106 protein-coding genes and 2 tRNA genes (2 of these 108 running past the window's edge) are annotated in these 115,343 nt (G+C 66.7%); 46 read left to right on the top strand and 62 right to left on the bottom strand.

Annotated elements, in window-relative coordinates:
- From K7711_RS00530 to K7711_RS00545, 4 genes are all read right to left on the bottom strand, one after another.
- On the bottom strand, positions 1 to 197 hold the 5' end (the start) of the coding sequence (locus K7711_RS00530) for a Bax inhibitor-1/YccA family protein (protein WP_222963855.1). It extends 661 nt beyond the left edge of the window; only the first 197 of its 858 coding nucleotides appear in the window; the start codon lies at positions 195 to 197; its stop codon lies off the left edge, out of view.
- Between the two features lie 146 nt (positions 198 to 343).
- The gene (locus K7711_RS00535) at positions 344 to 1,495 is read right to left on the bottom strand and encodes a class I SAM-dependent methyltransferase (protein ID WP_222963857.1); all 1,152 of its coding nucleotides are present in this window, start codon (positions 1,493 to 1,495) and stop codon (positions 344 to 346) included.
- 407 nt (positions 1,496 to 1,902) lie between these two features.
- Positions 1,903 to 3,336 carry an MDR family MFS transporter gene (locus tag K7711_RS00540; protein WP_308014368.1) on the bottom strand — a complete coding sequence of 478 codons (1,434 nt, stop codon included), beginning with the start codon at positions 3,334 to 3,336 and terminating at the stop codon, positions 1,903 to 1,905.
- Between the two features lie 70 nt (positions 3,337 to 3,406).
- Positions 3,407 to 5,275: a serine/threonine-protein kinase gene (locus K7711_RS00545; protein WP_222963861.1), complete on the bottom strand. Its 1,869-nt coding sequence runs from the start codon at positions 5,273 to 5,275 to the stop codon at positions 3,407 to 3,409.
- 250 nt (positions 5,276 to 5,525) lie between these two features.
- On the opposite strand from K7711_RS00545, the gene K7711_RS00550 reads away from it, so the two are divergent.
- Complete coding sequence (locus K7711_RS00550; protein WP_222963863.1) at positions 5,526 to 6,149, top strand: DUF6153 family protein; 624 nt, start codon at positions 5,526 to 5,528, stop codon at positions 6,147 to 6,149.
- A gap of 89 nt (positions 6,150 to 6,238) precedes the next feature.
- A complete protein-coding gene (locus K7711_RS00555) occupies positions 6,239 to 6,862 on the top strand; it encodes a DUF305 domain-containing protein (RefSeq protein ID WP_222963865.1) in 624 nt (207 codons plus the stop codon).
- A 56-nt stretch (positions 6,863 to 6,918) separates the two neighbouring features.
- Here the strand turns inward: K7711_RS00555 and K7711_RS00560 are convergent, their stop codons facing one another.
- The 7 genes from K7711_RS00560 to K7711_RS00590 form a co-directional block, all read right to left on the bottom strand.
- Positions 6,919 to 7,206, bottom strand: coding sequence for a hypothetical protein (locus K7711_RS00560; protein WP_222966502.1), 288 nt, complete (start codon positions 7,204 to 7,206; stop codon positions 6,919 to 6,921).
- A 202-nt stretch (positions 7,207 to 7,408) separates the two neighbouring features.
- Complete coding sequence (locus K7711_RS00565) at positions 7,409 to 8,566, bottom strand: CaiB/BaiF CoA transferase family protein (RefSeq protein ID WP_222963867.1); 1,158 nt, start codon at positions 8,564 to 8,566, stop codon at positions 7,409 to 7,411.
- Positions 8,563 to 9,624, bottom strand: a complete 1,062-nt coding sequence (locus K7711_RS00570; protein WP_222963869.1) for a phosphotransferase family protein — start codon at positions 9,622 to 9,624, stop codon at positions 8,563 to 8,565. Before K7711_RS00570 ends, K7711_RS00565 begins: the two co-directional genes overlap by 4 nt.
- A 3-nt stretch (positions 9,625 to 9,627) precedes the next feature.
- Positions 9,628 to 10,377 carry an SDR family oxidoreductase gene (locus K7711_RS00575; protein WP_222963871.1) on the bottom strand — a complete coding sequence of 250 codons (750 nt, stop codon included), beginning with the start codon at positions 10,375 to 10,377 and terminating at the stop codon, positions 9,628 to 9,630.
- Entirely contained in the window at positions 10,377 to 11,381 is a 1,005-nt protein-coding gene (locus K7711_RS00580) for a 3-oxoacyl-ACP synthase III family protein (protein WP_222963873.1), read from the bottom strand. Before K7711_RS00580 ends, K7711_RS00575 begins: the two co-directional genes overlap by 1 nt.
- 26 nt (positions 11,382 to 11,407) lie before the next feature.
- Positions 11,408 to 17,617 carry a type I polyketide synthase gene (locus K7711_RS00585; protein ID WP_222963875.1) on the bottom strand — a complete coding sequence of 2,070 codons (6,210 nt, stop codon included), beginning with the start codon at positions 17,615 to 17,617 and terminating at the stop codon, positions 11,408 to 11,410.
- Positions 17,618 to 18,093: 476 nt separating this feature from the next.
- Complete coding sequence (locus K7711_RS00590) at positions 18,094 to 19,431, bottom strand: lipase family protein (RefSeq protein WP_222963877.1); 1,338 nt, start codon at positions 19,429 to 19,431, stop codon at positions 18,094 to 18,096.
- Between the two features lie 203 nt (positions 19,432 to 19,634).
- Between K7711_RS00590 and K7711_RS00595 the strand changes: the two genes are divergently transcribed.
- Entirely contained in the window at positions 19,635 to 20,867 is a 1,233-nt protein-coding gene (locus K7711_RS00595; RefSeq protein WP_222963879.1) for a PucR family transcriptional regulator, read from the top strand.
- A 258-nt stretch (positions 20,868 to 21,125) separates the two neighbouring features.
- A complete protein-coding gene (locus K7711_RS00600) occupies positions 21,126 to 21,701 on the top strand; it encodes a hypothetical protein (RefSeq protein WP_222963881.1) in 576 nt (191 codons plus the stop codon).
- Positions 21,702 to 21,731: 30 nt separating this feature from the next.
- On the opposite strand, the gene K7711_RS00605 is transcribed toward K7711_RS00600, so the two are convergent.
- The 3 genes from K7711_RS00605 to K7711_RS00615 form a co-directional block, all read right to left on the bottom strand.
- Positions 21,732 to 23,198, bottom strand: a complete 1,467-nt coding sequence (locus tag K7711_RS00605; RefSeq protein WP_222966504.1) for an amino acid permease — start codon at positions 23,196 to 23,198, stop codon at positions 21,732 to 21,734.
- Positions 23,199 to 23,340: 142 nt separating this feature from the next.
- Positions 23,341 to 24,411, bottom strand: coding sequence for a phosphotransferase enzyme family protein (locus K7711_RS00610; protein WP_222963883.1), 1,071 nt, complete (start codon positions 24,409 to 24,411; stop codon positions 23,341 to 23,343).
- A gap of 25 nt (positions 24,412 to 24,436) precedes the next feature.
- Positions 24,437 to 25,777: a purine-cytosine permease family protein gene (locus tag K7711_RS00615; RefSeq protein ID WP_222963885.1), complete on the bottom strand. Its 1,341-nt coding sequence runs from the start codon at positions 25,775 to 25,777 to the stop codon at positions 24,437 to 24,439.
- Between the two features lie 101 nt (positions 25,778 to 25,878).
- Between K7711_RS00615 and K7711_RS00620 the strand changes: the two genes are divergently transcribed.
- The 5 genes from K7711_RS00620 to K7711_RS00640 all read left to right on the top strand — a co-directional run bounded on the left by K7711_RS00620 (position 25,879) and on the right by K7711_RS00640 (position 29,754).
- On the top strand, positions 25,879 to 27,162 hold the full coding sequence (locus K7711_RS00620; RefSeq protein WP_222963887.1) for a glycosyltransferase 87 family protein: 1,284 nt from the start codon (positions 25,879 to 25,881) through the stop codon (positions 27,160 to 27,162).
- A 243-nt stretch (positions 27,163 to 27,405) separates the two neighbouring features.
- A complete protein-coding gene (locus K7711_RS00625) occupies positions 27,406 to 27,714 on the top strand; it encodes a WXG100 family type VII secretion target (RefSeq protein ID WP_308014370.1) in 309 nt (102 codons plus the stop codon).
- Complete coding sequence (locus tag K7711_RS00630) at positions 27,711 to 28,016, top strand: WXG100 family type VII secretion target (protein WP_222963891.1); 306 nt, start codon at positions 27,711 to 27,713, stop codon at positions 28,014 to 28,016. The genes K7711_RS00625 and K7711_RS00630 overlap by 4 nt, the downstream gene beginning before the upstream one ends.
- A complete protein-coding gene (locus K7711_RS00635; RefSeq protein WP_222963893.1) occupies positions 28,013 to 29,356 on the top strand; it encodes a hypothetical protein in 1,344 nt (447 codons plus the stop codon). The genes K7711_RS00630 and K7711_RS00635 overlap by 4 nt, the downstream gene beginning before the upstream one ends.
- Positions 29,353 to 29,754 carry a hypothetical protein gene (locus K7711_RS00640; RefSeq protein ID WP_222963896.1) on the top strand — a complete coding sequence of 134 codons (402 nt, stop codon included), beginning with the start codon at positions 29,353 to 29,355 and terminating at the stop codon, positions 29,752 to 29,754. The genes K7711_RS00635 and K7711_RS00640 overlap by 4 nt, the downstream gene beginning before the upstream one ends.
- Before the next feature lie 178 nt (positions 29,755 to 29,932).
- On the opposite strand, the gene K7711_RS00645 is transcribed toward K7711_RS00640, so the two are convergent.
- The gene (locus K7711_RS00645; protein WP_235746499.1) at positions 29,933 to 31,417 is read right to left on the bottom strand and encodes an HNH endonuclease signature motif containing protein; all 1,485 of its coding nucleotides are present in this window, start codon (positions 31,415 to 31,417) and stop codon (positions 29,933 to 29,935) included.
- Positions 31,418 to 31,465: 48 nt separating this feature from the next.
- On the opposite strand from K7711_RS00645, the gene K7711_RS47240 reads away from it, so the two are divergent.
- Together K7711_RS47240 and K7711_RS00655 are read left to right on the top strand one after the other, a co-directional pair.
- Positions 31,466 to 32,317, top strand: a complete 852-nt coding sequence (locus tag K7711_RS47240; RefSeq protein ID WP_308014371.1) for a LysR substrate-binding domain-containing protein — start codon at positions 31,466 to 31,468, stop codon at positions 32,315 to 32,317.
- Positions 32,318 to 32,428: 111 nt separating this feature from the next.
- Positions 32,429 to 33,064: a DUF6461 domain-containing protein gene (locus K7711_RS00655; RefSeq protein WP_222963902.1), complete on the top strand. Its 636-nt coding sequence runs from the start codon at positions 32,429 to 32,431 to the stop codon at positions 33,062 to 33,064.
- 16 nt (positions 33,065 to 33,080) lie between these two features.
- Here K7711_RS00655 and K7711_RS00660 read toward each other — a convergent pair whose 3' ends face one another.
- Positions 33,081 to 34,331: a TolB-like translocation protein gene (locus K7711_RS00660; protein WP_308014372.1), complete on the bottom strand. Its 1,251-nt coding sequence runs from the start codon at positions 34,329 to 34,331 to the stop codon at positions 33,081 to 33,083.
- A 141-nt stretch (positions 34,332 to 34,472) separates the two neighbouring features.
- Here K7711_RS00660 and K7711_RS00665 point away from each other — a divergent pair, with 141 nt between their 5' ends.
- Positions 34,473 to 34,943 carry a GtrA family protein gene (locus tag K7711_RS00665; protein ID WP_308014373.1) on the top strand — a complete coding sequence of 157 codons (471 nt, stop codon included), beginning with the start codon at positions 34,473 to 34,475 and terminating at the stop codon, positions 34,941 to 34,943.
- 6 nt (positions 34,944 to 34,949) lie between these two features.
- Here the strand turns inward: K7711_RS00665 and K7711_RS00670 are convergent, their stop codons facing one another.
- A complete protein-coding gene (locus K7711_RS00670) occupies positions 34,950 to 35,840 on the bottom strand; it encodes a Sco1979 family transcriptional regulator (RefSeq protein WP_222963906.1) in 891 nt (296 codons plus the stop codon).
- Between the two features lie 394 nt (positions 35,841 to 36,234).
- On the opposite strand from K7711_RS00670, the gene K7711_RS00675 reads away from it, so the two are divergent.
- From K7711_RS00675 to K7711_RS00705, 7 genes are all read left to right on the top strand, one after another.
- Complete coding sequence (locus tag K7711_RS00675) at positions 36,235 to 37,704, top strand: MDR family MFS transporter (protein WP_222963908.1); 1,470 nt, start codon at positions 36,235 to 36,237, stop codon at positions 37,702 to 37,704.
- Between the two features lie 53 nt (positions 37,705 to 37,757).
- Positions 37,758 to 39,311 (top strand): class I adenylate-forming enzyme family protein, encoded by a 1,554-nt coding sequence (locus K7711_RS00680; RefSeq protein WP_222963910.1) that lies wholly within the window; start codon positions 37,758 to 37,760, stop codon positions 39,309 to 39,311.
- 195 nt (positions 39,312 to 39,506) lie between these two features.
- Complete coding sequence (locus K7711_RS00685; RefSeq protein WP_222963912.1) at positions 39,507 to 40,175, top strand: MspA family porin; 669 nt, start codon at positions 39,507 to 39,509, stop codon at positions 40,173 to 40,175.
- 19 nt (positions 40,176 to 40,194) lie between these two features.
- Positions 40,195 to 40,902, top strand: coding sequence for an MspA family porin (locus tag K7711_RS00690; protein ID WP_222963914.1), 708 nt, complete (start codon positions 40,195 to 40,197; stop codon positions 40,900 to 40,902).
- 102 nt (positions 40,903 to 41,004) lie between these two features.
- Positions 41,005 to 42,180 carry a S1 family peptidase gene (locus K7711_RS00695; protein ID WP_222963916.1) on the top strand — a complete coding sequence of 392 codons (1,176 nt, stop codon included), beginning with the start codon at positions 41,005 to 41,007 and terminating at the stop codon, positions 42,178 to 42,180.
- A gap of 101 nt (positions 42,181 to 42,281) precedes the next feature.
- On the top strand, positions 42,282 to 42,443 hold the full coding sequence (locus K7711_RS00700; RefSeq protein ID WP_083895979.1) for a gallidermin/nisin family lantibiotic: 162 nt from the start codon (positions 42,282 to 42,284) through the stop codon (positions 42,441 to 42,443).
- Between the two features lie 84 nt (positions 42,444 to 42,527).
- Entirely contained in the window at positions 42,528 to 43,685 is a 1,158-nt protein-coding gene (locus tag K7711_RS00705) for a sensor histidine kinase (protein WP_222963918.1), read from the top strand.
- A gap of 21 nt (positions 43,686 to 43,706) precedes the next feature.
- Here K7711_RS00705 and K7711_RS00710 read toward each other — a convergent pair whose 3' ends face one another.
- The 10 genes from K7711_RS00710 to K7711_RS49215 all read right to left on the bottom strand — a co-directional run bounded on the left by K7711_RS00710 (position 43,707) and on the right by K7711_RS49215 (position 54,292).
- Positions 43,707 to 45,167 carry an ABC-2 family transporter permease gene (locus K7711_RS00710; protein ID WP_222963920.1) on the bottom strand — a complete coding sequence of 487 codons (1,461 nt, stop codon included), beginning with the start codon at positions 45,165 to 45,167 and terminating at the stop codon, positions 43,707 to 43,709.
- Positions 45,164 to 45,859, bottom strand: a complete 696-nt coding sequence (locus K7711_RS00715; protein ID WP_308014374.1) for an ABC transporter ATP-binding protein — start codon at positions 45,857 to 45,859, stop codon at positions 45,164 to 45,166. The genes K7711_RS00710 and K7711_RS00715 overlap by 4 nt, the downstream gene beginning before the upstream one ends.
- 85 nt (positions 45,860 to 45,944) lie before the next feature.
- Complete coding sequence (locus tag K7711_RS00720; protein WP_308014375.1) at positions 45,945 to 46,622, bottom strand: response regulator; 678 nt, start codon at positions 46,620 to 46,622, stop codon at positions 45,945 to 45,947.
- A 69-nt stretch (positions 46,623 to 46,691) separates the two neighbouring features.
- Positions 46,692 to 47,513, bottom strand: a complete 822-nt coding sequence (locus K7711_RS00725) for an ABC transporter permease (protein ID WP_222963922.1) — start codon at positions 47,511 to 47,513, stop codon at positions 46,692 to 46,694.
- A 14-nt stretch (positions 47,514 to 47,527) separates the two neighbouring features.
- Positions 47,528 to 48,418, bottom strand: coding sequence for an ATP-binding cassette domain-containing protein (locus tag K7711_RS00730; protein ID WP_222963924.1), 891 nt, complete (start codon positions 48,416 to 48,418; stop codon positions 47,528 to 47,530).
- Positions 48,415 to 49,731 (bottom strand): lanthionine synthetase LanC family protein, encoded by a 1,317-nt coding sequence (locus K7711_RS00735; RefSeq protein WP_222963926.1) that lies wholly within the window; start codon positions 49,729 to 49,731, stop codon positions 48,415 to 48,417. The genes K7711_RS00730 and K7711_RS00735 overlap by 4 nt, the downstream gene beginning before the upstream one ends.
- On the bottom strand, positions 49,718 to 52,660 hold the full coding sequence (locus K7711_RS00740) for a lantibiotic dehydratase (protein ID WP_222963928.1): 2,943 nt from the start codon (positions 52,658 to 52,660) through the stop codon (positions 49,718 to 49,720). The genes K7711_RS00735 and K7711_RS00740 overlap by 14 nt, the downstream gene beginning before the upstream one ends.
- On the bottom strand, positions 52,650 to 53,621 hold the full coding sequence (locus K7711_RS00745) for an LLM class flavin-dependent oxidoreductase (RefSeq protein ID WP_222963930.1): 972 nt from the start codon (positions 53,619 to 53,621) through the stop codon (positions 52,650 to 52,652). The genes K7711_RS00740 and K7711_RS00745 overlap by 11 nt, the downstream gene beginning before the upstream one ends.
- Positions 53,622 to 53,627: 6 nt before the next feature.
- Positions 53,628 to 54,155, bottom strand: a complete 528-nt coding sequence (locus K7711_RS00750) for a hypothetical protein (protein ID WP_222963932.1) — start codon at positions 54,153 to 54,155, stop codon at positions 53,628 to 53,630.
- Positions 54,152 to 54,292: an FDLD family class I lanthipeptide gene (locus K7711_RS49215; protein ID WP_222963934.1), complete on the bottom strand. Its 141-nt coding sequence runs from the start codon at positions 54,290 to 54,292 to the stop codon at positions 54,152 to 54,154. The genes K7711_RS00750 and K7711_RS49215 overlap by 4 nt, the downstream gene beginning before the upstream one ends.
- A 271-nt stretch (positions 54,293 to 54,563) precedes the next feature.
- On the opposite strand from K7711_RS49215, the gene K7711_RS00760 reads away from it, so the two are divergent.
- Complete coding sequence (locus tag K7711_RS00760) at positions 54,564 to 54,845, top strand: SIP domain-containing protein (protein ID WP_222963936.1); 282 nt, start codon at positions 54,564 to 54,566, stop codon at positions 54,843 to 54,845.
- Between the two features lie 170 nt (positions 54,846 to 55,015).
- Here the strand turns inward: K7711_RS00760 and K7711_RS00765 are convergent, their stop codons facing one another.
- The 9 genes from K7711_RS00765 to K7711_RS00805 all read right to left on the bottom strand — a co-directional run bounded on the left by K7711_RS00765 (position 55,016) and on the right by K7711_RS00805 (position 62,600).
- The gene (locus tag K7711_RS00765; protein WP_222963939.1) at positions 55,016 to 55,198 is read right to left on the bottom strand and encodes a hypothetical protein; all 183 of its coding nucleotides are present in this window, start codon (positions 55,196 to 55,198) and stop codon (positions 55,016 to 55,018) included.
- 237 nt (positions 55,199 to 55,435) lie between these two features.
- Complete coding sequence (locus tag K7711_RS00770) at positions 55,436 to 55,735, bottom strand: DUF6412 domain-containing protein (RefSeq protein ID WP_222963941.1); 300 nt, start codon at positions 55,733 to 55,735, stop codon at positions 55,436 to 55,438.
- A 137-nt stretch (positions 55,736 to 55,872) separates the two neighbouring features.
- A tRNA-Leu gene (locus K7711_RS00775) sits at positions 55,873 to 55,946 on the bottom strand.
- Positions 55,947 to 56,011: 65 nt separating this feature from the next.
- Positions 56,012 to 57,478 carry a peptide MFS transporter gene (locus tag K7711_RS00780; RefSeq protein ID WP_222963943.1) on the bottom strand — a complete coding sequence of 489 codons (1,467 nt, stop codon included), beginning with the start codon at positions 57,476 to 57,478 and terminating at the stop codon, positions 56,012 to 56,014.
- 411 nt (positions 57,479 to 57,889) lie between these two features.
- Positions 57,890 to 58,852: a Ppx/GppA phosphatase family protein gene (locus K7711_RS00785; protein WP_222963945.1), complete on the bottom strand. Its 963-nt coding sequence runs from the start codon at positions 58,850 to 58,852 to the stop codon at positions 57,890 to 57,892.
- Positions 58,839 to 59,390 (bottom strand): DUF501 domain-containing protein, encoded by a 552-nt coding sequence (locus K7711_RS00790; protein ID WP_222963947.1) that lies wholly within the window; start codon positions 59,388 to 59,390, stop codon positions 58,839 to 58,841. Before K7711_RS00790 ends, K7711_RS00785 begins: the two co-directional genes overlap by 14 nt.
- A complete protein-coding gene (locus K7711_RS00795; RefSeq protein WP_222963949.1) occupies positions 59,387 to 60,058 on the bottom strand; it encodes an FtsB family cell division protein in 672 nt (223 codons plus the stop codon). The genes K7711_RS00790 and K7711_RS00795 overlap by 4 nt, the downstream gene beginning before the upstream one ends.
- 37 nt (positions 60,059 to 60,095) lie before the next feature.
- Positions 60,096 to 61,385 carry a phosphopyruvate hydratase gene (eno, locus tag K7711_RS00800; RefSeq protein ID WP_222963951.1) on the bottom strand — a complete coding sequence of 430 codons (1,290 nt, stop codon included), beginning with the start codon at positions 61,383 to 61,385 and terminating at the stop codon, positions 60,096 to 60,098.
- A gap of 459 nt (positions 61,386 to 61,844) precedes the next feature.
- A complete protein-coding gene (locus tag K7711_RS00805) occupies positions 61,845 to 62,600 on the bottom strand; it encodes a lytic transglycosylase domain-containing protein (RefSeq protein WP_372460085.1) in 756 nt (251 codons plus the stop codon).
- A 190-nt stretch (positions 62,601 to 62,790) separates the two neighbouring features.
- Here K7711_RS00805 and K7711_RS00810 point away from each other — a divergent pair, with 190 nt between their 5' ends.
- From K7711_RS00810 to K7711_RS00835, 6 genes are all read left to right on the top strand, one after another.
- Entirely contained in the window at positions 62,791 to 63,948 is a 1,158-nt protein-coding gene (locus tag K7711_RS00810) for a TauD/TfdA family dioxygenase (RefSeq protein WP_308014379.1), read from the top strand.
- Positions 63,949 to 63,988: 40 nt separating this feature from the next.
- Positions 63,989 to 64,951: an ornithine cyclodeaminase family protein gene (locus K7711_RS00815; RefSeq protein ID WP_222966512.1), complete on the top strand. Its 963-nt coding sequence runs from the start codon at positions 63,989 to 63,991 to the stop codon at positions 64,949 to 64,951.
- Entirely contained in the window at positions 64,942 to 66,261 is a 1,320-nt protein-coding gene (locus K7711_RS00820) for a type III PLP-dependent enzyme domain-containing protein (protein ID WP_308014380.1), read from the top strand. Before K7711_RS00815 ends, K7711_RS00820 begins: the two co-directional genes overlap by 10 nt.
- A 59-nt stretch (positions 66,262 to 66,320) precedes the next feature.
- Positions 66,321 to 67,355 carry a PLP-dependent cysteine synthase family protein gene (locus K7711_RS00825; RefSeq protein ID WP_222963957.1) on the top strand — a complete coding sequence of 345 codons (1,035 nt, stop codon included), beginning with the start codon at positions 66,321 to 66,323 and terminating at the stop codon, positions 67,353 to 67,355.
- A 127-nt stretch (positions 67,356 to 67,482) separates the two neighbouring features.
- Positions 67,483 to 68,886 carry an MATE family efflux transporter gene (locus K7711_RS00830; RefSeq protein ID WP_222963959.1) on the top strand — a complete coding sequence of 468 codons (1,404 nt, stop codon included), beginning with the start codon at positions 67,483 to 67,485 and terminating at the stop codon, positions 68,884 to 68,886.
- A 138-nt stretch (positions 68,887 to 69,024) separates the two neighbouring features.
- Positions 69,025 to 69,975 (top strand): phosphodiesterase, encoded by a 951-nt coding sequence (locus K7711_RS00835; protein ID WP_222963961.1) that lies wholly within the window; start codon positions 69,025 to 69,027, stop codon positions 69,973 to 69,975.
- A gap of 78 nt (positions 69,976 to 70,053) precedes the next feature.
- Here the strand turns inward: K7711_RS00835 and K7711_RS00840 are convergent, their stop codons facing one another.
- Complete coding sequence (locus K7711_RS00840) at positions 70,054 to 71,508, bottom strand: stealth family protein (RefSeq protein ID WP_222963963.1); 1,455 nt, start codon at positions 71,506 to 71,508, stop codon at positions 70,054 to 70,056.
- A 652-nt stretch (positions 71,509 to 72,160) separates the two neighbouring features.
- Here K7711_RS00840 and K7711_RS00845 point away from each other — a divergent pair.
- Positions 72,161 to 72,637, top strand: a complete 477-nt coding sequence (locus tag K7711_RS00845) for a pyridoxamine 5'-phosphate oxidase family protein (protein WP_222963965.1) — start codon at positions 72,161 to 72,163, stop codon at positions 72,635 to 72,637.
- Positions 72,634 to 72,930 carry an MTH1187 family thiamine-binding protein gene (locus K7711_RS00850; RefSeq protein WP_222963967.1) on the top strand — a complete coding sequence of 99 codons (297 nt, stop codon included), beginning with the start codon at positions 72,634 to 72,636 and terminating at the stop codon, positions 72,928 to 72,930. The genes K7711_RS00845 and K7711_RS00850 overlap by 4 nt, the downstream gene beginning before the upstream one ends.
- Positions 72,931 to 72,956: 26 nt before the next feature.
- Here K7711_RS00850 and K7711_RS00855 read toward each other — a convergent pair whose 3' ends face one another.
- Positions 72,957 to 73,541, bottom strand: coding sequence for a TetR/AcrR family transcriptional regulator (locus tag K7711_RS00855; RefSeq protein ID WP_222963969.1), 585 nt, complete (start codon positions 73,539 to 73,541; stop codon positions 72,957 to 72,959).
- A gap of 164 nt (positions 73,542 to 73,705) precedes the next feature.
- On the opposite strand from K7711_RS00855, the gene K7711_RS00860 reads away from it, so the two are divergent.
- Together K7711_RS00860 and K7711_RS00865 are read left to right on the top strand one after the other, a co-directional pair.
- On the top strand, positions 73,706 to 74,071 hold the full coding sequence (locus K7711_RS00860) for a DUF2218 domain-containing protein (RefSeq protein ID WP_222963971.1): 366 nt from the start codon (positions 73,706 to 73,708) through the stop codon (positions 74,069 to 74,071).
- A 46-nt stretch (positions 74,072 to 74,117) separates the two neighbouring features.
- A complete protein-coding gene (locus K7711_RS00865; RefSeq protein ID WP_308014382.1) occupies positions 74,118 to 74,633 on the top strand; it encodes an SLOG cluster 4 domain-containing protein in 516 nt (171 codons plus the stop codon).
- 146 nt (positions 74,634 to 74,779) lie between these two features.
- Here K7711_RS00865 and K7711_RS00870 read toward each other — a convergent pair whose 3' ends face one another.
- On the bottom strand, positions 74,780 to 75,691 hold the full coding sequence (locus K7711_RS00870) for an MBL fold metallo-hydrolase (protein ID WP_222963973.1): 912 nt from the start codon (positions 75,689 to 75,691) through the stop codon (positions 74,780 to 74,782).
- A gap of 102 nt (positions 75,692 to 75,793) precedes the next feature.
- On the opposite strand from K7711_RS00870, the gene K7711_RS00875 reads away from it, so the two are divergent.
- Positions 75,794 to 76,744, top strand: a complete 951-nt coding sequence (locus tag K7711_RS00875; RefSeq protein ID WP_222963975.1) for an AraC family transcriptional regulator — start codon at positions 75,794 to 75,796, stop codon at positions 76,742 to 76,744.
- A 2-nt stretch (positions 76,745 to 76,746) separates the two neighbouring features.
- Here the strand turns inward: K7711_RS00875 and K7711_RS00880 are convergent, their stop codons facing one another.
- The 7 genes from K7711_RS00880 to K7711_RS00910 all read right to left on the bottom strand — a co-directional run bounded on the left by K7711_RS00880 (position 76,747) and on the right by K7711_RS00910 (position 84,015).
- Positions 76,747 to 77,346 (bottom strand): Uma2 family endonuclease, encoded by a 600-nt coding sequence (locus tag K7711_RS00880; RefSeq protein WP_222963977.1) that lies wholly within the window; start codon positions 77,344 to 77,346, stop codon positions 76,747 to 76,749.
- A gap of 48 nt (positions 77,347 to 77,394) precedes the next feature.
- Positions 77,395 to 78,060 (bottom strand): nucleoside triphosphate pyrophosphohydrolase, encoded by a 666-nt coding sequence (locus K7711_RS00885; RefSeq protein ID WP_235746672.1) that lies wholly within the window; start codon positions 78,058 to 78,060, stop codon positions 77,395 to 77,397.
- Between the two features lie 53 nt (positions 78,061 to 78,113).
- On the bottom strand, positions 78,114 to 81,800 hold the full coding sequence (gene mfd / locus K7711_RS00890; protein ID WP_222963981.1) for a transcription-repair coupling factor: 3,687 nt from the start codon (positions 81,798 to 81,800) through the stop codon (positions 78,114 to 78,116).
- Positions 81,801 to 81,890: 90 nt separating this feature from the next.
- Positions 81,891 to 82,154, bottom strand: a complete 264-nt coding sequence (locus K7711_RS00895) for a Txe/YoeB family addiction module toxin (RefSeq protein WP_222963983.1) — start codon at positions 82,152 to 82,154, stop codon at positions 81,891 to 81,893.
- Positions 82,151 to 82,423 (bottom strand): type II toxin-antitoxin system Phd/YefM family antitoxin, encoded by a 273-nt coding sequence (locus tag K7711_RS00900; RefSeq protein ID WP_222963985.1) that lies wholly within the window; start codon positions 82,421 to 82,423, stop codon positions 82,151 to 82,153. Before K7711_RS00900 ends, K7711_RS00895 begins: the two co-directional genes overlap by 4 nt.
- Positions 82,424 to 82,512: 89 nt before the next feature.
- Positions 82,513 to 83,160: a TetR family transcriptional regulator gene (locus tag K7711_RS00905; protein ID WP_040827914.1), complete on the bottom strand. Its 648-nt coding sequence runs from the start codon at positions 83,158 to 83,160 to the stop codon at positions 82,513 to 82,515.
- Between the two features lie 219 nt (positions 83,161 to 83,379).
- A complete protein-coding gene (locus K7711_RS00910) occupies positions 83,380 to 84,015 on the bottom strand; it encodes a TetR/AcrR family transcriptional regulator (RefSeq protein WP_040827915.1) in 636 nt (211 codons plus the stop codon).
- A 620-nt stretch (positions 84,016 to 84,635) separates the two neighbouring features.
- Between K7711_RS00910 and K7711_RS00915 the strand changes: the two genes are divergently transcribed.
- The 6 genes from K7711_RS00915 (at position 84,636) to K7711_RS00940 (ending at position 89,452) form a co-directional block, all read left to right on the top strand.
- A tRNA-Gln gene (locus K7711_RS00915) sits at positions 84,636 to 84,706 on the top strand.
- 96 nt (positions 84,707 to 84,802) lie between these two features.
- Positions 84,803 to 86,293 carry a bifunctional UDP-N-acetylglucosamine diphosphorylase/glucosamine-1-phosphate N-acetyltransferase GlmU gene (gene glmU, locus K7711_RS00920; RefSeq protein ID WP_222963987.1) on the top strand — a complete coding sequence of 497 codons (1,491 nt, stop codon included), beginning with the start codon at positions 84,803 to 84,805 and terminating at the stop codon, positions 86,291 to 86,293.
- Positions 86,290 to 87,270 (top strand): ribose-phosphate diphosphokinase, encoded by a 981-nt coding sequence (locus K7711_RS00925; protein ID WP_222963989.1) that lies wholly within the window; start codon positions 86,290 to 86,292, stop codon positions 87,268 to 87,270. The genes glmU and K7711_RS00925 overlap by 4 nt, the downstream gene beginning before the upstream one ends.
- 753 nt (positions 87,271 to 88,023) lie before the next feature.
- The gene (locus K7711_RS00930; protein ID WP_235746501.1) at positions 88,024 to 88,344 is read left to right on the top strand and encodes a hypothetical protein; all 321 of its coding nucleotides are present in this window, start codon (positions 88,024 to 88,026) and stop codon (positions 88,342 to 88,344) included.
- 76 nt (positions 88,345 to 88,420) lie between these two features.
- Positions 88,421 to 88,810, top strand: a complete 390-nt coding sequence (locus tag K7711_RS00935) for a hypothetical protein (RefSeq protein WP_222963990.1) — start codon at positions 88,421 to 88,423, stop codon at positions 88,808 to 88,810.
- Positions 88,811 to 88,819: 9 nt separating this feature from the next.
- Positions 88,820 to 89,452, top strand: coding sequence for a DUF2461 domain-containing protein (locus K7711_RS00940; RefSeq protein ID WP_222963992.1), 633 nt, complete (start codon positions 88,820 to 88,822; stop codon positions 89,450 to 89,452).
- 16 nt (positions 89,453 to 89,468) lie between these two features.
- Here the strand turns inward: K7711_RS00940 and K7711_RS00945 are convergent, their stop codons facing one another.
- The 5 genes from K7711_RS00945 to K7711_RS00965 are packed head-to-tail and all read right to left on the bottom strand — an operon-like array spanning position 89,469 to position 94,377.
- A complete protein-coding gene (locus K7711_RS00945; protein WP_222963994.1) occupies positions 89,469 to 90,332 on the bottom strand; it encodes an ABC transporter permease in 864 nt (287 codons plus the stop codon).
- A gap of 28 nt (positions 90,333 to 90,360) precedes the next feature.
- Positions 90,361 to 91,380, bottom strand: coding sequence for an ABC transporter substrate-binding protein (locus K7711_RS00950; RefSeq protein ID WP_222963996.1), 1,020 nt, complete (start codon positions 91,378 to 91,380; stop codon positions 90,361 to 90,363).
- A 4-nt stretch (positions 91,381 to 91,384) separates the two neighbouring features.
- Positions 91,385 to 92,263, bottom strand: coding sequence for a substrate-binding domain-containing protein (locus K7711_RS00955; RefSeq protein WP_222963998.1), 879 nt, complete (start codon positions 92,261 to 92,263; stop codon positions 91,385 to 91,387).
- 48 nt (positions 92,264 to 92,311) lie between these two features.
- A complete protein-coding gene (locus K7711_RS00960; RefSeq protein ID WP_222963999.1) occupies positions 92,312 to 93,523 on the bottom strand; it encodes a DUF3500 domain-containing protein in 1,212 nt (403 codons plus the stop codon).
- Positions 93,524 to 93,573: 50 nt separating this feature from the next.
- Entirely contained in the window at positions 93,574 to 94,377 is an 804-nt protein-coding gene (locus K7711_RS00965) for an ABC transporter ATP-binding protein (protein WP_222964001.1), read from the bottom strand.
- A gap of 464 nt (positions 94,378 to 94,841) precedes the next feature.
- Here K7711_RS00965 and K7711_RS00970 point away from each other — a divergent pair, with 464 nt between their 5' ends.
- Positions 94,842 to 95,555, top strand: coding sequence for a DUF8020 domain-containing protein (locus K7711_RS00970; RefSeq protein ID WP_222964003.1), 714 nt, complete (start codon positions 94,842 to 94,844; stop codon positions 95,553 to 95,555).
- A 156-nt stretch (positions 95,556 to 95,711) separates the two neighbouring features.
- Complete coding sequence (gene nicT / locus K7711_RS00975) at positions 95,712 to 96,839, top strand: Nickel transporter NicT (protein ID WP_235746502.1); 1,128 nt, start codon at positions 95,712 to 95,714, stop codon at positions 96,837 to 96,839.
- A 7-nt stretch (positions 96,840 to 96,846) separates the two neighbouring features.
- On the opposite strand, the gene K7711_RS00980 is transcribed toward nicT, so the two are convergent.
- The 6 genes from K7711_RS00980 to K7711_RS01005 form a co-directional block, all read right to left on the bottom strand.
- Entirely contained in the window at positions 96,847 to 97,557 is a 711-nt protein-coding gene (locus K7711_RS00980) for a GntR family transcriptional regulator (RefSeq protein WP_222964005.1), read from the bottom strand.
- A 218-nt stretch (positions 97,558 to 97,775) separates the two neighbouring features.
- Positions 97,776 to 98,801 carry an ABC transporter substrate-binding protein gene (locus K7711_RS00985; protein ID WP_222964007.1) on the bottom strand — a complete coding sequence of 342 codons (1,026 nt, stop codon included), beginning with the start codon at positions 98,799 to 98,801 and terminating at the stop codon, positions 97,776 to 97,778.
- A 36-nt stretch (positions 98,802 to 98,837) separates the two neighbouring features.
- Positions 98,838 to 99,695: an amidohydrolase family protein gene (locus K7711_RS00990; RefSeq protein WP_222964009.1), complete on the bottom strand. Its 858-nt coding sequence runs from the start codon at positions 99,693 to 99,695 to the stop codon at positions 98,838 to 98,840.
- A 17-nt stretch (positions 99,696 to 99,712) separates the two neighbouring features.
- Positions 99,713 to 100,573: an ABC transporter permease gene (locus K7711_RS00995; protein WP_222964011.1), complete on the bottom strand. Its 861-nt coding sequence runs from the start codon at positions 100,571 to 100,573 to the stop codon at positions 99,713 to 99,715.
- Complete coding sequence (locus K7711_RS01000) at positions 100,570 to 101,307, bottom strand: ABC transporter ATP-binding protein (protein WP_222964013.1); 738 nt, start codon at positions 101,305 to 101,307, stop codon at positions 100,570 to 100,572. Before K7711_RS01000 ends, K7711_RS00995 begins: the two co-directional genes overlap by 4 nt.
- A gap of 77 nt (positions 101,308 to 101,384) precedes the next feature.
- Positions 101,385 to 102,272: an ABC transporter substrate-binding protein gene (locus K7711_RS01005; protein WP_222964015.1), complete on the bottom strand. Its 888-nt coding sequence runs from the start codon at positions 102,270 to 102,272 to the stop codon at positions 101,385 to 101,387.
- A 357-nt stretch (positions 102,273 to 102,629) separates the two neighbouring features.
- On the opposite strand from K7711_RS01005, the gene K7711_RS01010 reads away from it, so the two are divergent.
- Genes K7711_RS01010 through K7711_RS01035 form a run of 6 tightly spaced genes read left to right on the top strand, consistent with a single transcriptional unit; the run spans position 102,630 to position 108,692 of the window.
- Positions 102,630 to 103,193 carry an SRPBCC family protein gene (locus K7711_RS01010; RefSeq protein WP_222964017.1) on the top strand — a complete coding sequence of 188 codons (564 nt, stop codon included), beginning with the start codon at positions 102,630 to 102,632 and terminating at the stop codon, positions 103,191 to 103,193.
- The gene (locus tag K7711_RS01015) at positions 103,190 to 104,044 is read left to right on the top strand and encodes an HpcH/HpaI aldolase family protein (RefSeq protein ID WP_222964019.1); all 855 of its coding nucleotides are present in this window, start codon (positions 103,190 to 103,192) and stop codon (positions 104,042 to 104,044) included. Before K7711_RS01010 ends, K7711_RS01015 begins: the two co-directional genes overlap by 4 nt.
- A 20-nt stretch (positions 104,045 to 104,064) precedes the next feature.
- Entirely contained in the window at positions 104,065 to 105,120 is a 1,056-nt protein-coding gene (locus K7711_RS01020; RefSeq protein WP_222964021.1) for an amidohydrolase family protein, read from the top strand.
- On the top strand, positions 105,117 to 106,766 hold the full coding sequence (locus tag K7711_RS48820; RefSeq protein WP_222964023.1) for a thiamine pyrophosphate-binding protein: 1,650 nt from the start codon (positions 105,117 to 105,119) through the stop codon (positions 106,764 to 106,766). The genes K7711_RS01020 and K7711_RS48820 overlap by 4 nt, the downstream gene beginning before the upstream one ends.
- A gap of 48 nt (positions 106,767 to 106,814) precedes the next feature.
- Positions 106,815 to 107,798 carry a substrate-binding domain-containing protein gene (locus tag K7711_RS01030; RefSeq protein ID WP_222964025.1) on the top strand — a complete coding sequence of 328 codons (984 nt, stop codon included), beginning with the start codon at positions 106,815 to 106,817 and terminating at the stop codon, positions 107,796 to 107,798.
- 45 nt (positions 107,799 to 107,843) lie between these two features.
- Positions 107,844 to 108,692, top strand: coding sequence for an amidohydrolase family protein (locus K7711_RS01035; RefSeq protein ID WP_222964027.1), 849 nt, complete (start codon positions 107,844 to 107,846; stop codon positions 108,690 to 108,692).
- Positions 108,693 to 108,897: 205 nt separating this feature from the next.
- Here K7711_RS01035 and K7711_RS01040 read toward each other — a convergent pair whose 3' ends face one another.
- From K7711_RS01040 to K7711_RS01055, 4 genes are read right to left on the bottom strand one after another with little or no spacing between them, the layout of a single operon-like run.
- The gene (locus tag K7711_RS01040) at positions 108,898 to 110,130 is read right to left on the bottom strand and encodes an NAD(P)/FAD-dependent oxidoreductase (protein ID WP_222964029.1); all 1,233 of its coding nucleotides are present in this window, start codon (positions 110,128 to 110,130) and stop codon (positions 108,898 to 108,900) included.
- Positions 110,127 to 110,312, bottom strand: a complete 186-nt coding sequence (locus K7711_RS01045; protein WP_040827934.1) for a rubredoxin — start codon at positions 110,310 to 110,312, stop codon at positions 110,127 to 110,129. Before K7711_RS01045 ends, K7711_RS01040 begins: the two co-directional genes overlap by 4 nt.
- A complete protein-coding gene (locus K7711_RS01050; RefSeq protein WP_040827935.1) occupies positions 110,309 to 110,497 on the bottom strand; it encodes a rubredoxin in 189 nt (62 codons plus the stop codon). Before K7711_RS01050 ends, K7711_RS01045 begins: the two co-directional genes overlap by 4 nt.
- Positions 110,497 to 111,726: an alkane 1-monooxygenase gene (locus K7711_RS01055; RefSeq protein ID WP_222964030.1), complete on the bottom strand. Its 1,230-nt coding sequence runs from the start codon at positions 111,724 to 111,726 to the stop codon at positions 110,497 to 110,499. The genes K7711_RS01050 and K7711_RS01055 overlap by 1 nt, the downstream gene beginning before the upstream one ends.
- A gap of 96 nt (positions 111,727 to 111,822) precedes the next feature.
- On the opposite strand from K7711_RS01055, the gene K7711_RS01060 reads away from it, so the two are divergent.
- Positions 111,823 to 112,440: a TetR/AcrR family transcriptional regulator gene (locus K7711_RS01060; RefSeq protein ID WP_235746503.1), complete on the top strand. Its 618-nt coding sequence runs from the start codon at positions 111,823 to 111,825 to the stop codon at positions 112,438 to 112,440.
- A gap of 33 nt (positions 112,441 to 112,473) precedes the next feature.
- Here the strand turns inward: K7711_RS01060 and K7711_RS01065 are convergent, their stop codons facing one another.
- Positions 112,474 to 115,343, bottom strand: partial view of a Pls/PosA family non-ribosomal peptide synthetase gene (locus tag K7711_RS01065; RefSeq protein ID WP_308014384.1) — the 3' portion only. It continues 937 nt past the right edge of the window; only the last 2,870 of its 3,807 coding nucleotides appear in the window; the start codon falls outside the window, past its right edge; it ends in the stop codon at positions 112,474 to 112,476.

Genomic DNA, 115,343 nt, shown 5'->3' on the forward strand with positions numbered 1-115,343 from the left:
GTCACGACGTCGTCGATGGTCATCGGCCGGGCGGCCGGGGCCTGCTGATAAGGCTGCTGCTGGTACGCCTGCTGATAGGGCTGGCCGTACTGGTCGAATTGCGGGGCGCCGGCAGTCGGCGAACCGAATCCCGCGTAGCCGCCGCCGCGCTGGGGTTGCGGCAAGTTTCTGAAGATCGGGTTGCTTGTAGTGCGCACCGTTCTCGTGCCTTTCCGGAAGTCGCGGTCCACGGCGATCGTGGCCGTTCTGAGTATCCAACGTGTCACAGGGAAGACAAGTTCCCAACCGGACAGAAATCGGACAAATCAGACTGTACCGGCTGAAAAATCCGCGTGCACGGGGCCTAGTCCGGGCGCCCGTCCCGCATCCCTCGTACCGATCGAGTCACCGTGAAGTTCCGGTTGCGTCCCACCACGTCGGTCATCCCGACGAAACGCTCCACCACACCCCGGTAGTTCAGGTGCGAATTGTAAACGGTCCACAGCTCTCCGCCCGGTCGCAGCACCCGTCCGGTCTCGGTGAACATCTTGATCGCCGATCCGGTGTGCACCGCGGCCCCGACATGGAACGGCGGATTGCACAGCACCAGATCCGCGCTGTTGTCCGGCACCGCCGACATCGCGTCGTCGCGCACCACCCGCACCCGGTCCGAGACGCCGTTCACCGTCGCGGTCGCCCGCGCCGAGGCCACCGCGGCCGCGGATTGATCGGTGCCGATCACGGTCACGTGCGGGCGCGCCTTGGCCAACGCCACCGCGAGAATCCCGGTCCCGCAACCCAGATCGATCGCGTCGCGGGCATCGGGTTTCATCCGCCGCAGATGTTCGATCAGAAATCGTGTGCCGATGTCCAGGCGCGGCCCGGAGAATGCCGCACCGTGTGCGACCACCTCGAGATCCAGTTCACCGAGCTGTTTGCGAATCGGATACGGCGGTTCGCCGACTTTTCTGGGCCCGCGCGCCAACAGAATCCGCGACTTCTGCCGTCCCCGGCTGGCCTGGACCGACGAAAACGATTCGGCCAGTATCTCGTTCATCGCGGGGGTCAGATATTTGTCCCGCGCACCGGCGAACACCTGCACCTCGGGATCGGCGTAACGGGCTATGGCATCGGCGATCTCGGCCAATCCGGACAATGCTCGCGGCAACCGCAGCAGAACCACCCGCACACCGTCCAGCAGTTCGCGATCGAGTGCGTGCGTGCTGTAGCGGTCGGCGAGCGCGACCGCGCGAGCATTGTGCGACAACGCGAGTTCACCGGTGAGCAGATCCTGGTGCACCCGCACACCGCGCAGATCGTGCGCGGCGACGGCGCCCAGGGTGAGCGCGCCGTACCCGTCGTCCACCACCGCGACCCGGCCGTCCCCCGCCGCGGCCAGCCCATCGGCCGCGGCATCGAGAATCAGCCGGTCAGCGGCATCGACCGCGTAGAGGTTCACCGCTTCCACATCGGGGTATCGCCGCAGCCGGCCCAGTACGTCGTCGACCTCGTGCACCCCTACAGTGTGCTAGATCGTTGCCATGCCGTCACGCCGACCCCGGTAGTTGTCCCTTCCACCACCCGCCCCACCCGTATCAGCCGAGCGTCGATCGCGGTCCGGCAGTCCGCGTCGGAACAGGGTTGCTGACACGAAGCTGTAATACATCGAACTACTCACCGCGCATCGCCCGGCAGATCGTTCCGCCCTGGTCGCGTCGGGTATCCGAAAAGCCGGGAGTCCCCGCACATATCTCTCGGAAGATATTGCCGCACAACACCATGGGCCATCGAACTCACCACTGCCGAACGCTCGCAGCTCGGCGCGCCGACCGCCGGAACGCAGGATCACCCTCGGGGGGATTCTCGTCGGCCGAAAGATCCACGGTGCCAGATCATTCGCCCGGGCCGCAGGGTTCGGCCCGCTCAGTCCGCGACCGGAGCGGGCTCGGGGGTGGCCGCCGCCCTCCCCTTCGGCATACCGCAGGCCGCGATCAGCATGACCACCGCCATCGCGGCCACGCCGAGGAACACCCCGTGGACCGCCGCGGTCAGCGCCGTGGGGGTCGGATGGTTGCCGTGTCCGACGCGCGCGTTCACCAGCGCGCCGAAGATCGCCACGCCGACCGCGCTGCCGATCGACCGGGCGAACATGTTGGTGGAGGTGACCACGCCGCGTTCGGTCCAGTCGACGCTGGTCTGCGCCGCGATCAGGGTCGGACTCGCGGTCAGGCCCATGCCGACGCCGATCGCGAAGCAGCTCACGGCCACCTCGATCAACGAGGAATGCGCGGTGAGCAGGAGCAGCGAGGCACTGCCGAGCACGGCCAGGGTGCAGCCGATCAGCGCGGTGCTGCGGAATCCGAGCCGCAGGTAGATCCTGCCCGACTGGGAGGCCGACAGCGGCCAGCCGAGCGTGAGCGCGCCCACGGTCAACCCGGCGATCAACGCATCCGCGCCCAGCACACCCTGGGCATAGGTCGGTACGTACGAGGTGAGGCCGAGCATGATCGCGCCGACCAGCATGGACACCAGACTGCTCGCCACAACCACCCGACGGCTCAGCGCCCACAGCGGCAGGATCGGACTCTCCGCACGCCGTTCCACCAGCGCGAACAGCACCAGCGCGAGTGCGCCGCCGACGAAGAGCACGATGCCGATCGGCGAATCCCAGGCCCACGCCTGACCGCCCTCGAGCAGTGCGAGGATGATCGCGCCGACCCCCAGGGCGAGCAGCGTCGCGCCCGGATAGTCGATACGACTGCGTTGCCGCGGCGCGGTTTCGCGGAAACTGCGCAACAGCATCCACGCGGCCAGCGCCGCCAGCGGCAGATTGACGAAGAAGATCCAGCGCCAGCTCAGATATTGCGAGAAGATCCCGCCGAGCAGCGGTCCCAGCACCGACGACAGCGCCCAGACACTGGCCAGATAGCCCTGCGCCTTGGCCCGCTCGGCCAGCGTGTAGATGTCACCGGCGATGGTCATCGACATCGGTTGCACCGCACCGGCACCGATACCCTGCACGGCCCGGAAGATGATGAGCGCCACCATATTCGTCGCCACCCCGCACAGCAGCGATCCGAGTGCGAAGACGCCGATGCCGAAGAGCATCACCGGCTTTCGGCCGAAGGTGTCCGCGAGCTTGCCGTAGATCGGCACGGTGACGGCCTGAGCCAGCAGATAGATCGAGAACAGCCACGGAAACTGCGCGAACCCGCCGAGACTGTTGGTGATGGTGAGTACCGCGGTCGCGATGATCGTGGAGTCCAGCGCGACCAGTGAGGTGGCCAGCATCAGCGCTCCGAGAACCGGACCTCGTTCGGATCGCAGGCCGATCGACGCTCGCGTCACGGTGGTCACACATCCCCCTGGCTTGCTCGGTCCGACAGCTAGGTGCAACGCGCCGTCAGCGCCGGTATTCCGAGCGTCCTCAGAGCCTGCCCGGAATATCGGAAACGAGCCATCGACCGCTGACATACTGCATGCGGGCGATGACCGCGCCCTGCGTGCTGGATCCGGGAATGCCGTCCTTGGTCTCGGAAATGACCATCCCACACAGCAACTCGGCTTGATCGGTGGTCAGCCGCGTCACGCCGACAGGATCGAGCTTGACACCGACATCGCTGTGCATCCGGCGGGCCGCATCTATCGCGGTGCTGAAAGCAGGGGAGATTTCCCGGTACAGCGCATCGGTGGTGACCGCCTTCACCGCAGTCAGGTACGCATCACCATCGGTGGCCTTGTACTGGAACAGTGCTGTCATCGCCTGAACGCCTGCATTTTTGATCGCATCGGTGGCAGCGACATCCACGAAGGCAGCATTACCGGTTCCGGTCGGCGGGTCGGCAGCCGCGGTCTCGGGAGTCTGCGTGGTCGCGGTCCCGAAAGCTGCGGCCGTGTCGGCTCGCCAACCTGCCTGAGTGCGGGTCAATCCCAGCTGCCAGCTCAGCTGCTGGACGGTGGCGGCGCCGGTGCGGGGCGTCTGGGTCTGCTGCAGCACGACCAACGCCCTCGCGTGTTCGAGCCCATCGTCGAGGGCCGTGAGCGCGGCGTGCAGGACGATCGCGGTGACCCGGTTGCCGGAGGAGACCATGACCGATTTCACCTTGTCGGCGACGCCGTTCAGTTGCTCGAGCAGCGCACCGGTCGCCGACGACCGCATATCCCGGAGGGAGCCGTCGGCATCGTCCGGGTTGGCGCTGACCAGATTCACAGCCGCCTGCCGAGCACCGGTCAGCGCCGCATCGCGGGCATCGGCCCGGGCCTGCGATGGCGACGAATGCGCCTTGCCCGCAAAAGGTTTCAGGACCGCGATTCCGGCAGCCGCAGCCGCGATCATGGGCACGGCGATACCTCCGGCGACGAGCATCCGCCGACGGCTGACCGTTCGCGGCGCTTCGGATACGTCCGCCACCGGTCCGGCGAAGCCGCCCGGCGCCGACGCGGACACCACCGTGGGCGCGACTCGCGCGTGCGCCGTGGCGAACGCGTGCTGTGCGGCGGCAGCGAGGTCACCGCACGTGCGGTAGCGACCGTCGGGATCCTTGGCCAGCGCGATCGCGATCACTTCGTTCAACCCGGGCGGCAGGTCACGCCGAATCCCGCTGAGCGCGGGCGGTGCCGCGGTCATATGTGCGGCGATGACCGCGGCCTGGTCTGCATACGGGAAAGGTGTTCGGCCGGTGAGCAATTCGAACAGGGTGCAACCCAGGGAATAGACGTCGGCACGCTGGTCGCCGGGCAGATTCGCGAAACGTTCCGGCGCGGCGTAGGCGAAGGTGGCCGCGACCGAGGTCATGGTGCGAGTGCCGTCGAGGCTTCGTGCGATGCCGAAGTCGGTGAGCAGTGTACGTCCCGCGCGATCCACGAGCAGATTCGCCGGTTTCACGTCGCGATGCAGAACGCCCTGGGAGTGCGCATGATCCAGGGCTCGAGCGGCATCACCGATCAGGCGCAGGACCTGATCGATAGGCAGCCCGCCGGGCGCCGCCGCCAGCAGTGCGTTGGCATCCCCGCCATCGATGTACTGCATGGACAACCACAGCGCCGGGTCGTCCGGACCGCTGCGATCGTAGACGGCAACGATATTCGGATGATCCAGTCCGGCCGCGAGTGCGGTCTCGCGGTCGAATGCCTTACGTGCCTGCGGATCCGCTGCGGCGCCGTCGTCGACGACCTTCACCGCGACCCGACGGTCCATCCGCGGATGCCGCGCGAGATACACCGCACCCATGCCGCCGACACCGATGAGCCGTTCGATGGTGAACCCCGCGAACACCACCCCCGCCTGTAGGACCACCCCGACTCCCGTCACTGCTTCCGAGCAATCCGACGCCGCTACGTCGGCTACGGATCGCCGCTGTTCCAGCAGAATCTAGCCCACCGCCGGGCCCTGACGCCGATCATTTTCCAGCGCTGTGCGCCCCCTGTGCGCCCCCAGGTCATGGATTGCGCACCTCAGCACACCACGAATGTCGCCGACATCCCGTCGGCACACAGATCCAGGGGTATACCGGCAGGGGGTATCGACAGCCCGCTACACTGTCCCCGTGAGCCGCCGGCCCGAACATCTCGCCACCGGATACGTCCGGGTGGCGGGCCTGCTCACGCTGCTGCTCGGAATCCTGGTGATGCACGTGTTCATCGCCTCCCACGCATCGAGCCGTTCAGCCGAACACTCTGCGACACAAGCGGTTCCGGATCACACGATGTCGCTCGCCGCCGGACACAACGCGGTCCCGGCAGCCGCCCACGACGACGCGACAGCGATGACCGCCCGCACTGCGCGGCACTATCCAGCTTCCGATCACCCCATATCCCTGGCCGCCGACCAGCACGCCATGCCGATGGCCGGCGACACGTCGATGACCGCGCCATCCGCACCGACTGCGCAACACCATCCAGCCGCGATGACGGCCCTCACCTCGATGATGATGCCGGGCGACGGCATGGATCCCGGGTGCGCCGACTGCTGCGTGCTACCCGGCGGGGTGCACGCCTGCGTGTTCATTCTCACCGCACTCGTACTGCTGCTCGGGCTGGCATTGCTGGGCCGGGTCGGTGACGATGCGGACGCATCCGCGCGAACGGTGCGCGGATGGGCGGCCCGGCGTGCCCGGCCGCCACCCTGGACGACGCTCTCACTGGCCGAATTGTCGATTCTGCGGATCTGAGGGACCGCCGTGTCGGCATGGAATCACCACGCGGACACGGATTTTCCGAATCCCAGTTCAGACCGTCGTAATTCCCCAGGAGTACAACCATGTTCATCTCACGTGCACGAATCACCGTTGCGGGTACCGGAATCGCCGTCGCCCTGCTCGTCGCGGGCTGTAGCAACGATTCCGGGAGTTCCACCTCCGGCACGACCACCGCGATGGCCGACATGCCGGGTATGAGTCACAGCACCGCGAGTTCGGCCGCGCCCACTCGCACCGATTTCGACGCCGCCGACGTGACGTTCCTGCAGATGATGTATCCGCATCACGCACAGGCGGTCGAGATGGCCAAGATGGTGCCGAGCCGGTCGCAGAATCAGCAGCTCATCGCCCTGGCCTCGAAGATCGAGGCGGCGCAGGCGCCGGAGATGACGAAGTTCGCCGATCTGCTGCACGGCTTCGGCAAACCGGCCCCGTCGGCCACGATGGATCACCCGATGGATGGCGTGATGTCGCAGGATCAGATGGCCGCGCTGCAGAAGGCCTCGGGGGCGGACTTCGACAAGATGTGGTTGCAGATGATGATCGAGCATCACAAGGGTGCGGTGACCATGTCGAACGCCGAATTGGCCGATGGCAGCAATGCCGAGGTCAAGGCACTGGCCCAGGGCATCATCACCGCCCAGCAAGCGGAGATCACGCAGATGCAGGGCATGGTGCAGAGCTGATCGGATGCTCGGATGAAGGTCCCCCGCAACCGGGACCTTCATCCGAGCGCGCCTGATCAGCTGCCGATGACCGCGTTCATGATGGTTCCGGCGCTGGTGGCGACACCGCCGCCGATCATCGCGCCGGCGACCATCTTGGGCGATTCGAGGCTGCCACCGTTCCACTTCTCCCAGGCGAATTTACCGCCGCCGTAGGTGACGGCCGTGACGCCGGACAGCAGTACGAACCAGGTGAAATACCGGACCAACTTGAGCAGCTTGTCCGCCGCCGGCGGGGTCTCCGGAGTGGGGTTGCCGACCTGGGCAAGCACAGTCGTGTACATCTCGTGTGCGGCGAGAACCATGCTCACGTTCGTTGTCCTCTCGGGATGCTGAGGTGATGCTGGTGTGACCACCCGCCCGAATGTCGCTCAGAAGCGGCGGGAGCATGCAGGTAGAACTCGTCGATCACGACTATTGAACCGCATTTGCCAGCTGTTGCGCAGGCGGACACACCAAATCACCGGCCGACGCGCCCGCTGGGCGCGTCGGGCGGCGGCGAGAGTCCTACGGCCGCGAGCTGGAGAGGTTCCGTTCGCCGGATTCCAGCTCCGCGAGTACCTCGGCGGTGTGTTCGCCGAGTGCGGGCGCGTGTCTGCGGATCGAGAATTCCTGTCCGTCGACGAGAGCGGGTGTGCCGACGCAGGTGAAGGGGCCTGCGATCGGGTGCTCGGTCCGGCGAACGATCGCCCTGGCCGCGATGTGCCGATCCGCGGCGACGTCGCCCATCGCGTGGTAGGCCGGTCCCAGTGGCAGCCGATGTTCCAGCGCCAGATCCATCCACTCGTCGAGATTCCGGCTCGCGAACAGGCGGCCCAGATCCCCGACGAGCGTGTCGTCGTCGGTGCCGCGCAGCAGGTCGGGCCGGGCCACCGCCGCGCAGAACGCGTGCCAGAATTTCTCCTCGAGCGCGGTGAAGGCGATGCCGTAACCGTCGGCGGTGTCGTACAGCCGGTAGCGCGGCCCGAGAAAACCGTTCTCGGGCAACGGTAGTGAGCCGGCGTCGCCGATCCGGTCGCGGTTGAGTTCGTAGGCCGAGACGAGCATGGTCTGCAACAGCAACGCATCGGCCCCGGAGACGTCGATATGGCTGCCCAGCCCGGTTGCCGAGCGTCGATACAGCGCCGAAACGATGTGCAGCGCAGCAGAATTCGCCGCTGCGAGCGGTCCCTCGCCGCGACCGCTGGACGGCTGCTCGCCGGGCGCGGCCGACACCGCCCCGACCAGAGCGCTCATCATCAAACCGTGCGTCGGCAGCGAGCCGTACGGACCGCCGCTGCCGTATCCGCTGACCGAGCAGTACACCAGCCGCGGGTTCAGCGTTCGCAGCTGTTCGGCGCCGAATCCCAAGCGGGACAGGGTACCTACGGCGTTTCCGTCGATGAGGACGTCCGCGGACGTGAGCAGCGCGGACAACATCGCACCGCCCTCGTCGGATCGCAGATCGGCGGTCACACTGCGCTTGTTGCGATTCAACTGCAGATGAGCCGGACTGAATCCGGGCACGATCTGTCCCAGCGAATGCCGGAGTAGATCGCCGCGCGGATTCTCGACCTTGATGACGTCCGCGCCGAGATCGCCGAGCAGCATGCCGGTGGCGGCGCCCGACACCAGCGCTGCGCTCTCGATCACTCGGACACCGTCCAGCAGTGCGGTGGCGGTCATGAGTTCATCAGCCGCGCACCGTAATCCACCGCAGTGTCGACCAGTGAGGCGAACAGCGCCGCCGAGGCGTCGTCACCGCGGCGGGTGAATGCGGCAACCCGGCCTTCCAGCGCGATCGCTACCCGGGCCATGGCGAAACCCTGGTAATACGGCAGATTCTCGATCGACAATCCGGTCCGGTCGGCGTAGCGCTGCGCGAGACGCGTTCTCGGCGGCAGGTTCTCATGATCGGCCGGGTTCGATCCGCCGAGTGCGAATGCCGCCACGGCGGCACACTCCTCGGGCCGGACCCACCGCGCGGTCAGGTATCCGATGTCGATCATGACGTCACCGAGAGTCGCTGTCTCCCAGTCCAGTACGGCCGCGATCCGCGGCGGCCCGTGCGGTGCGGCCATCAGATTCATCGGGCTGTAGTCGCCGTGCACGATGCCGAGCGTGGACGTGGCCGGTCGCTGCCGTTCGAGCGAGTCGATCATCGCCGCCAACGCCGGTGTGTCGCGCGTGCGGAAACTGTCCAGCATCTGTCGGCCCTTGTCGAACTGGCGCTCCAGATATCCTTCGGGGTGCCCGAATTCGGCGAATCCGGTATTCCGCCAATCGGTTCGCGCGATATCGGCGAGGGTGTCGACGATGGCATCACTCAGCGCAAGGCAGTCGTCCGGGCTCGAATACTGTTCCGGTACAGCACCTTCCAGAACGATGCCGTCGACGAACTCGACGAGCAGGAAGTCGCGGTCGATCGGCGCGGTGCCGTCCTGGTGCAGCACCGGTGCGGCGTGCGGAACCACGGTGTCCGCCAACGCTTTCAGCACTGACCATTCGCGACTCAGGTTGTATGCGTTGCCGACCTTCGCCTCACCGTGGTCGGGCGCCACTCGCAGCACCCAGCGGTGGTCCGGATCCCGGATCACCGAGTAGATCGCATGGCTGTTGCCCGCGGTCTGGGCGAGCGCCGAGATCCGCGGCGGCCCCTCTCCGGGCAGCCGCTCGGCGAACCACTGCCCCAGCGCCTCGAGTTCCTCGGGCGCGATCTGCTTGTGGTACAGGAGATCCGACATCGCTCAGACCGCGAATCCGCCGTCGAGGCGGATGGTCTGCGCGGTGAGCCAGCTCGAATCGGGCCCGGCGAGGAACGACACCATGCCCGCGACGTCGGTCGGCATCCCGATCCTGCGCAGATTCGACTGTTGCGCAATCGGTTCGAACGATGCCTCGGTCATCACCATCCGCGCCGACGGGGTGTCCACCAGACCCAATTGCAGGCAGTTGGAGGTGATCCCGCGCGGACCGAGTTCGCGCGCCGCCACCCGGGTGATCGCCTCGACCGCGGCCTTGCTGGCCGAATACGACGCGCTGCCGGGCAGGCAGGCCGCGACGCTCAGCGACGAGATCGTGATCACCCGCCCGCCGTCGGCCATGCGCTTGGACACCTCGCCCAGCGCGTAGTACAGCGAGTCGGTGTTCACGGCGAAGGTTCGCCGCCAGTCCTCGTACGAGGCCCTGCCCAACTTCGCGAAGACCGTGGTGGCCGCGTTGTGCACGAAGACGTTCAGCCCGCCGAACTCGGCGACGGCGGTCTCGAACATCGCGTGCACCTCGTCCGGGTCGGCCAGATCGGTCTTGATCGGGCACGCACGCACACCGAACTGCTCACATTCCCGCGCCAGCGACTCGGCTTCCGAAGCGCTCGAGTGATAGGCGATCCCGATATCGAAGCCGTCCGCAGCGAGGCGCCGGCACAGCCCCTGCCCGATGCCACCCGCACCGCCGGTCACCAGCGCGACGCGCGGATCGTTGTTCTCGTTCGTCATCAGAACCACCTCATCACTACGACTGCCCCACACACACCGCTGCCTGCGGTGGCGAATACGACGATGCTGTCCCGCTCGATCGGCCGCTCCGTATCGGTCATCACCAGACCGATCGGAAGCGAGGCCGCCGAGGTGTTGCCGACCGACCGGCCGCTCGTGCCGACCCGCTCGGGCGGCAATTCCATTGCGGCACTGAAGACTTCGACCATTCGAACGTTCGCCTGATGCAGCACCAGATGATCGATGTCGGCGACGGTCAGGTCACATTGCGCCAGCGCACTGTCGATCATGCGCGGCATCTCCCGGGCGAAGATCTCCATCAGGCGGGCCCCGTCCATCTCCATGAACTCCCGATCGACGGGAACCGACCCGCGCGCCGGGGTGCACACGACCTCGGAATACGAACTGTCCGTGAGCATCTCGTATCCGATGATCCCGTAACCGGCGGGCACCTCACCCATCAGGAAGGCTCCACCGCCGTCACCGATCAGCGGTGCGACCTTGGGGTTGGACTCATCGAGCAGGATCCCGGACCGATGTGCGCCCACCACCAGCGCCGTTTCCGCCATACCCGCGTGGAAGTAGCCGTAGGACGTCAGCATCCCCTGCGCGAATCCGGCGCACGCCCCGTCGATACTCAGCGCCGGAATATGCGGCAGCCCCAGACGCTGATGCAGGTCGAAGACCGGGGCGGGCAGTTGACGGTCGGGCGTCGAGGTCGCGAAGACGACCATCTCCGGTGGGGCCGTGGCGATCGGCGTCATGGCCCGCCGCGCCGCATCCTTCAACGCGTGACGTGCGGCCTCGGCGCCGAGATCCGCGGTCGATTCCCCCTCGGCGGCTCGATGACGCTGCTGTACACCGGTTTTCGCGAGAATCCATTCCTCGGTGACGTTCGCCCGCTGGGCGATGTGGGCGTTGTCGATCACCTGGGCGGGCAGATAGTGCCCCATGCCCAGGACACCGAAGCCCCGGCGATCGGTGAGCTCTCTACGACTCGGCATTCAAATGTCCTCCTAACGGCCAGGATTCACGGCTGCGTCTCCGGGCTGGTGATGAAGTAGCTGTCGAGGTGATCGCACAGCGCGTGCGGATCACGGTGATCGAACACCGCGGCGGGCGCAAGCGGAATTCCCGTCGCGGCCTTGAGCTGATTACGCAACTGGACGGCGGTCAGCGAATCCAGCCCGACATCGCGAAACGATCGCTCCGGGTCGATGGCTTCGGCCGTGTTGTGCCCCAGCACCATCGCCGCCGACGCTCGGATCAGATGCAGCAATTCGGCCTTGCGCGCCTGCGGACCGAGATCCTCCAGACGCACGGTCGACGACGCGGTCGGCGGTTCGGGATCGGGAGTCGAATGGTGCACCAGCCCGCTCAGGACGGCGGGTGTGTTCGCCGACGAGGTGAAGGCCGCCAGATCCAGCGGAGAGGCCGCCAGGACCGATTCGGCGAACCGCGCCGACCGGTCGAACAGCTCCAGCCCCAGCTGATCCGGGATCGGGCGAAGTCCGTTCCCCAGCAATCGGGTTCGGTCGCGCTCGTCCAGTCCGGCGGTCATCGTGCTGGCGCGTTCCCACAATCCCCACGCGAGGGACGTGGCAGGCAGACCGCGGGATCGGCGATGCGCGGCCAACGCGTCCAGGAAGCTGTTCGCCGAGGCATAGACGGCTTGGCCCGCGGTACCGAGCTGACCGGCCATCGACGAATACAGCACGAATGCGGACAGGTCGAGATGTCGCGTCAGATGATGCAGATTCCAGGCCGCGTCCACCTTGGGTCGCAGGACACTGTCGATCTGCTCGGACGTCACGGAGGTCACCGCGGCGTCGTCGAGAACGCCCGCGGTGTGCACGACGGCGGTCAACGGATGCCGGTCCGGCACTGTCTCCAGAAGCGATCGCAGTGCTTGCGGGTCCGACACGTCGCAGGCAGCGATGGTGACCTCGGCTCCGGCGGCGGTCAACTCGTCGCGCAGTTCGGCAGCGCCGGGCGTCTCGGCGCCGCGACGGCTCACCAGCAGCAGATGCCGCGCACCGTGGGCGGTCACGAGGTGCCGGGCCATCAGGGTCCCGAGCGTTCCGGTGCCACCGGTGATGAGGATCGTCCCCTCGGGATCGATCGGCCGCGGGACGACGAGGGCGTTCTTGCCGATGTGCTGTGCCCGGCTGACGTACCGAAAGGCATCCTTCGCCTGGCGAATATCCCACGCCCGCACCGGAAGTGGACGCAGTACCGCCTTATCGAGCAGCCCGACGACCTCCATGAAGATCTCGTTCAGCCGGGTGACGGGCACATCCCGCAGATCGAACGCCCGGTAGACGACCTCGGGATATGCGCCGGCGATGGCGGCGGGGTCGCGCAGGTCGGTCTTGCCCATTTCGACGAAACGCCCACCGTTGGGGTGCAGGCGCAGGGAGGCGTCGATGAACTCGCGCGCCAGGCAGTTGAGCGTCACGTCGACGCCCGCGCCACCGGTCAGCTCCAGGAAGCGGGTCTCGAACCCGAGCGTGCGCGAGGACGCCAAATGGGCGTCGTCGATACCGGATTCACGAACGACGTCCCACTTCGGCGGGCTGGCCGTCGCGAAAACCTCCGCGCCGAGATGCTGGGCCAGCTGCACCGCGGCCATCCCCACCCCGCCCGCGGCAGCGTGGATCAAGATGGATTCGCCCGGTTGCAGATTCGCGAGATCGACCAGCGCGTAGTAGGCGGTCAGGAATACGCCCGGGATCGTCCCGGCCTGCTCGAACGACAGCTGCTCGGGAATCGCGACCAGGAGGCGGTGATCGGAGACGGCGTGCGTCCCGAATGCCGAAGTCACGGTGAACAACCCCATCACCCGGTCGCCCGGTGTGAATGCGGTGACCTCCGAGCCCACCTCGAGCACCACGCCCGCGCCCTCGGATTCGAAGCCCTCGCCCACAACCGCGCGCGGGATCATTCCCGATGCCAGCAGAACGTCGCGGAAGTTGATTCCGGCGGCCCGGATCCCGACCCGAACCTGTCCGGGTTCGAGTGGCGCCTGGGCCTGTGGTGTGGGCGCGAGTTCGAGGGCATCGATCGTGCCCTGATCTCCCGGCCGCAACCCCCAGGCTTCGGAACTGTTGGGCGTCAACAGGTTCCGAGTGGTGTCGGCGGCAGCCAGCCGCGGTATCCAGCCCTGCCCGTTCCGGACGGCGAGCTGTGGTTCGCCGGACGTCACAGCCCCTGCCAGAACCTCGGGCGACAGCTCCGCATCGTCGAGATCGATCAGGGTGATGCGGCCCGGATGCTCGGTCTGCGCACTCCGGATCACGCCCCAGATCGCCGCATGAGTCAGGTCGTGGATCTGCGTATCGTCGTCCACCGCCACGCCGCCGCGAGTGACGACCACCAGCTGGGCGTCGTCCAGGGATTCGATCGACAGCCAGGTCTGCAAATCCCGGACCGCTTTCCGCACGGTCTCCCGCACTTCGGCGGGAACATCGAGATCGTCTGCGGCGCAAGGATATTCCACGACGACTACATCGGGAGCGGCAGCGGCCTCGGACAGTGCGGCCACGGTGTCGAACCGTTGCCACGGGACGGCATTCCCGCGTTCGCCGGATTCGAGGCCGACCAGAGCCCAACGCCGAGATCCGGAATCGGTGGACTCCGAGGCGAATGTCAGAGGCTCCCAGGCGATTCGGAACAAGCTCTCATCCGAAGGATCCGGTCCGGACCGCACGACCTCGTCAGGAAGCGGTCGCAACACGAGCCCGCACAGGTCGGCGACAGGCTTCCCGGCGCCATCGGTCACCGACAAGTTCACCGTCGCCTCGCCCGCACGGGTCAGGTGAACACGCAGCCGCGTTGCTCCGACAGAGTGCAACCGAACGCTGTCCCACGAGAACGGAACCGTGACCGGCCCGGAGTCGTCCAGGAGCGAAACCTGAAGCGCCGCATCCAACAACGCCGGATGCAGACCGTATCCCCGCGCATCCGGCTCGTCGGCGAGGACGACCTCGGCGAAGATATCGTCGTGCCGCCGCCAGGCCGTCCGCAGATTGCGGAACGCGGGCCCGTATCGGTAGCCGCGAGAGTTCAGTCGATCGTAGAAATCGTTCAGGTCGACGGGCTGGGCGGCCTCGGGCGGCCAGGGCTGCACGCCGTCGTCATCCGCGTGCTCGGGATCGCCTGCGGCGAGAACTCCGGTGGCGTGCCGTGTCCACGAATCCCGGTCGGCGGGCCGCGAGAATATCCGCAGCCGGTATTCGCCGTCACCGGCCGGTTCGATATTCACCTGTAGTTCGACCGACTCGTCGGCCGGAATCGGAAGCGGCGCTTCGAGAACCAGATCGACGACTCGATCCCGCTCGACGACCGACGCTGCGTACCAGGCCATTTCGACGAAAGCGGTCCCCGGCAACAACGCGGTGTCCCCGACGACGTGATCGGCGGGCCACCCGAGCCGGTCGGTGGACACCTTCCCGGTGAGTATCGTGCTGTCGGTTCCGGCCACCTGAATTCGGCTGTCCAGCAGGGGATGATCGTCATCACGGCGCGGCTTCGCATCGGACGAGCCGTGCGAAGGAGCCAGCCAGAACCGTCGATGCTCGAACGCGTAGGTGGGCAGCTCCACCCGACGACCGGCCGGATACAAGCTGGACAGGTCGACATCCACCCCGTGCGCATGGGCAGCGGCCACCGACCGATGCACCTGTGCCAGTTCACCTTCGCCGCGTTGCAGGGTGCTCAGCACCGCCGTGTCACCGGAGGCGGACTCCGTGATCTCCTGCATCGCCATCGTGAGCACCGGATGCGGGCTCACTTCGATCAACGCGCCGAACCCGTCCCGGATCGAGGCATCGATCGCGTCACCGAAACGCACTCGCCGGCGCAGATTCCGGTACCAGTACTCGGCGTTCAGCAGCTGCGTATCGATGACGTCGCCGGTCACCGTCGAATACATCGGTATCCGCGACGGCCGCGGCTCGATCGTCGCCAGGTCCGCGAGCAGACGGTCCCGCACGGCCTCCACCGCGGGCGAGTGGGATGCGTAGTCGACCGCGATCCGGCGCGCCCACGTGCCGTCCGATTCACACGCGGCCAGGAATTCGGTCAGCGCCGCGGCGTCGCCGGACACCACACAGTTGCGGCGGCCGTTGACCGCCGCGATAGATACCCGCCCGTGCCACGGTTCGAGCAGATGCTCCAATTCCTCGGCGGCCACGGCCACCGTCGCCATCGCGCCGTTGTCGGCCAGATCCGCGATTGCCTTGCTGCGCAAGGCCACAACTCGTGCGGCATCGGCCAGACTCAACGCCCCCGCACAGTGGGCGGCGGCGATCTCGCCCTGACTGTGGCCCACCACCGCGCACGGTTCGACGCCATACCCGCGCCACAGTTCGGCCAGCGCGATCATGGTGGCGAACAGCACCGGTTGTACGACGTCCGGCCGGTCGAGGCCGGGCGCTCCCGGCGCCCGCCGCAGTACCTCCCGCACCGACCAGCCGAGATGCGGCGCCAGAGCCTCGTCGCAGGCGCGGACCGAGTCCGCGAATCGGGGAACCGTGGCCAGCAGGGTCGTGACCATACCGTCCCACTGCGATCCCTGTCCCGGAAATACGAACACCGGTCGCGCGTGCTGCGTTGCCCGGCTTCTGATCACGGCGGGAGTGACAGCGTCGTCGGCGAGCGATCGCAGCCCGTCCAGCAGCTCGTCGCGCGACCGGCCGCACACGACGGCTCGATGCTCGAATCGGGACCTGGTGAACGCCAGCGACCAGCCCACATCCGCCGACTCCAGCTCCGGCCTCTCCCGCACATGGTCGAGCAGTCGCCGGGCCTGGCCGCGCAGCGCCGACTCGGATTTGGCCGACAGGACCCAGGGCGCCGGAACAGCCGGACCGGGCTCGCGCGAATGCTCCGCGCCGGTCCGCGCGGTCGGCTCCTCCACGATGACGTGGGCGTTGGTGCCGCTGATGCCGTAGGCCAGCACGCCCGCGCGCCGGGGTCCCTCGCCGGGCCACTCGCGCTGTTCGGTGAGTACCGAGACCTGCCCGGAATCCCAGTCCACGCGGGTATTGGGCACATCCGCGTGCAGCGTTCTCGGCAGAATTCGATGCTCGAGCGCCTGGACGACCTTCATCACGCCGACCACGCCCGCCGCGGCCTGGGTGTGACCGATATTCGACTTCACCGATCCCAGATAGGCGGGCTTGCCCACCGGACGATCTCGACCATAGGTCGCGAGCAGACTGCGCGCCTCGACCACGTCACCCAGCCTGGTACCGGTGCCGTGCGCCTCGATCAGGTCGACGTCGGCGGCGCACAGACCGGCGGCCTGCAGCGCCTGCCGGATGACCTGCTGCTGCGCGGATTCACTCGGCGCGGTCAGGCCCGCGCTGGTGCCGTCCTGGTTGAGGGCCGAGCCGCGAATCACCGCGCGGATCGGGTGGCCGTGTCGACGCGCATCCGAAAGCCGTTCCAGCACAATCATTCCGGCGCCCTCGGCGGCGCCGAAGCCGCAGGCGTCCGCGCCGAAAGCCCGGCTGCGGCCATCGGCGGCCAGGGCGGCCTGCCTGCTGAACTCCACCAGCAGTCCCGGCGAGGACAGCACGGTCGTGCCGCCGGCCAGTGCCAGGTCGCATTCCCCGGCGCGCAGGGAGGCCGCCGCCAGATGCAGTGCGACCAGAGACGACGAGCATGCCGTATCCACGCTCAGGGCGGGCCCGGTCAATCCGAGCAGATAGGCGATCCGGCCCGAGGCCACACTCATCTGACCGCCGGTCAGCAGGTGTCCGTCGGCCCCGGTGGTGCCGTAATGCAGCGGCGGGCCGTAATCCAGGGCGAATCCGCCGACGAATACGCCGGTCGCGGTTTCTCGCAGCGAGGCCGGAACGATCCCGGCGCGCTCGATCGCCTCCCAGGCCGTCTCCAGCAGCAGACGTTGCGCGGGATGCATGGCCAGCGCCTCACGCGGGCTGATGCCGAAGAAATCCGCGTCGAAACCGGCGACATCGTCGACGAATCCGCCGCCCTCGACATAGAAGGTTCCCGGACTCCCCGGCGCGGATTCGTACAGCCTGTCCAGGTCCCAGCCACGATCGGTCGGCAAGCCGCCGATCATGTCCTCACCTGCTTCGACCACCCGCCACAGATCCTCGGGCGTATTCACCCCACCCGGTAGCCGGCAGGCCATCCCCACGATGACGATCGGGTCGCACGAACCCGACTCCGTCTCGGATTTCCTACGCGACCATCGATCAGCACTCATCAAAAAATCCCCAATTTCGACACAACGGACAAGCTTCGCGACAGACTCCCCTGAGGACACGCGCATTTGTCCGACCAGCGATGAAGCCGACCCGGTCCCCATTACCGGATACGTCGAATACACCCTCCCGAAGTGTTCATCACATGTGATGAACACCACCGTCCACCCCGTTGGTCAACTTTGCCATACCTAATCCGGCACGATCCACGGCGAACTATTCCCGCACATGGGAAGCATTGTGTGAACGCCGGCGCCCTGCCCAGGCAGGCGCAGGACCCGAGGCACGCACAAGTTCACCAGCAGACGCAGGCCCCGAAGCGGACACAAACACCCGGGAACGCGCAGGCCCCGAGGCTGCCGCAAGCCCCCGAAGCAGCAACGATCCGGCGCCGGGACAAGCGCAGCCCCCGGAACCGGGCGCAGGTTCAGAGGCAGGTCGTGGTCCCGAAGCAAGCAGTGGCCGGAGCAGATGGCAGTCAGGCGCCGGTGAGACGGACCGCCTCGGGGGGTCGGGACGGCTTATCCGATTGCGGGGCAGGAGGTTCCGAGGCGAGGAAGTCCGGTCGGATGGGCTGACCGGTGACCAGGCGGGCCGTGAGGCGGGCCATGGCACGATGCCCCCGGAGGGCGCGACGAGAGGCGGCGACGGAGCGGACCGTTCTGGTACCTATGGGCACAGGGAGCGCAGCGAAGCGGTCGGCGATCCAGTCGAGCATCGCGGGAATTGCGATGAACTGCAAGGGAAGATGCGTACTGAGGCGGTCGCGGAGGTAGTGCACCTGAGCTCCCGCCGCGACGTAGCGGTCGACCAGCGCGTCGATATCCTCGACGGCGATGATCTCGTCGTTGACGCCCTGCACGATCAGTAGCGGCACATCGGGCGCGACCGCCCCGGGCCGGATATCCGCGATGACGCGCTGCATCTCCGGCAATCGCATCAGGGTGTCGACGTCGAGATCCGAGTATCTGCCGACATCCCGGCCCGCGAGCCGCGCGAGCAGCGGAAGTGTCACGCCCACTTCGGCTTTCGCGAGCATATCCAGATACCGGGCGCGCAGTTGTGTGCGGGCGACCGGTTCCAGTTGCGGATAGGCGCGCCGCAGTCCGGCCAGGAACACCATCGCGAATCCGGCGAAGAACGTGCCGTTCAAGCGCACGAAGGCCGCACCCGGGTCACCGACCGGCGATCCGGCCACCGCGCCGACGATCTCGAGTTCCGGCGCGTACCGCGCGGCCACCTCGGCGGTCCACACGGTAGCCAGCCCGCCGCCCGAATAACCCCACAGCGCAACGGGTGTGCTCGCATCGAGGCCGAGCGGCCCGAAGGCCAGTGCGGCCCGAATCCCGTCCAGCGCACGATATCCGGGCTCGCGCGGTGCACCGAACCGCCCGCCGGGACCGCCGTGGTCGGGCACCGACACCGCCCACCCACGCGCCAGTGCCGCCGCGATCAGCGGCACCTCCAATTGCGGAATCGCCCCGAGCGACCGTGCTCCCCGCTGCAACGCGTACGACGGAAAACACTGCGGCGCAAGGGCATCGATCGCACACTGAAAGGACACCAGCGGACGCCGCTGATCCGGCGTCGCCCCGCGCGGCAGCAGCACGGTGGTCACCGACGCTTCCGGCTCCCCGTTCAGATCACAACTGCGGTACAGCAGCTGCCAGGCCGAAACCCGCAGCGGCACAATGCCGAATACGGCCAACTCGACCACGCGACTGCGCAGCAGCGTCCCCGGTGGCCGGTGTTCGAATCCGGATGGCGGACGGTGGAACGGATCACGATCGGGCCGCAACGGCCGATATCCTCGCACAACCGACCTCCATCACCGACGAACCGCGGACCGAATCTACACCCCTTGGTGGAGTTCGGATCGAAATGTATGCCGGGTGAGAGAGCACTGTCACTGCACTCATATGTACAGATATCCGGGATGAGATTGTCTCGCAATACAAAATCCCGTACCGGCACAGCGAAACCTTGCCCTGCCTGCTGTTTCCGATCACAATCGGCGACATGTCCGACGCCCTGCCCAGCACGTCTCGACGCGCCAGTATCGCCATGCGCATGCTCGATCGTCTCCCCCGGATAGCCGAGCGCATCCTGGCCTCGGGACTGGGTGCGACACCACCGGCGGCGGATCTCCCGGACGGACATTTCCGCGAGGTTCTGCCCGCCATCCACGGATGTGCGCACGCCTTTCTGCACTCGGTGGATCAAGGGCGGGAATTCACCCACGACGAAGCCGCGCAATTCATCGTCCCGGTGGTGGAACGCCATGCGCAGGACCGGCTTCCGTTACGTCTGCTGGTCGAGGCGGTGCACGCCTCGGCGCGGCAGGTGCTGCGGGAGGCGGTGGCATTGAGCGATCCGGACGATATGGATCAATTGGTGGATTTCGGCGATCGCATGCTGGGCCTGCTGATGCACATCAATGCGATCACCGTGGAATCCTATGCCGAGATGGAGCAGTCGATCCATCACGCGGAACGCGAGGCGCGCCGGGCATTGTGCCGGGCCCTGCTGCGCGGCCAGATCCCTGGCGAGCTCGCCGTGCGCGCCGGAATCGCACTCGCCGAACGGTATTCGGTTCTCGCGATCGAGCTGCCGCGCACCGAACATCCCGCCGCCGCGGCGCATCTGCTCACCCGGCGACGCATCCGACTGCTGCAGCAGACCCTGGATCAACTCGCCGGAGTCGCCGTGCTGAACACCTTCGACGGCTCGTCCGGAATCATCCTGCTGCCCAACGGTTCCGCCGACGCCGACCACACGTCCTCGACGCTGGCGCGCGAGCTCGCCACGCAGTTCGGCGCCAGTGTGGTTGTCGCCGAAATCCCCGGTGTCGCACGTGAATCCATACCCGGTGCGACACAGCTGGCGACCGAGTTGGCGGCGCTGGCACGACTACTGGGGCGCCCCACCGGCGCCTACCTCCTGGACGATCTGCTGCTGGAATACCAGCTCACCCGACCGGGCGCGGCTCGGGACCGGCTCGCCGAGCGCGTGGCCCCGCTGCTGCGCAGCCCGCATCTGCTCGAAACCCTCGACGCCCACCTGCGGCACGGCTCGGATCGCAAGGCCGCCGCGGCCGAAATCCATGTCCACCCCAATACTTTCAGTTATCGACTACGCCGCATCGCCGAGCTGACGGGCACCGACCCGAGCGAACCCACCGGCTCCCGACTGCTGTCCGCGGCACTCATCGTGCACCGCCTGTACCCGCCGACCGAAGCCGCCGCTTCCTGAACCGCCGACAGCGCACCAGATCGCCGAACTACCCGAATCACGCAGCAATCACACAGCACGCGCGGTAGCTACCACCATAATTCCGTCATACCGTCGGCCAATCCCCGAGATCAGTACATAAGTCGAGGGGGACCGAAATTCATCACCCCGGATGTATAGGCAAATTGTTTGCTAAAAGGTAGCCTTTCGAAACGACAGGGCGGGTCCCGCCCCGTCGATTGGATGTATGCCCAGTACTCGCCGGGGAAGCAGGTAGTCATGGCTACGAACGGACAGCTCAGAGCGGTACTGGCGATTCTGCACGCCGATACCGACGCCGTCGAGGAGCAGGTGTGGCAGCGGGCGATGGCCGGCGCGGACAGCACCGGAGTCGAACACGCCATGCTGGCGGGACTGCTCTACCGGGTGATCGGCGCGGACCTACGGGATTCGCTGGCCACCGCGCCCGATGTCGACAGTCTGGAGGATCGCGCTCGCGCCGCCGGCCCCAGTGCGGTCACCGTGCGGGGCGAGGACCTCTACGGCCAAGCGCATTTCGAGGCGTACTGGCTCACCGATCGCATCGCCGAACTCTACGGCGACCTCGATTCGGTGCCGCCACCGCTGGCCGCGGCGGCCTATACCGCGGAGGTCACCCGCACCCTGCTGCGCATCCATCGCGACCTGCTGGAACACCCCGGAACCCCGGGCGCTCACCCGGGCTGGGAGAGCATTCTCGATCAACTGGACCGCGCCCGCGCGCTGGCCCAGGCGGCGTACGCGTCCGCCGAAACGATCTCGCAGCGCAACATGCGCCGCCCGCCGACCCGCCAGGAATTCCCTGCCGCGCGATGATCCACGACGGCAGGGACGTTCACCCCTGTGTCATCGAGAAGCCTTGCGCAGCAGTGAATGCCGCACGCCGTAGGTGAAGTACAGCCCGAACCCGACGATCATCCAGATCACGAACCGCAGCCAGGTCTCCACCGACAGATTCAACATCAGCCAAATGCACGCCAGCACAGCCAGAATCGGAATGACCGGAACCAGCGGCACCCGGAATCCGCGTGGCAGTTCCGGCCGGGTGCGACGCAGGATCAGCACACCGATCGACACCAGCACGAAGGCGAACAGCGTGCCGATGTTGACCATCTCCTCGAGCGTGCCGAACTGCACGAAACCGGCCAGCACCGCGCAGATCACGCCGACGATCACGGTGATCCGCACCGGCGTGCCCTTCTTACCGGTGCGCGCCAGGCCGCGCGGCAGCAGACCGTCGCGCGCCATCGCGTAGAGCACGCGGGTCTGCCCGAGGAACAACACCATCACCACGGTGGTCAGACCGGCCAGCGCGCCGACGGAGATGATGTTCTTGGCCCAGGTCACCCCGTGCACCGCGAACGCGGTGGCCAGGGTCGCATCCTTGGCGGCCAGATCGGTGTAGGGCACCATACCGGTGAGCACCAGCGAGACCACCACGTACAGCACCGTCACGATCGCGAGCGAGCCGAGAATGCCGCGCGGGACGTTGCGTTGCGGATCCTTGGTCTCCTCCGCGGTGGTGGCGACGACGTCGAATCCGATGAACGCGAAGAACACCAGACTGGCCGCCGCCAGCAGTCCGTACCAACCGAATTCGCTGTTCCCGGCGCCGGTCATCCACGAGAACAGCGTCTGGTGGATGCCCGATCCGGCGCTGCCCGGCTTCGCCGGAGGGATGAACGGACTCAGATTCGACGCCTTGAAATACTTCAGCCCCACGACGACCACCACGGCGATGACGGCCAGTTTGATCGCCACCGCGACCGCCGACACTCGCGAGGACACCTTCGTGCCGATCGCCAGCAGCACCGTGAGCACCGCGATCAACAGCACCGAACCCCAGTCGAAGGACACGGAGCCGAAATGCACGATCGGACTGTGCGAGCCCATCACCTGGCCCAGATACTGGGACCAGCCCTTGGCGACCACCGAGACGGCGAGGGCGAATTCCAGGATGAGGTCCCAGCCGATGATCCACGCGGCCAGTTCGCCGAAGGTCGCATAGGAGAAGGTGTAGGCGCTGCCCGCGACCGGAACCGTCGAGGCGAATTCCGCGTAGCACAGCGCGGTCAGCCCGCAGGCGATCGCGGCGAAGACGAAGGCCAGTGAGACCGACGGCCCCGCGACGCTGCCCGCGGTCTGTGCGGTGAGGGTGAAGATTCCCGCGCCGACCACCACGGCAACGCCGAAGATGGTCAGATCCCAGGCCGTGAGGTCCTTGCGCAGCTTCGAATCCGGTTCGTCGGTGTCGCGCATCGATTGTTCGACCGATTTGGTGCGGATCAGCGCCGCCCATCGTCCGGCCGGCATGCCCGAGGTCCCCCGCTGTCCTGGCTCCGGGATAACCAACGTCTCTCCTCCCTCTGGGCCGCCGCTGCGACGCGATCACATGAGGCCCGAACTTAGCAGAGCCGGTGTGATGCGAATCTCCAGGTTGCCGCCATAATTGGGGTCAGCGCGAGAGTTCACTCAGCAGAGCACGGAAATCTCGGCCACGGTCGGATGCCGACCATTGCAGGTGCCCCAGAAAATAGCTGCGATAAGCGATTTCGGCATTCTCCCGATTCGGACTGATCAGTACCGAAAGGAAATAGTCGATCTCGGAGAGTTCATAATGGATGTGGACCAGCGGGAAGGTTTCGGGAAGCGCCACACGCTCGTACTCGGTGAGCGGACGGATTGCGCGGTAGGCCCGCAGGAATGCGGTGAGTTGCCGAATGTGGACGCGGACCGGTTCGCCGCGACGCAATGCGAGCCAGTCGATCGCGAAACGCTCGATCGCGGTGGCGAGGTCGAAAACCGCCGTGGTGCGATCGGCGAGACCGAAATCCAGCACCGAGGTGATTTCGTCGCCGCGCCACAGGAGATTCGTGCCGTGCCAATCATTGTGTGTCCATAGCGGTTCCAGGCCCGACAGGTCCACCGCGCCGGGTGCGGAGGCCGCGCGCAGATCCGCCCGCCAATCCCGTTCGGCCAGGAACTGCGCGAGAGCGGGCCGGGCGGCGAGATGACGTTCGACGGCCGCGACCGGATCGGCGCACAGCGCCGCCTGCAACGGTCGCAGCGGACGCGCGGGTGCATCGTAACCTTCAGCGGCACAATGTATCCGGGCGAGCATGGCACCGGCCGCGGCCGCATGTTCGCAGGACAGATACGGCGACCAGGAGAACGCGTCCCGATATCGATCGACCCCGGCGCCCGGAACCTGGAATTCGTAACTGAACTCCGCACCCGTGCACGACCACACCTCGGGCACCGGAATCCCCTGCGCCCGAAGATGTTCCATGAACGCGTGTTCCTCGGCGAGCGCACCGGAATCCCGCAGGCCCACCGGTACCCGCTTGACCACCCGCCGCACACCGTCTGCGAACCGAACCAGAGCAGTCGTCGACAACGGCCGCGGACTGTGCCATCGGATGTTCTCGGCCTTGTCGTTCCGCGAATCATGTTTCCGCAGAACGTCGTTGATCTCCTCGAGGGTCAGTGGCGGCCAGTCGGGCTCGGCGGTCGGGGACGTTCCCATGCCGAAGACCCGATGATCGTCACCTTCACGCACGGGTGAACCGGCGTTCGGCGAGCACCAGCACACCGGTGGCCAGGCCCGCGACGACGAAGGAGAACAGCGATGCCGAGGACCACCAGCCCGGATGCACGTCCAGAGCGTTCTGGGCGTGCGTCCACAACTGTGCCCACCAGCTGATCGAACCGGGATTGAGCAGCTGATAGACGGCGAAACCCAGCAGCCACGGCAGCAGCATGAGCGGGCGGGCCGGCGCGTTGTCGTCCAGATTCCAGCCGCGTCGGCCGCGGCCGAAGAAGTAGTCCACCACCAGCACCGCGCACAGCGGGACGAACACCGAGCCGATCAGCAGCAGGAAATTCGAGAATCCGGTGAAATCGTGCACGCCCAGCGCCAGCACGGTCGCCAGCGCACCGACCGCGCCCGCGAGGATCCGGCGGTCCACCCGAGGCAGCAGATTCTGCAGCGACATCGCCGTGGAATAGACATTGGCGAAGGACTGATCCGATTCACGCAACACCAGAATCGCGAAGAAAACCCACCCCGCCCCGACGCCCAGGAAGGTGTCGAAGATCCGGTTCGGGTCGCCGCCCACCTGGATCAACGCGACGACACCCAGGAGATAACACCAGGTCTGAGCCACCGAATAACCCAGCATCGCAGCGCCCGAGGCGGCGCGGGCGGACCGCGCGTGCCGGGTGTAGTCCGCGGCCAACGGCACGAACGACACTGCCACGGCCAACGCGGTGTCCACGCCGGGGAAGAATCCGCTCCACGACGTACCGTGCACCGGCGGCAGCGGATTGCGCAGCAGCTGCACGGTGAAGTACAGCATCGAGATCGCCACGGCCACAGTCACATACCGGCGCAGAATATGCAGCACCCGCAGCGGCCAGATCGACATCGCGGTACACAGCACACCGGCCGCGATGATCACCGGCGCATGCCCGACCCGCCCGTGGGTCAGCGCCAGAACTCCGCCCGCGATGACCGTCAGCTCGAACACGCCCCACCCGATGCACTGCACGATATTGGCGAGGGTCGGTAGATAGGACAGCTTCGTCCCGAACAGTCCGCGGAAATTCGCCATCGCCGGTGCGCCCGTGCGCGCCCCGACCGCACCGGCCGCGACCACCATCCCGGTGCCGAGCACGGTTCCCAGAACCGTCGCCAGCAGTGCCCCCAGGATCGGCAACTGCGGATGCCCGGCGGGCTGCAATACGTACACCGCCCCGGTGAAGCCGATGAGGCTCACCCCGAGGTTGGCCCAGAAGGCGGTCTGATCGGCGAAGGACAGGCTGCGCGGCGGCTCGGTCGTCAGCACCAGCGGCGCCTCATCGGTCCGGCGCCGTGGTCGGATGATCGTCATAGCTTTTCCGATGCTACGGGTCGGACCCGCCTGATAGGGCGGCCCGATCGATCCGACGGGGGTGCGATGGGGCCGGTGGACAGCAGGTAACCTCTTACCGGATGGTTAGTGTCACGGCCTCCGTTCGTCAGCCAACCGCCACCCGCCGCATGCGTCGTGTCGCCTGGCTGGCTCCGCCGACTCTGCTCACCGTTTCGGTGCTGTGGCTGGTCTTTCCGTCGTGGCCGTTGAAGCCGATCAGCCGCGGATTCATCGATCTGCAGGTGTATCGGCTCGGGGTGCAGGCCGCCATGCACGGGGTCGACATGTACGGGTCGCTGCCCAAGACCACGCTCGACATCAGTCTGCCGTTCATCTATCCGCCGTTCGCGGCGATCGCGCTGGGCCCGTTCGCCCTGCTGCCGTGGAACGCCGCGCAGCTCAGCTTCTTCATCGTCTCGACACTGGCGATGGCGGTCACGATCTATCTGGCCGCGCGACGGCTGTGGGGTTACGGCGGCACCGAACTCGTGTTGTGGGCGGCTGCCTGTGCCGCGCCGTTGGGCATGCTGCTCGAACCGATCCATTCGACGTTGGACTTCGGCCAGGTCAATCTGATCCTGATGGTGCTCGTCGCCGCGGACTGCCTGACCGAGAATCCGAAGTGGAAGCGTGGCATCGGCGTCGGCCTCGCGGCCGCGATCAAGCTCACCCCGGCCGCATTCGTCCTCTACTTCCTGGTCCGCCGCGACTACAAGGCGGCGATCACAGCCGCGATCACCGGCGCCGCGGCCAGTGCGCTGGCCTTCGCGCTGATGCCGCACGAATCGGTGCGGTACTGGTTCGGCGGCATGGGCAATGTGTCCGGGCTCAGCGGCTCGGCCTTCCACACCAACCAGTCGATCCAGGGCGTGCTGGCCCGGCTGCAGGTCCCCGAACCGGCCTTCACCGGCCTGTGGGTGGTGCTGAGCCTGGTCCTGCTGGTCCTGGTCGTCGCCGCCATGCGCCGCGCGATCGACAACCCGCCCCTGGCGATGTCCTTCAACGCGGTCTTCACCCTCCTGGTCTCCCCCATCTCCTGGTCGCACCACTGGGTATGGATCGCCCCCGCCCTCCTCGCCGCCGTGGGCGCGGCCACCAAACTCCCCCTCCGCACAGCCCTCATCTGGTACGCGGTAACCCTCGCCACCGCCGTGATCTTCGTCATCGGCCCCCAGAACCAACTCCCCGGCGACAACAACCTCGAATTCGCCTGGACCGCCTGGCAACACATCTACGGCGACACCTACGTCTGGTTGAGCGTGCTACTCGTCGCGTGGTACGTCCTGGCCACCCCCCGCAACCCCGAACCATTCCTCCCCACATCACTACGCAACCTGCGTTCCCGGGTGTCCTCCGCAGCTTGAGCACGGAGTTCCGTTGTCCGACAGGAATTTCGAATCCGACAAACGCAGCCATGAAGCGGCCCGAATCAGACACGGTCGTATGACGATCTACGCTGAAACGCCACATCATGCACTGTCGCGTATGCCTCATGCCGATCCGTGACCGCACCACCTGTCGAGCGTCTGGTCCGGCGCTTCGATAGCAGCCTGCTGTCAGGCTGAGCTATGGTCTGCCACATGAGTGGTAGTGGGGGACCATCCGGGGTGGGGCAAGACCTGTCGGTCGTTCCCGAGGATGTTCAGGCGGTGGGGCGGTACGCGTACGAGGTTGCCGACACGATGAGGCAGGCACTGACGTCGGCCGCTCGTGAGGTCGACCAACTGCTGTCCTCCAGTTGGAAAGGTGATCTCGCCGATGAGTTCTCCACGGGATGGAACGAAACCAATGACGGCGGAACGCAACTTCTGCAGGATCTGACTGCGCTGGCAGAAAAACTCGGTATCACCGCAGATACCTACCACTCCACAGATACCACCAGCGCTTCTCGCATCTCGAGTCTGGACCTGCCGTGAGTTCGGAGTTCGCCGTGGATCTCGAGCAGCTCGACCGGATAGTCGCTCGATTGAACGGACTGGCCGAATTCCTGCACGATCATCTGAACGAGCTCGATCGCAAGGTTCAGGCACTGTCAGGTGGCAGCTGGGAGAGCAAGGCCTCGAGTGCGTACAACAGCGCTCACACCGCGTGGTTGGCCAGCGCCCGCGAATTCGCCGATGGCGTTGCGGCCGTGAGCGACTCCGCGCAGAAGGCTCATGGCCGCTACACGAACGCGGTCGATGTCAACCGCCGAATTCTGCAGTCCGGACAGGCATGATCGTCGACTGGCAGATCTACTACGACGCTGCCAAAAAATGCCACGATCTCGCCGACGACCTGCGCAGAGCAGACAAACCTGTGCACCAGGCGGTCAAGGGTGAATGCACGGGAATGGCAGGAGACGCGCCAGGCTGCAAGGAGTGGGGCCAGACCTACGACAAGTCCGCCCAGCAAACTCTGCAGGCATGTTCCAGCCTGGCCAATGCCCTCACCAACTACGGGTCAGTCCTGTACGCAATGGGCTACAACTACGGAGTCGCGAACAAGAGCAATCCGGCCCCGTCACAACCAAGTATCCCGCAGGTAGGTGAGTACCGGGTCCAGCTTCCATCGTCCGTGGCAGACAACGGAATCGGATTCACCGACCACGGTGGAGTCAAAGCGTTTTTCGATAAGCTCGTAGCAAAAGTTCTGTCCGCGTTCGGAAAACTCCCCAATGGAGATGCCACCAAGCTGGACAAGGCTCAAACAACCTGGAACGCTTTCGCCAACCATGCCACGATAACCGGTGCCGCTAGCCAGATCTCGGCGATTTCGGCGCAGTTCGACAACATGGACGACGCCACCAACCGGCAGCTGGTCCAGGACCATTTCACCACCTTGAAGACCGGCGCTGATACCGTCTCCACAGCTGCCAAAGCCATGTCGGGGCCAGTCGGCGACTACCACGGTGCCACCGTGGCCCTCGGCCACGACATCTCGAGCAAGATAAACACTCTAGAGCTGACCATCGCAGTCATCGCCATCGCCGGTGGCGTTGTAGCTCTGTTCAGTCTCGGCGCCGCCGCTGCCCCGGCCACCGCCGCAATCGAAGCCGATGCCATCGCCACCGTCGAGGCAATCGAAACCACCTACCAGGCCAGCAGCATGACCAAAGTCATCGGCCTGGCCAGCCTGACCGCCGGCGCCGTTGGCGTCATCGACGCCTTCCACGCACTACCCTCGATCGACCTCGACAAGGCCGTCAAGAACCTAGCCGTCATAATTGCTATGAAAGCAATTATCGACGCAGAAGGAAACGGCGACAGCGACGATGCCGCGTTACCCAATGTACGTGATCCGAAGACATTCGATCCCCAATCACTCACCGGGAAGACCATGGAGGAAGTCGCAAAAGGCATACCGTCCGACTGGACTCAGTCTCCGAGCAAGAGTGGTGACGGAACCGTGTATCGAGATCCGCAAAATTTCGGACGCCAGATCAGAGTCATGCCCGGATACACTGACGGGAACCGCCCCAACCCTCTCACCCACGGGCCTTATGTCGAGGTATCACAAAACGGCAGTACCACTAAAGTGCCATTAGCAGGAAACCCGACTCTTGGAGGACCGAAATGAGCCCGGCGATCTACCAGCGACTACTACAAGAAGCCGTGGATCATCTAGAAATAGATGATGTCGGAATATACGAGATCCTCTGGATCGCCAGAGGATCTGAATTCAAACTCGATGATGTGACCGCAAAGAAAATTACACGACGTGTCGTAAATCAACTTCTATCCGACGGCACAGCAAATCTTATCCTGCTCAAATGGCCCACAAACGAGGTGACCTGCAGAGAACCGCGAAATGTCGACCTGACTACTGACAGCATATTCGAACCAAGTCAAGATAATGAATATCTTGCACTGACGATCGATAACGCCTCGAGCAATGATTCGACCGTATCAGAACACGACAATAATAACCTCTCGGAGACAGAAAGTACGAAACGTTCCAGCCTGGACCTGCCGTGATCGACCGCGAACCGGCGCTGTCGACAACATCTTTCGAAAGCTTCCTTGGCTGGCGAATATATCGCGCTGACAGGGCTTATCGCGCTGACAGACAGCAGGGCTGAAGCCGTGCGGATGCGCCGAGATCCGCGCGCCGGGCAATGAGACCCGGCACGGGATTGGCGAGCACGGCGCCCGATCAGGCCGCGATATTGCCTGGTTTTCGTTCGCGCCACCAGCGTCGGTGTGCGGCGTGTTCTCGTTCCCGACGAGTATGGATGGCCGCCACGACCTCCGCCAGCAGTTCCCCGGCGCGGTGACGGTGGTTCACTCGCGGAGTACCGGTCGGATCGATATGTTCCGGCGCGATCCACGCCGTCCGGCCGGGGAACTGTGAATCTTCGTTCAGGACAACAGTTCTCCAACCGGTCTCGGTGTCGTTGATCAGCGAATGACAGTGATCACACGCCAACACCAGATTCTCGATATCAGTCGAACCACCCTTGCTGAAATCACGCACATGATGCACCGCGCACAATGACGCGGGCGCATCACACCCAGGCCGCGAACAACCACCCAACGCAGCGATCAGCGAAAACCGTTGCGCGGGTGAAGCCAAGCGACGCATCCGACCCAAATGCAGCGGTAAACCACTGTGGTCGAACACCGCCAGATACGGGCGGGACCGCTCCGCCAACCGCAACGCCTCAGTGACCGCCACCGTCCCACCGGTCGCGGTCGTCGCCACCCCGGACAGCCGCTCCACATCCTGCACCCGCATCGTCAGCACCGTGGTAACCGGAATCCCTCGATGCGAGCCGAGCTTGTCGCTATCCACCAGCTCACCCAGCAACAGAGTGAACGCGTCATGAGTGCGTTGGGCGGCGGTGCGGGTATCACGCTGCGCCGCCGCAGCAATCAACTCCGAATCCATACGGTCCACATCCGCACCAGGGCTGGTCGGATCGTCCGGATTCCCCACCCCCGGGCGCGCGTACTTCGCGATCACCGGGTCCAGCAACGCCCGCAAGATCGGATCAATTTCCCCACTGATCGGGGACATCCCATCCGCACGCTGCCCCCCGATCCTGATACCACGCATCCGCGCACGATCAGACTCGTCGGTGACCTTCCCGTCCGGATCCAAATACGCCAGAATACTGTCGCCGACCTTGCTCATATCATCAGGAGACCCGGTCTCGGCGAATTCGGTCAGGATCTGTTCCGCCGCAGCACGATCGGCTTCGTCGGCGGCACGGGGGATCCTGGCCATCACCGCCGCAACACCCCGCGCGTGCTCCACCGAAATATCCCCGGACCGCAATGCTGCTGCCGCGCACGGTAATTCGGGCTCACGCTCCTCACCGCACAAATCACGGAACGTGCCCACTTTCGTCGCCGCGCGTACTCGTGCACCGGCTTCGGCGTTCGACAGGCGCAGGGTTTCCATCAGGAACCGTTTGATCGTCTTGGCACCCGAATCCGCCGGAATCGACCGGGAATCCACCTCGATCAACACCCGATGCTGCACCGCAACCAACATGCGTGCAGCACGCTCCACACCACGCAGCAACTCCACCACCCCACGATCCGACAACGGAGTCAGCGACCCATCGACCAGCTCACCTACCGCAGCCAACAACGCATCGGCTGTCGACCCTCCAATCTCCCCCATCGAATCCATGTTCGAATTCTACCGAGAAAACCGCCCCGAAACACCCCGCGAATCCATGTGAAATCAGAATCTTCACCCTGGACATGCGATCCAATTATCCTTGCACACATTAATTTTCACCAAATACCTGATCAACCCCTCCCACCGAAGATACCGACCGCGAACGAACGGCAAAACCCGCGTGCGGTATCGGCGGTACTCGAGTCCCGGGTACTGCGCGTCGCGGTGCACGGCGCACGCATCGCCGACGCGAATCTGATGCGGTTCTATCTCGATCAGCACCCGGATGCCCACATCGAACTCACCATGATGACCCCGTCGGCGACATCGCGGAACGCCGTGATCGACGGTCGAGTGGATGCCGCATTCGCCCGCGCGCACTGGAGCGCCCGACCGCTACCGGCACACATCACCGCACTACCCGCGTACCTCGACACTCTCCATCTGCTCGTCGGCAGAGACCATTGGCTCGCCGGTCGTGATCACGTCGAACTCGCCGAACTCGACAGCCTGACCGCATGGGTGCCCGGAGCCGGATTCGACTCCGAAGTCGGTGACTTCCATCGTGACCTCAGCACATACACCGGAGTCTCCATCGATACCGAATCCCATCCCGCCGGAATCAAATTCGACAATATCGTCGAGCGCATCTCGCACTCGACGTCACTGGTCACCTTCGGCGGAGAGGGAACCACGACCCCCTGGCACGCCAACATCCGCCGAATCCCCATCCGCAACCCCACACCGGCGTACCCCATCTCGCTGCTGTTGCGGGAAATGCCAACTCCCCATGCACAACTCACCGGACTGACCGACTTCGTCACCGCGACTTACAACAGCAACGCAGCCGGCGCCGTGTGGCTACCGGAGCCGGATCGTTCGTTGTTCGGACTTCGCCGGCATCCGTGACCGGCTGCTCGTGGTGCCGTTCAAGCGGTGGATTTCAAGCGCACCGATCACGGACCCGAACTTGTCACAACGCTCGGGTATGGTCCCGGTCGATCGAGAGATGAGGTTGTTATGACGACACCCGGGTTTCCGCCGAATACGCTTGACGACGAAGGCTTTCCGCTGTGGATCAGCGGCTTGGAGGACGATGACCCGAACCACTGCGTGCACGTGGTCAAGGGGCTCGAACCGGCCGAGGCGCTGGAGGTGCTCGGCGCGAAGCCGCGCCTGTTCCAGGCGTGCGAACTACCGGACCACAGACCGGCGCGCATGTCCCTGCCCCGGGCTGCACTCGGAGACGCGATGCGTGACTCCTCCACAGCCCTGCTGGCCGGCCGGATCGGCGAATGGACCTTCGTCTACGACGATTTCGGCGCCACCGAGGACGTGGCGGCGCTGTCCGCCGACGGGCGAATCGCCGCCATGAGTTACTTCTCCATCAATGCGGACGCCAGCCTGATGTACTGCGCCGACGGCGAGGAACTCCTCTGGATCAACGTGGACGACCTCGTACTCGAGACCGACCTCGCCGATATGCCGGACGATCTGCGCGCCGCGTTCGAGGCGGCGGGCACCGTCGCATTCGACCACCTCGATCCCGGCGAGGCCGACTTCGCCGTCTGCATGCGCGCCGTCAGCGCCCTCGCGGGCGTCTACACCCTCGACGACCTACGCCGAATCCCTTTGCTGGCAACGCCTTTCGGCTGAATCGCGCCCGGCTACGCTATTCATCCTGATCACGGGCATTGTTGTGCGCCGCTTGCAGTTGCAGCCAGGAGGGATCCGCCGAAGTTGCCGTGGTGACCGCAGCCAGGTCCTCCGGCTCCCAGTTGCGCTGCCCGTCGGTGAGATACGCGTAGGTCTCGAGGTCGCTGTCGGCGGGAGCGTCCTCGGTGGAGTCCAAGAAGGCGGTGACCGATGCGCGCAGCGAGTCAGCCTCCGGCAGAACGACTTCCGTGGCGTCCGCGGCCACCGATACGAGCACGAGGTCGCCTTCGGCAGTCGCGACGACGAGTTCGCCGGTGGCCGTGGTGGTCAGCGCGGTCACTCGCGAGCCGATCACGTCGTGTTCGACGGCACTGCGCGCGTGCAGGTCGACTTCGACCAGAGTCCCGGTCGGCGTCCCGATCCACAGCGTCCCAGGTCGAGCCCCGAAGGCAATGTTGTGCCGTGACCACGAACGCATCTGCGCGATCCACTCCGGCGAGTAGTGGTCGCCCGGGGCGGGTTCCCCCAAGGTCGTCTCCAGAACGCGCTCCAGCGAGGGGAATTCGAATACGGCCAGCGAATTCCCGTACGCATTTCCGCGAATCGCCAGGTACCGCCCGTCCGGACTGAAGATCGGCGTCTCGTAGCAGTCGGCGTCCAGGATCAAGGCCCGGCGCAGCACGCGCATCGTGGTCGGCACGCACTCCTGATCGACCCGCGCGAAAGCCACCAGCGTCCCGCCTTGATCACTGTTCAGCGTCGCCACCAGCCCACCGCCCGGATGCGCCGCGATCCCGGTGTCCCAGCGGGGACCGGCGCCGATCGTTCGCGAGGCGAGGTCGACGGCATCGGAACGCTCCCAGGCGTCATCCGCACCGTCCGAGGAAGGTGACGCCCACAGGGCTCGACCGTCCGGACTGAATGCGAGAAGGTCGCCGCCCTGGCCGGGCAGAAGATCTCCCAGTTCGGATTGCCCCTCGGGCGTCCACCCCACGACCGGGCCCGAACCCGACACCACCAGCAGCGGCTCCTCCGGATGCCACGTCACTACGGGTTTGCGTCGCGCGCGCTCCAAGACGGACGCATCCCCGTAGACCTCGGAGTCGCCACCCACGGTCCCGAGATCCCGCAATTCCTCGCAGTCCCACAGGTGCACCGCCGGACGCTCTGCATCCACGCCGGCCACCAGAGGCAGTCTCGGATGACGCACCAACTGCTCGACACCGCTGCCTACTCGGACACGCGCGGTGATCTCGACAACAGTCACCACAGCACCCTAGGCGTCGCACCACGGCGGCGGATGGTTCCGTTTATCGCTCCTGGGAAGATCGTCCCGCAGTTCAGGTGTCGTTTGCGAACCGGTCACCCACACACAACCTCACACTGGCAGCTTGGCGACGTGCACGCTGTGGCGAAGACGGAATCGACGCGGGCGGTCGCGCGGTTCCACCGGGCCTGTGAGGTGGTGGTCGCGCGGCTGCCGTTCGGGCTGAATACCGTTGTGGCGCCGACCCTTCTGGGGTTCGCGGTGATCAACAGCGGGACCTTCGGGATCGATCTGCTGTTGTTGACGCTGCTGCGCAGCGGGCTGGGATGGCCGGTGCCGATCGCGGTCACGGTGGCATACGGCTGTGCGTTCGGGGTGAGCTACGTGCTGAACCGGACGCTGAACTTCCGCTCGCACTCCGCGGTGGGGCCGCAGCTCGCGGTGTACATCGGCGCCGTGGTCCTGAACTATCTGGCGTTCATTCTCGGGGTATCCGCGGCATTGTCGGCCCTGGGCGTGGAGTACCACCTGGCCCGCATCGCATCGGGGGCCTGCGAGGCGGCGTTCATGTACTGCGCGATGCGGTGGGTGGTGTTCCGCCGCGCGGGCTGACGCCGCTCAGAGTTGCGCGGCCGCCGCGCGCAACATCTCGCGTGAGTGATCGGGGGTCTCGGCCTGGACGCTGATCCGGTCCATGACGCGGCGGTAGTTCTCCAGATCGTTCTGGCGGTCCAGATACAGCGAACTGGTCAGCTGTTCGGTGTAGACCATGTCGGGGAGTTCGTCCTCGGCGAAGCGCAGCATGGTGAACGAACCACCAAGGGCCGCATGCCCGCCCGCGGAATACGGCAGCACCTGGATCGTGACGCGCAGGTTGTCCTCGCTCATCCGCACCAGATGTTCGAGCTGATCGCGCAGCACTTTCGTACTGCCGATCGGGCGATGCAGCACCGACTCGTCCAGAATCGCCCACAGCGTCGGACCGCTGGCGCGATCGAGCAGTTCCTGACGACGTTTGCGCAGCTCCACCCGACGAGTCGCCTCGACGTTCTCGTGCCCGAGCGCGACCACCGCACGCGCGTACGCCTCGGTCTGCAACAGACCCGGCACCAATTGCGCCTCGAAGGTTCGGATGGACAACGCCGCATGCTCGAGCCCGAGATAGGTCTCGAACCAGGAGGGCATCAGATCGCCGTAGCGATGCCACCACCCGGGTTCGTTGGCCCGGCGGACGAGCCGGAGAAACGACTCGACCTCGGCGGGATCACGCACCCCGTACAGATTCAGCAGATCCCGGACGTCGCGTTCCTTGAAACTCGTGCGCCCCAACTCGAGCCGACTGATCTTGGCGTGCGAACCGCGAATGCGATCCCCGGCCTGTTCCGGACTGATATCGGCCGCGACGCGCAGTTTGCGCAGCTGTCCGCCGACCACGATCCGCAGTGCGGTCGGGCCGCGCTCGGCCACGATATTGTCCGAGCCCGAGATCCGGAAGAACTCTGCGGCCATGAATCTGCTCCGATAGTCGAAGGTCCGGCGAGGGCGCGGAGGTAATCCCGTTCGTCGTTCACGACACCGCGCCGAGACTCCATGCTATCGCCCGGCAACGAAATCAGTCGAATCCCCCAGCGCCACCGCGACCGTGCCCCGCGGTGGAATCCGCTGGTGGCGCACCACGTCCGACCTGGGCGACGACCACCGGACAGTCACCCGAGTAGCGCGCGGACGTCGATCCCGCAACCGAAAAAATCGAGTGACTCGGGCCGGGATCGCTGGAATACTTCCGCGCGACCGATGAGTTGTGGGTACCAACCCCGTCCGTACTCAGGTGGCGCCGAAAATGCCGGATCCCCGGCACCGGGCCACATCGTTCAATGCCCGATCGTCACTCCGGAGGTACCCGATGTCCGCCCAACTAGACGTTCGTCCAACGGGACGGCGGACGCCGGTCGTCATCCGGCTCCTGGTACTCGCCACATTCGTGGTGATCCTGAACGAGACCATCATGATCAACGCGATCCCGCGCCTGATGACGGATCTGCACGTCACCGAGATCTCAGCGCAGTGGGTATCCACCGCATTCATGCTCGCCATGGCGGCGATCATCCCGGTGACCGGCTGGTTCCTGCAGCGGGTCAGCACGCGCCGGGCCTACACGATCGCGATGAGCGTGTTCCTGGCCGGGACGGCGATCGCGGCGGTCTCGCCCTCCTTCGCATTCCTGCTGGTCGGACGCGTCGTCCAGGCGGGCGGCACGGCGGTGATGATGCCGCTGCTGATGACCACGCTGATGACGGTGGTGTCCGAACACGATCGCGGGCGGGTCATGGGCAATGTCACCCTGGCCATCTCGGTGGCGCCGGCCATGGGCCCGGTCATCTCCGGTCTGGTCCTGCAGATCGCTTCCTGGCGTTGGCTTTTCGTGCTGGTGCTGCCGATCGCGGCGAGCGTGACATGGCTGGGGCTGCGGAAACTGGAGAACATCGGCGAACCGGAGACCGGCTCGATCGACTGGATCAGCGTGGTGTTCGCGGCGCTGGGATTCGGCGGTCTGGTGTACGGGTTGAGCCTGTTCGGTCAGGGCAGCGTCCTGGAACCGGTGCTGATCGTCGTCGCCGGAATCGCGCTGATCAGCGCGTTCGTCTGGCGGCAGATCCGGCTGCAGCGCAACGGAACTCCGCTGCTGGACCTGCGCACACTGCGGCACGGCGCGTACACCAAGGGTCTGATCCTGATGTCGGTCGCCTTCCTGGCGATGCTCGGCGCGACCATGCTGCTGCCGCTGTACCTGCAGAATCTGCGGCATCTGAGCCCGCTCCAGACCGGCCTGCTGGTCATGCCCGGCGGTCTGGCGATGGGGCTGCTCGGCCCGACCATCGGGCGAGTGTTCGACCGGTTCGGCGGACGCCTGCTGGTGATTCCGGGCTCGATCGGAATCACCGTCGCACTGGCCGGGCTGACGCAGCTGTCGCTGACCACGCCGTACTGGATACTGCTGGCGCTGCACATTCTGCTGATGCTGTCGCTGGCCGCGGCCTTCACGCCGGTGTTCACGCTGAGCCTGGGTGCGCTGCCGCCACATCTGTACTCGCACGGCAGTTCCATGCTCGGGACGTTGCAGCAGGTCGCGGCCGCCTTCGGCACCGCGCTGGTGATCACGGTGATGTCCAGCCGCGCGACCTCGCTGATCGCGCACGGGTCCGATCCGATCTCGGCGAATCTGGACGGATTGCAGCTGGCATTCCTGGTCTCCGCGGGACTGTCGGTGCTGGTCATCGTGATGGCCGTGCTGCTGCCGAATCGTTCCAGCAATTCACCGCTCGAGGAGTTGGCCGAATCCGATACTGCCGCAACGGAACTGGTCGAGGACTGAGCAGATCAGAATTACATTCTCCAAATAGGAGAATTTTGCTCTATGCTGGTTCGGTGTCCGTTTCAGACGTCGAGCCGGGTTCGACCATCCCCGAGTTGCTGCGACGTTGCGTCCGCGCGGTGGGGCCCGAACCGTATGTGGTGACCACGGACGATCGGCTCACCTACGCCGAGGCGGACGCACGTTCCGCACAGATCGCGCGTCGTCTGCTGCACAAGGGCGTGGGCAAGGGCGCTCGGATCGGACTGTTCTTCACCAACGGCCCCGAATGGGTGACGTGGTGGCTCGCGGTCAGCCGCATCGGCGCGGTGGCGGTGCCGCTGAGCACGATGTACGCCCCGGCCGAAATTCGGAAAGTGTTGCGGCTGGCGGATATTCAGCTGCTGGTCGCACCGGGTCGGGTCCTGGCCACCGAGACCGCCGAGACGTTCGAGACAGCGCTGCGGGGACTGGGCACCTCGACGGCAGGTGCACTGCAACTGCCCGAGGCGCCCTATCTGCGGGAGGTCGTGCTGACCGCGGACCCGGGCCGCACCTGGGCGACCCGCTGGAGCGACGACCTGCCCGCGGTGTCACTTGAAATCCTCGCCGCGGTCGAGAACGAGGTGTCACCGGCGGATCCCGCGATCATGATCCACACCTCCGGATCCACCGCCGACCCCAAGGGTGTGCTGCACACGCACGGCACCCTGGTCCGGCAGACCAGCACCTGGCCCGCGGCGATCCGGCACGTCACCGCCGCGCCGGGTACGCCGCGCATCCTGTGCGCGATGCCGATGTTCTGGATCGGCGGCGTCCTGGCCGCGACCGGAGCGCTGCACGAACCGGTCACGCTGCTGGTGCTGCCGCGCCTGGATCCCGGAGCCGGACTGGACCTCATCGAACGCGAACGCGCCGTCGGGGTGATCGGCTGGCCCGCGTTCACCCAGCGGCTGCGCGAACATCCCACCTTCGCCGAGCGCGACCTGTCCAGCGCGCCCATGCTGCGGGACGGACCGCTCGATATCGCGATGGCCGGTGTGCCGGAACAGTTTCCGGTGCATCGCAGCCTGACCGAGACCGCGGGCAGCTTCGCGTACACCGAGATTCGCATCGTCGCGCCGGACGGCGCCGAGGCGCCCGACGGGAACGTCGGCGAACTGCTCATCCGCGGCCGCGGCGTGATGGCCGGATACAACAAACGCGAACGCTCCGAGGTCTTCGACCCCGACGGCTGGTACCACACCGGCGATCTGGTGTACCGCATCGCCGACGACCCCCGCCTGTTCTACGTCGGCCGCACCAGCGAACTGATCAAGTCGGCGGGCGCGAACGTCTCCCCGCGAGAAGTCGAGGCCGTCGTCGAATCCTTCGACGACGTGCGGCAATGCATCGTCCTGGGCATCGAGGACCCGGCCCGTGGCGAACAGGTCTGCGCCGTGGTCGTCCCGGCGGCACCCGATATCGATCTGGACTCCCTGCGCGCCCGCACCCGCGAACAACTGTCCGCGTACAAGGTCCCGACCCGCTGGCACGTGTGCGCGAGCGACCGAATCCCGACCCTGCCGTCGGGCAAACTCGACCGTCGGCGCCTGCGCACCCTGATCGTCGAGGACGCACTCGTCTGACCCGGCCGTCGGGGCGCCGAGTACGGTCGTCCGGACCGTACATCCGTCCGATCGGATTTACCTCGGCGATTGCCGCCGATGCCGAACTCGCTTGTTGTCAGGGATATTTCGCCCCTTTAGCGTTCCGGTTCGTTAGTCCGACCGTGCCACGCGGGTCCGGTTCGGTCAGCTTCGAATTCTGGGGGAGAACCCACAATGCGCGCAGGTTTCCTGATGTCCGTGGCCGTCGTGTCGGCCGCCCTGTCGATCGGCGTCCCGACCGCCCGTGCCGAGATGCTGCGACTGCCCTCGCACGAACAGAGCGTGACCATGCCGGACGGCTGGAAGCTCACGGTCGGGCACCAGCAGGAGTCGGCGAACCGGGTGGCGCCGCTCAACTCGATCGGAAGCACGCGCGAGGTCTTCGTGACCAATCAGGCTTACGGATTCCTCTCCGGTAAGGGGACGAAGCTGAAGGACGTCGTGCTCGAGACCGGATACCACCTGGGGTGCGCGGTGAATCTCACCTCGGTGACCGCCGGGGTGACGTTCAGCGCGGGCTTCGAGCCCGGCATCACCATCTCGCCCACGACGACCATCGGCACCGCCGCGATCCTCTCGCCCAGCGCCGTGCTGAACCTCGGTCCCTCGGCCAGCATCGGCCCCAGCTTCTCGGTGAACCTCGCGCCCGGACAGGTGGTCGATCTGCCGCTGGGCGAGAAGCACCTCGAAGGCCCCAAGGCGTACGTCACCAACCGGGACGTGCACGTGAAGATCGACGGTTGCGTCGGCCCGGCGGCCATTCGCGCCTACACGGTCGTCGCGGCGGAGTCCTCGGAGGCGAACGACTCGGTGGCCGTCTACGGCGATCCGATCGCGCTGTAGACGACACGGATCGCCGCACATGCGTACACGATCGACGATCGCGACCGGTGTGGTCGCCTCGATATTTCTCGCTCTCCAGCTTCCGCCCGCCGCGGCCGATACCGTGCCCGGCGCCGATGCGCACGAGGTCACGAAGGTCGCACCGCACGAGCGAACCGTTCGTACGGCAGACGGCCGCACACTCGTCATCGGGGCCCGCGCGGAACAGGTGCAACGGCTCACGGCCGGCGTCTCGGCGACGCGTGAGGCCCTGGTCACCGACGAGGCATACGCCTCGCTCTCCCGCCGAGGACGCGCCCGGCTGCGGGACGGCACGATTCACATCGGGTACCAGATCGGCTGCGCGGTCGCCCTCGGCAAGTTGTCGACCACCCTCAGCGGCCTGATCTCGGTCCTGGGTATAAACGGGGCGGGAGCACCGAAGTCCGCGATCACGGTCACGCCGCATCCGGACCAGCCGCCGGAGTTCTCCCAGGCCGTGCTGTATCCCGGCATCGCCATCCAGCAGAAGATCTCGGTCGAACTCGACCCGGGAACAGTCATCGACGTCCCGCTCGCGACGGGCCCGGTGCGGAACTATCGCGCCCTGATCGGCGTCCGCAAGACCGATATCAGGATCGAGGGCTGTCTCGGCCCGGCGGCGATCCGCTCCTACGCCACCCTGACGACCACCTCGGCCCTGTCGGACGACACGGTCGCGGTGTACGGCGATCCGGTGACCCTCTGAGCGTTCTCACCCCGGTGGGCTCCTCCTGTGGGAGGAGCCCTTCGTCGTATTTCCTCCGCTCGGAGGAAGAGTTGCGGCGCAGCGCTTTTCGATACTGATGTCATGACGAACGGGCTGGGATGGAACGGTATGCGCAGGAATCGGGCGCGTTGTGGCCTCGCTGCGGGGATCGCGGCCGCGGTCGCGATCCTGCCGTCGGCGGGAGTCGCGCAGGCCATGTCGAACGGGACCCCCGTCACCGACCCGAACACCGCGCCGTGGGTCGCGACCATCGATCCGGTCGGCACGGGTTCGCTGTTCGACACCGCCGAATGCGGTGGGGCACTGATCGGTCCGGATCGCGTGGTCACCGCCGGACATTGTGTGGCCGACGTCGATCCCAACCGGATGCGGATCCACCTCGACGCCCGCGTGCTGTCGAAGGATCCCGGAATCGAGCGTGGTGTGCGGGGAATCGTCGTGGCTCCGGGCTATACGGTCCTGCCGACGCCGATCGACCCCACCGTGGGTTCCGCCAGTGCGCGCAACGACCTGGCGGTGATCCTGCTCGACAAGTCCGTCCCGGGGGTGCCCGTGCTGCCGATCGCGCCGAGCCGTCCCGCGCCCGGCACGACGGTTTCGCTTTTCGCACACGGCAATACCGGCAAGATCGTCGGTTTCGAGGATCCCGACTACCGCGACGACACGCTGCACCGGGGCGACCTGACGGTGGTGTCGCAGGCCGATTGCGCGGCGGGCACCCCGGCGACGGTCGACGCGAAGTCGGTGATGTGCGCGCAGGACACCGCCACCCGTTCGGTCGGCACCTGCTGGCGTGACAGTGGCAGTCCCGCGGTGACCTATCGGGCGGGCCGCGCAGAACTGGCGGGGCTGTTCAGCTTCGGCGGCGAGACCCTCGGCAAGCCGTGCAGCCCCACGATCGCGGCGTTCGCCGACGCGACCGCCTTTCAGGACTGGCTCCTCGGATCGCCCGGCGCATTCGAACCGTTCCCCACCGGCAAGCCCGTCGTGCGACGCCTGAACGGATCGCTGCACTGCGATCTGCCGCAGTGGGATCCGGTTCGCGGACGCCGGCCGACGAGCACCTCGGTCGGCTGGTCGACGCTCGGCTGGATGGGGACGCTTCCGGTCATGACTCCGATACCAGGAGCCGATTCCGCGGACATCCCGAATGCCGATGTGGCACAGCGGAAGGCCGATGTGGTCTGCGTCGTGACGGCCACCAACTTCGGCGGCCGCATCCAAACCTGGTCCGACGCTGTGCATATCGCGGGGTGAGCAACTGCGATTGCGATGTGATCGCGGTGCGAACGAGCGCTGGAAGGCTCGTCGTAGAAGCGAAAAACCGCTTCCGCGAAAACAATTGATGGGAGAAAACAATGTCGGACTTCGATCTGGACTTCCAGGTTCGCTCGATCGGCCTGGACGGCCCGGCCAAGCAGGTCACCAGCGTCTCGCTGTGTACTCCCGGCTGCGTCACCGGCGCGATGCAGACCTGCCCCGTGCAGACGGCGACCTGCGGGTGCCCGATCAGCAAGTGATCTGACCGATGAAGGCGGCCCCCGACAGGTGGGCCGCCTTTATCATTTCCCGCGACAACAATTCGTCATCGGAACGGGGGGACGATGGGCGCCGCGTATCGCGCGATCCCTCGCGCAGACATCGTGCTGGGGATCATCGCGCTGTTGTTCGCAGCGGTGTCGTGGCTGCTGGTCGCCCTGACGGTGCACGAGCATCCGATCGAGTACGTCAGCCTTGCCGTATTGGCCACGGGCGTGGCGCCGGCCGTGTTCATCCGACGCACCCGGCCCGTCCCGGCATTCGTGCTGACCTGTGCACTCTTCGGCGGCATGGCGCTCACGGCGCAGTTGTCGCCCATCTATCTGAGCGTCCCGCCGATCCTGATCTTCGCCCCGATCTCGTTGATGGCGGTCACCGAATACGCGCAGTCCTGGTGGTGGGGTCCGGCCGGGCTGATGATCGGCATCGTGGAGAGTCTCGGCAGTCCGGCCATCAGGACGGAGAACTACAAATGGTCGATGGCCTACCACATCGTGGTGCTGTCGGCCGCGTTCATCTGGGGCAGCCGCAGACGTGCGGTGCGCACCGCACACGATCGCGAACTCGAGGCGGCCCGGACCGGGGAACGCAATCGCATCGCCGCCGAATTGCACGATGTGCTGGGCCACACCCTGGCCGCGGTGCGGGCACAGGCCAGCATGGGGCTCGTGGTCGCCGAGCGTCGCGGTGAATCGACCGCCGAGGTGCTGCGCACGGTCGCCGACATCTCCAAGGACGCCCTCGGCGACGTCCGGCATCTGGTCGGCCTGCTGCGGGACGGTCACGACGGGACGGCGTCCGCGGATTCCTTCACCGACCTGCGGGACACCGTGCGCCGGGCCCGCGCCGCGGGGATCACCGTCCGGGACGACCTGCCCTCCGACGAGACACTCACGGCATGGCAGCGGGCCTGGCCCGCTGCGACCCGCCTGGCCGTGCTGCGCGTGGTGCGCGAGGCGGTCACCAACGTCATCAAGCATGCCGGGCCCGCCGCCACCATGACGGTGGCGGTGACGCTGGAATCCGGCGAGTGCGTGGCGATCGTCGAGAACGTGGGCGTCGTCCCGCACAACCTGGACGCGGGTCGCGGCCTGGCCGGGCTGCGCGAGCGGATGGCCTCGGTCGGCGGCACACTGGACGTGGCCGCCACCGCGTCCGGGGTGCGCTTGGCCGCCCGGCTGCCGGTCGGCGCCCGCGACGCCGAACCGGCCGAGCACTGGTGACTCCGAATATCCTGTCGCACTTCACATCCCGGCCACCTGCCGGGTGAATGCCCGATTGGCCAGCAGTGCGCAGGCGATCGCGACCACGGCGGCGATCGGAATGGTGACGATCGCCCGAGCCGGGGTCAGCAGCACCGCCCACGCCCACGGGACGACCGGTCCGAGCTGCCCGGCCAGGCCGCTGCCGCCGACCAGCGACCCGAACACCGTTCCCACGACGCCCACCAGCAGTCCGGCCGATCGTCCGGCCGCCGCGGTGACGGCCGCGCCCAGCATGACCAGCATCGCCCCGATCACCGCCGAGACGAAGGTGCACTGCACCGCGAGTCCGAGACGCTGACCCGCGAGGATCGCACCCGCTCCGACGACGACGCAGACGACCGATTCGGTGGACAGCAGGATCAGCGTCAGCCGGACGACCAGCTTGCGCGGATCGTAGGTCCGGACGGCAAGGGCACGGAACCCGTTGCGCAGGCGCGGAATCCAGATCGCCGGCAGGACCGCACAGCCCATCGGCAGCACCAGCAGCGCGAAGAATTCGTATGCCACCCCGGGCTGGTACCGCTGCTGCGTCACGATGACCGCCGCGAGGGCGCCCACCACCAGCGCGCCGACCCAGGAACTGCGCAGAATCAACGTCAGCGCGCGAATCGGGCTGTTGTGCAGTCGATCTCGGCCACCGCGGCCGGACCGCGCGAGCCGTCCGGGCAGCCGGTACCGCACCGATTCGACGACGCTGCGAACGCCGGGCGCGAGCAGCAGTACAGCCACCGCGACCAGCGCACCGAGCAGCACCGCCACCCAGCCGTGGGCTATCCGGTCACCGCCCAGGCCGACGCCGTTCGCATGCGTGCCGATGAGTGGTAGGGCAGGGCGCACGATCCACGCCGGCGGGACAAGATACCAGCTCGGCGACTCGGCATACAGCGTGCCCAGCGCGCTGAAGACCAGCCCTGCCGCAACACATCCCGCCATACCGGCGATCTCGCCCGCAACGGTCAGCACCGCGCAGTAACCGAGGTAGGACACCCACAGCACGACCAGCAGCCGCGCACCGTCCAGCACCGCCGTCCCCACGCCGACCTGGGCCGCCGCGATGCCCGCCGCACAGGTCGCGACGACCACCGCGGCGTGCGCGAGCAGGCACCACGTCGCGGTCACCACCAGCCGTGCGTTGCGCAACGTCGCGGGCGGCACGGCGCGAAAATCGACGCCGCCGGACCGGGCACGACGATCCAGCGTGGCCATCGTGCCGGTCTGCACGGCCACGAACAGCGGCCCCACCGCGACCACCCACATGTTCAGATGGCTGAGCGAATCGGCCCAGGTCGTCGTGCCGGTGGCCATCTGCAGTCCGACGGCCAGCACCACGTAGATCACCGCGGCCACCGGCAGCACGAGTAGCGGTGCGCGACACCAGATTCGGGCCTGCGACCGCAGCGTCTCGGAGAATCCGGGAACCAGGACACCCATCGGATTCATGCCCGCACCCCACACAGCTCGAAGTACGAATTCTCGATGTTCCCGGTGGGCGCGAATTCGGCCAGCGTGCCCTGGAAGACGGTGCGCCCGGCCACGATACAGCCGATGTGGTCGGCCGTCGCCGCGACCTCCGAGAGCACGTGGCTGCTGAACAACACCGTGCGGCCCTGGGCCGCGATGGACCGCATCAGCTCGCGCATCTGCCGGATACCCGCGGGGTCCAGGCCGTTCTGCGGTTCGTCTAGCACCACCAGAGGCGGATCGCCCAGCAGTGCGATCGCGGTCGCCAGCCGGGTCTTCATACCGGTGGAATACCCTCCGGCCCGCCGGTCCGCGACCGTGGTGAGATCCACCAACTCCAGAGCGCGATCGATCTCCCGATCACCGACGCCGACCAGATGCGCGTGCACCCGCAGATTCCCACGGGCCGACAGATGCCCGTAGAAGCTGGGTCCGTTCACCGAGGCGCCGATTCCGGCCAGGGCCTGGCGGCTCCACTCCCGGCCGAACAACCGCAGCGTCCCACCGTCGGGTCGCAGCAACCCCAGCAGGATGGACAGCGTCGTGGACTTTCCCGCCCCGTTCGGCCCCAGGAGTCCGTACACGGTCCCGGGTGCGACCGACAGGGTGATGTCGCTCAGGGCCTGCGTCCGACCGAATTTCTTGCGTATCTGCTGCATATCGACTATCACCCGAAAAGTGTCGGCGCACAGGGACATTCGCCGCTTCCTCCGGCGGGACGAATCCGGCGGCGGGCTCCTCCCACGGGATGAGCCCTCAGCGCACCAGCCCCGCCGCGTGCGCGAGCACCACCAGCGCGACCCGATCCCGGCATCCGAGCTTGGTGAGCAGATTGCGCACATGGGTCTTGACCGTCGTCTCCGCGATGCAGAGCTGATCGGCGATCTCGGAGTTCGTGTGCCCGGTACCGATCAGGCCGAGCACGTCGAGCTCACGCGGGCTCAGCCGGACCAGGGCCTGATGCGTCCCGGTGTCCGGTCCCGCGGGCGGCTGCTCGGGCGCGGTCTGGCCGCGCCGGTACGCGTCGAACAGGTGGGTGGTGGCCGTCGGGGAGATCACCGCACCGCCCGCGTGCACCGCGCGAATCGCCGCTAGCAGTTCGGCCGGTTCGCAATCCTTGAGCAGGAATCCGGCAGCACCCGCCGCGACCGCGTCCACCACGTAGGCATCGACGTTGAACGTGGTCAGCACGATCACCCGCGGGCGCGGGCCCGCGCGGGTGATCTCCCGGGTCGCGGTGACGCCGTCCATCTCCGGCATGCGGATGTCCAGCAGCAGCACGTCGACCGGCTCGGTGCGGCACAGCCGCACCGCGTCGCGCCCGGTCCGCCCGCCGGGCAGGACGCGGAAATCCGGCTCGTCCGCCAGCAGCATCTCGAAGGCCGAGGCCACCAGGGGTTGATCGTCCACTACCGCGACGTTGATCGGACTCACTCCGCCCCCTGTACGGCTCGTCCGGACGTCCCGTCCGGTGACCAGCAGTGCTCGACCGAAAGGATAGCGTCAGTACTGGCCGAGTGAGCCTCGTCGCCGACTCGTGCGCAGACCCCAGCGCAGCAGCAGCGCCCCGGCGGGCACGCTCAGACATGCCCACAGCGCCAATGGCACTGCCGCGGTGAGGATGCTGCGGATGCTCGCGCCGCCGAGCAGTGCGGCCCGAAGCAGATCCAGGGCCGTCGTGGTGGGCAGGAAATGGGCCACCGCACGCATCCAGCCGGGCAGTGCGTCCACCGGGTAGAGCACCCCGGACAGCAGCGTCATCGTCGTCACCACGAACCAGGTCACCGGATCACCGCGCTTGGTGACCAGGACGGTGCCGCAACCGGCCATGCCGAATCCGCCGAGCGCGACCAGGGTCAGCAGCAGGCTCACGATCACCCCGCCGACGTTCACATCGAGGCGAAATCCCAGGAGCACCTCGAACAAGCCCATCATCACGGCCGATCCGATGGTGGTGGCCAGGCAGCCGGTGACGGCGGAGAAGATCATCATCCGGGTGATTCCCGGCGGCGAATCCGCCACCGATTCCAGGGTTCCGGTCATCTGCTCCTCCTGCACGTATCGGCTGAAGCCGTGCAGGGCCACCGCGACGAATCCGGTGAACACGGTGCCGGACAGGAAGTACGAGACGATATTCCCGCCGTATCGGGTTATCTCCGGAAAAGTGTTGCCGTGCTGTAGGAACGTGCCCATGAAGGCGAACTGCGCCAGCCCGACGACACTGGTCACCGCGCCGAGCACCATGGCCGTGCGATAGGTGCGCCGTTCCCAGTACAGCCGGAGCAGATAGACGCCGTATTGCCGAAACCAGTTGTGCCGATTCATATTCCCGTCCCGAACTACCGCAACCACGGTGTATCGACCACCTGTTCCACCGCCATGCCGGTCGCTTCCACGAGACCGACCACCTCGGACATCTTCATCTCCGTCGGCACCTCGATCGCGAGTTTTCGCCCGTCGACGGCCGTGGCGAAGCGAGCCGACAGCGTGGTCGGGTCGAAGTGCAGCTTGCGCGATCCGACGACCGTCACGGTGCGCACCGGTTTGCGGTCCGCTCCGTCCGCGATCCCCGGAACCGTGATCTCGGCGACGCCGTCGGCGAGGGTGACCACCTTGTTGACCACGCCACGCACATCGGCCATCTCGTGCGTGGTGAACACGGTGGTCAGCCCGTCCAGGCGACGCTGTTCCAGGGCGTCCACGACGACGGCCGTTCCCTCGTCGTCCAGATTGGCGAACGGCTCGTCCAGCACGACCACCGGAGGATCTCCGATCAACGCCCGTGCCAGGCCGAGTCGCTTGCGTTGTCCCAGCGACAGTTCCATGAATTTCGCCCGGGTGTGAGCGGTCAGCCCGACCCGTTCGATCAGGTTCGCGCGTTCGCGGGAGGCGTTGGCGCCGAACCGATTCCGCAGCGACTGGAAATAGCGCAGATTCTGGTCCACGGTCAGCCGGTAGTAGAAGGCGCGCTCGGAATACATACTGACCCCGATCAATTCGGCGATCTGCCGACGATGCCGCTCGGTGGTGAAATCCGCGACTAGCACACTTCCGGCGGCGGGCAGGATATTTCCGGTGATCAGGCGCAGCAGTGTCGTCTTCCCGGAACCGTTGCGGCCCAGAACCGATACACAGTCCCCCGCCTCGAACCTCGAGGACACGTCCCGCAGGACCCGGACGCCGCCCGCGAACACCACGTCGGCGCCGCGGATCTCGACCAGCGGGCTCATGACGGCCACCGCCCGGTGAACATGCGCACCGCGTGCAACGCGTCGGGTGGCGCCGCCAGCGATACCAGCGCCACGGCGGCGCCGCCGGACCCGTCCAGCAGACCAGGCGAATCCAAAGTCGGACAGCTGGATTGGATGTTGTCGAAACCGAACACCCGCTCGGGATTGCGTTGCGCGAGCAGTCCGGCGACGTTGTCCGGCACCGTATCCGCACCGAGCATCGCCCGCTCCAGCACCAGCTTCCCGGCCGTGCCGTGGCACAGGGTCGGATTGTCCAGGCCCATATCGTCCGCGGTCCGGCCGGAGGTGTCCAGCAGACGGGTCAGCACGTCGGGGTGGCGGGCCGCGAGGTGACGGCTGTTGTGGAACGGCAGGGCGGCGCCGAGGTTGCCGTAGCACCAGGCGTATCGGGTACGCGCAGTGCCGGATTCGCCCTCGCCCTCCCGAAAACGCTGCAGCGGCACGTTCGCCGGGACGTCCAGGCCCGACCGCGTCGTGGAGACCTCGACCAGCAGATCCGCGAGGCGATCAGTGGCCTCCGCGACGATGTCACCACCGATTCCACGGTCGCACGCCTGCCCCAGCAGATTGAGCACTCCCGCGATGCCGTGCGCGAACCCGCAGTTCAAGTATCCGGCCCACAATTCGGGCCGCAACCGCCCCTCCAGTTCGCCGACCTTCTCCGGCGGGGTCCACAGTCCACCAGGGAAATCCACCAGCGACAGGGCCGCCAGAGTGCCGATCGCCTGCACGGCCGACTCGCCCAGCTCGGTTTCCCTTGCGGCCGTGGTCATCACGTACGTCACGGCCCCGCACAGCCCGACGATCACGTCGTAGAAATCGGTCGACACACCGGCATGCGGATCGACGCGTTGGAGCTCGCGCCGCAGTCGCGTCGCCAGCATCGCCTCGACGTCGACGATCGCGCGAGCGTAGCGCTCCCCCTCGCGGGACAGCGCGCGCAGACAGAAGGCCAGAGCGCTCGTGCCCGAGAACAATCCGACACCGGCCATCGGAGTGTCCGGAAAGCTCTCCGCCGCGGCGCGCACGTGATCCATGGCGCTGTGATCCCAGCCGCCGTCCGGATCCAGCTGATCGGCGGCCGAATACACCAGGGCCATACCGAGATCGCCGTGCCCGATGCCGAGGGGCTGCCAGCTGATGTCGAGTTCGGGATCGAATCCGTAGGGGAACGACATGGTCCTGGCTCGCTCGGCTTCGCACCGGAACAGCTCGAGCAGTTCCCAGCCCTGCTCCACCGCGAGCCGTTCGGCCGGGCCGTCCACCCTCGTCGCCGATCTATCGCCCGGCATCGTTGCGCCATCCCTTCGTCGTGATTTCGTTGTTGATCAGCCACATCGCCGCGAACTCCTCGGCACGCGTCAGGCCGAGCCGGTTGCACATCAGATGACCGGCGCTCTGCACGATCTCCGGTGTGCGGACCGCACCGACCGGCGGCGCGGCCCAGAATTCGCGCACCGTGGATTCCATCCGCGCGCTCGCCGCATCGCGGACGACGGTTCGCCCACGCAGATCCTTCTTGATGCGATGGGCCGCCTCGGCGAGTTCGTCGAGATATCCGGCGACGGCGAGATCGACTGTGGTGCAGAGCATCTCCTCGTCGCACGCGATACCGGTCAGCCAGCCGGACAGGATTCCCGCGGCCCGTTCGATGCCGTCGCGGATCCCCGCTCGTTCGCCGGATGACGGCTCACCCATGACCGGCAGCATCGGCAGGATCACGCCGGTCTCGCGGCAGAACAACTGCTCGTAGCTCGGCAGGCTGGCGACGCCGCCGTATCGTTCCAGTTCACGGTGGTGGATCGGCAGACAGAACTCGCCGATCGCGCCCGAGAGCCGGGCGTCGGTCAACCATGCGAGCGCGCGATCCACTTCGGACAGCGGCCGATGTATCCGCAGCCGGAGTTGCCCGGCGGCGTTCTCCCGGTACCTGACGAAGTACCACTGCCCGTCCAATTCAGGAACCGCCGCGCGGAAGTCCGCCAGAACCCGATCGTTCAGCGTGGGTGCCACCCGGACGGTGACATAGCTCCATTCGCCGCCCGGGGCGAGCAGGCGCTCGGGGTCGGAGCGAGTGTCGAATGTCGGATACTGCACGGCCCGTTGCGGTTTCATCGCCTTCGTCGCGCTCGGCACGGTGACGACGACCTCCGTCGCGTGCCGCCGCCGCGCGTCGTCACGGACCACACCCAGGCCGTCCGGATCGGGTGCATCGTGAATCCAGCGGTGGCCCTTGGCAATCTCCTCCACGAGCAGATCCAGGTGCAATCCGTGGCGGGTGTCCAGGTGCAGCCGGTTGTCCATCTCGCCGACCAGGACGTACCGGCCCACACCGGAATCCGACAACCAGGCCGCCACCGAATCTCTCTCGGCACGAACCGATTCCGGGCACCGCCAGCGGCGTTCGGCGATGACGACGCCGCCGTGACGAACCTCGGGGAAGTAGTGCAGGGTGTCCTCCAGATCCCCCCACCCCCAGTACGGCCGGACGATGCCGTCGTTGGAGATGTCCCGCAGCAACCGGACCACCTTGGCGCTGGTCTCCACCGCCACCATGTTCAGCTGCTGGCAGCGCAACGGAGTGCCGTCCGCCAGGAACAGCCGCACCCGATCACCGACCAGCCCGAGGTGCACGTCCGCCAGACGAAGCGTATTGCCCACGCTCCCAGTGGGATCGGCATTCACCACCAGGGTCGTGGGGAAGAATCGTCCGGTGGCGGCGACCTCGTTCACGCCGTCTCGACTGCACGCGTAATCGATGTCCGCCACGACTCCGGACCCGTTCTGCGCCCACCATCGACTCTCCCAGGCGGCACACCGCCGAGCGTGCGCGTCCGCCCCGGCGATTCCGGAAGTGAACCGGCCGACGGCGGTTCCGCCGGGGAAATTCGCCCCGACCACGGTCGAGGTCGGTCCGGCCGAATCCCGGTGCAGCCGAAGGAAGATGTCGTATCCGGAGGCGAGCCGGTCGGGTTCGGGCAGCTCACGCAGATCGGCGTCGGTGATGACGACGGTATCGGCGCCGGCGCGTCGCGCCCGGTCCAACAGACGGCCGCGCAGCTCGCGCTGTGTGCGCTCGTCGGGAGTCGGGATGCGCCGGGGCACACTGCCGGGATCGTCGTAGGCGCGCGGGAATCCGATCCCGAGTTCCTCGTCCACGACCCGCATGAGCGGCACCAGGGTATAGCCGTACCGTTCCTGGAACTCCTCGCAGAACTCGTTCAGTGTGATGTCCCGGCTCCCGAACAGCGCGGTCCGGGCCAGGACTCGCGCGGCTTTCGCGGCGTCCTCGGCGCACCGGGCCGGAATCTCGCCCTGCACGGCAAGTTCCACGTCCACCCGCAGATCCTGCTGAATATCGCCCTCGGATCCGCACAGGTCGAGCACAGTGCGCAGCGCATCGGTGGTCTGCGCGGGCGGGGCGCTCGCGTAGCGGCCGATGGCCTCGCGGATCTCGGTCACCCGCGCGCTGTCGGGGAGGCGGTCCAGGACGTCGACATCGAAGAACGAGGCGTCCACGGTGCTGAGCAGAACCTCGGCGTCGATCAGTTGGGTGACCAGGTTTTCCACGGTTTCTCGCGGAACGTCCGGATACCGCGCCGCGATCCGATCCTCGACGTCACGGCGCGGGCGCGGCGTGGCGGCGAACTGCCGGGCCAGGGTCACCGGTCCGGTCGCTCGCACCGAGGCGACATCGTGGGCCGAGGCACTGCCGCGCATCACCGCGACGACATAGCGGCCACCGCGTTCCAGTACAGCGGGATTGGCGACGAGGCCGACCGAAGGACCGCCCCGAACGCTCTCGGCCAGACGTCGTCCCAGCGTCCGGGACGCGAAGACCAACCGGCGGTGTTCGGTCGCGAGGACCGGCTCCCGATCCCCCAGCGGCAGCATCGTCATACCGGCGAATGTGCCGAAGGGAGTGCAGCGTGAGCTCAGGCGCAGCGCATATTTGAGCAGTCCCTTGTGAATTCGCCGACGCTTCTTCAGCGCGGTTCCCGACTCCCCCGATTCGAGGACCCGCACGGTCTGGGCCGCGAGCACCGGACTGGCCAGCAGAACCGCCTCGCGCAACGTCGCGTCCGACCACAATTCCCCGATCGCCTTCGTATCTCCCCACTCCGCGGGGAAATCCGGATACCGGTCCACCGCGCCGATCGAGCACCGCAGCGCGGCGAGTTCGCCGAGCGATTCCGGCACGGGTCGTTCATCAGCCGACATCGGCAATACTCCACTCCGACAGGATTTCTCGTACGTCGTTCAATGCCTCGTCGACACCGTGACAGGTCGCCACCGCTGCGATGTGCAAGGCGATTTCATCGATTCCGCACCGGGCGTACGCGCGCATTCGCTCGACGATCTCCGTCGCCGAGCCGTAGACGAACAGCCCGGAACTCAGCGCGGCCGCAGCGGTTGCCGAGTCATTTCCCGGTTCCACCGCGGCACCGCAGCGCCGAGCGGTCGCCGCGTAATGTGCCAGCGCCAGGTGACCGCCGATTCCGATCTGCGCGAGCCGCCGGGCATCACGGCCGCGCCGCGCCACCGCGACATGCACGGCGGCGACCAGATGCGGTCGCGGCCGGGTCGCCCGCTCCGCGGCCGACTCCATCGGCGGAATCAGTTGGTCGCGAAGGTATTCGGGTGTACCGATCCAGCTCATCGCCACATCGGCAGACGATCCGGCGACTTCCGCCATCGCCGGACGCAGGACCCCCACACCGATTCGAACCTCCGGCGTCGGAATGACGTACAGCAGAGGCGATTCGGTGTCGCGAGCGTGATCGCCCGCCCCGGCCGCCACCAGAGTCGACCGCATATCGTCCAGGTAGCGCCGCGTACTCGCGACGGGCGTGCGGTCGGGCGAGCCGCGCAACAGACGCTGCACGTTGCGGCTTCCCGGCCCGACGCAGTACATCACCGGCTGCCCGCTGATCACCGCCAGCGAGCGGGCCTCCAACGCCGCCCGCACCGGATGCTGCAGTGTCGTGAGCATGACGCCGGTTCCCAGCGCGGGCCGGATTCCGCGCCCGGCCAGATGAGCGAAGGTCGTCGCGGTGTCCACACCGTAGGACTGGCCTTGCCAGAGCCGTTCCAGCAGAGGCGATTCCGACACCAGCCGGGCCGGCTGTTCGGCCTGCTCCGGAACCGCGGGCGCGTTCGGAAGTACCAGAGATACGCGCATCGGCGGCTACCGCCCCGACCGCAGGTCGACCGCGTCGAGCTTGGTCGCCGCGAACTCGATGAACGCCCGGTCGCCGGTCGCCAGCACCGCCCGGGTCAGGCGGGTGTCGATCAGCTCGCGGGTCTCGATCGCCAACGGCGATCGACTGTTCGCCAGACATGGGCCGCTGTAGAGCCACAGAGCCGTGCGGACGTCACCGGACCGCAGTGCGTCGAGTAATTCGACCGCATCGATGACCACCGGCGTGCGCATCCGATAACTCGCCCGCATCGGAATGAATTCGGTGGCTATTCCCAATTTTCGTGCGCGATAGGCCAGAGTCGGAATGGCCGACTTCGACGCGCAGTCCGCGAACAGATCGCGCAGCAGCGACGACTGCCTGCGCTCGCCACCGGCCAGCGCAATGGCGAGCACGAATTCGAGTGTTCTGGTCGACACGGATCGATGTCCGTTGACCGATTGATTGCCGAGCACGGTGATGTTGCAGCGTCCGACGGCTCCGGGAGCTCGCACCCGGAAGTCCGAGCTCGTCATCTCCGCTGCTCACACAGCAGACAGCTCGGCCCGTTCGGGCAGGACACCGCCGAGCACATCGCGAACGTGCTGTAATTCGTGGACATGCAATTCCCGCTGGATTGCACAACGACATCGAGATCGAATTCGGTCGCCATATTTCCCTCCGGTGCGCCGACTCGAATTTTTCATTGTCGGCGTCTCACGCACGTAATCTCACACGGCGATCACCGCAGCGGCAATCGAATGGCCCGGCTTGCGGTGCGAACACGCAGGTCGGAACCGGTCGCCGGACGTCCGTTCCGGACGTCCGGCAATTCTCGGCGCGCGATGCTCGTTGCCCGAGATGTCCGAACCGTACGATTGTTCGGCCGATCAGAGCCGGCGGAACATCGGGATCCACACCCGGCGGACGCCTTCAAAATCGTTGTGCCGCAATCGGCCCTCACCGGTGATGCTCGATCGGACGACACGCCGCCGATACTGCACTGGATCGCCGCGGAAGCCACCCCGGTCCGCACCCTCCGCGCCCACGCCCTGTCCACCTGGCACGTCGACCGCACCGACCTACTCGCCCGCGCCTACTGGAAACATGGCAGCACCAGCACCGACAACGACGCCGCGGGCCTGATCGCTTACCAGCGGGCCATGGCCGACGGCGCCGACCTGCACGACCCCGAACTGGCCGAATCCATCGATCTGGCCCTGTGACAGCGTCGTTCACGATCCGCAGGCAGTCATTCCAGCAAGATTACGGATCGTTGGTGTGCCGGCAGTAGCTCGGCCATGTCGTGGATTACCGCCGGACAGAGCGCATCACACGAACCCGCGCCCGCCGCGAACCGCTGGTTGCCGCCGCGGCGGGTATCCACGGATGCCGATCAGTCGTACTTCCGGCGGGTCCGGCGGTAGAGGTGGATGGCAGCAAGCACGAATGCCAGCAGTAGAGCCCATTCAGGTGCGATCAGCGCGACCGTGGTCATGACATCCAGGCCGACGACGAGTTCGGTGAAGGGGACGGCTACCAGCAGCAGTGCGCCGCCCCAGAGTGCGGCGGACGACATCGCTTGCAGTGTCGAGTAGTAGGCCGGAAGTAGGCGTCCACCGGCGCGTGAGATCCCGCTTCGCAGTCGGCGCACGGATCGGAGGCGGGCGGATTTGATCGAAAGAGACATGAAATACCCCAGGAGACAATGCATCTGCTGTAGCGGCGTCGACGCCCACAAGCAGATGTACGGGACAAGGACGGAAGTGAATCCCGGTCGCCACCCCTCCGAAGCGCTTGGCTCCCAGAGAGAGATCTATGCGGACCGGACCGTCCGTCCCGGGGCTCGTGCTCGAACGTGACCGGCCGCATCAGGATCGCTCTGCCTGCACGCAGCGCAGCCGACAACATCATCGCGCCGATCGACCGGTGCCCTGCCCGCCGCCGATTCCGTCGCCGCCCCGATCAGCGCGACGATCGCCACCGCGAGCACCGCGACCGCCATCGCCACAACCGCCTGCGCGCTACTACCGACAGCCACCGGGAGCAGGACCAACAGCACCGACGCAGCAAGGAATTTCAGCACCAGTGCGAAGTCGCTGAATTCCGTGGACACCCAACGGATACTACCGACGCGCCACGCGGCCGACACTGGGAACCACACCCGCTGCGGACGGTCCACGGACCAGCTCCGGACCGGCCGAAACCGGTCGCGAAGAGTCCGATAACCCCGATCTACCTGCGGTGTCGCGGTGCCCCCGGTCGGGCTCGAACCGACACTGGGCGGATTTTAAGTCCGCTGCCTCTGCCAATTGGGCTACGGGGGCGACCCGGTTAGCGTACCGAAGTCGTACGTCCGTCTCGGAATTCTGCGTAGGTTCGGCGGTATGAGTTAGTGAACTCCTTCCATCAGGCGGCTGATGCGGGGGGCCAGGAAGTAGACGACGATGCCGACGACGATCGTGACCAGGCCGATGATGCCGAAGTAGGCGACCTCGTGATGGGGACTGTAGTAGTCGGCCAACACGCCGGACATGGATGTGCCGATGCCGACGGAGAAGAAGTACAGCGCCATCATCTGCGCGCGGAACGCCTCGGGCGCGAGTTGGGTCGTCACCGACAGGCCGATCGGGGAGAGCATCAGCTCCGAGACCGCGAAGGCGCCGAGGATGAAGAAGACCAGCAGCGCGGGCACCGTCTTACCCTCGAATCCGGACAGCAGCACGAAAAGCATGAACGCCACGCCCATCCCGATCACGCCGTAGGCGAATTTGCGCGGCGTGGTCGGCGCCCGGTTGCCCAGCCGCGTCCACATGAGCGCGAACAGCGGTGACAGCGCGATCACCCAGACCGGCTCCTCCGAGCCGATCCAGTTCGACGGCGCGATCCAGCCGAAGACCGACCAGTTCATCCGCTCGTCGGAGTACACCGCGAGCACGGTGAAGATCTGCTGGAACAACGACCAGAAGACGGCGTTCGCGATGAACAGCGGAATGAACGCGCGCACCCGAACCCGCTCGAGCGGCGTGACCTTCGGGCTCCGCAGCATCAGATAGAAGTAGACGATCGATGCGACGGCGATGACGCCGGTGATCCACCACGCGATATCGGACAGCCGCACCAGTCCGGTCGTCCCCGCGATCGCGACCACCACGACGACCACGGCGACGAATCCGATCACCATCGGAATCTGATTGCGCGGCAACGGGTTCGGGACGATACGTCCGTGCGTGCCCAGGTTGCGCCGGAACACCACGTACTGGATCAACCCCAGCGCCATACCGATCGCCGCCGCGCCGAAACCGTAGTGGAATCCCAGATCGGTCTGCAGGACACCGGTGATCAGCGGGCCGATGAACGCACCGAGATTGACGCCGAGATAGAACAGCGTGAATCCGCCGTCGCAGCGGGGGTCGCCCTTCTCGTACAGGGTGCCCAGCAGCGAGGACGCATTCGCCTTCAGCGCACCGCTACCGAGTGCGACCAGAGCCAGACCCGCGCCCACTCCGGCCAGGCCGGGCAGTACGGCCAGCGCGATATGCCCGGCCATGACCACCAGACCGCCGTAGAAAACCGTGCGCTCCATCCCCAGCACCCGGTCGGCCAGCCAGCCGCCCAGCACGGTGGACATGTACACCACGCCGCCGTACGCGCCGACGATGCCGGTCGCGGTGGTCTTCTCCAGCCCCAACCCGCCCTCGGTGAGCGAGTAGTACAGGTAGTACCCCAGGATCGTGACCATGCCGTAGAACGAGAACCGTTCCCACAGCTCGACCCCGAACAGATTCACCAAACCGATCGGATGTCCGAACACGGTGCGTTCGGCTGCCCGTTCAGGTTGGTGGTCCACCTCCGTCATGCATTCGACCTTTCCATGACACGCAATTTCCCAGCAACCAGCATGGCGGTTGTGGTGCATGATGCGAACCGGTTGCCGGTTCGCCGCCGAAGGAAGAGTAGTCAGTTCGTCGGGTCTGTGACGATATTTACGAGCAGGATGATCAGACTATGAGCATTCTGCTCGCAGGAAGGCAACCATCAGGGTGGATGATTGAACATTCTGCACCCTCGAAATGGCCGTATGTGAACGCTCACAGATCACCGAACCGCCAGGCACCAACCATTTTCTACTGGCTGGTCACTTCGGCTGAGGCGCGGCTGGGAAATGTACAGCACGTACTCGGCGGGAACCGTCGACCTATCCCGGCGGCACCCGGAAGGCAGTTCGCCCGGCTCCAGCGCGCGGACCGGAACCGCGGCCGCGCCCGGTTCAGACCAGCGACAACGCGATGCCGTCGAGAATGTCGTGCTCGCTGACGATCAGCTCACTGATCCCCGCCCGGCGCGCCAGATCGTCCGCCAGCACCTCGGCGATCACCGCACCGCCACCGATCACATCGACCCGGCCGGGATGCATCGGCCCCAGCGCCGCGCGCTCGTCGTGATTCATGCCGATCAGCCGATGGCAGACCGTCCGGAGCTCATCGAGGCTCAACCGAGTGAGATGCACCTTCTCCGAATCGTATTCGGGCAGGTCGAGGGCGACCGCAGCGATCGTGGTCATGGTTCCGGCGACGCCGACCCAGGTGCGGGCGCGTTCCACCGGCACCACGCCGAATGCCTGAGCCAGCCGCTGCTCGGCGAAGAACCGCGCGGAGACGACCTCTTCGGGGGTCGGCGGGTTGCCGTGCAGATGACGTTCGGTCAGGCGCACACAGCCGATATCGGCCGAGTAGGCCGCCTGCACACCCCGGGCATCGCCGAGGACGACCTCGGTGGATCCGCCACCCAGATCGACGACCACGAAAGGCCCTTCTGCACTGGACAATTCACCGACCGCACCGGCGAAGGACAAGCGGGCCTCCTCGTCTCCGGTGATCACCTCGGCCTGCGCGCCCGGAACCACACGCCCCAATTCCGTTGCGGTCATGGCGAAGAAGTCGTCGCGATTGCGGGCGTCGCGGGTGGCGGAGGTGGCGACCATGCGGACCGTGGAGACCCCGGCGTCACGCATGAGATCCACGTAATCGTGCAGGGCGACGCGGGTGCGTTCGATCGCCTCCGGATTCAGCTCGCCGGTGGCGTCCACGCCCTGACCCAGCCGCACGATGCGCATCTCCCGATGCAGATCGGTCAGCCGCGGGCGATCCGATCCGGCAGCCACGTCGGCGATCAGCAATCGGATCGAATTGGTGCCGCAGTCGACCGCACCCACCCGGTCATTCGTCGCCATTCGAGCCTCCTGTCGAATCCGCCTGGTACTGCTCGTATTTCGGCCAATCGGCCGGGATCGCGGTGCCGCGCAGCCGACCCTCGGCGGCCAGCGCGACCGCCTCGTCGCCGAACGGGTTCACCCCCGGCCCCTTGGCCAGGGCGTGCGCGATCAGCACATGCAGGCATTTGACCCGCTCGGGCATGCCGCCGCCGCTGAAATCGGTGTCCAGCGATTCGATCGCGTCACGCTCGGCCAGATAGCTCTCGTGCGCGCGACGATAGGCGGCTGCCAGGGCTGGATCGGTCGCGATCCGCTCGCTCATCCCGCGCATCAGGCCCTCGGCCTCCTGACGGCTGGCCTCGGCGGTCAGGCGCGGATCGGTCAGGTAGTACAGGGTCGGGAACGGGGTTCCGTCGGGCAGCCGGGGTGCGGTCTTCACCACCGCGGGCTGCCCGTCCGGAGTGCGATAGGCGATGGCGAGGACGCCGCGCGGCGAACGGCCCAGCTGCCGGGCGACGATCTCGAGATCGTCGTCGCTGGGTGAAGTGTCGGTCACCGGGGGTGTCCTTCCGGGGTCGAGGGTGGCGGCGTGCCGGTCTGCGGCGCGGCCGCCGGAACCGGTTGCGGGTTGTTCATACTGCGCCACAGCTCGGTGTACCAGGGATCGGGTTTGCGGGGTGCGGCGGTGGGAGTGGGCACCGCGGGTTGTTCGATACCGGGAACCTGCACGACGTACGCGGTGTCCCCCGGCATCACCAGCCGCAGCCGCTCGCGCGCCTCGGACTTGATGTACGCGGGATCCTGTTGCTGGGCACGGCGATCGCGCAGGCGGGCCACGTTGTCCTCGAGGTCGTGGCGCTGCTGGGCCAGCTGGGTCGCCTCGGCGCGCTGGCTCAGATAGGTGCGCATCGGCACCGCCAAGGTCAGCGCCAGCGCACAGAGCACCGCCGCCAGCAGCACCGCACGTCCGGTCGACAGCCCGAGGAACCGGTGCTCACGCTTGTCCTTCGCCTTGCGGGCAGCGGTGCGACGGGACGAATTCTGCGCGGCGAGACCGGATTCGGACCTCGAACCCGAGGTCCTGCGCTGCGCGGCCCGCTTACCCGCGGCCGTGCGGGCCGGAGGCGTGGAGACGGTCCGTTCCGGGCGGGTATGGGCCGACCGCGACGAGCGGCGGACACCACGTCCGCCCGGACTGGTGCCGCGCGCCCGCCGTTCGGTCATCTCTCACACCTCCGCCGCCACAACGACTCCGACGGTACTATCCCTCGACGGCAAAGCGCGGGAACGCAACGTCCCCGGAGTAGCGGGCCGAATCGCCCAGCGCGTCCTCGATGCGCAGCAGCTGGTTGTACTTGGCGACGCGCTCGCTGCGGGCCGGGGCGCCGGTCTTGATCTGACCGCTGCCGACCGCGACGGCCAGATCCGCGATGGTGGTGTCCTCGGTCTCGCCCGAACGGTGGCTCATCATCGTCTTGTAGCCGTTGCGGTGGGCCAGGTCGACCGCGTCCAGGGTCTCGGTCAGCGTGCCGATCTGATTCACCTTGACCAGCAACGCATTCGCCGCACCCTTGGCGATGCCGTCCTCGAGGCGCTCGGGGTTGGTGACGAACAGGTCGTCGCCAACGATCTGGATCTTGTCGCCGATCTCGTCGGTCAGCGAGACCCAGCCCGCCCAGTCGTCCTCGGACAGCGGGTCCTCGATGGAGACCAGCGGGTACGCCGTGAGCAGCTCGTTGTAGAAGGCCGTCATCTCCTCGGCGGTGCGCACCGAACCCTCGAAGGAGTAGCCGGTTCCGGCGGTGTAGAACTCGGTGGCCGCGACGTCCAGGGCCAGCGCGACCTCGCTGCCGACCTTGTATCCGGCCTTGCCGATCGCGGCGGCGATCAGATCCAGCGCCTCACGGGTGCCGCCGGCCAGGTCGGGGGCGAAACCGCCCTCGTCGCCCAGACCGGTGGACAGGCCCTTGGCCTTCAGCTCGGCCTTGAGCGCGTGGTAGACCTCCGCACCCCACCGCAGCGCCTCCCGGAAGGTGGGCGCGCCGATCGGGGCGATCATGAACTCCTGCACGTCGACACTGGTGTCGGCGTGGGCACCGCCATTGAGGATGTTCATCATCGGCACCGGCAGCACGTGGGCGTTGGGGCCGCCCAGGTAACGGAAAAGCTCCAGGCCCGAGGACTCCGCTGCGCCGCGGGCCACCGCGAGCGAGACGCCCAGCAGCGCGTTCGCGCCCAGGCGGGACTTGTCCGGGGTGCCGTCCAGATCCAGCAGGACCTGGTCGACGGTGCGCTGCTCGACCGCGTCCAGGCCGATCACGGCCGGGGCGATCTCGTCGAGGACACCCTCGACGGCCTTGTGCACACCCTTGCCGCCGTACCGCTCACCCCCGTCGCGCAGCTCCACCGCCTCGTGCTCACCGGTGGATGCACCGGAGGGCACGGCAGCGCGGGTGAGCGTGCCGTCGTCGAGAGCGATCTCGACCTCGACGGTGGGGTTTCCGCGCGAATCCAGGATCTCGCGAGCTCCGACCTGTTCGATGATGGCCACGAAAACGACACTCCTTCGGCAGCAACGACGGTCCTGCTCACCGCCGTTCATGAGCAGGTCGCACGGCAATCCCGTGCGACAGCGAGCCTAGCCCAGGCAATCGACGCCCACCCGAACCCCATACCCACCAGCACCGCTTACCTGCACAAGCACCCCCAGCAGCCCACCACAACGCGTGCGGATCCACGCATCCGGCGCGACAGGCGAGCACCGCTCCCACTCGAGAGACCGAGCCAACCCAGCCACATCCCGCGTGCTCAGCGGCGAAACGTCTCTATCCCGCTCGAAATCGCCCGCGAAGCGAAAGGCTCAACAAGGCCAACAACAAGGTTTTCGGCGCGGGCTCGTCGCTGCGCCCTCGAAGCGCATGGCCGAAGGCCGAGTCTCGAGGGCGCAGCGACGAGCCTTACAGCGCCGAAAACCCACCGCAGCGAAGCGGAGGCCAAAAATACAGCGAGATTATGGGTGTCTGCCGATGCTGTACGCCGCGGCGTCGCGACGGACTTCGGCCATGTATGCGGTGGATTGGTTGTAGGTGAGCAAGGCCTTCTGCCAACCTGCGGCGGTGGCCAGGTTGCCGCCGCTCACGCACAGATAGCGGGCGGCGGTCAGGGCCGCGTCGTCGATGCTGTCCGGATCGGCTGTGCCGTCGCCGTTGGCATCCACGCCCCAGCGATGCCAGGTCTCGGGCAGGAACTGGAACGGGCCCATCGCGCGGGCGTATACCGAGCTGCCCGTGCGGGCGGTGGCTTCGTCGTCGAGAATCTTTGCCACGCCGGGTGATCCGTCCAGCGGGATGCCGCGGATCGGCGGGGTGACCCGGCCGTCGGACTCGATGTGCGCGCCGCCGTGACTGCCGTGCCGACTCTCCACATTCGCGATCCCGGCCAGCGTGGTCCAGCCGATTCCACAGTCCGGTCGCGAACGGGCCAGCACGGCAGCGGCGTAACCGTATGCCTCCAGGGCGATCACGGGGATGTTCAGCGCATCGGATCGATCGGCGGCCCAGCCGTGCAACTGCGCGGCGGTGCGGCCGGGCGCGTCGAGATCGATCGCCGGAACCGCCGCGCCGGGCCCGGGCGGAATTCCCTCCGGAATCGGCGGGAGGTGTTCGCCCATTCCGCACCCGGACAGCACGAGAACCGCCGCGACGAGGGCGAACACGCCGACGCGAGCAGCTGCAACGACGCGACCACCGGTCCTCGCACCACACACTCCACCATCATCCAGATGCGTTGATCCGGGCGCAGATCCGCTACGGTGTTCACTGTTTGTCGCGATGTGGGTTGGCTATCTTAACTCCACACTTATTAGGTAAGGCTTGCTTAATAAGGTTGAAGCGACTACCTTCGCAGACGAGTGGTCCTCCCGATGCTTCACCATGCCTCGCAGAAGGGATTCCCTGGTGAATCACGTTCTTTGCGAACGTAACCCGCACCACCCCGTCGACACCGCACCCCATCGTTCCCCCGACGAGCAGATCGAACGCCGCACGCTCACCGCGTCCGCGGCGCACGCCGTGCACACCGCGGCGACTGAGATCGCGATCACATTTCGGGCGATGCCGGGCGTGTCCGAGCAGGCGTGTCGCACCCTCGCCGATCCGCGACTGATCGACCTCGTCGACGCGCGCGCCGCCGAGTTACCCGAATCCGTGCGCAACGCCGTGCGCCCGCCCGCGACCCGCGCCGGAGCGGCCGTGCTCACCGGATTACCGCTGCTCGACGACGATCTCGGCCCGACTCCGCGGGATTGGCGCGAGGCCGCGGCCTGGAGTGGGGATCCCGCACGCGGCCGGGCATCGTTCCGGCTGGACGTCACCATGCTGCTGCTGGCCCGCAGCGCGGGCGAGCCCTTCGGCTGGCAGGGACAGCAGAGCGGACGACTGGTCAACAACATCCTCCCCTCGCCCGGTCACGAACACGAGCAGTCCGGCGCGAGCAGCACCACGCTGCTGTGCCCGCACACCGAGGACGCGTTCCACCCCCAGCGGGCGCATCTGCTCATGCTGGGCTGCCTGCGCAATCCGGACAGGGTGGGCACGACGGTGTCCTCGGTCCGCCAGGTGCGCCTGAACGAAGCGCAGCGCCACCTGCTCGGTCATCCGCGCCTGCCGATCCTGCCGGATGTGTCCTACGGCACCGACTTTCACAGTTGTCCGGCCGCGCCGATCGCCACGGTCGGCGGCGACGAGTCACGTCCCACGCTGCGTTACGACCCCGCCTACACCCCGCTCGACGACGCCGACGACGAATTCCGCAGCGCCTACGACCATCTCGGCGCGGAACTCGAAAGGGTCTGTCACACAGCCGTTCTGGATCCGGGTGAGCTGCTGCTGGTCGACAACGACGTCGTGGTGCACGGCCGGGTACCGTTCACCCCGCGCTACGACGGCACCGATCGCTGGCTCAAACGGGTGAACGTGCGCCTGTCGCGCGACCGCCCGGCCGCCGAGTCGGCGGAAAATGGCTATGGACAACGTACGGTCACCCCGTTCGGCGGGAGGACCGGCACCCGTGGCGCACCAGGCCGCGGGCAGACAGAGGCCGCACCCGACCAGTGAACCGAGGATTGCCGTGAGTACCCGAACCACACCGCTGCGTGTGCTCAGCCGCAGCGACCTAGCAGACGTCCCGATCACCCCCGTCGCCGTGGTGCGCGTGGTCGAGGAGGCGTATCTGGCTCTGGCAGCGCAGGAGTCGGACAATCCACGCAAGCTCAGCGTGGCGCATCCGGACGGCTGGTCGGTGGCGTACGCCATGCTGGGCCGGGACGGGCGACGTCGTGTGGTCGCGATGAAGACCTCGTACAAATTCGATCCCAGTCACGACCGCAGCACCAAGCGCTACTACACCACCATCACCCTGTACGACGACGCCACCGGTATGCCGATCGCGATGATGGACTGTGCCCGGGTGGGCGCGTTGCGCACGCCGGCGGTGTCCTCGCTGCTGGTTCGGGAGACGATCCGTCCGGGCGCGCGCAGCGTACTGCTCATCGGCACCGGCACCCAGGGGCGAAATGCGTTGCCGCACCTGCTCGCCGCGAATCCGCAACTGGACAAGCTGATGCTCTACGGCACTCATCCGGAGGGTCTGAAGGCGGTGCACGAGTACCTCGCCGCCCACAATCCGCAGCTGGAACTGAAGGACGTTGCCGATCCGCGCGAGGCCGCCCGCACCGCCGACGTGGTGCTGGCCACCGCGGGGCCGGGCACCTCGGTCGCCGTCGAATCCACCGATCTGGCACCGGGTTCCACGGTGGTGCTGGTCGGTTACGGCCTGGCTCCTTCGACGCTGGTGGACGCCGATCGCGTGATCGCGACCAGCGCTCAGCAGATGTCGCTCACCGGAACCGATATGGCGGGCCCGGACGGGCGGCTGCGCGGCGTCGATGCCGAGCTGCCGCAGATCCTGAGCCGTCGCGTCGACGGCCGCACCAGCGACGACCAGCACATCTTCGTCTACAACAGCGGTCTGGTGCTCACCGATATCGCGGTCGCGCACGCCCTCGCCGAGCGGGCGATCGCCGACGGGCGCGGTACGGAGGTGGCCCTGTGGGATTGAGCATCGTCGCTCCGGCGATGCCCGCCCATCGCGACGAATGGGAACTGCGTCTGCTGGCGGATCCGGATCTGCTGCAGGACATCGCATTCGCCGTCGGTGGGCCTTTCCACGTGATGTACCCCGAACGGGTCGGCGACAATGTCGACGGCTTTCGGGCGGCGTTCGCACAGGCCGGCGTGGACGGTGCGATCTTCTACGGCAAGAAGGCCAACAAGGCCGCCTGTGTGGTCCGCGCATGCGCCGAACACGGTGCGGGAGTGGATGTCTCGAGTATCGGCGAGCTGAGTTCCGCACTGACGCAGGGCATTCGGGGCGAGGATTTGATGGTGACCGGCCCGGCGAAGTCGCCGGAGCTGCTGTGGCTGGCCACCCGGCACGGTGCGCTCATCGCCCTCGACGCGCCGGACGAGTTGGACGGGCTCGCGCGCGCGGGCCTGCCCGCCCGGGTACTGCTGCGGATGCTGCCACCGGGGTCGACCAGCCGCTTCGGGATGACCGAGGCCGAACTCGACACGGCGTTGCGGCGCACCGATCTCGGGCCGATCACGGTGGAGGGCTTCAGCTTTCACCTGTCCGGTTACGATCCGATCGCGCGCGCGGAGCTGGCCGTCACCCTGATCGAACGGTGCCGCAGCGCCCGCGAGCAGGGCCATCGTGCGGGGACCATCTCCATCGGCGGCGGATTCGCGGTGGACTATCTGAGCGAACGGACCTGGCAGGATTTCCTCGCCGACTCGGACCCGCGGCGATTCCACGCCGGCAAACGATTCGACTCCTACTACCCGTATCACGCCGCTTGTCCCGGCCCGGACATGCTCGCCGCGATCCTGCGGCACGGGAATCTCGCACAGCGCCTGCGCGAGAACGAGATCCGTCTGGCCATCGAGCCCGGACGCGCTCTGCTCGATCGGGCGGGCAGCACCGTATTCCGCGTGCAGGGAGCGAAAATTCGCTCCGCGCACGATGATTCGTATCAGCTGCTCACGGTCGACGGAACCAGTCTGAGCCTGTCCGAGCAGTGGTTCGACAGCGAATATCTGCCCGATCCGACGCTGTGGCCCGATCGGCCGGGCGTCCCGACAGCGGTCAGCGTCGGCGCGGCCACCTGCCTGGAATCGGACATGCTCAGCTGGCGGCGCATACCGCTGCCCCGAGCCGCCGAGCTCGGCGATCTGCTCGTCTACCCGAATACCGCCGGCTACCAGATGGATTCGAACGAGTCGGCGTTCCACCAGCTGCCCATCCCGCCGAAAGTGGCGCTGTACGACACTTCCGACGGACGGTTCCGCTGGACGCTCGACGCTCGATGAACGCCCGGCACACCCCATCTCACCGTAATTTCACCGCACCCTGGACCGAGGAGACCCGAATGCCGCTCGTCACGCGTGTGACGGACCTGATCGGCAACACACCGCTGTTCGAACTGGCGGCAACGACGACCGGTACCCGGCTGTTACTCAAGCTCGAGCAGTTCAACCCGACCGGCGCGGCCAAGATCCGGATGGCCCGCGAAATGGTGCTCGATGCGGAGCGTCGGGGTTTGCTGAGTGATGGCGGGCATATTATCGAGTCCACATCGGGAAATACCGGACTCGGATTGGCCGTGGTGGCCGCCGAACGCGGATACCGTTTCACCGCGGTCGTCGACCACCACGCCTGCAAGGACAAATTGCGCGCTATGCAAGCCATGGGAACCGAACTCGTCTACGTCGCCGACGACGGCGACGACGACACTCTCGCGACCTCGGCAAGGGAGGACCTCGCCGAGGAGATGGCCGCTGCCCGGCCCGACGCGTACTTCACCGAACAGCACAACAACGACGCCAACGCCCTGGGTTACTACGCAGTTGCTGATGAGTTGCTGAGCGATCTGGAGCGGGTCGACATCCTGCTGTCGGCGGTCGGCACCGGCGGGTCGCTGTTCGGCACCGCGCGGCGACTGCGCGAGCTGGGCCGCCCCGCGCGGGTGATCGGCGTGGAGCCGGAGGGGTCGATCGCCTTCGGCGGTCCGGGTGGCCCCTACTGGCAGTCCGGCACCGGCACCCCGCCGGGCGCGACGATCGGCACCGCGGTGGACTATTCGCTGCTGGACGAGGGTGTGAAGGTGTCCGACGTGGCCGCCTTCGCTACCGCACGCGCCGTCGCGCGCAAGCTCGGGCTGATGATCGGCGGTTCGGCGGGCGGTTCGGTGCATGCCGCGCTGGCCCGGCTCGAGGAGTTCCCGCCGGGCTCCACAGTGGTCACCATCGTGTGCGATGGCGGCGAGAAATACCTGGACACGGTTTTCGACGACGCCTGGATGAGCGAACGCGACCTGCTCGACGAATCGGCCGAGGCCGAGGTACTGGCACTACTGGAGCGTTACGCACCCGCCGCCACCGAGAATCTGGTGGGTGCGCGATGACCTCGCCACCGATCCCGCCACCACCGGGATATCGACCCTCTACCATGACGAGAAGGCGGTTTCCAAAACTCTCCCCAAGTAAGGTATACCTAAGTGAGAATGTAATTCTCACCGATGGGGCGGCACGATGAGCAACACGACGATGCGATCGGACGGGCGGCAGCTGACCGCCCTCGCGACGCCGATCGCCATGACCCAGTTGGCCCAGGTCGCGGTGTCGACCACCAATATCGCGCTGATGGGCTCCCTCGGAGTGGATCAGGTCGCCGCCGGTGGGCTGGCGCTGGTGTTGTTCAACCAGATTCGCACCATGTGCGTCGGGCTGATCACCGCGACCGGTAATCAGGTCGCGACCGCGCTGAGCCGGGCCGAGAAGCGAAACGCCCCGGCCGACACGGAGATCCGCGAGGTGGTCCGCGCGAGCCTGCTGATCTCGACGATCGCGGGCATTCTGGGCGGACTCGTACTCATCGGCCTGGGCTGGGCGCTGCGGTGGCTCGGCCAGGACGAGGCGGTCCTCGCACAGGCCCGGCCGATGATGGTGGCGCTCGCCCCCGGACTGCTGCCGTGCCTGTGGTTCCAGGTGATTCGGCAGTACACCGTCGGCATGCAGCGCCCGCAGGCGCTGCTGCTGGTGACGCTCGGCTCGGTCGCGCTGAATCTCGTTGTGGCCCTACCCTTCATGCACGGCTGGGCGGGTATTCCGGCGATGGGCCTGACCGGCGTCGGGGTGGCCACCTCGCTGGTGTTCCTGCTCATGTTCGTGGCGTTCTGGTTGATGGTGCACCACGATGCCGAACTCGGCGCGACCCTGCCGCTGCGGCCGTGGCCGGTGCGCCGCTCGACCGTGATGGCGGAATTGCGCCTCGGCACGCCGATCGCGCTGACCTACGGCTCGGAGGCGGGCCTGTTCTCGGTGCTGGCCCTGGTCATGGGCAGTCTCGGCCCGGCCGCGCTGGCCGCGCACAATGTCGTCTATCAGCTGGTGTACATCGTTTTCCAGGTGGCCGTCGGGCTCTCGCACGGCGCATCGATCCTGGTCAGCCGGACCGCGGCACGAGACGAGTACCGCCGCGCCCGCACACTGGCCTGGCTGGCGCTGCGGCATGCTGCGGTGGTCGCGGCACTGGTGGGCGTGCTGTACCTCGTCATGCCGAGCATCGTGCTGCGTCCCTTCCTGACCAGCCACGATCGCGGCACCATCCATCTGGCGCACACGCTGCTGCTGATCGCGATCGTGCTGCAGTTCTTCGATGCGGCGCAGAACATCGGCAACGGTCTGCTGCGCGGCCTGACCGACACCAAGGCCGGATTCCGGCTGTCGCTGGTCGGCTACTGGATTGTGGGATTGCCCACAGCGCTGATCCTCGCCTTCCCGCTGGGACTGGGTGCGGCCGGGGTCTGGTGGGGCCTGACCGCAGGTCTGGCGACCACTGCCGGGCTGATGCTGCGCCGGTACTTCGCGCATCTGGACACGCGTGAACAGGCCGAGCCCAGGCTGCTGGCCGGTAGCCTGCCGGGCCACACCTGAGCCCAACCGCTCATCTGCGCGTAAGCGTGTCGTCATCGGCCACGGGCACTGTGGAGTGGACGGGTTTCGCTATTCTCGGCAACGAGGACGAAGCCACAGTGCCCGTCACGACGACGAGCGAGCGCGGGGAGGAGTCCGGTGCCCAGCAACAGAGTCGCGGAATACCCGCGACCGGACCATATTCTGTTCCATTTCAGCGACACCCATCTGGTCGGCGACGGTGCGCTCTACGACGCGGTCGACGCGGTCGAACGGCTGCGCGGGCTGCTCGCCCAGGCCGAGGCCAGCCGGATCACCCCCGCCGCGATCGTCTTCACCGGCGATCTGACCGATCAGGGTGAGTCGGATGCGTACGACCGGCTGCGCGCACTGGTCGAACCGCTCGCCGAGCAACTCGGCGCACCCGTGGTGTGGGTGCCCGGGAATCACGACGACCGGGCCACCCTGCGTACGCGCCTGCTCGACGAGCCCGGTTCGGCCGAACCCCTGGATCGGGTGCATGTCGTCGACGGACTGCGCATCGTGGTTCTGGACACGACCGTGCCCGGCGAGCACTACGGCGAGGTCACCGATACCCAACTGGCCTGGCTGCGTTCGGTTCTGGCCGAACCCGCGCCGTTCGGCAGCATCCTCGCCATGCATCACCCGCCGGTGCCGTGCATCCAGGATCTGGCCGTCACGGTCGAGCTGCGCGACCAGCGCCGCCTCGCCGAGGTGTTGCGCGGCACCGATGTGCGGGCCATCCTCGCCGGACACCTGCACTTCTCCACCACCGCGACATTCGCCGGAATCCCGGTCTCGGTGGCGTCCTCAGCCTGCTACAGCCAGGATCTGGCCGTCACCGACGGCGGCCAGCGCGGCCGCGACGGTGCGCAGAGTTTCAACTACGTGCACGTCTACCCGGACACGGTCGTGCATTCGGTGGTCCCGCTCGGCGACGGGCCGACCGTCGGACGGCCCGCGACCCCCGAACAGGCGGCGCAGCGATTACGCGAGGCCGGGATCGTCATCCCGGAGGCCGGGCGCATCCCGCACGCGCTACCCGGCAACACCCCGGCACCGGAGTCCGACGGCAAGGCAGTGCCCTGAGGCCGGCGCCGCCCCGGACCGGGCGCGTCTCACACACGCTGCCCGGTCGCACCGAGACCCGGAGCGATCCGAATCCGGTCAGGCCGCACCGGGTTCGAGTGCTGCGAGCGGATCGTCGTCGGTGATCAGTTCCCACGGAGCCGGATCCGGGAAGTAGCCCTGCAGGAATTCCGACACCGCGCGAACCCGTTCGGTTTCGGCGACCTCCGGGAAGCTGCCGTCGTTGAGGCAGAAGAAGTCCACGTTGCGGCGGCGGGTCAGGGTAGGGAGCATGCCCAGGCCGCTGTGGCTGGTGGTGTCGACGTAGCGCATCTTCGCCGTCTCCTGGGGTACCGCGCGACCGGTGAGCAGGGCGTAGTAGTGATACAGCGAATTGGTGACCGAGATGTCGGTGGCCGCCCGGAACCGGCTGGCCCGGGTGCGGGCGAAATCCGCACCGAACTCCTGTTCCATCTCGTGCAATACGCTGCGACGCAACGGAACCGGCGTATGTTCCAGATGCCGGGTGATCAGCGGGCCGAACCGTTCGGTCAGCAGTTGCCGGTTCACCCGGGCCGCGTTCTCGAATCCGCTGCGCCGTTCGTTGTTGGCACCCGGGCCGATTCGCGTGCCCGCCTCGACGAACCGGCTGATCCCTGCCGGGGTGAAGAACATCGACGGACGGACCGGACGGGCGAAGAACATGTCGTCGTTGGAGTACAGGAAGTGTTCGGACAGACCCTCGATGTGCTGCAACTGACATTCGATGGCATGCGAGTTGAACACCGGCAGCCCGGCGGGGTCCGAGAAGTGGTCCACCGCACGCACGATCGTCACCTTCGGATCCTGCGCCAGCCAGCCGGGCACGGCGGAATCGGTGGCGATGAAGATGCGCCGGATCCAGGGTGCGTTCTTGTGCACCGAGCGCAGCGCGTACCGCAGTTCGTCGATCTGGCGGATGCGGGCATCGGCCGCATCACCCTCGCCGACGACGACCTGCGCCATCATTCCCGCACGGCGAGCACGGAATTCGGGATCGGCGCCGTCCACCCAGGAGTAGACGATATCGATGTCGAAGCCGACGTCGGCCGGATGCGGCGCGAACATGCCGTCGAGGGTGGGCCAGCTGGTGTCGAACAGCAGGACCGTGGTGCGGGTGACGTCGGCGAGGTCGAATACGGTGCGGGTCAACGCATTGGGACGTGGGCACTCGACGGTGTCGCCGTGCTGGTCCCACAGTTCGATATCGACGTGATGCGCCGGATCGGCATCTCTGCCCAATCGAATAACATTGCGGCGCAATTCATTACAGGAAAACCCGGCGATCATCGACGCGCCCAGCACGCGGCGTAATGCCGTGCGGTACGTGGAATCCACGGCCAACACCGGACGACTCGCCGCATCCCGCACCAGCAGACACGGCACCTCCGCCGCTGCGAATTCACTTCGCAGATAACGCAAATCGTCGATCACCGCGGCCGACACCGACAGATTGCGCACCGCGTTGGAGCCTTCGGCCCACCCGGTCGCGTCCACTGCATCGAATTCCGTCATCACCGATCTCCTGTTTTCCACATCGGCCCGTGCCGTCGAATCGACGGAATACGGGCATCCACACCCCTGACTGACTGACAAACACACACAGCGCCCTCCACCACCACGGCGGAGGGCTCGGCAGAACCGTTGAGCGCTAGGGAAGAACCCGGATTCGCCCCGCCGCGGTGAGACTGTTCGGGAAGGCTGCCCACAATCGATGGCGAGAGGATCGCAATCCCATTCGTTCTCACCTCACTCACGGACGGACGCATGGAAGCGTCGCTGATTTGCTGTGACGATCGCCGGCTGCGTGCGCATACCCCGCACACGGCGCCACCCGGCGAACTTCACCGGACGGCCATCGGCCGGTAACTCTGCAGACCTCGACTCGACGAGGAACTGTTACGAATGATGCAACGAGCGAGACCGATTAGTCAATCCATACCCGCGCAGGTCCGACGCATTTTTCACGGCAGTAACGAAATCGTCGCGAACGAGCCCCGAGTGACCGTCGCGCACACAGCTCTCACTCGTAATTGAGGATAGGCATACCATCGAAATCCGCGCGCTGTCCCGAACCGTATGCGTGGCCAGCGGTCATGCGGCGCAACGGCTTACACTGCTAACTGTGGCACAGCCCGCCGCATAGCCGACCGTGAGGTGAGCAGAGATGGTAACCGGAGCCCGAGAACGTCACGAGTCCTCGACCGAACATCCCGAACTGGACACCCTGCCGGAGTGGCCGATGGATACGATCGCGGTTCTCGTGACGACCGATCCGGCGCCGCACGCCATTCCCGTCTCCTGGCCGGTGCGCGCCGGTGATCGTCGAATTCTGTTGAGCCTCAAGTCCGATCGCGGGTCGCTGGCACGATTGCGGGCACGTCCGGAGGTGGCGCTGCTGATTCTCGGCGGCGGCAATGTCGCGCTGTGCGCGCGGGGCCGGGCGCACGTGCTGGCCGATCCGATGCCGGGCGCGGACGATTACACGGCCGTGGACATCGACGTCGACGTGATCGACGATCACCACCAGTCCGCATTCGCCATCACCACCGGCATACAGCGCGAGGTGCTGGACGCATCGGAGCTGCAGTATCTCGAATCCCGGGTGGCGACCTTACGTTCGCTGGCCGAGGTTCGACGATGATCGCCGCCTTCTCCGTCACGCCCATCGGGTCCGGCGAAGAGGTCGGACGCGCGGTCGCCGAGGCGGTGCGCGTCGTGCGCGCCAGCGGCCTGCCGAACGAGACCACCTCCATGTTCACCACCGTCGAGGGCGAGTGGGACGAGGTCATGGCCGTGATCAAACAGGCCACCGACGCCGTCATGGCCGTCTCCTCCCGCTGCAGCCTGGTCATCAAGGCCGATGTGCGCCCCGGGGTGAGCGATGGCATGACCTCGAAGGTGGCCAGCGTCGAGCGTTATCTCGCCGAGGGCTGAGCGGCCCGGATCGGACGCGATCATCGTCATTCGACCTCGACCTGCAGCCGTAGCCCGGCAGCAGTGACCGCCACCAACCGGTTCACCGCGGCGGCGGAGCCGAGTTCCGCGGCGGCGGCCAAGGCGTGCAGACAGTAGTCGGCCAGCTCGTCCGCGGCGATGTCGTCGCGAAGTTCACCGCCGTCGGCCGCCTCGGCGATCAGCTCGGATACCAACTCCCGCAGCCGGTTTCGGGCATCGGAGATCTGCTCGTCGGGATGCAGCGCCTGCACGAGTCCTCGATCGTGACGCCCCGCGCGATGCACGCCGTGCGCGTAGGAACGCAGTACCGCGGTGAGGCGGGTGCCCGCGGTGCCGGATCCGGCACGCACCCGCACCAGCTCCGCCAGGTGTTCCTCGACCCGGCGGGTGTGCCAGGTGCGCAGAATAGCGTCCACATCGGGGAAGTACTTGTACAGGGTCGCGCGCCCGATTCCGGCGTGTTCGGCGATCTGCGACATCGTCACCGCGCGCAGGCCATGTTCGAAGACCAGCGCCGCCGCACTGTCCACGATCGCGTCCCGCACCTGCGTCCGATGCGCCTCGACGGTCTCGTTCCACAGCTTCGGCACGGGTCGACCATACGCGATGAACCACTCGAGACATTATGTATTGACCATAGACACTGTGTCTCGATAAAGTCGGAACGGTCCGGCTCGGACTCCCTTATTTCGACAGGAACGCCCATGCACACCACAACATCACCGCGGGCAGAGATCACCGGGATCTGATCGCGATGCCCACCCTCGAAACGCGCATCCCCACCGGACGCCCGGAACGGTATCTGCGCCAATTCTGTAGTCACGCAACAGCTATGGGGTCCGGCGGCGGTCACCGGATGCGCGCGCACGGAACGAGCCGGGCCGCACACGATGAGGTCCGTGTGCGAGTCGAGGCGACCGACACCGCCGCGACGGTGCACCTCGAACCCTGGGGGCACTGCACTCTGCGCGCCGAGTCCGGCGCACTTCTCGTGCGGATCGATGCCGCGGAAGCCACTGCGCTGCAACGCCTCCGAGATACCATCACGCGCGACCTCGAGCGTTTCGGGCGCGGCGAATTCACCGTGCGATGGCTTTCGGTCACCGATCCCGACGCCTAGCCTGTTCACCATGCGCATACGTCGGAACGCCTGCCGGGAGTAGGCCGTGTCGCCGATTCAGGTCGCCGTCTGTGGTCCGCGGGAATGCACCGCGGCCGAGGCGGAGCATGCCCGGGTCGTCGGCGCGCTGCTGGCCGAGGCCGGGGTGACGGTGTTGTGCGGCGGCGGCGCCGGGGTGATGGCGGCGGTGGCCGCGGGGGCGAGCGCGGCCCGAGGACTGGTCATCGGCATCCGGCCCGACGACGATCCGGCCACGGCCTGTGCCGGACTCTCCGCGGTGATCCGGACGAATATGGGCGAGGCGCGCAATGCCGTCCTGGTCTCCTCCGCCGACGCGGTGATCGTCATCGGCGGATCCTGGGGCACCCTCTCGGAATTCGCGCTCGCCCACCGTCGCGGCACGGTTCCCGTGATCACGCTCGGCGGCTGGCAAGTGCTCGACAGCACCGGCGCACCGGTACCGAATCCCTCGATCACGGCACATACCCCGGCCGAAGCCGTCAGCTACGCACTGTCCCCAACCACCACTGAAAGCGAAGCCCCACAAGGGTATTCCCGCTAGCAGACGCCTGCTCGGCATCTCCCGAGCCGCCCATGCAGGATCACCTGATCGATCGGCACATCCCCTCGGATGGCTCGCGCTGCCGGCACCGACCATCCGTCGTACCGCTCCCGCACCGTCGCTTTTCTGTAGCAGCCCAGAGCAATTCAGCGCGACTCACTCATGGCTGCCCATTCGCCGAGCACGAAACCGCTTCCCGCGCGGCGGACTTCAACCGCACCGGAACCGCCGAGGTGGGCGGGTATCACCAATTCCTTTTCGTCGGCGGCACGTTCGACGACGCGACGGCGGGCGGTCGCGGCTTCGCGAGGATCCAGGCACAGGCAACTGCTGCAGGACGGATGCAGGAGTTGCATCGGACTGTGCACCATATCGCCGACGAAGACGGCGCGGTCGCCGCCCGATGCCAGGCGAACCACCGAGGAACCGGGAGTGTGACCGGGGGCGGGCTCGAGGGTGAGATTCTCGTCGATGCGGTAGGAGCCCTCCCACAGGACGCTCTGACCTGCGCGATGAACAGGAGCGAGACTGTCCTCGTACAGGAACTTGTCGTCGGGGCGGCGGCCGTTGGCGTAGTTGTTGCCGGGGCCGAAGTACGCTTCGTCGGCGGCCGGCATCAAGTACTGCGCATCGGGGAAGGTAGGGACCCACTCACCGTCGACGTCGTGCGTGTTCCAGCCGACGTGATCGCCGTGCAGATGGGTGTTGATCACGATATCGACCTCGTCCGGATGCACACCGGCCCGTGCCATGCGATCGGGAAAGTCGCCGTGCCGATGGTGGAACAACTCTCGTCCGGGTCGCTCGCGATCGTTGCCGACACCGGTGTCGATCAGGATGGTGCGGCCCCCGCTGCGCAACACCCACGTCTGGATCGCGGCCACGGTGCGTTCGCTGTCGGAGTCCCAGTGGTCCGGGGCGAGCCAGTCGGCATTGTCCCGCCAGGTCTGCTCGGTGGTGTCGGGCAGTAGTTCCGGACCGGGCATCAACGGCCCTCGCCATTCGATGACCCGGAAGATCTCGACCTCGCCGAGCACGATGCTCTGTGAACTTTCCATACCTCCCACACTATGGATACCAAATGAGCTGATCAATGCTCGATAATCTCCTTCAGATACGTATAAGTCTCGATATTGATCCGAATCGCTATCCTGGACCGCATGGATGTACTGAGCGACGCGATCGCCGCCATGCGCCTGGGACAGCCGTCGTCGAGCCGACTGCGCACCCGGGAGAGCGGGTGGTCCACCCGGCTGGACCCCTACGACGGCGCGGGTTTCCACATCGTCCTGCGGGGCAGCTGCTGGGTGCTCCCCGGCACGGGCGATCCGGTTCTGCTGGGGCCCGGCGACGCGGTGCTGCTGCCGCACGGCATCGAGCACGTACTCGCCGACCATCCACTGGACGAGCGAGCCGTGGCCCGCGCGGTGCCGTTCGAACGATGGCGCGATACGCAGATACCTGAAATATCTTCGGACACTGCCGAATTCGAGATCCTGTGCGGTAAATACCGGCTCGACCGCCGAGGGCAGCACCCTCTCGTCGCCGAACTGCCGCAGCTGATCCACCTGCCGACCCGCATCGGTGACCGCATCGAACTCCGCTCCGCGATCGATCTGCTCGGACTGGAACTGGACCGGCGCGGCCCCGGCTCGTGCATCGCGGTCCCCGGCCTGCTCGACCTGCTGCTGATCTACATGATCCGCGCGTGGATGGCCGAATCCAGTACCGGCCTGTGGCCTGCCGCACTGACCGATCCGATCACCGCGGCCGCCCTGCGCGCTCTGCACACTGCCCCGGCCGCCCCCTGGACCATCGACCGCCTCGCCGCCGAGACCGGCGTCTCCCGTGCCACCCTCGCCCGCCGATTCACCGCCCTGATCGGCCGGCCCCCGATGGCATACCTCACCTGGTGGCGCATGACCCGCGCCGCAGTCCTACTCCGCGACACCGCAGACCCGTTGGCCACCATCGCATCTCAGGTCGGCTACGCCACCCCGTACGCCTTCTCCCACGCCTTCACCAGACAATTCGGCCGAACCCCCGGCCGCTACCGCACCACCCACACCCGAATCCCCACCCCCACAACATCATTCGCCGCCGCCGACTGACTCTACGCCCGCTCCAACGCATCGAACGGAATCGTCGCCTCCACCGGCTCGTCGAGCAACAACACCCGCCGATGCACGGTATGCACCAGATACCGCCGCCCAGACCAGTCCAGCCGATACTCCTCGATCTCCTCGATCCGTTCTTCCTTCTGATCGAGCCGAATGATGAGATATATCGGAATCCCGGCTGTCGCATACTGAATGCGCTTGTCGTTGATATCCACATCGATGGTCGATCCGGATGTCACCTCGACCACCAGCAAGATGTGCTCACGCACGTAGTTGACGTCGTAGGGCTCACAATCGCGAATCCACACGTCGGGATAGCGGATGTTCAATCGCCGATCCTCGGCTGAGGACTCCGAATCTACGAATCGCGCCGCGACATCGGAATCAACCACCATGCAGGGACCACCGGGACGTCGCGCGGCTTCCAACATCCCGGCCAGCCGCCGAACGACACGGCTGTGCAGTGGACTCTGAGCCATCAGCCGGATGATCAGCCCCTGTACGATCTCGATATCGCCGAGACCGTCTGCCTTTCCGTCTGCAAATTCCTCCGCGGTCAGACGGAGTTCACGATGCTTGTCCGGGGCGCTCATGCCGAGATCATCGCAGATCCGACTACATCGGGCCATAACCGAACGCGCTCAGTGCGGCCAGTAGGTGTGCCAGTCGGCCGCGGTGAGGGCGGCGCGGTGGCCGCGGGCCTGTTCGGCGGTGTCTTCGGCGGTGCGGATGGCGTCGGCGAAGGTGAGGGTGGCTTTGCGGAGGCGTTCCTCGGCGCTTTCGGGGGCGCCGAGACGGATTTCCCGGAGGAGGTCGGGGACGAGGTCTTCGGGCAGGCCCGCCTTGGCGCTGCGGGAGCGGACCTTTTCGGCCAGGGCCAGGGCGGGTTGGGCCATGGCTATGCCGTCCAAGCAGGAGCGGCGGGACTTCTCCGCGGATTTCCTTTCCTCCCAGGCTTTTTCCTGGGCGGCGATCTTCTCCGCGACGGTGGCAGCGGGATCGATCGGATCCTCGCGCAGGTGCGGGCTGCGGTGCACGAGTTTGGCGACCAGGGCGGCGGCCACGTCGTCGACGGTGAATTCGCCTGCGGCCTCGGCGATTCGGGAATGGAACAGCACCTGCAGCAGCAGATCGCCGAGTTCCTCCTTGATGGTGGCCGTATCGCCCTGCTGGATCGCGTCGAGCAGCTCGTAGGTCTCCTCGAGCAGGTACGGGCGCAGGGAATCGTGTGTCTGGGTGACCTCCCAACCACCGAAACTCCACAGCCGGTCCATCACCTCGACGGCCTCGGACAGGCCGTGCGCCATCTGGACGGAATCGGCCGTGTGCGCCGGATCCGCCGCATCGGATTCGGGAGCACTCATCGCGCCGCCGACACCTCCGTGGCGACGCGCAGATCGACTGTGCCCTGCGGCTTTCCGTCCAGTGCGAGCAGCATGTCGGCGATGAACTGGAGCAGTTGCACGTCGCGCACCCGCGCCGCGCCGACGCTGTCCTGCACCCGCGGCAACGCCAGTTGCACGATGCCGGTGGTCGGGCGGTAGGTCGCCGTCGGGTAGAGGCGCTTGAGGCGCAGCTGCTTGGAATCGGGCAGCTGCATCGGCGAGAGTTTCAGCGTCGTCCCGGTGACACCGACCTCGGTGAGCCCGTACTCGCGACACAGCAGCCGCAGCTTGGCGACCGACACCAGCCGGCCCACCTCCACCGGCAGCGGCCCGTACCGGTCGACGAGTTCCTCCACCACCGTGGCCAGCGCCGCATCATCCTGTGCCGCAGCGAGTTTGCGATATGCCTCGAGGCGCAGGCGGTCGCTGGAGATGTAGTCGGGCGGGATGTGCGCGTCCACGGGGAGATCGATGCGCACCTCCTTGATCTCCTCGTCGGTGACGATCGGACGGCCGTCGGCAGCGGCGCGATACGCCTCCACGGCCTCCCCGACCAGCCGCACGTACAGATCGAAGCCGACACCGGCGACATGTCCGGACTGTTCGGCGCCCAGAACGTTACCGGCGCCGCGGATTTCGAGATCCTTCATCGCCACGGCCATACCCGCGCCCAGATCCGAATTCTGCGAGATGGTGGCCAGCCGGTCATAGGCGGTCTCGGTGAGCGGCTTCTCCGGCGGATACAAGAAGTACGCGTAACCGCGCTCGCGGCTGCGCCCGACCCGGCCGCGCAACTGGTGCAACTGCGAAAGCCCCAGTGCATCAGCGCGTTCCACGATCAACGTGTTGGCATTGGAGATATCCAGGCCGGTCTCGATGATGGTGGTACACATCAGCACGTCGGTCTCGCGCTCCCAGAACCCCTGCACGGTGCGCTCGAGGGTGTCCTCGTTCATCTGACCGTGCGCGATCGCCACCCGCGCCTCGGGCACCAGATCGCGAATCCGCTTGGCCGCCTTGTCGATCGAGGACACCCGGTTGTGCACGTAGAACACCTGGCCGTCGCGCAGCAACTCGCGGCGAATCGCGGCGGCGACCTGCTTGTCGTTGTACGCGCCGACATAGGTCAGGATCGGATGCCGTTCCTCGGGCGGGGTGAGGATGGTCGACATCTCGCGGATGCCGGCCAGGCTCATCTCCAGGGTGCGCGGAATCGGCGTCGCGGACATGGTCAGCATGTCCACGTGCGTGCGCAGCGCCTTGATGTGCTCCTTGTGCTCGACGCCGAACCGCTGCTCCTCGTCGATGACGACCAGGCCCAGATCCTTCCACCGCACACCGGTCTGCAGCAGGCGATGCGTGCCGACGACGATGTCCACCTCGCCGGTCGTCATGCCCTCCAGCACTTCTCGCGATTCGGCCGGATCGGTGAAGCGGGACAGGCCCTTCACGGTCACCGGGAATCCGGCGACGCGCTCGGCGAAGGTCTGCAGATGCTGCTGGGCCAGCAGGGTCGTGGGCACCAGCACCGCGACCTGTTTACCGTCCTGCACGGCCTTGAACGCCGCGCGCACCGCGATTTCGGTCTTGCCGTAGCCGACGTCGCCGCAGATCACCCGGTCCATCGGGACGGCCTTCTCCATATCGGACTTGACCTCGGCGATGGCGGTGAGCTGATCGTGCGTCTCGGTGAACGCGAACGCGTCCTCCATCTCCTGCTGCCACGGGCTGTCGGAGGCGAAGGCGTGTCCGGGGGCGGCCTGACGCGCCGCGTACAGCTGCACGAGTTCGGTCGCGATCTCGCGAACCGCCTTGCGCGCCTTGCGTTTGGTATTGGACCAATCCGAACCGCCGAGTTTGGACAGGCTCGGCATCTCGCCACCGACGTAGCGGGAGAGCTGGTCGAGCGAATCCATCGGCACGAACAGCCGGTCGCCGGGCTGGCCGCGTTTACTCGGCGCGTATTCGATGACCAGGTACTCCCGGCGCGCGCCGCCGATGGTGCGCTCGATCATCTCGACGAAACGGCCGATGCCGTGCTGATCGTGCACGACCATGTCGCCGGAGCTCAGCGCCAGGGGATCGACCTGGTTGCGACGCCGCGCGGGCAGCTTCTTGCCCTCGCCGGGTGCGGTGACGCGGTTGCCGGTCAGATCCGATTCGGCGATGACGACCAGTTTCGCGTCGTCGAAGACCACGCCGTCGTGCAGGGAACCGCACAGCACTCCGACCAGACCGCGCACCGGTTCCGCGCCGGGTTCGAGCGTCGCCGCGGGAACCTCGGCATCGGCGAGACGTTCCAGAATGCGTTGCGCCGTACCGTGTCCGGCTACCACGATGACCGCGCGCCCACCGGCGGTAGCGTCGGGCCCGGAGGCGGCAGCTTGCGTAACCACGGAGGGCCCCGCGGACGCCGCATCGACACTGCTGCTGACATGTGCGCGCAGCGAGGCGAAGACCGTCGCGACGAGTTCCTCGGAACCGCGGGCGGCCGGTGCGGCCAGGACGGGCAGCACGACCTCGGCCGGATCACCGGAGGACAGCGGGCTCATCGTCCACCACGGCAGTTCACGAGCGTCGGCGTCGGCGTGGATGACGTCCAGGCCGCGGTAGGCCGAGGCGGCCAGATCCAGGCCGTGCGCGCCCAGCGGGGCCGTCGCGCCGAACGAGGCCGCCGTCCAGGACGCTTCCAGGAATTCCTGACCGGTGCGCACCAGATCCGCGGCGCGGGTGCGGATCTTCTCCGGATCACACAGCAGCACATGGGTTCCGTCGGGCAGGACGTCGGTGAGCAGTTCCAGGCCCTGGGGGCGCAGCACCGGCAGCAGCGCTTCCATGCCCTCCACGGCGATGCCCTCGGCGAGCTTGTCCAGCATCTCCACCAGGGCGGCGTCGGCGGCGTTGTCGGCGGCGACCTCGGCCGCGCGAGCTCGCAGATCCTCGGTGAGCAGCAGCTCACGACAGGGTTGCGCGACAACGACTTCCACCGTGATGTCGGTCAGCGAGCGCTGATCGGCGACCGCGAAGGCCCGCAGCTCGCTGATCTCCTCGCCCCAGAACTCCACGCGCACAGGGTGATCGGCGGTCGGGGGGAAGATGTCGAGAATGCCGCCGCGCACCGCGAATTCGCCGCGCTTGCCGACCATGTCGACCCGCTCGTAGGCGAATTCGACCAGCCGAGCGATCAATTCGTCCAGTTCGAATTCCGCGCCGACGCGCAGCACCACCGGCTCGACATCGCCCAGCCCCGAGGCCATCGGCTGCATCAGCGACCGGACCGTGGTGACCACGATCCGCAGCGGCTCGGCGTACGGATCCTCCGGATGCGCCAGCCGCCGCAACACCTGCAGACGGCGCCCGACCGTATCGGCACTGGGCGAGAGGCGCTCGTGCGGCAGCGTCTCCCACGACGGGAACAACGCCACACCCGGCCCGGCGATCTCCGCCAGCTCCACGGTCAGGTCATCGGCCTCGCGCCCCGTAGCGGTGACCACCACCAGCGGCCGCTCCCCCGCCAGCGTCGCCGCCACGAACGGCCGCGCTGCCGACGGGGCCACCAACTGCACCGGCGAATGCCCCACCAACCCCCTGACCTCGGCAAGCGCAGTATCGGCACCGGCCACCGCGGCCAGTCCCGCAAGAGGTGGGCGTTGGGTGGACATGAACAGACTCCTGGCGCAAATGGGCATCACACGGCGGCCAACCGAGTCTAATCACCACCCCCGACAGCTCCCCACCCAGCACCCGCGCACTCACTCGTTGTAGTGGTACTGCGCCTTCATGATCTTGACTTCCTTGTCGTCAGCCCGATACACGAGCCGATGTTCATCATCGATGCGTCGCGACCAATACCCCGACAACTCACCCTTCAACGGCTCCGGCTTGCCGATCCCGCTGAACGGCTCACGCTGGATCTCACCGATCAGTCGCGTAATGCGCTTGGCCATCTTGCGATCCGCGCCGAGCCAGAACAGGAAGTCCTCCCACGCAGCGGGATCGAAGCGAATGCTCCTCACACATCACCTGCCAGCGATTCCAGCTCGTCCATTGTCTTGACCACGTCGGCGGTTTCCGCACGATCACGAGCAACGGCCTCCATCAGCCGCCGGGCGTTGGCAGGAGAACGAAGCAGATAGATGGTCTCCTGCCACGAGTCATAGTCCTCGGCGGACATGAGTATCGCGTCCCCACCCTTCGAACTGATGCGGACAGGCAGGTGGTCGTCGTTGACCTGCTGAATCAGCGGGAACAACCGCGAACGAGCATCGCTGGCACTGATAGTCATCGAAACACCCCTAAGTTCGGTCTCAACAATATCGTACCACTCAGGTACGACATTGTTGTACCACTTAGGTTATTGGCCCGTGAGCGCCCCTACGGCACGTAGCGGCGCAAACGACGCGCGGCGAACTCGCGGAAGTACGCGAGCTTCTCCTCCGGCACGATCGACGGAAGCAGGAAGTACCAGAGACGTTCCATGCGTACGGCCATCTGGTCGATCGAGTCCGTGCCCACGGCGGTGATGTGCACGCCCGCGGTCATCTCCTGCAGCAGCATGCCGATCGTGTCGGGGTCCAGGTCACTCTTCAGATCCCCCTGAGCGACAGCGCGTTCGGCGAGCAGGCGGTGCGTCTCACCCCAGGTCTTGGCGATGTTGTCGCCGCTGGCGCCGCGATAGTCGCCGATCTGATGGGTCAGCTTGAGCATCGCGCCGACCATCGGGTCGTTCATGGTGAGATCGGCTACCACGTAGGTGATTCCGATGGATGCCTCGAGTGCGGGCACCCGCGGATCGAAGAAGCCCTGACATGCGCTGACCAGGCGTTCGTTGCCCTGGTCGACCACCGCGCGAGCCAGCTCCTCCTTGGAGCCGAAGTGGAAGTACAACGCGCCCTTGGTGACATTGGACTGCGCGATGATCTCGCTCAGGCTCGCGTTCGCGTAGCCCAGGCGCAGAAAGACATCGGCCGCGCCCGCAAGGACGGAATCGCGCGTGATCTCCGCGCGCGCTTGCCTAGCCATCAGATCCGCCTGTCCTCAATCCAGCCATCCCGAAGTAGACCGACATCCCGAAGTTGACCGACATCACAGCTCGAACAGCACTTGAAGGATGGGTGAACCGTACCATCCGACCGGCCCGCGCCAGTGGAATCGAGCATTCAGACCGGCCTCCGTCGCTAATTTTGGGTTAACTGTCCAGTTCCTCCGCCGATTACGCACCGTACCGACGCGCGAGGCGAATTACGGTGTTGCGCCGCCGGAAGATTCGGGGACCCCGCTGGGCCATTCCGACGCCAGTTGCGGATCGGCCTCGAGGTGGGTCAGCCCGTTCCAGCAGAGATTGACCAGATGCGCGGCGACCACTTCCTTGGAGGGTTCGCGCTCGTCCAGCCACCAGGTCGCGGCCGTGGCGACCATGCCGACCAATGCCTGCGCGTACAGCGTGGCCAGGCTGGTGTCGAAGCCGCGTCGGCCGAAATCCCCGGCGAGAATGTGTGCGACCTGGTTGACCGCCTCGTTCAGCAGGCTCGAGTAGGTGCCCTCGGCCGCGGCGGCGGGTTGATCGCGCATCAGAATGCGGAATCCGTCGGTGCGTTCCTCGATATAGGTCAGCAACGCCAGTGCCACCTGTTCCAGGCGCACCCGGGACCGATTCTGCGTCAACGAGGAGGTGACCATGTGCAGCAGCGAGGACATCTCCCGGTCCACGACGACCGCGTACAGCCCCTCTTTACCGCCGAAATGTTCGTAGACAACAGGTTTGGACACCTGAGCCCGCTGTGCGATCTCCTCGATCGAGGTGGCGTCGTAACCGCGTTCGGCGAACAGTGTCCGACCGATTTCGATCAACTGTTGCCGCCGTTGGGTTCCGGTCATGCGCGCCCGCCCCACCCGGTTCGAATCACCCGAGGTCATCACCCACCACCTCCCTGCGCATCCGTCCAACTTGCCACGACAACTCTTGCAGACCGTTCACGACGCGCGCGCGGTACCCTGTCGCGCGGTCTGTTGAACACCACATCTTCACCCCCGGATTCCAGTACGAATTCCCCATTTCCCACCCGTCCCGCAACGCTCCGGCCACCGCAGAATCACCAATAACTCATCTCCTGTGAGCCATCGACGGCAACCCGACCCGACGCCCGGCCTCCTCGACCGTCGAATCACCGGCGCGCACGAGTTCACCTGGCACCCGACTGTCGGCCGCCGACGCGAGTCCCCACGGCACAGTCTCGTGCGATACCGACGTACCAACCGATTTCGCACGTACATGGGTAACTCCCCGGGTACGCCCACGTCCGACGCCGCTCCTGACCGTCGGCCCGACGCCCGAGCCCGCGGTCATCCGACGGCACGCTGAAGGCGCGGAGGGGCGGAGAAGCACGCTGAAGTCCCGGAGAGGCGGATCAGAGTGGCGGATCAGCCCCTGGGCATGCGAGGATCTACGCGCATGCCGTGGCGCAGCGGTGGGTTCGCGAGATCCGCCGGTGTGACAATCCGCCGTAGTGTAATGGCAGCACCACTGATTTTGGTTCAGTTAGTCCAGGTTCGAGTCCTGGCGGCGGAGCTCGGGAGCGCGGTGGCTATGGTGGTCCGCGCCCGCCCCACCCGATGACATCCGATACTGACGACGACACCCGACGACGCCAGCCGAGGGAGATCCATGCCACAGCAGACCGCCGTCGTCGTTCTCGCTGCCGGAGCCGGAACTCGAATGCGGTCCAAGACACCGAAGGTGCTGCACTCGATGGCCGGACGCAGCATGCTCGCGCACGCGCTGCATGCCGCCGACGAGATCGACCCCACGTACCTGGTCGCCGTCATCGGCCACGACCGCCACCAGGTCGGCGCGGCAGTGAATGCCGTTGCGGCGGAACTGAATCGGGAGATCGTCCCGGCCGTTCAGGAGCAGCAGCTCGGCACCGGGCACGCCGTGCAGTGCGCACTCGGAGCACTGCCGGAGGACTTCACCGGCGATCTGCTGGTCACCTCCGCCGACGTGCCGCTGCTGGACGGGCACACCCTCTCGGCCCTGCTCGACGAACATCGCAGCTACCCCGAACGTTCCGCGGTCACCGTGCTGACCTTCGAGCCCGAGGATCCGAACGGATACGGCCGCATCGTCCGCGACGACAAGGGCCGGGTGCTGGAGATCGTCGAACATGCCGACGCCACCCCGGAACAGGCCGCGATCAACGAGGTCAACTCGGGTGTGTACGTCTTCGACGCCACCGTCCTGCGGGTCATGATCGGTCGCCTCACCACCGCCAACGCGCAGCACGAGCTCTACCTGACCGATGTGCTGAAGCTGGCCCGCGAAGCCGGGCATCCGGTGCACGGCGCGCGGCTGATCGATGCGAACAAGGTGACCGGCGTCAACGACCGGGTGCAGATGGCCGCGGCCGCACGAACCCTGAACCGCTACATCCTCGAACGCCATATGCGCGCCGGAGTCACCGTCATCGATCCGGCCACCACCTGGGTCGATGCGAACGTGCGGATCGGCCGCGACGCGGTGCTGCGGCCCGGGGTGCAGTTGATGGGCAACACCGTCGTCGGCGAGGACGCCGAAGTCGGGCCGGACAGCACACTCACCGACGTGATCGTCGGCGACGGCGCGCGCGTGGTGCGCACCCACGGTGAGGGTGCGACCATCGGCCCCTCGGCCTCCATCGGCCCCTTCGCCTACCTGCGGCCCGGCACCATCGTCGGAATCTCCGGCAAGCTCGGAGCTTTCGTGGAGACCAAGAACGCCTCGATCGGCGCGCACACCAAAGTGCCGCACCTGACCTACGTCGGCGACGCGACCATCGGCGAGTACAGCAACATCGGCGCGTCCAGCGTGTTCGTCAACTACGACGGTGTGAACAAGCACCACACGACGATCGGCTCACACGTCCGGACCGGCAGCGACACCATGTTCATCGCCCCGGTCACGGTGGGTGACGGCGCCTATTCCGCGGCGGGTACTGTGCTGCGTAGAAACGTTCCGCCCGGCGCTCTGGCCGTCTCGGGTGGTGCACAGCGCAATATCGAGGGCTGGGTGCAGCGGAAACGTCCAGGGACCGCATCAGCACAGGCCGCGGCCGAGGCACTCGAGGCCGCGGGTACAGCGAGTCAAGCAACCGAGCAAAAGGATGGCGACAGAGAGTGACCGCATTCTCGACGGATAACCAGAAGAACCTGATGCTGTTCTCGGGGCGCGCTCACCCCGAGTTGGCCGAGCAGGTCGCGAAGGAGCTGGACGTCTCCATCACCCCGCAGACGGCTCGCGATTTCGCCAACGGCGAGATCTTCGTCCGGTTCGAGGAATCCGTGCGCGGCTCGGATGCCTTTGTGCTGCAAAGCTTTCCGGCCCCTCTGAACGAGTGGCTGATGGAGCACCTGATCATGATCGACGCGCTCAAGCGCGGGTCGGCCAAGCGGATCACCTCGGTGCTGCCCTTCTACCCGTACGCCCGTCAGGACAAGAAGCACCGCGGCCGCGAGCCCATCTCCGCGCGTCTGGTCGCCGATCTGCTCAAGACCGCCGGTTCGGACCGCATCATCACCGTCGACCTGCACACCGACCAGATCCAGGGCTTCTTCGACGGCCCGGTGGACCACATGCACGCGCTGGTCCAGCTCTCGGAGTACGTGCGCACCCACTACTCCACCGAGAACGTCACCGTCGTATCCCCCGACGCGGGCCGGGTCAAGGTCGCCGAGAAGTGGGCCGACTCGCTCAGCGGCGCGCCGGTCGCGTTCATCCACAAGACCCGTGACCCGTTGGTCCCCAACCAGGTCAAATCGCATCGGCCGGTCGGTGATGTCGAAGGGCGTACCTGCATTCTGATCGACGACATGATCGACACCGGCGGCACCATCGCCGAAGCCGTGCGGGTTCTGCGCGAGGCCGGTGCGGGCGATGTCGTTATCGCTGCCACCCACGGGGTGCTGTCGGCTCCGGCTGCCGAGCGGTTGTCGTCGTGTGGGGCGAAGGAGGTGATCGTCACGAATACGTTGCCGATTACCGAGGATAAGAAGTTTTCTTCGTTGACGGTGTTGTCTATTGCTCCGTTGTTGGCTCGGACCATTCGTGAGGTTTTCGAGAATGGGTCTGTTACGGGGTTGTTCAACGGGAATGCTTGAGGTTTCGGGGTTGGGGGCCTCCGCTTCGCTCTTGCCGGAGTGAGTGAGGGGCTGGCGGCCTCCGCAGGCTCCGGCGGGAGTAGGGGCTGTATTTTTGGCCTCCGCTTCGCTGCGGCGGGTTTTCGGCGCTGTAAGGCTCGTCGTTCAGCCCTCGAGACTCGGGCTTCGCCCATGCGCTTCGAGGGCTGAACGACGAGCCCGCGCCGAAAACCTGGAGTTGGCCTTGCTGAGCCTTTCGCTTCGCGGGCGACTACCAGCGGGATAGAGACGTTTCGCCGCTGGGCACGCGGGAGGTGGCCGGGGGTGGCTCGGGCTCTCACGTGAGCGCGGGGCTCGCCTGCGGCATCGGGGAGTGTGGTGGTCTGGGGAGTGTTTCGAGGTGTGGGCGATTACCGGTGGGACGGAGACGCTTCGCCGCTGAGCATGCGGGAGACGGCCGGGGGGTGGCTCGGACCCTCACGTAAGGGGGCTCGCCTGCGGCATCGGGGGGTTCTGGGGTGGTCTGGGAGTGTTTCGGGGTGTGGGTGGCTGCTCGTGAAAGGGGGCGCCGGGCGCTTCGTCGCTGGGCAGGTTCGGGGTGAGGAGGTAGGTGGGGATATCTCGCTTTTGGGCGGGGCTCGCCTGCGGGTGTGTGGTGTGGGGGGTGAACTGGTTGTTCGTCCGCAACGGTGTGTCTGAGCATTCTCTCCGCGCCGGATCGGCGGTAGGTTGGGGCTGACAGCCACTGGGGGCACAGGCGGAAGGCGGTGTGCCATGACCACGGCATCGGGAGCGGATCAGGAGCCGGATCCACTGGTCGACGAGGTGCTGGACATGGACGAGGACGAAACTGACCTCGACTACGACCTCGGTGATGACGAGCAGGCCGACGAGGTTCGGGAATACGAGCGGTACATCACCGATCCGCCGAGCAATCTGGTCATCGAGTATCACGAGGACGGGGGGCGGCAGGGGATCGCCCGGGATCTGGAGCAGTCCTGGACTCGGCGGCGGCATCGGGACGAGGAGCGCGCCGAGGACGATCGGCCGGCCGAACTCGCGGCGATGGAGGTCGTCGAGGAACCGGGGGACTAGGCGATCGCCGCGCGCGGATCGCGCTGTCGTGGTAACCACTACGGTAGAGACGACTACCGACAGCTAGGGGTGCGGCGTGGGACCGGAATCCGACAATCCCGACGCCAGTTGGCAGTACCCGGGCGGCCACCGACCCGAGCGGCCCGGCTCCCCGGAGGACGACGCGGCCGGAACCTGGAAATGCCTGGGCCCCGATCCCGTTCCGCCACATCGTGATCCGGCCCCGTCAGCACTGCGCCCGGTCGCCGGGCTGTTCTCCGCTATCGCCTTCGTCTGCGCCGGACTCACCCTGTTGTCCTGCCTGTGGCTCCTGGGTCCGATCGGTGCGATCCTGGGCGCGATCGGGCATGTACGCGGCGAACGCCTCGGGAAATGGGCCGGTCTGGCCTCGGTCGCGGCGACGGTGGTGAGTCTGGCCGTCTACCATTTCGCCCCGCGGGATCTGACCCTCGACGGGTCGCGCTAGGTTGGCACGATGAGCCGATTCACCGGATTCCCGCCGGCCGGACTCGACTTCTACGAAGACCTGGAAGCCGACAACTCCAAGGCGTTCTGGACCGCGCACAAACACCTCTACGACTCCGCGGTCCGCGAGCCGATGGCGGCGCTGGTGGCCGACCTGGAGGACGCTTTCGGCCCGGCCAAGATCTTCCGCCCCTACCGCGACGTGCGATTCTCCAAGGACAAGACGCCCTACAAGAATCACCAGGGCGCGGTGGCGCACGTCGCCTCGGGCGCGGGGTGGTACGTACAGATCGGCGCCCCGGGACTCTTCGTCGCGGGCGGCTTGTATTCCGCCTCCCCGGAACAACTTTCGCGACTGCGCAGCACCATCGACGACGAGGTCCGCGGGCACGAGCTGGAGAAGATCCTGACCACCCTGACCGACGCCGGGTACACCGTCGGCGGCGACCGGCTCAAGACCCGCCCCAAGGGCTATCCGGCCGACCACCCCCGCATCGAACTGCTGCGGCACCGGTCGCTGGTGGTGAGCCGGGAGTTCGGCGCACCCGCCTGGCTGGAAACGCCACGTGCCGCAAAACATATCCGCGAATCCTGGGAGACGATGCGCCCGGTCGTGGAATGGCTTGCGGCCGTGGTCGGTTGAGCGTGCGAGGCGGCGCTCAGGTTCGCTGGGCGGGTCCGCGTGCGCCGAGGCCGAGGCGTTTGAGCGCGTAGGCATCCAGTTGGCTCAGCAACCCGTTCAGGATGAGGGTCATCACCACCAGAATGATCAGCCCGGCGAACTCCCCGGCCGCATCCAGAGCCATGGCGGAGTTGAACAGTTCGTGGCCCACGCCTTTGGACGAGGCGATGAACTCTCCGCCGATGACGCCGAGAATGGCCAGCGGACCACCCGCCTTGAGCGCGGCGAAGAATGGTGAGGCGAGCGTCGGTATCGTCACGTAGAAAAGCACATGGTGGGTGCGCCCGCCCATCATCTGAATACCTTGCACGAGTTCACGATCGGTCTGCCGCAGCCCCAGATAGAGGTTGTAGAACATCACGAAGGCCACGCCCATCGCGGCGATCGTGATCTTCGACCACGCGCCGATTCCGAAGAACAGCATGAACAGCGGGGCCAGTGCGATCTTGGGAATGCCGTTGATCGCCGCCATCAACGGTTCGAGCACCCGCCCGGCCGTGGTGAACGAGCCGAGCAGCAGCCCGAGCACGGCGCCGAACAGGATGCCGAGACCGAATCCCACCACCACCTCGACGGTGGTCGCCCAGATATCGATCCAGCCCTTCGAGGAGATCAGTGTGTTCCACAGGGACACCGCGACCTCGGTCGGCCGGCTGATCGCGTAATCCGGGATCAATGTCCCGCTGACCAGCTGCCACACGGCCAGGACGGCGACGATGACCACGAAGCGCATGGTCACGACCATGCCGTTGCTCCACCCCGCGCCCTTCGGCCGTTTTCGCGCGGGCGCGGCGGCTTCGACTTTTCTCGTAGTCTTTTCGATATTCTCCGCGGTTACCATTTCGTTCCTTCCGGGTCCACCCTGAACGTCATTGCGGCAGATACTCATTGGTCCAGTTGGTGTGGGTGATCTTCGTTCCCTTGGGAAGCGCACCCTCGGCGTTGAGGAATGCCATGGTGGTTTTCCATCCGGAATCGTTCATGGAGTTGCTCTCGGGCCAATCGACCTGCCGCAGACTGCGCAGCAGCACCGCGTCCGGGATGCCGGTCAATATCTTCTTGGCTACGCCCAACGACTCGTTCTCGTGCGAATGCATATATTTCGTGGCCTGCTCGATCGCGCCGACGAACTTCTGGACGATGTCCGGATGCTCGTCTACGTAACTCTGCCGGGCCACCACGATCTGGCCGTATCCGGTTTTCGGAATCGACCATGCCGGAACGGTTTCCGGACTCGCCACGACCACGCCGTCACCGGCCGCCTGGACCGCCAGCGGAATCGGTTCCGAGGTGACGAACCAGTCGATCCGGTTGTTGTTCAGCGCGGCTTTGTCCGCGGCCGGACTCGGCAGCGACACATAGCGGACACTGGAGGGCTGAACCCCGTAGGCACGCATGAAGATCCCGGCCTGCCCCCGGGTCGTGGCCGAACTCGCCCCGCCCGTCGAACCGATCAAGGCCTTGGCCACCGTCGCGGGCGGCGTCCGCTCGGTCAAGTTGTGCGCCTGGGCGAACTTCTTGCTGACGATGAGCCCGATCGGATTGCCGACCGCGTTCATCGAGACCCCGACTTCCGGGATCTTGCGACCGACGGCGGTCAGGAAGTCGGTCGGGCTGTCGTTGTAGAACTGCACCGAATCCGATTCCAGGGCCGCCGCGCCGATCGAGGCGGTCAACGTCACGAACTTGACGTCCAGGCCCGCGGCGCGGAAATAGCCGTTGGCGTCGGCCACGTGCAACTGCGTGTCGAAGATGCTGCCCCCGACTCCGACGGTCACCGTGGTGCGACCGTCGGAGTTCCCGCAGGCGGTCACCAGCGCCGCACCGAGCGCCAGAATCACCGCGAGTACACCGAGTCGATTGCGGCGTTTCACCATTGAATCGCGCATCCGACTAACCGCCGAGGCGTGCGGGCCGAACTCCGAGAGCGTCACACGTCTGTGCCACCAGCTCGTCGAAATCGACCGGTCGAGGGATCACCTGCTGTTCGAGCGCGAAGGCGGCGGCCTCGGAGATCGGGCCGCGAAGCGCTTCGAAACCGGCCGAATCACGTTGTGCCGCACCGGATGCCGCACTTTCGGCGACGACGTCGCGCATGGCGTCGTAGACCGCGCAGATCGTCTCCGAATGCGCTCGCGCCGCCGCGACGCTGACGCCGATGATGTGGTTGACCGGCGCGAAACCCTTGTTCGCAGTCCACTGCGCGGCGACCTCCAGCGCGTCGGGGATGGCCGTGTGAATGCGCTCGTCCGACGGGAGTTCGTTGCCCATGATGCCGAAATCGAGGCGGCCCTCCAGGAAGTCCTTCTGCAACTTCTCCCCCGCCGGTGCGTGACTGACCCACTCGGGATCGGTGTACTCGTCGACGTGCCCGCCCTCGTACACGATCCAGTTCACCTTGCGCAGATCGACCCCGTACTGCTGCGCGAGAAATCCGCGCATCCACACGCCGGTGGTCTGGCTCCAGGACCGCACGCCGACGCTGCGGCCCTCGACGTCCTGCACCGACAGGTCCGAACACGTCACCAGGGTCTGGTGCTGGAACCGGGTCAGCGCGGTGATCGGCAGCAGGACAACGGGTTTGCCGTAGGCGACCGCCTGCAGCAGGGTCACGATGGCGAATTCGCAGATATCGGGCGACCCGCCGTTCAGGAAGCCGCGCGATGCCTTGTGCACCGGCTTGACGTCGAGCCTTTCCAATGGCGTCCCGGCCGTGGCGGCCGCCTTTTCCGCCGCGGCTGCGAGATCGTCACGGCCAACTACCAGTTTCATGGTTCCTCCACATCTGTGAACATTCGAATCCGTCTATCGGTCATGCGGTCAGTGCCCATGCGGTCCGTGGCTGTGTGGTCCGTGGCTGTGTGGTCCGTGGCTGTGCGGCTCGTGCCCGTTCGGCCCGTGGTGGTGCCGCTCGTGGTGCTGGCGCAGCAGGTCGACGCCGTAGTCGTTGCCGTTCGGCGTGCGGACGATGGTGTGAATGTGGCGGCGGGTCGGGACATCGTTGTCGAACATCACCCCGGCCTGATGTTCGAATTCGATGAGGATCACCGGACTGTGCAGCCGGTAGTAGAAGACCCCGTTCGCATCACCGGCCCAGGCGAAATGCGTCTCCGATTCGCGGGACAGGACCTCGTCCATGCGCACCGCGGCGTGCCCGTCGTTGGCGCGATTGACGTAGAGCCCCAGCAGATCTCGCGCGATGACGTGCTGTTCCGCGGTCAGGTCGCGCAGGGCGATGCCCGAATAGTTCAGCTCGAAATTGTCCCGGAAGGCGCCGACGAACAATTCCGGGGGCAGTTCGTCGGCGATCGTCGCCGCCTCGCGCTGCTGCGCGGTCAGGCTGGTGAACAGATTCCGGCCCACGGCCTCCTCACGGCCGAAGGCGCGGATCCCCGCATACTTCCCGGATTCCGCGAGCACCGGTTCCGCGCCGAGGAAACTCGGGGTGAGCACCATCTGGTCGCCCACGAATACGCAGTTGACGTTGACGTGGTGGCCGTCCAGCTGCCATCCCCAGGGGCCGCCGGTATCCGGGTCCCCGTAGACGCTGAACCAGTACATCCACTCGTGCAGCAGATCGACCTCGTCGCGCAGTTCGCCGATCGTGAGGTTCAGCCGCATCAGATCGACGACCTGGGTGTAGCCCGCCGCGCTGAGACTGCGCCGCAGGATCTCCAGCACCAGGTCGCGGGTGGTCTCGTCGAGGTCCTCCAGGCACAGCCCGTGGCGCAGGAAGTAGCGCGCGCCGTTCGACCAGTGCCGCCAGGACACGTCGTCCATCGGGAAGCGCGCCTCGGACAACTGCTTCGGGGTGAGCGCGGCCAGGTAGTTCTCGGCGGCACGCCGGATCCCGCCCATGTCGACGCCGGTGCTGCGCTGCGGGAACAGCCCGGATACCAGGCCATCGGAGGTGCCGACCCCGCGAAAAGGTTCTGCCGCAGCACGTTTGCGCCACTCGACCTTCGCCAGCAGGTCCGGTGTCCACACCTCCGGCCGCCGCGTGGGCGCGGGTCCCCGATTACGCAGTCCCATTGATATTTCTCCTTCGCGGTCCGCACTCGACGCCGGCGGACCTGGCTTTCTCATACCGGGGCATTCGCTGTGTCCAGCTCGGCCTTGAACAGGCTCCACAGGTCGTTGTAGAGCTCGGAGAATTCGCTCGTCTCGATCAGGGAACCGATGTGCCGGGGACGTTCGAACGGAATCGGCAGGATTCGACGGACCGTGCCGGGCCCACTGGACATCACGATCACCTCGTCGGCCAGGTAGATCGCCTCGTTGAGGTCGTGGGTGACGAACACGAGCGTGCCGTTCTGCTCCTCCCACAGATCGAGCAGATCCTGCTGGAGCTTGAGCCGGGTGATCGCGTCCAGCGGCCCGAAAGGCTCGTCCATCAACACGATCGAGGGATCGTAGATCAGCGCCCGCGCGATCGAGACGCGCTTCTGCATTCCGCCGGACAACTCCCGCGGATAGTGATTCTCGAAACCGGTGAGACCGACGAGTTCGACCCAGCGGGCGATGCGCTCGGCGCGTTCGTTCTTCGGGACGTTGCGGAATTTCAGCGCGAGCCCGATATTGGCCCGCACGCTCAGCCAGGGCAGCAGATTGGCCCGCTGTGTGACGTAGGCGGCCGTGGAATTGACGGTCGTGACGGGTTCGCCGTCGAAGTAGACCCGGCCCTGCGAGGGCTCGAGCAGGCCCGAGGCGAGGTCCAGCACGGTGCTCTTACCGCATCCGCTGGGACCGATCACCGCGATGAACTTGCGCCGGGTGACCTGGAACGACACATCGCGAATGGCGGGCCTGTGGCTCCCTGGGAATTCCAGTGTGACGTCCTCGAAACGGAGCACTTCCGCATCCGGATCGGGCTGGTTGGTCGACATCGTCGTCTCCTTGACGTGCACGCGGGTACCGGGGATCCCGCAGCCTCATATCTGGCGTCGAGTGCACTGTCCGGCAAGACGTTCCGGGGCGTTGCCCGCGAGGACGTCCTGCTCGGTCACTCATAGATTGTCTAACAATTTGTGACTAGAAACTAGCACGGAGAGATCTGCACCACAAGCATCCTGAGGTCATAGCCGATTACGCCCGCAAAGTGAGCCAAGGAACCCCTTGCGCATCGCCGTGTTGTATGACAATCTTCATGTGACCTGCGACATACCGGTATCCACACCGGCGACATGTGGATGCTGCGTCAGCGGCGGCGGCAGACCTTGATGCCACCAATCCCCTTCCGGCGGACTCGATCACCGAGCCGACCGTCTCGACCGGCGACCGGATCGTCCGATCACCGCCCTCGAAGCCGAACTCGCGAATCGCAGGTAACCGAGAAAGAAAGTAGACAATGATGAGGAAAATCGCTGCAGCATCGGTGCTGCTCGCGGCCGCATTGAGCATTCCGGCCGGAACCGCGAGCGCGACCCCGGCCGCCCCCGCCAATGGCGCGGTCGACTTTCAGGCCAGCACCGCGAACAACACCAGCGTCATCAAGACCGATGCCGGTTCCATGGCCGTCGCGAACGGCGTCTTCGAGATCAAGTCCGCCAACGGCAAAGTGCTGGCCGGAACTCCGCTGAAGTTCCGGGTGGACGACTTCGAATTCCCGATCGCGGCGAACATCGCCGACCACACCGCGACCCTGACCCCGCAGTTCGACATGCAGCACGCGGTCTACAAGCCCGTGGCCCTGCCCTACCAGGACAGCGCGCCGTGGAAGACCCCGTACGACCGTGAGCAGGCGGCCTGGAACCGGATGAAGGACACCATCACCGCGGGCGCCACCATCGGCACCCTGGTCGGCGGCCTGTCCGGTGGCGCGGTCGGTTGCGTACTCGGCGGCATCGCGGGCGCCACCGTCGCATCCGCGACCATCGTCGGCCTGTTCGGCGCGTTCATCCCCGCGGCCGTGATCGGCTGCATGGGCGGCATCATCGCCGTCGGCGCCCTGGGCACCCTGGCGGGTCAGCTGCTGGTGACGGCACCGACCGTGATCGCGGCCGTGGCGCAGTACTTCACCACGATCAACGAACCGTTCCACCCGTCGACCACCCCGTCGAAGTAAATCGCTTCTCCTGCAGTTGATTCCGCTGAATCATCAGCGGCGGCCCGCCCGGTCTCAGACCGGGCGGGCTTTGCCGTCGCCGGTCCACCGAGCTTCGCCACCGCACATCCGCGCGTTCGCGGACCGCATCCCGACTCACACCGCAGAGGAGACCCCTTGGCGCACAACACCGATGACCGATCCCCAGCCTGGTACCGCACGGCGGCAACGGCATTGAGCGGGCGGGAGTGGGCCTCGGTCGGCACGATGGCAGCGGTCGTCCTGACTCTGCACGTCGTGGGCTGGCTGACGCTGACCACGCTCGTCGCTCCGCAGCATTTCAGCCTGGGCACCAAGACATTCGGCGTCGGGATCGGTGTCACCGCCTACACCCTGGGAATGCGGCACGCCTTCGACGCCGACCACATCTCCGCCATCGACAACACCACACGCAAACTGATGAACGACCGGCAACGCCCGCTGTCGGTCGGGTTCTACTTCTCCCTCGGCCATTCCACGATCGTGTTCGCGCTGGCACTGCTGCTCTCGTTCGGCGTGCGCTCGCTGGCCGGCCCCGTCGCGAACGACTCCTCGGCGCTGCATCACTACACCGGCCTGATCGGCACCAGCGTGTCCGGCACGTTCCTGTACCTGATCGCCGGGGTCAACGTCGTCGTCCTGATCGGCATCGTGCGGGTCTTCCGGGACATGCGCAGCGGCGACTACGACGAACAGCAGCTCGAAAACCATTTGGCCAAACGGGGATTGGTGAACCGGCTACTGGGCAGGTCGATGGCCTCGATCGGCAGACCCTGGCAGATGTATCCGGTCGGGCTGCTGTTCGGGCTGGGCTTCGACACCGCCTCCGAGGTGGCCCTGCTCATGCTGGCGGGCACCGGCGCCGCGGCCGGATTGCCCTGGTACGCGATCCTGTGCCTGCCGATCCTGTTCGCCGCGGGCATGAGCCTGTTCGACACCATCGACGGGTCGTTCATGAACTTCGCCTACGGCTGGGCCTTCGCGAAACCGGTCCGCAAGGTCTACTACAACATCACCATCACCGGGCTGTCGGTCGTGGTCGCCCTGGTGATCGGCAGCGTCGAGCTTTTCGGCCTGCTCGCCCGGCAGCTCGGCTGGACCGGCGGCTTCTGGGACCGGATCGACGGCCTGGACCTGAACCTGCTCGGTTACGGCATCGTCGGACTGTTCGTCCTGACCTGGGTGGTCTCCGTGCTGATCTGGCGTTTCGCCGGTATCGAGCAGAAGTGGTCCACGCAGGAGGATTACGCCGGTCCGTCCGAGTGACGCTCGGCTAGCAGTTGTCGGCGCCCGCGGATGACGGATCGTTCGACATGGCGAAATTCAGCTGCAGCGCGCGCCGGACCGCCGACAGATGATGTCGCATCGCCGCCGCGGCCGACTCCGGGTTGTGGGTGCCGATCGCGGCGAGGATCGCCTCGTGTTCCTTGACCGACTCGAGCCGCGGATTCGTGCGATCGGCGTTGCTGTACTGCCGCACGACCAGGGGATACAGCAGGCTGTCGACGAACCTGGTGAGGGTGGACTGCCGCGCGGCCTGCCGGATCTGCTCGTGGAACCGGTGATTGAGTCGCACGTACTCGTCGCGCCCGCCGGGCTTCTGCTGGTCCCACATGCGCCGACAGGTCTCGGTCATCGCCGCGATGTCCTCGTCGGTGGCGCGTTCGGCGGCCTTGGCCGCGAGCGCCGCCTCGAGTACGGCGCGCGTCTCCAGGATCTCGACGGCCTCCTCCACCGTGAACGAGCGGGTGCGGGCGCCGCGGTTCACCTCGGTGGTGACGTACCCCTCCTGCGCGAGCCGCGCGAGCACCGAGCGGACCGTGCCGCGCGAAACACCGAGCTGCGTGGTGAGCTCGGATTCGGTGAGCCGGGAGTCCGGCGCGTAGTGGCCGGATATGATCAGCGCGCGGAGATCCTGATATGCCTGGGCGGTCCGGTTGGCGACCGAATCCGCGCCGACCTCGTTACCCACGGACACCACCATGGCGCGATACCTCCCCGCGATTCGAGGACAACCCTCACAATGCCATGTTGTTCAACAACACTGGAGCTTTGCCCTGTGGTTGCCCGGTCATCATCCTGTATGAATCGGACCGGCCGGATACTAGTGTTCAGTATTGTTGCACAATATGTCCGTTTTACGCGAACGCAGCAGCGATCGGGTCCCCGATGTTCCGGGCACCCGATCGCCTGCGTGCGCGATTATTTCTTGATCAGCGCCAGCGCCTCGGCCTGCACCGACAGATCGGTGTAGCTGTCGTAGGCGAGCACCTTCTGCTGCGTACCGCTGGCAACGTTCTGTTGCTGGATGAATTCCGCCTTCTTCTCGGGGAAGTCGAGGGTGGGCGAATAGCAGCCGTTCTGGTTGATGAACTGCCATTCCTGTTCACCCTCGGCCGCGGAACCCCCGGCGCCCACGTACGCCTTCACATACGGGTCCTTGGATTCCGGCGTTCCCAGGTAGGCGAACAGCTGCGCATAGCCCGCCAGAACCTTCACCAGCGCGGAGCGCTTCTTGGCGATCGCCTCGGTCGAGGCCACCGCCGCGTTGTTCATCCACAGCGGAAGCTCCTCGTTCACCGTGGCGATCATCCGGGCGCCCTGCTTCGTCGCGAGCGCCTGGTTGCCGACCTGCCCGTAGCCGCAGTCGACCTGTCCGGCCAGGGCCGCCTTCAGCGAATCGGCACTGCTGCCGACATTGCGGAAGGTGGCACCGTCCTTGGGGATCCCGTATTTGGCGAACAGCGCGGCGAATACGGCGTACAGCTCCGCCCCGACCGCACCGACGCCGAGCGACTTGCCGCCGAGGTCACGCGCGGAGGTGATCTGCGGATCCTTGGTGAACAGGGCGCTGGTGGACACGACCTGCGTGCCGCCGACGACCTTGAGCCGCATCCCCTTCTCGATCCCGGGGAGTATGCCGATCAGCCCGCTGGTCATGGTGAGGTCCGAGGACCCCGACGCGACCGCGGCGAGAACCTGATTGCCGGCGCTGACGTTGGAGATCTTCGCCTTCACCCCGAGCTTGTCGAAATACTTTCCGTCAGTGAGCAATTGGTTCAGCGCGACGGCCGCGGTGGCCGAGGTGTTGATGATCGAGATCGTGTTGGGATCGCTACCGCAGGCGGCCAGCAGCCCCGCCGCGCCCACCCCGGCGGTGAGACCGAGAAAGCCGCGACGCGACAGGCGTCCAGGTGAGCGCTGGACATGCGTCGTTGCATGATTCATTACTGTCTCCGAGTCCAGGTGAGAAGAAGGCGAGAACTAGCCGGCGAGTTGGGGATAGATCCGGGCCGCCGTGCCGCCGAGAATGTCGGCACGCTGCTCGGGGGCGAGTTCGGCGAGAGCACCCTCGACGAAGGCGCGCAGATCGGCGAGCGAACCCTCGGACGCGGGGAAGTTCGAACCCCACGAGATCCGCTCGGAACCGAATCCCTCGACCAGCCGGGCGATCAGCTTGGCCGGATCACCGTCGGGCTCGGCCGCGGCCCGGCGGATCGTGATCGGGGTGATCTTCAGGAAGACGTTCGGGAATCCGGTCAGCTCGAACAACTCGCTCAGGCCCGAATACGGCGGTCCCCCAGCAAGATTCGGCCGGGCGCCATGGTCCAGGGCGACGACCAGTCCGGGATGGCGACGCAGCACCGACGCCAGAACCGGTGCGTGCTTGGAGTGCATCTGGATGCACACCGGGATCCGGTCCGCCTCGAGGCGCGACCAGGCCGGTTCCAGCCGGGGATCGTCCAGGCTCGCCGCATTTTTGACCGCCGTCGTGCCGTCGGCCGCCCGCACCCGCACTCCGGCGAATCCCCGCTCGACGATCCAGTGGTCGATCCGTTCCAGCGCGTCGTCGGCGACCAGGTCGATCGAACCGACGCCGATCAGCCGGTCCCGGTGATCGCCCAGCGAGTCGGCGACATAACTGTTGTCGAATCCGTACATCGTCGCCGCCTGCACGACGGCCGCCTTCTCGATCCCGGCCTCGTCGAGCGAACGCAGCAACTGCTCGAGCGTGACGGGGCGCTCCGAAGACCAGGTCGACTGGTGGCCGCCGAGTGGGCGGGACGGATAGCGCTCGGTGTCCGGGGAAATGATGTGGGTGTGCAGATCGAACAGTGTCATCGTCGTCCTTACTTCGGTCAGTCGCGCCACGGCGCGGCGATCTTCTCCAGCCAGCGAGCCAGACCGGTGAGCAGGACACCGATCAGCATCAGGGTCAGCACCGGGACCAGCATGGAATCGGTCTGATAGGCCGCGCCGTAGGTCTGGATCCGCCCGCCGAGTCCGGAGATGCCGGTGAAGAATTCGGCGGCGACCGTACCGATCAGCGCGCGGCCGATCGAGATGCGCAGGCCGGTCATGATGAACGGCACCGAACTGGGCAGGATGATCTTGCGGAAGACCTGCCCCTCCGAGGCCATGTACGCCCGGCTGACGTCGAGCACGTGCTGATCGACCTCGTGCACGCCGGCGGCGGTGTTGAACAGCATCGAGAACACGGTCAGCATGAACACCACGACGACCTTGGACTCGACCCCGAGGCCGAACCACACGATCACCAGCGGGATGATCGCCAGCAGCGGGGTCGCGTTGAGCGCGCTCATGATCCATTCGACCGACGACGCGACCAGCGCGTATCGCCCGATGATCAGACCGCCCAGGACGCCGACGACCACACCCAGCACCAGCCCCATGGCCAGAATCTCGAAACTCTGCCCGATGGCGGTGAACAGCGTCGCGGAGGTGACCTGATCCCAGGCCGCCGCGGCGACGGCCGTCGGGTAGGAGGTGAACAGCGGGTTGGCCTGTCCGATGATCTGCCAGCTGATCAGCAGTACCGCGGCCACGGCCAGCCGCAGCGCCCACACCAGGCCCAGGCGGCGCAGGCGTGCCTGACGCTGCTGCTGGGCCCACTCGCGTTCCTCCGCGGTGGGCTGGTCCGACGCCGCGGATCCCGGCGCTTTCGCAGATCCGCGAACAACGTTCTGGATCGTCGTCATTGGTCGCCTCCAGCTCGGATTTCGTGAGCCACGATGTCGCGCGCGGTGAGGAATGCGGGATCGGACTTCACCTCGTCGACCGAACCGCGCGTGCCGAGGTTCACGTCGATGATCTTGTGCACGCGTCCGGGATGCGGCAGCAGCACCAGGATCCGATTGCTGAGGTAGACCGCCTCGTCCAGATCGTGCGTGACGAACATGATCGTCTTGCGAGTGGTCGCCTGCAGTTGCAGCAGTTCGGCCTGCAACCCTTCGCGGGTCTGGGCGTCCAGGGCCGAGAACGGCTCGTCCATCAGCAGGATCTGCGGATCCACGGCCAGCGCCCGCGCGAGTCCCACGCGCTGTTGCATACCGCCGGACAGCTGTTTGGGGTAGTACCGCTCGTAATCCTTCAGGCCGACGAGTTCGAGAGCCTCGCGCGATCGCGCCAGGCTCACCTCCTTCGCGGTCTTCTTGAGCTCCAGGCCGAACTGCACGTTGCGCAACGTGGTGCGCCACGGCAGCAGGGATGCCTGCTGGAAGACGATGGCCCGGTCGTGGCCGGGGCCGCTGACGTCCCGGCCGTCGACCCGGACCGCCCCGGCGTCGGGTTCGAGCAGTCCGCCGATGATCCGCAGCAAGGTGGTCTTACCGCAGCCACTGAGGCCGACGACCGAGACGATCTCTCCCTCGTTCATGTCGAAGGAGATGTTCTTCAGAACCTGGACGAACCTGGCGCGCTTACGGTCGGCCATCGACCGGAAGCTGCGTGATACCCCGTCGACCGACAGCTTGGCCGGTTTCACCGCCGAACGCGGTGTGGTCGCGGCCGTCATCGGTCGCCCAGGTAGCGGTTGTAGTCGGCGAACAGGTCGTCGACGGTGGGCTTGTCGGTGATCAGATGCTGCTGGGCCGCATAGTCGATCGACAGTCGCAGCGCTTCGCGGATGCTGTCGGTCAGGCCGTGGCCGTAGCCGCGCGGGCCCGGCTCGGACTTCGCGGTCCACGCGTCGATCTCCGCGGCGAAGGTGTCCAGGACACTGCGCACGGCTTCGGGGTCCTCGCGCAGGATCTCGGTGCGCACGGTCAGCAGGTGGTTGATCGGCACCGTCTGGTGCCGCTGGTACCAGGCCTGCTCGACGGTCTTGTAGTCCTCGATCAGCGGTTCGAGCGGGGCGTCGGCGGGCACCGCCTTCGGGCCCATCACGACCGCGGTGATATCGCCCGAGCGGGCCAGATCGACCAGCGAGTCGGAGGTCCGCTCGACATTGGCCGGTTCGACGTACTCGGCGACGTGCGGTCCCTCGGTGGTGACCCAGGTGATGTCGTCGGGGTCGACCCCGTAGTCCTCGGCGAGCACGCCGCGCACCCACATGCCGGTGGTCTGGGTGTAGGAGCGAACACCCACCCGCTTGCCCGCCAGATCCTTCGGGCTCTCGACCGGGCCGCCGACCAACCGGACGATCGATCGGTGGTGGAAGTTCCCGTGCAGGGTCAGCGGCAGCAGGCTCAGTTCCTTGCCTTCCGCGTGAGCCTGTAGGTAGGTCGCCAGCGCCAGTTCGGAGAAGTCGTACTTCAGCTCGCGCACCATCGGGGCGAACGCCCTGTGGATGGGTTCGATCTCCAAGAAGTCGACCTTGCAGTCGCGCGGCGCACGTTCGCCGGACTTCACCGGCGTCGTGTACGGGTAGTCGCGAACCGCTGCTGTGTAGGTCTTCACTGTCCACCAGCCTCCCAGTGCGTTTTCGTGCGTGGCCCGGCCATCGTCCGTGATCGCGCCGACGGGGGTGACCGCTCGGGGCGTGACGTTTTGATCCGATTCGAGGGGCGGGCGAGGTCGAACCATCGCTCTCAACGCAGATTGTCTAACAAGATGTGAGATCAAGCTAACACCGTTACAGCATCAGGGCAAGTATCTTGCCCAAGCTTACGCTCCGCTGCTAACGTGCTGAGGAAAGTTGTTAAACAATCCAGGCGATTGGGACGGTTCTCCCTAAGCCGCGGAACCGTCTCCAGCGTCCGTCGCAGCCGAGCCCACCCTGCCCGACGCCGCCCGAGCCAAGCGAGGTTCTTTGCTTTGATCACGATCACGGAAGACATAGACGTCCCCGTCCCGACCGACCGCGTCTGGGAGGTGATCTCGGACCCGCCGGAGGTCGTCGGCTGCATCCGCGGCGCGGAACTCGGCGAATCCCACGAGGACGGTTCGTTCGACGGCGCCATGGTGGTCAAGTTCGGCGCGGTGCGGGTGAAATTCGGCGCTCGCATCACACTCGATCTCGACGCCGAGACGCAGGAGGGACACCTCACGGCCCGGGGTAACGACGGGCAGGGCGCGACCCGGTACAAGGCCAATGCCACCTTCGGCGTCTCCGAGGGCCACACGGCCGGAACGTCCCGGGTGAGCGTGCGCGGTGAGATCACCCTCACCGGCAAGCTCGTCCCGTTGATCGAAGCGGGCGCGGGAGCGGTCATCTCCCGCATGACGAAGGACTTCGCCGACCAACTCGTCCTCCGCTGTGCGGGCGAGGAGGCGGTGGCCGCCGCCGCGCCGGTCCGCCGATCCTTCTGGGCGCGCCTGGGCGACTGGTGGCGACGAATCACCCAGAAGCAGCAGACCCGGCAGGAGGCGACTCGATGACCAGGCTCAACAGTGTGATCGGCGCGCTGGAGTCGGGCGGGCACGCCTTCGCGGCGTTCGCCCCGCCCGAGCCCGCCGCCGCACTCGACCTCGCGACGTCCGATTACGACGGCCTGGTGTTCGAGTCCGAGCACAAGCCTTGGGACGCAACGACTTTGCGGGACACCCTGCAATATCTGCTGAACCGCCGGCGGATCTTCGAGGCCGAGACGCTCGCCCCGTCGCCCACCCCGCTGGTCCGGGTTCCGGTCAACGGCGCGGAATTCGGTCAGTGGCATGCCAAGCAGGCCCTGGACCTCGGCGCCTACGGCATCGTGTGGCCGCACATCTCCACGGTCGACGAGGCGCGCAACGCCGTGGCCGCGTGCCGGTATCCGCGACTGCCCGAGGCCGAACGCTTCGATCCGCCGGGCCTGCGCGGCGACGCCCCCGCCGCCGCCGCCCGCTACTGGGGTATCTCCAACACCGAGTACTACGCCAAAGCCGATGTGTGGCCGCTGGATCCGGACGGCGAGATCCTCGCCGTCATCCAGATCGAGGATCAGCTCGGCATCAAGAATCTCCCGGACATCCTCGAGCAGGTGCCCGGCATCGGCCTGATCCTGATCGGCGAGGGCGACCTCAGCCAGGAACTGGGCATCCCGCGCCAGCTCGACCATCCGCTGCTGAACGAGGCCAGGCAGCGGATCGTGCGGATCTGCGACGACCACGGCGTCGTCGTCGGACACCCGCACGTCACCGCGTCCAACGTCGAGCAGGTGCTCGACGAGGGTTACCGCTTCCTGATGTCCGCGCCGGTGCGCAGCTACCCCGGACTGGAACTCGGCCGCAAACTCACCGGCCGCTCCTGATCAGCACATTTGGAGAATTCATGATCATCGACTGTCACGGTCACTTCACCACGGCCCCACCCGCGCTCGGGAAATGGCGTGAGCGCCAGATCACATCGTTCGAGGACTCGGGCGCGCGCGTGTCGGCGAGCGAACTGGAGATCAGCGACGAGGAGATCCGCGCCGCCATCGAACAGGGCCAGCTGAAACTGCAAGTCGAGCGCGGCACCGATCTCACGATCTTCTCGCCGGGCGCGGGAAAGATGGCGCACCACTACGGCGACGCCGAGACCAGCCGGGTGTGGTCGCAGGTCAGCAACGACCTCATCGCGCGAGTGTGCGGACTGTTCCCGGGCCGGTTCATCGGCGCGTGCCAGCTGCCGCAGTCCCCCGGTGACGCACTGGCCGAATCCGTGCGCGCCTCGGTGGTGGAGCTCGAGCGCTGCGTCACCGAACACGATTTCGTCGGCTGCCTGCTCAATCCGGACCCGTCCGACGGGTACTGGCAGGCGCCGCCGCTGACCGACCGGGTCTACTACCCGCTCTACGAGAAGCTGGTGGAACTCGACGTGCCCGCGATGATCCACGTCGCGATGTCCCGCAACTCGGCGATCCAGGGCACCTGCGCGCACTACCTCAACGGCGACACCTCGGTGTTCATGCAGCTGTGCGAGTCGGATCTGTTCCAGGATTTCCCGACGTTGCGACTGGTCATCCCGCACGGCGGCGGCGCGGTGCCGTATCACTGGGGTCGCTACCGCGGCATGATGATCGACCGGGGCCGCCCGCCGCTGGAAGAAGCGTTGCTGCACAACGTCTTCTTCGACACCTGCGTCTATCACAAGCGCGGCCTGGAACTGCTCACCGACATCATTCCCGCGCAGAACGTGCTGTTCGCGTCGGAGATGATCGGCGCGGTCCGCAGCGTGGACCCGGAGACCGGACGCCGCTTCGACGACACCAAGGCGATCCTGGACTCCATCGATTCGATCACCGACGAGGATCGCGCGGCGATCTACGGCGGCAACGCATTACGCGTCTTCCCGCGTCTGGCGGCGGCATTGCAGAACACGAAGCAGCAGGAGGTTGCGCAGTGAAGGTCTACGAAGCGCTGGCGAACGCGTTCGCCGCCGAGGGCGCGACCCATGTGTTCGGCATGATGGGCGACGCCAACATGCACTGGATGAACGCGCTGGCCGGGCACGGCACCCGCCTGTACGAGGTGCGTCACGAGGGCTCGGGACTGAGCATGGCGCACGGATTCGCCCGTGCCACAGGACGTCCCGGTATCGTGACCACGACCAGCGGCCCCGGCACCGCGCAGCTGGCCACCTCGATGATCGTGGCCAGCCGTGCCCGGATCCCGCTGGTCGCCTTCTGCGGGGAGACCTCGCTGGGCGACACCTCGGCCGTGCAGTACCTCGATCAGCGCCGGTTCGCCGCCGCGATCGAATGCGAATTCCTCCAGGTCACCAAGGCCGACTCGGCCGAAGACATTGTGCAGCAAGCGTTCTACCGCGCCCGGACCGAATCCCGCCCGGTGATGATCAGCGCACCCTTCGATGTGCAGCTGCAGGAGTTCGACGGCTTCAACGAGTACGTCCCGTCCACCGATCTCATCCGGCCCCCGACCCTGCTGCCGAATCCGGAGCGGATCGCGCGGGCGGTCGAGCTGATCGCGGCCGCGAAACGTCCGGTCATCATCGGCGGGCGCGGCGCGCGGCGGGCCGAGGCGGGCGCGCAGATCCTCGAGTTGCAGCGCCGGACCGGCGCCCTGCTGGCCACCACGTTGCAGGCCAAGAACTGGCTGTACGGGGAGAGCGACTATCACGTCGGGATCGCGGGCCTGTTCGGCAGCAAGATCGCGATGGAGCTGCTGCAGGAGGCCGACTGCGTGATCGCGGTGGGCGCGAGCCTCAATCACTACACGATCGAGAGCGGATACCTGTTCCCCGAGGCGAGTTTCGTGCAGATCGACACCGCGCCGCACCTCGTGATGGGCAACGGCCGGGTGGCCGACGCCTACGTGCAGGCCGACGCGATCAGCGGCCTGAACGAGCTGAACGCCGCGCTGGACGCGCGCGGGGTCGACCTGGAGGGCTTCCACACCACCGAGGTGCATCGCAAGCTCACCGCCCCGCTGATCGATCCGGCCGAATACCAAAGCGGCAATGGACTTCTCGACCCGCGCGAGGCGATCTCGGTGATCGACGCCGAACTGCCCGGCGAGATCGGGCTCGTGCTGGGCAGCGGACATCAGACCGACTTCGGCACGATGCTGTTCCAGCGCTCGCGCGAGATCACCTCGAACTACGGCATGTTCGGCGCGATCGGCCAGGCCCCGCTGCTCACCATCGGCATCGCCGTGGCGACCGGCGAGCCGATGTTCGTGGTCGAGGGCGACGCGAGTTTCCTGATGCACCTGTCGGAATTCGAAACCGCCTGCCGCTACGGGCTTCCCGTGCTCGTCGTCGTCATGAACGACGAGGGACTGGGCGCGGAATACCACAAATCGAAGGCCAAGGGACTGAACGCCGAACTCGCGCTGATCTCCACCCCGGAGCTGGGCGCGGTGGCGAAATCGCTGGGCGGCAACGGCGCGACCGTCCGCACCACCGGCGAGCTGCGCGCCGCGCTGGCCGAGTACGTCCGCGCGCCGGGGCCCACGGTGATCGACGTCCGGATCACCCGCGACGTGATGAGTGTGCCCTATCGGCGCATCCAGTACGGCGAGGACGTCTGAGCCACCCGGTCGAACCGACCACATCACATCCGAACGAAAAGGCAAGACATGAACAAGCTTTCGGTGGTCCTGGGAAAATACGCGCACGCGCAGCCGCTGCTGGACGGTGACGTCACGATCGAGGGATACGCGGTGGAACCGGTCACGGTCGAGCCCGTCATCGGCGCGTACCGGCGGATGATCCGCGATCTGGAATTCGACGTGTGCGAACTCGCGCCGACCTCCTATCTGATGGCATTGCAGGCCGAGGTGGCGCTCACCGCGATCCCGGTGTTCCTCAACCGCCGCTTCCATCACGCCGATGTGCAGTGCAGTGCGAAATCCGGCATTCGCTTCCCGAAGGACCTGGAGGGCAAGCGGATCGGCGTGCGCGCCTACACCGTGACCACCGGGGTGTGGGTGCGCGGCATCCTGCGCGACGAATACGGCGTCGACACCGATTCGATCACCTGGGTCGTGGACGACGACGACCACATCGAGGGCCGCGCGCCCTCGAACGTCGAGCGGGTCACCGACGGCCGATCGCTCGGAGAGTTGTTGCGCGCCGGGGATATCGACGCCGCGCTCACCGGCAACGCCGGAACCGGGCGGGCGGGCGCACCCGTCACCGGCTGGCAGGCCACGCCCGAGCAGCCCACCGGCGACGAGGGGCCGTACCCGCTGTTCGCCGAGCCCAACGTGCTCGCCACCGACTGGTATCTGCGCACCGGGATCTACCCGCTGCACTCGGTGATCGCGATCCGCAGCGAACTGGTGCAGCGCGATCCCGAACTGCCGACCGCACTGTACGCCGCGTTCGCCGAGGCCAAGCGCCGTCAGGTCGCGGCGGACCCGCAGTGGTCGGCGCTGCCGCGACTGGGTCGGCAGGCCGAACGGATCGGCGGCGACCCGATTCCCTACGGCCTGAAGGCGAACGACGCCAGCCTGCGCGCGCTGGTGCAGTTCTCCCGGGAGCAGGGCCTGCTCGACGCGGACTTCCCCGGCGAGCCCCGGAGCCTGTTCGAGGACGGCGGAAAGTACCCCGACGCCTGATAACGGCTGCCGAAAAGGCTTGACCCACAACGGAAAGACTTATTCATGGACATCATCGACACGCACTGTCACATCATCTCCGAGGACACCACCCGATACGCGCGCGCACCGCTGGGCGGTAAGCAGTCCGGCTGGGCCTCCACCCGCCCGGTCACCGCGGACGGTATGGCCGCGGCCATGGACGAGGCCGGGATCTCCCGGTCGGTGCTGGTGCAGGCCACGACCGCGTACGGCTACGACAACTCGTATGTGCTGGACAGCCGGGCACAGCGGCCCGATCGGTTCATCGCGGTGGGCACGGTGGACCCGCTGCGTCCCGATGCCGCAGACAACCTCGCCAAGGTCGTCGCCGACGACGGACTGTCCGGGGTCCGGCTGTTCACCAGCGGCAGTACGGTGCCCATTCAAGGTGAGTGGTTCGCGGCACCGGAGACGTACCCGTTCTGGGAGAAGGCCACCGATCTCGGCGTCACCGTCTGCATGCAGATGCGACTGGGCCCCGCGACCGCCCAGCTCGAGGAACTGCTGCGCCGATTCCCCTCGGTCTACGTGCTGCTGGACCACATGGGCTACCCCGATGTCGCGGCCTCGCCCACGGGCGCGGGCAAAGAGGTGGCGAGCCTGGCCCAGCATCCGGGCCTGCACCTCAAGCTGACCCACCGCACCCTCGAACCGCTGCGCGATGTCGGCAGGGAGGCAGCGGGTTTCCTGGAGCCGGTGCTGGCCGCCTTCGGCGCACACCGCATCGCGTGGGGCTCCAACCTGCCCGCCGCGGAACAGTCTCTGCCCGAACTGCTCGCGTTGGCCCAGGCCGTCCTGAGCGACGTCCCGCAGGCCGATCGCGAAGAGATCTTCGCCGGGACCGCGCGTCGCCTCTATCCGGGCCTGGCCTGAGGGAAGTGACATCGATACCGGTCGCACGGGTGGCACCGCCCGGCGACAGCGCGGTATCGGCGATATTCTCCGGTCCCGGCCGCGCCCGGAAACGAACGGCCGGGACCGGCGCCAATTCTCGGAAACTGGCAACTGGGCGCGGAACATCGTGCGGCCGTGGCGGTTCGGGCGCCCGAGAGTGGTGCGTACACGGGCGGCCGAAGGTTCAGGACACGGCCGGCACCGAGATGCGGGCGGGGTCGGCGAGATCCGTGGATTCGTCGGCCCAGGCCGCGGTCGTGCGCACGGCGCCCGTCGCGATGAGATCGCGGGCCGCTCTGATGTCTCGGGGGCGGCCGATGGATACCGCGCCGACGAGTGCGCCGTCGCGCAGGGCCAGGGCGGTGAAGTCGCGGGCGTCGAGCGATCCCCGGACGATCAGTTCGTCGTACGCGGAGGTCCAGCCCGCGAACTGCAGGTTCACGCCGTACTGGGTGGACCATCCCCACGGGATATCGACCTCGGTGATCTGTTGTCCGAGTATGGATTTCGCAGCAGCTTTGCCCTCGGCCAAGGCGCTGTTCCAGTGCTCGCCTCGTTCGTGACGCCCGAGCAGCGGGTTGAAGCGGTTGGCCACGTCTCCGGCGGCGTAGACGTCCGCTGCCGAGGTCCGATACTCCTCGTCCACGAGAATGCCGTTGTCCACGGCGATTCCGGCCGTTCGGGCCAGGGCGGTGTCCGGGACCGCGCCGATGGCCACCAGGGCGGAGTATGCGGTCCAGGTGCGGCCGTCGGTGGCCGTCGCGACCACTCCCCGGCTGTCGATCTGCTCGAGCTCGGCCAGGCGGACATCGTTCTCGATCTGCACGTCGTGCTCCGCGTGCAGATCTCGGACGAGCGCCGAAATCTCCGGTGGCACAGTGCGATCCAATGGGGTGGCACCCGCGTGCAGGATCCGCACCTGCGCGCCGAGGCCGCGAGCGGTGGCCGCGACCTCCAAGCCGACCAGGCCCGCACCGATGATCAGCAGCGGGCCGTGCTCGATCGCCGCACGCAGCGGCGCGATATCGGCGACCCCGCGCAGCGAGCGAACCCGCACGGGCGGATGCTGTTCCAGTCGTCGCGCCCGTGCACCGGTGGCCAGCAGCAACGCGTCGTAGTCGAGCGGTTCGCCGGTGCTGAGCCACAGTCGGCGGCGGTCGGTATCGATATCGGCGACCCTGGTCGCCACACGCAGCTCGATATCCCGCTCGGCCCAGGACTTTTCGGGTTCCAACAGGCACCGGTCGATCTCGCGGGTCCCGGCGAGCAGATCCTTCGACACCATCGGGCGGCGATAGGGGCCGTGGTGTTCCGCGCCGACGAGCACGATCGCGCCGGTGTACCCCTCGGCGCGCAGGGTCCGGGCCGCGGTCGCACCCGCCGCTCCGGCGCCCGCGATCACGATCCGATCCGTCATGCGCGACTGACCTCGACCATCTCGAAGTCGGCCTTCGCCGCACCGCAGTCCGGGCAGGACCAGTCCTCCGGAATGTCGTCCCAGCGGGTGCCGGGCGCGATGCCGTCCTCGGGCCAGCCCAGTGCCTCGTCGTACTCGAAACCGCATTGCAGACAACGGAACAGCTTGTAATCGGTACTCATCGGGACTTCCTTCCGGACATATCGGTGACGGCGTCGAAATCGACCTTCTCCCGGACGCCGCAATCGGGGCAGCACCAGTCGTCGGGCACGGCGGACCAGGGCGTACCGGGCGGGAATCCCTCGCGCGCAGCGCCTTCGGTCTCGTCGTAGACGTAATCGCAGACCGGGCAGCGATAGGCGGCCATCACCGGGCTCCGTACTTCGCCAGGACCCGTTCACGTTGCGCGGGTTGGATGTTCACCCGGGTGATGTCGCCCTGGTAGTGCTCCAGCACCCGGTGGTCCATCACCCGGCGCCACAGCGGCGGGAAGTAGGCCAGCGTGATCATGCTGGCGTACCCGCTGGGCAGATTCGGCGCACCGTCCATACTGCGCAGGATCTGGTATCGCCGAGTGGGATTCGCGTGATGATCGCTGTGCCGCTGCAGGTGGTACAGGAAGATGTTGGTCACGATGTGGTCGGAATTCCAGCTGTGTTCCGGGGTGCACCGCTCGTAGCGTCCGCTCGCGGTCCGCTGCCGCAGCAGCCCGTAGTGCTCCAGATAGTTCACCGTCTCCAGCAGCGAGAAACCGTAAACCGCCTGCAGGACCAGATACGGCAGGATCGCCGGTCCGAAGATCGCGGTCAGCACACCCCACAGCACGAGCGTCATCAGCCAGGCGCTGAGGATGTCGTTGCGGATCGTCCACGGGCCCTTGCCCATTCGGTGCAGCCGGGTCTTCTCCAGTTCCCACGACGAGCGCAGACTGCCCCACACGCTGCGCGGCAGGAAGGTCCAGAAATTCTCGCCGAAGCGGGCGCTGGCGGGATCCTCCGGCGTGGCCACCCGCACGTGGTGGCCGCGATTGTGCTCGATGTAGAAGTGGCCGTACGCGGTCTGCGCCAGGGTGATCTTCGACAGCCAGCGTTCGAGTTCGTCCTTCTTGTGCCCGAGTTCGTGGGCGGTGTTGATGCCCACGCCGCCCACGGTGCCGATGCTCAGGGCCAGGCCGATCTTGGACACCACGCCCAGACCGCCGTCGATGCCCAGCCAGGACAGATTCGACGCGGTCCACAGATAACTCGCGAAGGCCAGGCTGATCAGCTGGAACGGGATGTAGGCATAGGTGCAGTACCGGTAGTACCGATCGTTCTCCAGCTGCTCCATGACCTCCTCGGGAGGATTCTGCCCGTCGGGACCGAAGAACCGGTCCAGGCTCGGCAGCAGCACGTAGACCAGGATCGGGCCGATCCACCACCAGACCGGGCTGACCGCCTGCCAGCCGAACCAGTTGAAGACCCGCACCAGCGCCGCCGCGACCAGCAGTGCGGTCGGCGCGACCAGGCCCAGCAGCCACAGGTATCGCTTGCGATCGCGCCATTGCCGGGGCTCGGCCGCGGTGGGCCCCGATTCGCCGATCCGAGATGTCGTCATGTCGCGCTCCGTTTACACAATTGCTAGATGTGTATCTAGTGAATACAACTTATGATGAGTTGTCAATGACAGAGTCACAAGAGGAGCTGATGTACGATGACCACCGTGGCTGAAGCGCCGAATTTTCAGAGCGAGATGCGCCTGCTCCTGCGCGAACGAGCCCTGGACGCCGCCCGGGAGGTGGTCTGCACCGAGGGCTGGGGGGCGGTGAACATGTCCCGCATCGCCAAGGACGTGGGAATCAGCCGCCCGGTGCTCTACAAGGAGATCGGCACCCGCCAGGCCCTGGCCGACGCGCTGATCGAACGCGAACTCGGCACCTTCCTGAGCGGCATCGTCGACACCCTCGCCGAGCATCCGGCCGACCCGATCAGCGGCATGACCAGCGCAGCGGACTACACCCTGCGCACCGGCGCGGACAACACCCTGCTCAAGGCCGTCCTGTCCGGTCGGCACAGTGGCGACACCACCCTGCTGCCCGCCCTGGTCACCGAACCCGAGCCGGTCCTGGGCCGCGCGCTCACCGCACTCATCGCCGCGATGCGCGAGCGCTACGAACTCCCCACCCTCTCCGACGACGACCTGGCCACACTGATCGAAATCCTCGTCCGCCTCACCCTGAGCCACCTGTTCCAGCCGATCGGGCCGATCGATCACGCGGTCACCCAGGTCGCCCTCGTGATCACCCGGGTCTTCACAGCCATGTCCGCCTGACCTCGTTATTTCACGTCGGCGCACGCGCCTGCCCTACCTGACGCTGGTGATCGGCGCGCCCTGCCAACGCCCCTGCCCCGGCACCGACTCCGCCGCCATGACCAGCGATGCCGCGCCGACGGTCGCCGCTTCACCGATCGTGCTGCCGGGCAGCATGATGCTGTGCGGTCCCAGGGTCGCGGCGCGATCCAGGTGCACCCGGTCCAGCCGCATCACCCGGTCATGGAACAGGTGCGTCTGCAGCACGCAGCCGCGGTTCACGCTGACCCCGGACGCGACCTCGACGAGATCGGGCTCCGGCAGGCTGTACGCCTCACACCACACGCCACGCCCCAACCGCGCACCCAGGCTGCGCAGCCACCAGTTCAACGTCGGCGTCCCGATCGCCGGTGTCACCAGCCACGGCACCGCGAGCATCTCCACGAAGACGTCGTAGAGCTCCTTGCGCCAGACGAACGAACTCCACAGCGGATGGCGAGCGGACGAAAAACGCCCGATCAGAACCCATTTCGCCAAGGTCGTCGACGCACCGGCGACCACTCCCGCGACGAAGAGCACCCCGCCACCGGCCAGCACCGCCAGCCACACCCCGTCCTCGTCCCAGACGAAGACGAAGGCCCCGAACGTGGCCAGCCCGAGCAACTCGGCGAAGACGAACGGCACCACCCGGCACAGCTCGACCAGCGCCCGCGCCAGGACCAGCGCCCGCCGCGGCGCGAACGTGCGCGCGGGATCGGGCTGCTCGGCGTTGCGCCGCAACCGGATCGGCGGGCGGCCCAGCCAGGACGTCCCTTCCGGCACCTCGTCCGGGGTATCGGAGAGCACCCCGATCAGCGCGTTGTCGCCCACCGCTTTACCAGGGCCGACGATCCCCGAATTCCCCACGAACCCACGGGCTCCGACCCGCGAACGCCCCAGCCGCATCCAGCCGCCGCGCAGCTCGTACGGTGCGACGAGCACGTCGTCCGCGAGGAACGCCGAGTCCGCGACCCGCAGCAGTTGCGGCAGCGCCTGCACGGTGGACAGCTCGACCGACCGACCGATCCTGGCTCCGAGCGCACGCAGCCAGATCGGCGTGAACAGGCTGACGTACAACGGAAACAGCTTCTTGTGAGAGGTTTCCAGCAGTTCGTGGACGAACAACGCCGCCCACCCCGCCGCGCTGAACATCGGATGGGTCCCCGGCCGCAGTGCCCGTCCCGCCAGCCGGACCATCACGACGGTGGCCGACGCCTGGCAGAGCAGGCCCAGCACGACCATGACCGGCAACCACACCACGAGCCGGACCGCGGCGTCGGATGCCGAGGCGTCAGCGGGGATGACCACGAACCCCAGCAGCACGACCGGAATCGCGGCCATGGCACCCACCAGTTCGCGCAGCCCGGGCGCCAGCATGAAGGCCAGCAGCCACCGACGCGGGCGGGCGGGCCGAGTGAACGGCCATCGCACGCAACTCCCCTGCCCCGACGCCGGTGAACCGACCCAGCACTGTCCGGCCGGCACCGCACCCATTACGCAACTGCCCGGGAGCACCTGCGCGCCCTCCTCGATCTCGGTATCCGGCATCACCGTGCTTCGTGACCCCACTCGGGCACCCGCGCCGACGTGCACCGAGCCCACGCGGAGCAGATCGCCGTCGAGCCACCAGCCCGCCAGATCGACCCTCGGTTCGACGGCAGCTCCCGTGCCGATGGTCGCCAGCCCGGTGACGGGCGGCAGAGCATGCAGGTCGACGTCCTTGCCGACATGGCATCCGAGCAGCCGGGCGTACTGGACGGCCAGCGGCGTGCCGACGATCGAAGCGAGCCCGAACGAGGCGACCAGCCGCTCGGCGGCCCACAGCCGCAGATGAGTCCGGCCGCCTCGCCGGTAGCTGCCCGGTGTGATCCGGCCCCGCACGACCCGCGCGCCCAGCCCGGCGACCAGCACCCTGCCGGGCGGGGCGGACAGCACCAACAGGGCGGGTACCAGCACCGACCACGGCAGCCGGGGCAGCCAGCTCTCCGGTTCGACGATCGAGTACACGTTGCCGATCAGCGCCACCGCCACGACCCACCGCACACCCGAAACGGCAAGGAGCAGTAGCTGAATCACGGTCTGGACCGCGCGGGTCCACAACGGGATCGGCGACACCGTGCGGCACGGCCGCTGCGACTGGTCCGCGCAGACCAGCCGCAGGCGCAGCGCCGCCGGGGTCGGGTACCGGTACACGTCCGCCACGGATACCTCCGGATACCGCTCGCGCAGCATCGACACCAGCCGCGCCGCGGTCAGACTGGTGCCGCCCAGGTCGAAGAAATCACCGTACGCATCGGCCTCGGTGCCCAGCATGTCGTGCCACAACCCGCAGAGCCAGGCGGTCGTCTCATCCGTATCGGCCGGTTGCCCGCCCGGATCGGCGGGCAGCGGCCACGGCAGTGCCGCACGATCCACTTTGCCCGACGCCCGGGTGGGGAACTCGGACAGCAGAGCGAGCCGAGGCACCAACGCCGCCGGCAGACGCTCGCGCAGAATCCGTAGCGCGCCGTCCCGGTCGAACCGCTGCGGGTCACCGTCGGCCGGAACGACGTAGCCGACAAGCACATCGCACCTGGCCGCGGTGTGTTTGACCAGCGTGATCGCCGCCACCACCGAGGGCAGATCCAACAGCGCGTCCTCGATCTCCCCGAGTTCGATCCGGCGGCCACCGATCTTGACCTGGTCGTCGCGGCGGCCGACGAATTCGAGGCCCTCGCGATGAGCTCGCACCAGATCGCCGCTGCGATAGGCCCGTGCCCAGCCCAGCGTGGGCAGCGGTGCGAACTTCTCCGCATCCCGCGCGGGATCCAGATAGCGACCCAGACCGACACCGCCGACGACCAGCTCACCGACCTCCCCCCAGCGAACGGGCCGCTCGTCCTCGC

The organism is Nocardia coffeae (assembly GCF_019890715.1).
GTDB classification, from domain to species: domain Bacteria; phylum Actinomycetota; class Actinomycetes; order Mycobacteriales; family Mycobacteriaceae; genus Nocardia; species Nocardia jiangxiensis.

Bases quoted from the DNA above. Each gene is read 5' to 3' on its own strand.
- K7711_RS00555 (WP_222963865.1), top strand. From the start codon at position 6,239: ATGTTCATCTCACGTGCACGAATCACCGTTGCGGGTACCGGAATCGCC.
- K7711_RS00560 (WP_222966502.1), bottom strand. From the start codon at position 7,206: ATGGTTCTCGCCGCACACGAGATGTACACGACTGTGCTTGCCCAGGTC.
- K7711_RS00565 (WP_222963867.1), bottom strand. From the start codon at position 8,566: ATGACCGCCACCGCACTGCTGGACGGTGTCCGAGTGATCGAGAGCGCA.
- K7711_RS00570 (WP_222963869.1), bottom strand. From the start codon at position 9,624: ATGTCGGATCTCCTGTACCACAAGCAGATCGCGCCCGAGGAACTCGAG.
- K7711_RS00575 (WP_222963871.1), bottom strand. From the start codon at position 10,377: ATGACGAACGAGAACAACGATCCGCGCGTCGCGCTGGTGACCGGCGGT.
- K7711_RS00580 (WP_222963873.1), bottom strand. From the start codon at position 11,381: ATGCCGAGTCGTAGAGAGCTCACCGATCGCCGGGGCTTCGGTGTCCTG.
- K7711_RS00585 (WP_222963875.1), bottom strand. From the start codon at position 17,617: ATGAGTGCTGATCGATGGTCGCGTAGGAAATCCGAGACGGAGTCGGGT.
- K7711_RS00595 (WP_222963879.1), top strand. From the start codon at position 19,635: ATGTCCGACGCCCTGCCCAGCACGTCTCGACGCGCCAGTATCGCCATG.
- K7711_RS00600 (WP_222963881.1), top strand. From the start codon at position 21,126: ATGGCTACGAACGGACAGCTCAGAGCGGTACTGGCGATTCTGCACGCC.
- K7711_RS00605 (WP_222966504.1), bottom strand. From the start codon at position 23,198: ATGCCGGCCGGACGATGGGCGGCGCTGATCCGCACCAAATCGGTCGAA.
- K7711_RS00610 (WP_222963883.1), bottom strand. From the start codon at position 24,411: ATGGGAACGTCCCCGACCGCCGAGCCCGACTGGCCGCCACTGACCCTC.
- K7711_RS00615 (WP_222963885.1), bottom strand. From the start codon at position 25,777: ATGACGATCATCCGACCACGGCGCCGGACCGATGAGGCGCCGCTGGTG.
- K7711_RS00620 (WP_222963887.1), top strand. From the start codon at position 25,879: ATGGTTAGTGTCACGGCCTCCGTTCGTCAGCCAACCGCCACCCGCCGC.
- K7711_RS00635 (WP_222963893.1), top strand. From the start codon at position 28,013: ATGATCGTCGACTGGCAGATCTACTACGACGCTGCCAAAAAATGCCAC.
- K7711_RS00640 (WP_222963896.1), top strand. From the start codon at position 29,353: ATGAGCCCGGCGATCTACCAGCGACTACTACAAGAAGCCGTGGATCAT.
- K7711_RS00645 (WP_235746499.1), bottom strand. From the start codon at position 31,417: ATGGATTCGATGGGGGAGATTGGAGGGTCGACAGCCGATGCGTTGTTG.
- K7711_RS00655 (WP_222963902.1), top strand. From the start codon at position 32,429: ATGACGACACCCGGGTTTCCGCCGAATACGCTTGACGACGAAGGCTTT.
- K7711_RS00670 (WP_222963906.1), bottom strand. From the start codon at position 35,840: ATGGCCGCAGAGTTCTTCCGGATCTCGGGCTCGGACAATATCGTGGCC.
- K7711_RS00675 (WP_222963908.1), top strand. From the start codon at position 36,235: ATGTCCGCCCAACTAGACGTTCGTCCAACGGGACGGCGGACGCCGGTC.
- K7711_RS00685 (WP_222963912.1), top strand. From the start codon at position 39,507: ATGCGCGCAGGTTTCCTGATGTCCGTGGCCGTCGTGTCGGCCGCCCTG.
- K7711_RS00690 (WP_222963914.1), top strand. From the start codon at position 40,195: ATGCGTACACGATCGACGATCGCGACCGGTGTGGTCGCCTCGATATTT.
- K7711_RS00695 (WP_222963916.1), top strand. From the start codon at position 41,005: ATGACGAACGGGCTGGGATGGAACGGTATGCGCAGGAATCGGGCGCGT.
- K7711_RS00700 (WP_083895979.1), top strand. From the start codon at position 42,282: ATGTCGGACTTCGATCTGGACTTCCAGGTTCGCTCGATCGGCCTGGAC.
- K7711_RS00705 (WP_222963918.1), top strand. From the start codon at position 42,528: ATGGGCGCCGCGTATCGCGCGATCCCTCGCGCAGACATCGTGCTGGGG.
- K7711_RS00710 (WP_222963920.1), bottom strand. From the start codon at position 45,167: ATGAATCCGATGGGTGTCCTGGTTCCCGGATTCTCCGAGACGCTGCGG.
- K7711_RS00725 (WP_222963922.1), bottom strand. From the start codon at position 47,513: ATGAATCGGCACAACTGGTTTCGGCAATACGGCGTCTATCTGCTCCGG.
- K7711_RS00730 (WP_222963924.1), bottom strand. From the start codon at position 48,418: ATGAGCCCGCTGGTCGAGATCCGCGGCGCCGACGTGGTGTTCGCGGGC.
- K7711_RS00735 (WP_222963926.1), bottom strand. From the start codon at position 49,731: ATGCCGGGCGATAGATCGGCGACGAGGGTGGACGGCCCGGCCGAACGG.
- K7711_RS00740 (WP_222963928.1), bottom strand. From the start codon at position 52,660: ATGTCGGCTGATGAACGACCCGTGCCGGAATCGCTCGGCGAACTCGCC.
- K7711_RS00745 (WP_222963930.1), bottom strand. From the start codon at position 53,621: ATGCGCGTATCTCTGGTACTTCCGAACGCGCCCGCGGTTCCGGAGCAG.
- K7711_RS00750 (WP_222963932.1), bottom strand. From the start codon at position 54,155: ATGACGAGCTCGGACTTCCGGGTGCGAGCTCCCGGAGCCGTCGGACGC.
- K7711_RS49215 (WP_222963934.1), bottom strand. From the start codon at position 54,292: ATGGCGACCGAATTCGATCTCGATGTCGTTGTGCAATCCAGCGGGAAT.
- K7711_RS00765 (WP_222963939.1), bottom strand. From the start codon at position 55,198: ATGTCGTCCGCCGCACTCTGGGGCGGCGCACTGCTGCTGGTAGCCGTC.
- K7711_RS00780 (WP_222963943.1), bottom strand. From the start codon at position 57,478: ATGACGGAGGTGGACCACCAACCTGAACGGGCAGCCGAACGCACCGTG.
- K7711_RS00785 (WP_222963945.1), bottom strand. From the start codon at position 58,852: ATGGCGACGAATGACCGGGTGGGTGCGGTCGACTGCGGCACCAATTCG.
- K7711_RS00795 (WP_222963949.1), bottom strand. From the start codon at position 60,058: ATGACCGAACGGCGGGCGCGCGGCACCAGTCCGGGCGGACGTGGTGTC.
- K7711_RS00825 (WP_222963957.1), top strand. From the start codon at position 66,321: ATGCCGCTCGTCACGCGTGTGACGGACCTGATCGGCAACACACCGCTG.
- K7711_RS00830 (WP_222963959.1), top strand. From the start codon at position 67,483: ATGAGCAACACGACGATGCGATCGGACGGGCGGCAGCTGACCGCCCTC.
- K7711_RS00840 (WP_222963963.1), bottom strand. From the start codon at position 71,508: ATGACGGAATTCGATGCAGTGGACGCGACCGGGTGGGCCGAAGGCTCC.
- K7711_RS00845 (WP_222963965.1), top strand. From the start codon at position 72,161: ATGGTAACCGGAGCCCGAGAACGTCACGAGTCCTCGACCGAACATCCC.
- K7711_RS00850 (WP_222963967.1), top strand. From the start codon at position 72,634: ATGATCGCCGCCTTCTCCGTCACGCCCATCGGGTCCGGCGAAGAGGTC.
- K7711_RS00860 (WP_222963971.1), top strand. From the start codon at position 73,706: ATGCCCACCCTCGAAACGCGCATCCCCACCGGACGCCCGGAACGGTAT.
- K7711_RS00870 (WP_222963973.1), bottom strand. From the start codon at position 75,691: ATGGAAAGTTCACAGAGCATCGTGCTCGGCGAGGTCGAGATCTTCCGG.
- K7711_RS00875 (WP_222963975.1), top strand. From the start codon at position 75,794: ATGGATGTACTGAGCGACGCGATCGCCGCCATGCGCCTGGGACAGCCG.
- K7711_RS00880 (WP_222963977.1), bottom strand. From the start codon at position 77,346: ATGAGCGCCCCGGACAAGCATCGTGAACTCCGTCTGACCGCGGAGGAA.
- K7711_RS00885 (WP_235746672.1), bottom strand. From the start codon at position 78,060: ATGGCGCACGGCCTGTCCGAGGCCGTCGAGGTGATGGACCGGCTGTGG.
- mfd (WP_222963981.1), bottom strand. From the start codon at position 81,800: ATGTCCACCCAACGCCCACCTCTTGCGGGACTGGCCGCGGTGGCCGGT.
- K7711_RS00900 (WP_222963985.1), bottom strand. From the start codon at position 82,423: ATGACTATCAGTGCCAGCGATGCTCGTTCGCGGTTGTTCCCGCTGATT.
- K7711_RS00905 (WP_040827914.1), bottom strand. From the start codon at position 83,160: ATGGCTAGGCAAGCGCGCGCGGAGATCACGCGCGATTCCGTCCTTGCG.
- K7711_RS00910 (WP_040827915.1), bottom strand. From the start codon at position 84,015: ATGACCGGAACCCAACGGCGGCAACAGTTGATCGAAATCGGTCGGACA.
- glmU (WP_222963987.1), top strand. From the start codon at position 84,803: ATGCCACAGCAGACCGCCGTCGTCGTTCTCGCTGCCGGAGCCGGAACT.
- K7711_RS00930 (WP_235746501.1), top strand. From the start codon at position 88,024: ATGACCACGGCATCGGGAGCGGATCAGGAGCCGGATCCACTGGTCGAC.
- K7711_RS00940 (WP_222963992.1), top strand. From the start codon at position 88,820: ATGAGCCGATTCACCGGATTCCCGCCGGCCGGACTCGACTTCTACGAA.
- K7711_RS00945 (WP_222963994.1), bottom strand. From the start codon at position 90,332: ATGGTAACCGCGGAGAATATCGAAAAGACTACGAGAAAAGTCGAAGCC.
- K7711_RS00950 (WP_222963996.1), bottom strand. From the start codon at position 91,380: ATGCGCGATTCAATGGTGAAACGCCGCAATCGACTCGGTGTACTCGCG.
- K7711_RS00955 (WP_222963998.1), bottom strand. From the start codon at position 92,263: ATGAAACTGGTAGTTGGCCGTGACGATCTCGCAGCCGCGGCGGAAAAG.
- K7711_RS00960 (WP_222963999.1), bottom strand. From the start codon at position 93,523: ATGGGACTGCGTAATCGGGGACCCGCGCCCACGCGGCGGCCGGAGGTG.
- K7711_RS00965 (WP_222964001.1), bottom strand. From the start codon at position 94,377: ATGTCGACCAACCAGCCCGATCCGGATGCGGAAGTGCTCCGTTTCGAG.
- K7711_RS00970 (WP_222964003.1), top strand. From the start codon at position 94,842: ATGAGGAAAATCGCTGCAGCATCGGTGCTGCTCGCGGCCGCATTGAGC.
- K7711_RS00980 (WP_222964005.1), bottom strand. From the start codon at position 97,557: ATGGTGGTGTCCGTGGGTAACGAGGTCGGCGCGGATTCGGTCGCCAAC.
- K7711_RS00985 (WP_222964007.1), bottom strand. From the start codon at position 98,801: ATGAATCATGCAACGACGCATGTCCAGCGCTCACCTGGACGCCTGTCG.
- K7711_RS00990 (WP_222964009.1), bottom strand. From the start codon at position 99,695: ATGACACTGTTCGATCTGCACACCCACATCATTTCCCCGGACACCGAG.
- K7711_RS00995 (WP_222964011.1), bottom strand. From the start codon at position 100,573: ATGACGACGATCCAGAACGTTGTTCGCGGATCTGCGAAAGCGCCGGGA.
- K7711_RS01000 (WP_222964013.1), bottom strand. From the start codon at position 101,307: ATGGCCGACCGTAAGCGCGCCAGGTTCGTCCAGGTTCTGAAGAACATC.
- K7711_RS01015 (WP_222964019.1), top strand. From the start codon at position 103,190: ATGACCAGGCTCAACAGTGTGATCGGCGCGCTGGAGTCGGGCGGGCAC.
- K7711_RS01020 (WP_222964021.1), top strand. From the start codon at position 104,065: ATGATCATCGACTGTCACGGTCACTTCACCACGGCCCCACCCGCGCTC.
- K7711_RS01030 (WP_222964025.1), top strand. From the start codon at position 106,815: ATGAACAAGCTTTCGGTGGTCCTGGGAAAATACGCGCACGCGCAGCCG.
- K7711_RS01035 (WP_222964027.1), top strand. From the start codon at position 107,844: ATGGACATCATCGACACGCACTGTCACATCATCTCCGAGGACACCACC.
- K7711_RS01040 (WP_222964029.1), bottom strand. From the start codon at position 110,130: ATGACGGATCGGATCGTGATCGCGGGCGCCGGAGCGGCGGGTGCGACC.
- K7711_RS01045 (WP_040827934.1), bottom strand. From the start codon at position 110,312: ATGAGTACCGATTACAAGCTGTTCCGTTGTCTGCAATGCGGTTTCGAG.
- K7711_RS01050 (WP_040827935.1), bottom strand. From the start codon at position 110,497: ATGGCCGCCTATCGCTGCCCGGTCTGCGATTACGTCTACGACGAGACC.
- K7711_RS01055 (WP_222964030.1), bottom strand. From the start codon at position 111,726: ATGACGACATCTCGGATCGGCGAATCGGGGCCCACCGCGGCCGAGCCC.
- K7711_RS01060 (WP_235746503.1), top strand. From the start codon at position 111,823: ATGACCACCGTGGCTGAAGCGCCGAATTTTCAGAGCGAGATGCGCCTG.